The organism is Sphingomonas sp. LM7 (assembly GCF_002002925.1).
GTDB lineage: Bacteria > Pseudomonadota > Alphaproteobacteria > Sphingomonadales > Sphingomonadaceae > Sphingomonas.
Genome location: NZ_CP019511.1, coordinates 2,670,235 through 2,782,633, shown reverse-complemented (window position 1 = coordinate 2,782,633; position 112,399 = coordinate 2,670,235). Strand labels below are relative to the sequence as shown.

Genomic DNA, 112,399 nt, shown 5'->3' with positions numbered 1-112,399 from the left:
CGCGCGCGTGGAGGCGCCGATGCTCCTGCTTCACGGCACCGCCGATCGCCTCATCCCGGCACGTCACAGCATCGCGCTCGCCGGCGCCGCGCGGAAAGCGAGGCTAGCGCTTGTGCCGGGGGCGGGACATGATCTGGCCTATACGGCGCGATCCCAGACGATGATCCTGAACTGGCTGAAGCAGACCGGGCGCGCGTGCCCGGTGCAGGGTCAGGCGGCGGGCGCGGCGACGAGGGCGGCGGCCAGCCAGTCCGGGACGATCGCGTCGCCGAGCGCTTCCACGCGCCGAAGCTCGACCATCAGGCCGAAATCGGGATAAAGCGCCCGCGTCTTGTCCCCCGCCTCGCCGATCGGCGCGACGACGAGGCGGCGATTGACCTTGGCGCGGTAGTGCATTCGCGCCGTATTTTCCTGGCCGACATAGCATCCCTTGGTGAAGCTGACTCCGGCCAGCTCCGAAGCATTGCATTCGAGCCACAAGGTCTTGTCCTGGCCAAGCTCGGCGGCGCCCTCGGTTACGCCGAGGCGGAGGCGGTGTTCGTGCCAGCCGGTCGCGGGGAGCTCGCCCGACGCGCCGAGCCAGCGGCGGCCAAGCGCGGCCAGGCGCGGATCTGCGACGCCTTCCTCGCCTTCGCGACGCCAATGGACACCACCATCGACGGGTTCGATCACGATCGGCCGGCGCAGGCGATATAATGTCAGGCGGCGGGCGAGCGCTTCGCGAGCGGTAGCCTCACAATCGATCAGGATCGCGTCCCCGTTCGCCCACAGGATGAAATCGAACAGCGCCTTGCCCTGCGGCGTCAGCAGTCCGGCCCATTGCGGCGCGCCGGGCGCCACCTGCGCCAGGTCCTGAGTCACCAGCCCTTGCAGGAAGCCGCGTACGTCCTCGCCGCTCACGCGCAGCAGTGCGCGATCGGGCAGCCATGTTCCGGGACTGGTCTCGTTCATGAGGAACAGGTAGGGGCAGGGCCCCCGTGACGGAAGAGGGCGATATGACGAGCGTCGATCTCAAACTCATCAATGGCCGTGTGCATTTGCCCGGCGGCCCGGCCGAAGCCGATATCGGCGTAACCGGTGGCCGCATCGTCGCGATCGGCAATGTGGGCGATGCAGGCGAGACAGTGGACTGCACCGGGCTCGACGTGCTGCCCGGCGTGATCGACAGCCAGGTTCATTTTCGCGAGCCGGGGCTCGAGCGCAAGGAAGACCTGGAGAGCGGCAGCCGCGCGGCGGTGCTCGGCGGGGTGACCGCGGTGTTCGAGATGCCGAATACGAAGCCCAACACCGACAGCGCCGAGGCAGTGAACGACAAGCTGGCGCGCGCCAGGGACCGCATGTGGTGCGATCATGCGTTCTATGTCGGCGCCACCGCCGCCAATGCGCCGCAGCTCAAGGAGCTCGAGCGGTTGCCGGGCACGGCGGGCGTGAAGATCTTCATGGGCGCGTCGACGGGCGATCTGCTGGTCGCCGAGGATTCGGAGCTGGCGCGCGTGCTCGCATCGGGCAAGCGGCGCGTGGCGATCCATGCCGAGGACGAAGCGCGGATGAATGCGCGGCTGGACGAGCGCATCGCGGGCGACCCGGCGTCGCATCCGGTGTGGCGCGACGACGAGAGCGCGCTGCTGGCGACGCAGCGCATCCTGCGGCTCGCGCGCGAGGCCGGGCGGCGGATCCATGTGCTGCACATCACCACGCCGGCCGAGCTGGAGCTGCTGGGCAAGCACAAGGACATCGCGACGTGCGAGGTCACCCCGCAGCACCTGACGCTGGCGGGCGAGGAAGCCTATCCGCGGCTGGGGACCTGGGCGCAGATGAACCCGCCGATCCGTTCGGGCGCGCATCGCGACGGACTGTGGCGCTGGCTCAACCAGGGCGTTCCCGATGTGATCGGATCCGACCATGCCCCGCACACGCTGGAGGAAAAGGCCCAGCCCTATCCCGCCAGCCCAAGCGGCATGCCCGGGGTGCAGACCTTGCTGCCGTTGCTGCTCAACCATGTTGCCGAGGGGCGGCTGACGCTCCAGCGGCTGATCGACTTGACCAGCGCCGGGCCGCAGCGCGTGTTCGGCATCGTCGGCAAGGGGCGCATCGCCGTCGGCTATGACGCCGATTTCACGGTCGTCGACCTCAAGGCGCGGTGGACGATCGAAGAGGAATGGCTTGCCTCCAAGTGCGGCTGGTCGCCCTTCACCGGCATGACGCTGACCGGCAAGCCGCTCGGCACGATCGTCCGCGGCAATCGGGTGATGTGGGACGGGCAGCTCGCCAATGCCGCGATCGGCGCGCCGGTGCGGTTCGAGTCGGTCGAGTTCGGCTGAGCCCGACGTCGGCGTAGCGGGACGATGCATCCCGCGGCCTCACCGCACGTTTCTATCGCTGATCCTGCGGAGGACGTTCCTCCCGGGCCAGAGCGACTAGTGTCATGGGTTTTGTGCGATCGACTCGAGCGGAGCGCGGCAGGGCGGCGCTGGGTGCCGCGGCGCTGACCGCGGCGCTCGGCTATGCGCTGATTGCCGGGCTTGCATTGGGCGGCAGCGCCGTGCCCGAAGAAGCGCTCCAGCTGTTCGAGGTCGGACCCGATCCGCCTCCACCGCCGCGCGAGACGCTACGCCCCCACCAGGTGCAGAGCCGTCGCCGCGAGGGCGCGGCCTCGCCCCCCAATTTGCGATCCGAACCGACCGAGGTCGTCGCGCCGGCTCCGGTCGTGCCATCGCCGCCGCCGCCGGTGGTCGCGGCGCCGATTGCGGGGACAGGCGCGGCCCCCTCGGCGGGTAGCGCCGATGTGGTCGGGCCCGGCACCGGCAGCGGCGGGGAGGGCGACGGGCGTGGCAGCGGCGGCGCGGGCGACGGCAGCGGCGATGGCGGCGCGGAGACTCCGCCGCGCTGGGTCCGCGGGCAGCTGAGGGATTCGGACTATCCCGATGGCGCGGCGGAGTCCGGGACCGGCGGCACGGTGGGCGTGCGCTACCTCGTCTGGACCGACGGACGCGTCCGGGATTGCGAGATAACCCGGTCGAGCGGCAGCGCGGAGCTGGACGCGACGACATGCCGGCTGATCGAAGCGCGGTTCCGCTTTCGCCCGTCCCGCGACACGCAGGGCCGATCGGTGCCTGCAGTGATCGTCGAGAACCATAGCTGGATGATCCGTCGCGAGCCTGCCGAAGCGCCGCCGCCGCCGCCCAGGCGCCGGGCGCGCTGGCCCTGGTGAGGCTAGCGCATATTCACATTCGGGTTTCGAGGTCTTTCTCAGAGCGCAGCTTGATAGAAGGGGCACCTGCTATACGCGCCACCTACCCGAGATGCTCTAGCGGCGCTTGCGTCGCGAGAATTCGAGCACTGCCGCGCTCGGGCGCCGGGCGGCGACTGCCTGTTCGACGGCGGGCAGCAGCTGATCCTGGCGGAACGGCTTGGCGAGCCGAGTGAAATCCGCGGCTATACCCTCGGGCAGCTCGGCATAGCCCGAGACGAGCAAGACCGGCAGCGCCGGCCATCCTGCCTGCGCGGCCTGGGCGAGCTGGGCGCCGGTCATCTCGGGCATCGCATAGTCGGTGACGAGCAAATCGACGCGGTGTTCGCCGAGCAGCTGGAGTGCTGCCTGGCCCGATTGGGCCTGGAGCACGCGATGCCCGGCGTCTTCGAGCATCGCGGCGGTGTTGATGAGCACCAGTGCGTCGTCGTCCACTGCCAGCACCACCAGCTGGTCCGGTCCCGGCGCGTCGCCGCTGGCCTCGTCGGGGCACAGCTTGATCGCGTCGTCAGAAACCGGGAGCCAGATATCGGCGGTGGTGCCTTCGTCCAGCCGGCTGTCGAGCACCAGCCTGCCGCCGCATTGCTCAGCGAAGCCGTGGACCATCGACAGGCCGAGCCCGGTGCCCTTGCCGATGCCCTTGGTAGTGTAGAACGGCTCGGTGGCGCGGGCCAGCGTATCGGCGTCCATGCCGCCGCCGCTGTCGGTGACCGACAGGCAGACATAGTCGCCCGGCTTGAGGCCTTCGCCGGTGAGAACATGCTCCTCGCGCGCGGCGATCACGATCCGCCCGCCATCGGGCATCGCGTCGCGCGCATTGACTGCGAGGTTGAGCAGCGCAAGCTCGAGCTGCGCGGGATCAGCATGCACGCGCTTGAGCATCAGCGGGAACTGGGTGTCGATGCGGACGCCACCGCCGATGGTGCGCTGGAGCAGCTCGGCCATGCCGCGCACCAGCGCGGCGGGATCGACCGTCTCGAGCTTGAGCTCCTGTTTGCGCGCAAAGGCGAGCATGCGCTGAGTCAGCGTCGCGCCGCGCTCGGCCGCCTTCATCGCATTGTCGATGAAGCGCGAGATGTCGGCGCCCTCGGCCATCTTGCGGCGGGCAAGATCGAGGCTGCCGACGATCGCGGCGAGCAGATTGTTGAAGTCGTGCGCGACGCCACCGGTCAGCTGGCCGAGCGATTCCATCTTCTGCGATTGGAAAAACGCCTGTTGCGCCTGCTCCAGCGCAATCTGCGACTGGCGCCGTTCGGTGAGATCGCGGGTGATCTTGGCGAAGCCAATCAACTCGCCCAGCGGATCGTGCACCGGATCGATGACGACGCTGGCCCAGAACCGGGTGCCGTCCTTGCGCACGCGCCAGCCTTCGGCTTCGAAGCGGCCTTGCGTGCGCGCCTGCTCCAGCGCCCTGGCCGGGAGGCCGGCCGCGCGATCTTCCTCGCCGTAGAAATCGGAGAAATGCCGGCCGATGATCTCGTCTGCCAGATACCCCTTGAAGCGTTCGGCGCCGGCGTTCCAGCTCGCGACATGGCCATCGATGTCGAGCATGTAGATCGCATAGTCGGTCACACTCTGGACGAGCAGGCGGAACCGCTCTTCGCTGCTGCGTAGCGCTTCTTCGTTGGCGCGGCGTTCGGTGAGGTCGCGCGTGACTTTCGCGAAGCCGATCAACTCGCCCGAGGCTTCGCGAATGGGATCGATGACGACATTGGCCCAGAAGCGCGTGCCGTCCTTGCGGACGCGCCAGCCTTCAGCTTCGAACCTGCCTTCGTGCTGCGCGGTCCGCAGCGCATAGGCCGGGATTTCCGCCGCGCGATCCTCGCTCGTGTAGAAGCGCGAGAAATGCTGGCCGATGATCTCGTCCTGCGTATAGCCCTTGAAGCGCTGGGCGCCGGTGTTCCAGCTCACCACCACGCCAGTGGGATCGAGCATGTAGATCGCATAATCGGCCACGCTCTGGACGAGCAGCTCGAAACGATTTGCGCCGGATTCGATGGAAGCGGCAGGCGTCATGGGTTCCCCGCGGGTTCCGCACACGACCCGGCTCACCGCGCAAAACGCGAAGCGAGGAAGCTTGTTCCCAAATGGCTGAAATCAGGCGGCTGACCCGATCAGAATGGCAGCCAGCGCTGCTTCTCGCTGAATTTCATGTAGCCGGCATTGACGCCGAGCCGCCAGCCGACGCCGAGGCGCACCGGGATCAGCACGACATCGCCGCGGCGCAGATAGCCCGCCGAAAAGCCGCCGACGAAATAGACGCGGCCTTCGCCCGAGGGGAACCGCTTGTAGAGTTCCTGGCTGTCGTAGAGATTGTAGACGAGGACGAAGACCTTGTTGGCATCGCCGCCGATGTCGAAGCCGATCGACGGGCCGGTCCAATAGACTTTGCGCTGGCCTTCGACCTTGTGGAAGATCTCGCCCGAGCCATAGCGCAGGCCGACGCCGATCGCGCCACCCGCCTCGCGCCCGGCGATATAGGCATTGGGCTGGCCCTGATCCTTGAGGATGTCCTCGATGATCCCGGCAAGGCCCGAGGCGCCCTTGCCGAACACGCCCTCCGCCGCGCCGATCAGGTCGTCGCGCTGATAGGTGTTGGTCGCCTGCGCGCGCGCGCCGGCGGCGGTGGCGTCGACGGGCGGCTGAACGGGCTGCGGCGCGGGGATGGGGTCGTCGCGCGGAACTTCCTGATAGGCGCCCTGGTCGATCGGCTGCGGATCGTTGCGCACGGGCGGCGGCGCATCGAGGTCCGAATCGATCGCCGTGTTGGGATCGATCGTGGTGATCTGGGCGGCAGCGGGAACTGCGCCGAGCCCGAGTGCGGCAGTCGCCGCCCACAGCATCAAGGTCCGCACGCGCATTCTTCACCCCCAAAGTCCGATAGCCTACGCTACTTGCATGCGCCTGACGCTGCAATGAACGGGCAACGACGGGAATCGATTTCGCGTCAAGGCGGTTCTGCCGTTGATCCGCGAAAAGACCGTCGCTATAGCGCTCCGCTCGGGCCCCTTCCGGAGACGTGGGTGAGTGGCTGAAACCAGCGGTTTGCTAAACCGCCGTAGGGGGATTACTCCTACCGAGGGTTCGAATCCCTCCGTCTCCGCCAGGGCTATGCCCAAATCCACTTGATAGTGCCGCTTTTCGGAGATCCTGCGGGATCTATGCGATGTTGCGCATCCGGCTCGCTGCCGGGTGGGAAGTATCAAGGGCGTTCTGAGGCTGATCGAAGTTAGAGCATTAATAAGAAAATTGCCGGTGAGCGGGCACCACCGCATTTTTCCAGCTTTAATTCGTATCTTCCCGGTTCAATTACGTGCCCAATTCGATCATTTCGACATCGTATCAAAGTGATCCGGGGCCGGTGTTCTGCGGGCTGCAAACCCGCATCCCGTCAGCATCGTTACGGGTCAGACTAACGGCCGGGCCGGGCCCATTTTAGACGATTTGGCGCGATTTCAGCCTCGAACCAAGTCTGGAACGTCGCATATCGTGCCGGGTTCTACTGCTGCGCTCCACGACGAACGCACATAACATCAATAACTTAGGAGTAGAGCCATGAGCCCCCTCAGCGGCATTTTCAGCGATGACAGCGAATCGAGCTCGAACTCGAGCGACGGCAATCTGGTCAGCGACGTCACCGGCGACGTGAGTTCGACGATCGGCCTCGACGCCAACAACAGCTCGGAATCTTGGAGCCAGGACGAAGATGGCAATCAGAGCTATGATTCGAGCGACACCGGCATCGGCCTCGATACGAGCACCGACGGCCTGCTCGGTTCGGTGACCGACGCGATGGGTTCGTCGGACCAGTCGAGCTCGGACTGACCCCTAGACGAGGCTGGGTCCGGACAGCGGACCCAGCCTCCTCTTGCATCCGGGATTGTCCGCCATGCTCGATCCTATCCTGCTCAACCCGGACAACCGCCTGCTTGCCTGGTCGACGCAGGATTTCGGCCTCTATGGCGGGCAGACTCCGATCGATCTCCAGATCGGAGAGGCCAAGCCAGCGCCAGGCGCACCGCCGGCCGACGTACAGACAGCCGCTGTGGGTATCGCGCAGGCCGCGCCGGCAGCGTTAGCTACGACCCCGGTCGAACCCGGTGCTGTGGTCGCCGAGGCGCAGGAACCACCCGAGGCCACGCACCTTTCCGGCGCAACAGCCTATCCGGGCTTCGCGCTGGACCTCGCGGCACTTCAGGCTCCGACATTCCTCACTGCAGCCGCGCCGGCTGCCTTGTCCGTTTTCGCGCCTGCCCATCCCGGTGGCACAGTCCACGCAGCCGCGCCCGCTGAAGCGCCGACATCATCGACAGGGGCGGCAGAAGCCGTGGCGTCGGGTGCACCGTCGGCCCTCGCGGAGATGGCTGGCCATGTCGTGACGAAGGCACCGCTGGTGACCGACGCCGGCGCCGCGGTGCATGACGCGATCGATTTCCTTACGACCACGGTCGATATGGTCGCACAGACCGTGACGCCGATCCTCGATTCGGTGACCTCGCCTGTGATCGACGCCGTCGCGGAGCTGGCTTCGGCTCCACTCGACGCAGCGACGTCGGGCCCGCTGGCGGAAGCGGTGTTCCCCCTTGTCGACGACCAGCTCGGCGACCTGCTCGGCGCCGATCCGGTGGGAGGTATTTCGACGCTCGTCAGCCTCGTCTCGATCAGCGACGTGTTCGACGTGAGCGACAGCGGCATGTCCGAAGCGTCTGCACCCCTTCTCGTCCCCGACCTGCTCGACACGCTGGCGACCGATATTCCGCTTGGCGACGCGTTGCTGGGCGACACCGGCCATCACGACGACAATCCGCTCGGCGACTTGCCGCATGCCGATACGCTCGGCCTGATCTGAGGAGCCAGGATGAAGCAACCCACCACCCCGAGCGAAGCCGAGGCACTTCAGGCAAGGGCCGCCGAAGCGGCAGCCGAAGTCATCGCGATGGACAGCGCCTATCGCGCCGCCGAGCTCGAGCAGGGCGATGAGTTCGCCTCGGCGCTGATGCAGTGCAAGCGCCCACTGATCATCGCGGCGCTGTTCAGCGGCGGAGTCAATCTGCTGTTCCTCGCGTCGCCGATTTACCTCATCCAGGTTTATAACCGGGTGATCCCGAGCGGCAGTATCCCTACGCTGATCGGGCTCAGCTTTGCGCTGTTGCTTGCGCTCGGCACGATGGCGCTGTTCGATTCGGTGCGCGCGCGGCTGCTGATCCGTGCGGCGGCGCGGCTCGACCGGATTCTGGCGCATCGCGTGTTCCAGGCAGTGATCGATCTCGCGCCGGCGCGCGGCGCTACGGCCCGCAATGCCCAGTTGCTGCGCGACCTCGACCAGTTCCGATCGGTGCTGGCGGGGCAGGGGGCACAGTTCTTCTTCGACGTGCCCTGGATGCCGCTCTTCCTGCTGGTGCTGTTCCTGATCCATCCGTTGCTTGGCGCCGTCGGGCTGGCCGGCGCGGTTTCGCTGCTGGTGCTCGCCTTCTGGAACGATCGAGCGACGCGCGAGAGCGCCAAGATCGCGGCCGAAGCGGCGAACCGGAGCTATGCCTTTACCGACAGCGTCGCGCGCTTCGCCGGACCGGTTCGCGCGATGGGAATGAACGACCGGCTTGCGGTGCGCTGGCACATCGATCGCGATACGATGATGCGCCGCCAGGCCGAGGGCAGCGACCGCAATGCAGGCTTCGCCTCCGCGATACGCTTCCTGCGCCTCACCTTGCAGAGCGCGATGATCGGGATCGGCGGCTATCTGGTAATCGAGGGTCAGATGCTCGCCGCCAGCATCTTCGCCGCCAATCTGCTTCTGGGCCGCGCGCTGGCGCCGCTGGAAGTCGCGGTATCGGGCTGGCGTTCGATCGCACAGGGTATCCAGGCCGGCCGACGCGTGCAGAAAGGCCTGAGCGAAGCGCCGCCGCGCAGTTCGAAGGTCAAGCTGCCCGACCGCGACGTCGAGATCGAGATCCGCGGCATGCGCTTCACACCGGCGGGCGGCCGCCGCCCCGCGCTGGACGCCATCAATCTCGACATCGCCGCGGGCGAGGCTGTCGGCATTGTCGGGCCGAGCGGCGCCGGCAAGAGCTGCCTCGCGCGCCTGCTGGTAGCCGTGACCAATCCCAGCCAGGGCAAGGTGCTGATCGGCGGCATCGAGGGGCGGCACTGGACCGCCGAGAACCTCGCCCGGTATGTCGGCTATCTGCCGCAGACCGTCGGCCTGTTTCCCGGGACGATCCGCGACAATATCGCGCGCTTCTCCGACGCGCCCGACGAGGAAGTCGTCAAGGCCGCCCAGCGCGCCAATGTCCACGACATGATCCTCTCGCTCCCCGAAGGCTATGAGACCGAGGTCGATAGCGGCGGCGCGAGCCTCTCCGGCGGGCAGCGCCAGCGCATCGGACTGGCCCGCGCCATGTTCGGGTCGCCGCGCCTGCTCGTGCTCGACGAGCCCAACGCGCATCTCGACGCGGATGGCGAGGAAGCGTTGGCCGCGGCGCTGTGCACGCTCAAGTCGGAAGGCTCGACGATCGTGCTGATCGCGCATCGGCTCAATCCGATCGCGCATGTCGATCGGGTGATCGTGCTGTCGGGCGGCCAGCTCCAGCTCGATGGACCCCGCGCGCGCGTCTTCCGAAAGGTGCGCACCGACGTGGTGCGGTCGATCGCCCGCGAACCGGTGGAGGTCTGATCGATGAAGCTCGAATTTCCCCATTTCGGTGGCGGCGCGGCGCTCCCCTTGCCACGGCGCCTGATCGAACGCCGGATGCGCCAGTTCGACGTGCAGCCGCTCGACGACACCCGCCGGACGATCCGCTTCGGCGTGCTCGGTGCCTTGCTGTTCTTCGGGCTGTTCGGGATGTTCGCCGTGTTCGTGCCGATCAACGGCGCCGCGATCGCACCGGGCCAGGTCTCGGTCAGCGGCAGCCGGCTGGTGATCCAGCCGATCGCCTCCGGCCTCGTCGCGGAAATTCTGGTGCGCGAGGGACAGCAGGTACGGGCGGGCCAGCCGCTGGTGCGGCTCAACGGCGTGCGCTCCGGAGCGGCATTGCGCCAGGCGCAGGCCAAGCGCGACGCGCTGCGCGCCACGGAGGCGCGACTGGTCGCCGAGATCGAAGGCCGCGACACGTTGACCTTCCCTGCCGATCTCGCCCAGCGCGGCACGGATCCGACTGCCGCCGCAGCGATGCAGGCACAGCGTGCGCTGTTCGTGCGGCACCGTTCGGTGCTCTCGGCCGACCAGGGGATTTCGGGCACCAAGCTCGATTCTGCGCGCGCCAGACAGGCGGCCGCCGAAAAGCAGCTTGCCCTGATCAACGACGAGCTGGCGGATTACCGCATGCTCTATGCCAAGGGTTTTGCGCGCAAGACCACCATCCGGGCGCTCGAGCGTAACGCGGCGCAATTGGAGGCAGATCGCGTCTCGGGCCTCGCAGCCATCGAAGAGGCCGAACTCACCATGCGCCGCACGCGCGATTCGCAATCGGTCGATCTCGTCTCCGAGCTGAAGCAGACGCAGGATCAGTTGGCCGAGATCAATCCGCAGCTCGACGTTACGCGCTACGAGGCGGACCGCGATCTTTTGCGCGCGCCGGCGGACGGCCGGGTTTCCGGGGTTGCCCAGGTCGGTCCGGGTACGGTCGTCAATGCAGGACGTACGCTGATGGAGCTGGTGCCGTCGGGACGGGCGCTGATCATCGAGGCGACCGTCGATCCCAAGGATATCGACGATGTGCGCGTCGGCTCTGAAGCGATCGTGCGCTTTTCCTCGGTGAACCCGCACGGCCAAACTGCGTTCAAGGGCAAAGTCGTCACGCTGTCACCTGCGGCGGTCGCGGGAGAGGAAGCCAATGCCGCACCGCGCTATCACGCCCAGATCGTGCTGGACGACCCAGCGGCCGTCGAGCGCGCGGGTGTCATGCTCCAGCCGGGCATTCCGGCGAGCGTCAACATCACCACCCAGGCGCGAACGCTGTTCGATTATCTGATGCAGCCGTTCGGCGACGCGGTGAGCAAGAGCTTCCGCGAAGAATAGGAGAGAGCAGATGTCGGGATTTATGAGCAGGGTTTTCGACCCCGAAGCGAACGATGGCACGGCTGGGCAGGACGCCGCCGCCGATAACGAGGGCGATGGCAATTACTCGGAAAGCGGGAGCGAGGGCCATTCCGACACGTCGAGCCATGGCTCCGAACAATCGACATCCGCCGATGCCGACACCGGCGTGGGTATCGACGTCACCATTCCGCTCCATCTCGAGACCGGCGTCGAATATCAGACCGAGGACGGATCGGGCGGCTGGAGCAACACCACCGATGCGACGCTGACGGTCAGCACCAGCGCCATTCTAGGGGCCGCTGCCGACGCCTCCTACGGCGAGGACTCCGCTACCTACTGAACCCGCCTGGCAGTGCGTGCTGCATCCAGGGGTGTATTCGCGCGCGTATCTTCAGAACCCTTCATCGATCGAAAGGCCGGACTTGGCACCTGCCAGGCAGTCATCGGAAAATCTGGATCGCCTGCTGGCGACGATGGACGTCACTGTCCGGCGCTTCGTTGCCTGGGACGTGGCGGACGGCAAACGCGTCGAGGCTGCGCCATGCAATGCGATTCTCGTCCATTATGTAGTGACGGGAACCGTTACGCTCGTCGGCACGGGCGAACCGCCACGCAATTGCGCGGCGGGCACGATGATCCTGACTCCGCCGGGATTGGAGATCAGCCTGTTGCGCGCGACGGGCGATGCCCGGGTCGCTTCCGCTCTGGTATTTGCCCGGCTGTCGGGCAGTTTCGGACTGCTCGATCATGCCACGGTTCTGTTCATCGAAGACGTGAGCGATGCGCCGATGATCCAGCTCGCCTGGGAAACCATGGTGCGGGAGGCCGGCAAGATGCCCCAGGCGCTGGGGACCGTCGCGCTGGTCAGTACCTTGATGAAGGCGTGCATCCTCACGGTGCTCTGCCGCTTCTTCCAGCGTCCCGGCAGTACCCCGCGCATCATCAGCGCGTTGGCCGATCCGCGCCTGGCAAGTGCCGTCGCGTCGATCCTGCAGGAGCCCGGCGCGCCGCATACGGTCGATCGTCTGGCGGAGTGCGCTGGCCTAAGCCGCTCGACCTTCGCGCGCCAGTTCAGCCAGATACTGGGATCGGCGCCGATGGAGTTCGTCGCGATGACCCGGTTGCATTATGCCGCCAAGATGCTGCGATCCAGCCGGATGCCGATCAAGACGATCGCTGCCAGCAGCGGCTTTTCGAGCCGCAGTCATTTCTCCCGCACCTTCCGCCAGGAATATGGCAGCGATCCGCGCGCGTACCGTCAGCAGACGGGGGAAAGTGCGCCAGCGGATTTCTCGAGCGAGATGCCCGGACCAGGACCGGATGCAAGGATTCAGGTCGATCCGGTATGCGTATTGTGAGGGCGTGAAACGCCGCACGGCGCCTGGCCAATACCGTCGGACAAGCGAGATAACTCGATATTCAGATAATCGGGACGGAGCCGAAACGCTCTGGTGGCGTTTACGCTTTCTGAATTGAGGCGAGGTGTTGCGGATGACGGTTGCCGACCCTGCCCGTAAGCGTCTTGTCACCGAGCTGGAGCGTGTCGCGCTGGGAGACCGGGCGGCGCTACGCACTGTCTATGAGCTGACATCGGCAAAACTGTTCGGCATATGCCTCCATGTTCTCGGGGAACGCGCGCTGGCCGAAGACGTGTTGCAGGAAGTATATCTCAAAGTCTGGCAGGGTGCCGCGGCATTCGATCCGGCGCGTGCGAGTCCGATCACCTGGCTGTGCATGATCGCCAGAAACCGTGCGATCGACTGGCGGCGCGCTGCCGGGCGGTACGACGCGGCGTTGGCCGGCGCTGCCGATGTGGCGGAGACCGAAGCGACGGAGAGTGTCGGCGAGGACACTGCAGACACGCGCGGCCTGCTCCATCAATGCCTCGACGCGCTGGAAGAATCGCCGCGCAGCTCGATCCGCGCCGCTTTTCTCGAAGGCTTTACCTATTCCGAACTGGCCCAGCGCGCGCGCGTGCCGCTGGGCACGATGAAGAGCTGGATCCGCCGCGGCCTGGCACAGGTCAGAAAGTGCATCGAAGATGGCTGACGCAGTGCTCTCTCCCGAGGAATTCGACTTGCTCGCCGCCGAGCTGGCGCTGGGTGTGATCGAAGGCGAGGACCGGGTCCGCGCCTTGCGGCTCCAGCTTGCCGACCGCAGCTTCCGCACCGCGGTAGCCGCCTGGCAGGAGCGGCTGGCGCCGATGCTGGCGGAGATTCCGAGCGCCGCACCCGGCACAGGGGTGTGGCCGCGGATAGAGCAGATGCTTGCGCCGGTGGCTTCCGGCGGAGTGCTCCGCAAGCTGCGCGCCTGGCGTGCGGGCGCGGTTGCGGCGAGCGCCGCGGCTGCGCTGTTCGCGGTGCTGCTGCTGACTCGCCCAGCGCCCGAACCTATTCGGCCGGCCGAAGCTGCGGTGGCGCAGCTGCTGGACCAGAGCGGCGCTGCGCTGCTCGTCGCGCGCTACGATCAGGCGAGCGGCACGCTGCGCGTCCGCGCCGTGCGCCTGCCCGAAAGCCAGCGCGTCCCCGAGCTTTGGGTGGTTCCCGCCGGCGGCGCCCCGCAATCGCTGGGCCTGATCAACCGAACCGGCGTGAGCAACGTCGCCGCGGAACCGGCGGTGCGCGCGCTGCTGCAGGATGGCGCAGTGATCGCCGTCACGCTGGAGCCCGCCGATGGCCTGCCGCACCAGGCGCCCAGCGGCGCGATATTGGGGTCTGCGCCGCTTTCGACGCTGTAGGCAGTCGCTCAGGCATTCCGCCCGAACGGACCGATATCGCGGCGATAATGCGCCTCGACCCCGCCATAGGCATCCCCGGCCAGTTCCTCGAGACGGGCGCGGTCGCGGATCACGATCCGCCCGCGCTGGCAGCGCACCAGGCCTTCGCCCTCCAGCACATGCATGCAATCGGTGACGCTCGCGCGCCGCACGTTGAGCGCATTGCCGACATGGTTGTGCGTCAAGGCGAGCGTGTCCTCGCCGGCGCGGTCGTGGAGCATGAGCAGCCAGCGCGCCACGCGCCGCTCGATCGGATCCGACGCGTTGGACACGATCGTGCACGCCATCTGCGTCATGAAATTGTGGACGAAGCGCAATAGAGCACTGCTGAGCGAGGCGCTGATATGGCACGCCTCGCGCAGGCGCTCGGCACCGATGGCAAGCCCGGATCCGCCCTCCATCTGGGCGATGCCGAGCAGCGGCGAGCTGATGCTGCCAAGCAGCAGCGGCCATCCGACAATCCCCTCACGGCCGACGACGCCGATCTGCGCGAAGCTTCTGCCGCCGTCGCAAAAGCCGACCATCAGCGTTTCGGGGAAGATCAGGCGCGCGAGCGGCGCATCAGGCGATACGACGACCTCGCCGGGCGAAAATCGAACACGCTGCAGATGCGGTTGAAGCAGGCGAGCGTCTGCAGGAGCCAGAAGGCGTATCAACAAGTTGGCGCACGGTTCCTGCGCCGCCGAACGCGCCATGCGATCTGCTGGCATCCTCACCTCATTGACGAACTACAGAGAAGATTCGTCAGTCGAAGCCAAAAAGATGCAGCCCGTACGCCACCGTACCCAACAGGGCCTTTGCCGGAACTTGCATATCGAGCGCCGGGTTCCCTTCCCTACTGCAACTCAGGGAGGCAGGTCCAATGACAACCGAGACCGAATTGCTCGGCGCGCTCGACGCGCGCGTGGAACGCCGCAGTGCGCGGCGTGATTTCTTCAAGGCGTTCGGAACGGCGTCGGCGATCGCCGGCGGCTTCGCGCTGGTCAACAAGCCCCAACCGCTCCACGCCCAGACCGCGCCGAGCGATGCCGACATCCTCAACTTCGCGCTCAACCTCGAATATCTCGAAGCGCAATTCTATTCCTATGCGGCGTTCGGTACGGGCCTGGCCGCCAATCTGCTGACCGGCACCGGCACCCCCGGCGCGGCGACCGGCGGACGCCAGGCGACCTTCACCGATCCGATCGTCGCGCAATATGCCCGTGAGATCGCGGCGGACGAGATCGCGCACGTCACCTTCCTGCGCACCGCGATCGGCGCGACGGCGGTGGCACAGCCCGCCATCGACATCGGCTCCAGCCCGACCGGCGCGTTCTCCAGCGCTGCGCGCGCGGCAGGGCTAATCGGCGCGGGCGCGTCGTTCGATCCCTATGCCAATGACGAGAATTTCCTGCTTGCCGCCTTCATCTTCGAGGATGTCGGGGTGACTGCATACAAGGGCGCGTCGCCGCTGATCTCGAGCAAGGTGTTCCTCGAAGCCGCCGCAGGCATCCTCGCGGTCGAGGCCTATCATGCCAGCCTGATCCGCACGACGCTCTACGCCAAGGGCCTCGCCGCGCCGACGTTGATCGACGCGACCGAGGCGATCTCGAACGCGCGCGACAGCCTCGACGGCACGTCGGACCTCGACCAGGGCGTGCGCGCCACCGGGGCCGGCGCGACTCTGGCCAGCAACATCGCGCCGCTCGACGCCAACGGCCTCGCCTACAGCCGGTCGGCGGGCCAGGTGCTCAACATCGTCTATCTCAATCGTGCTGCCGTCACCGGCGGCGGCTTCTTCCCGAGCGGCGTCAACGGCGCCCTTCGTCTGAGCGCCGCCAACTAAGCCTTACAGGGAGCTACGTCATGAACCAGCACGACCAGATCCTCGAAGTGCTCGAGGCATGCGACCAGCGCCGGGCCGACCGCCGCCGCTTCATCAAGGTGGCGAGCGCCGCCTCTGCCGCGGTCGCGGGCAGCGCGCTGCTCGCTGCCTGCAGCGACGAACCCGGCGAATTCACGCCGATCATCACGCCGACGCCGACGCCCGCGCCGGGCATCACCGATGCCGATGTTCTCAACTTCGCGCTCAACCTCGAATATCTCGAAGCGCAATTCTACTCCTACGCAGCAACCGGCGCGGGTCTACCAAGCTCGATCCTCGGCGGCACGGGAACCCAGGGGACGGTGACCGGCGGACGGCAAGTTGCCTTCGTCGATCCGCTGGTGGCGCAATATGCCCGCGAGATCGCCGCGGACGAGCAGGCGCATGTCCGCTTCCTGCGCGGCGCTATCGGTGCGACTGCCGTTGCCCAGCCGGCGATCGACATCGGCACCAGCGCGACCGGCGCCTTTTCGAGCGCTGCCCGCGCCGCCGGACTGATCGGGGCAGGGGCTTCGTTCGACCCCTATGCGAACGACGAGAACTTCCTGCTCGGCGCGTACATCTTCGAAGATGTCGGGGTGACTGCATACAAGGGCGCGTCGCCGTTGATCACCAACAAGACCTTTCTCGAGGCCGCAGCGGGCATCCTTGCTGCCGAAGCCTATCACGCCGGGCTCGTCCGCACCGTGCTCTACCGCAAGGGCATCGCCGCGCCGACGCTCATTGACGCGACCGAGGCGATCTCGAACGCGCGCGACAGCCTCGACGGTAGCAGCGATCTCGACCAGGGCGTGCGCGCCACCGGCACCGGGGCGAGCACCGCAACCAACATCGTGCCGACCGACAGCAGCGGCGTCGCCTATAGCCGCTCGGCCGGACAGGTGCTCAACATCGTCTTCCTCAACAAGATGGCGACCGATCGGGGCGGCTTCTTCCCGGCCGGTGTCAACGGTTCGATCCGCCTCAGCGCGGCCAACTAGAAATGCCGCCTTATGCCAGCGATCCCGGCCTTCCGGCGGGGATCGCTGACACTATTGAAAACGAGCGCCAGCCCAGCCTCGCCGGCGTGTTTCGCAGCGTCGCGGTGCCGGCGGGGCCGGGCAAGTTCTGGCGCAAGCTCGGCGCGTTCGCCGGCCCGGGCTATCTCGTCGCGGTCGGCTATATGGACCCGGGCAACTGGGCCACCGACATCGCCGGCGGATCGGCATTCGGCTACACCCTGCTCTCGGTCGTGCTGCTGTCGAACCTGATGGCGATGCTGCTCCAGTCGCTGTCAGCAAGGCTCGGCATTGTCACCGGGCTAGACCTCGCCCAATCGTGCCGCGACGCATATGGGCCCAAGGTCCGGCTGGGCCTGTGGAGCCTGTGCGAACTCGCCATCATCGCCTGCGATCTCGCCGAAGTGCTCGGCACTGCGATCGCGCTCAAGCTGCTGTTCGGCATCCCGCTGGTAATGGGCGTCACGCTCACCGCGATCGACGTGCTGCTGATCCTCGCGCTCCAGCGCTACGGCTTCCGCAAGCTTGAGGCGTTCATCGTCGCGCTACTGATCGTGATCGCGCTCTGCTTCGGTTTCGAGCTGGCAATGGCGCAGCCGAGCATCGCCGCGATCGGCGCCGGGCTGATCCCGAGCAGCGAGATCGTGACCAATCCGGCGATGCTCTATATCGCGATCGGCATTCTCGGCGCGACCGTGATGCCGCACAATCTCTATCTCCATTCGGCGATCGTCCAGACCCGCCGGTTCGATCGCGGCGACGAAGGCAAGCGCGAAGCGATCACGCTTGCCACGATCGACAGCACCATCGCGCTCGCGCTCGCCTTCTTCGTCAACGCCGCGATCCTGATCCTCGCCGCCTCCGCCTTTCACGGCACCGGGCGCACCGACGTTGCCGAGATCCAGGACGCCTATCATCTGCTGACGCCGATCCTGGGGGCCGGCGCGGCGAGCATGTTGTTCGGTGTGGCGCTGCTCGCCGCGGGGCAGAATTCGACGATAACGGGCACGCTCGCCGGACAAGTGGTGATGGAGGGTTTTCTCAACCTGCGGTTGCCCTTGTGGCTGCGGCGAACGATCACGCGCTCGCTCGCGATCGTCCCCGCAGTGATCGTTGTCGCATGGTGGGGCGATAGCGGAGCGGCGAGACTGCTGATCCTGAGCCAGGTGGTGCTGAGCCTGCAATTGCCTTTCGCGGTGGTCCCGCTGGTGCGCTTCACCAGCGATCCTGCGCGCATGGGCCGCTTTGCCAGTCGCGGCTGGATTCGCATCGCCGCGTGGAGCGTCACCGCGATCATCATCGGCCTCAACGGCCTTCTGCTGACTTACCTGTTCTAACGACAAAGGGAGACTATCATGCGCAGCGCGATACTGGCCGCATCCGGCATCCTCACCGTCCTCGCGATCCCGGCCGCGTCGGCGCAGGAATTCAACGGCCCGTATGTCGGGCTGTCCTATGGCTATGGCTTTCAGGGCGCGGATGACAGCGAGACGATCCTGTTCGATCGCGGCTTCGACGGCACCGACGATGTCGTGACGACGACGGCGGGCACCGACGCGTTTTCGCCGGGATTCTGCGGCGGCCGCGGCGTGGCGCTTCCGAGCGCGGGCTGCGAAGACGATCGCGACGGGATCCAATATCATGTTCGCGCGGGCTGGGACCTCCAGTTCGGCAATGTCGTGGTCGGCGCGGTCGGCGAGTTCGGCCGGAGCGAGGCGCGCGACAGCGTCAGCGCGTTCAGCACCACCCCGGCCTATTACACAATGACGCGCTCGATCGACTGGGAAGCCAATCTGCGCCTGCGCGCCGGCTACGCGTTCGGCGGCAAGACGCTGGCCTATGTGAGCGGCGGCCCGGCCTATGCGCGGATCAAGAACAGTTTCCGCACCAACAACGCCGCCAACGCCTTTCTCGACAACGGCGATTCCTACAGCTGGGGCGTCGCCGGCGGCGGCGGCATCGAACACAAGATCGCGCCGAACGTCTCGATCGGGCTCGAATATCTCTACACGCGCTACAATGACGACGATTACCGCGTCCGCGCGGTCCAGGGGATCGCCTCGCCGATCAATCCCTTCATTCTGTTCGGCGCGCCCGGCACCGAATTCCGCCGCAGCGATCCGCGCTTCGAATCCCACGCCGCCCGGGCGGCGCTTATCTTCAGGTTCTAGGAGCTCCGAGCGCCACAGCTTGGGCGCCCGTCGGATCGTACTGATACGAAACGCGGAATTAAACGGCGCTGGCGGCTAGCCGGCGCCGTCATACCTACGCTTCGACCCCGTGCGGGGAGGCTGTCATTGCTTGCGGATCTCGGGGCGATGGCGGAGCGGGTGGGATTCGAACCCACGATACGCTTTTGGCGTATACTCACTTTCCAGGCGAGCGCCTTCGACCACTCGGCCACCGCTCCGCATACCCGGAAGGCGAGGGCACTAGCCCGTGCGGGCGGGCTAGGCAAGCGCGGGCGCGCGTGCCAGTCTCGGGCAATGCTCAAGCCCTTGCTCGCGCTTTCCGCGCTCGCCGCCGCCGTTCCCGCCGTTGCCCAGACCGCGCCACCCGCCGCGCCTTCGCCGGCCGACGCCGCGGCAGCCGATTGGCAACCGATTCCCGACAGCGAATTGCTGGTGATGACGCTGCGCGGCGGGCATCAGGTCTATATCCGCCTCGCCCCGCGCTATACCCCGGCGCACGTCACCAACATCCGCAAGCTGGCCGAGGCGCATTGGTGGGACGGCACTGCCATTTATCGCGTCCAGGACAATTACGTTACCCAATGGGGCGATCCAACCGAGAAGAAGCCGCTGCCGCCGACCGTGATCGAGAACCCGCCCGCGGAATATGAATGGGCGCGCTACGATGGCGTCACCAGTTTCGCGCGCCCCGATCCCTATGCTGCGAAGACCGGCCACAGCGCCGATGGCTGGCCGGTCGCGACCGATGGCAAGGCGAGCTGGCTGGCGCATTGCTACGGCATGGTTGGCGTCGCGCGCGACATGGCACCGAGCACCGGCAGCGGCGCCGCGCTCTATGCAGTAATCGGCCATGCACCGCGGCATCTCGACCGCAATATCGCCGTCATCGGGCGCGTCGTCGAAGGCATGCAATGGCTGTCGGCGCTGCCGCGCGGCGGCGGTAGCCTGGGCATCTACGAGAACGACGCCGATCATGTCCCTATCCTGTCGGTGCGGCTTGCCAGCCAGCTTCCTGAGGACGAGCGTCCGCGCTTTCAGTATCGCGCGACCGACAATGTGCGCTTCGCCGCCTGGCTGAGCGAGCGCGAGAACCGCAAGCCGCCCTTCTTCACCGTGCCCGCGGGCGGCGCCGACATCTGCAACGCGCAGGCGCCGGTGCGCCGCGCGCCGTAGGGCGTTTCGCTCGCGAATCCGTTGGCGTTACTTGCCGACCCAGTCGGCGACTTCGCCGGCGACCTGGTTGGCGGCCTGGTTGAGCGCGGCTCCGACCAATGCTGCTTCGATCTTGGCCACCGGCACGCGTGCTTCAAAGCGGCGCTTCTCGACGACGGTCTCGGGCCCGCGGATCAGCGCGGCGTCATAGGTGACGACTGCTTCGCTGGTCTCTTCCTCGATTCCGAAGCGGCGCAGCTCGCCCATCAGATAGGCGCCCGGATCGGTGAGCGACTGGCGCGAGCTGAGCACCAGCCGTCCGGTCCTGGCGGTAATCGTGTCGCCAAGCAGCCGCTGGAGTAGCTGCGACGGGCGCTCGACCCATTGCGCGTCCTTGACGAAGGCGATCGCCGTCCCGCCCGAATGCACCGGCACGCGCGACGAGGCGAGCTCCTGCGGCAGCGACGGCACGGCGACGGTGATCGTCGCCGCGACGTTCGAGCGCTGCGATTCGCCGACCGGCAGCGTCGCGGCCGGGGTCAGCGTCAGCAGCGACTTGGGCGGCTTGCCGCCGAACGAGATGCAGCCGCTCACGGAAGCCAGCAGCGGCAGGGCAAGGAGCAAAGCGCGCTTGTTCATCTTGGTCCTCACTTGGGCTTGTAGTCAGGCAGCTTGGGCGAGCCGACCAGGCTCGAGGCACCGCCCTGATCGAGCTTCTCGGCCACCGACGCCAAGCTGGTCGACATCACGCGCAGATCCTGGACGAGCTGGCCGATCTCTGGGATCGTCTTCTTCGACAGCGCCTGCAGCCCCGGCCGCGCATCGCCGATCGTCGCGTCGAGCGTCTCCATGCTCTTGCGCGCCGATCCGATCGTGCGGTTGAGGTTGGCGATCGTCGGCCGGACATCGTCGGCGAGCACGCCGTTGGTCGTGGTGGCGAGCTTGCCCAGTTCCTCGGTCGCCAGCCCGAACTTCTGGATCGCGATCCGCGTCTCGGCCAGCGTCGCGGCGATCTCGGGCCCGCGGTCGGCGAGTGCGTCGGTCAGGCGATTGGTGTTGGCGAGGATGCCGGCAATCGAATTCTGGTTCTTGTCCCCCAGCAGGTCGGAGAGACGCTCGGTCAGCGTCGAAATGCGCTCGAGCAGTTGCGGCGCCGAACTGAGCAGCGCGCCAAGCCCGCCCTGCTTGGTCGGGATCACCGGAACGCCCAGCGGGCAAGCCGCACGCGGATTGTGCTCGGGGCAGACGATCGGCGGCGCACCCTTGACGGCGCCGTCGAGCTGGACGGTGCTCGGCCCCGTAAAGCTGCCCTGGATCGACGCCGTGGTGCCTTCGAGGATCGGCACGTCGTCGTTCACGCTGACGCGGACGCGGACCAGACTCGGATCGGGCTTCCAGAACGAGATTTCCTTCACCTGCCCCGAAGGCACGCCCGAAAAGCTCACCGCCGAGCCCGGATTGAGCCCGTCGACCGATTGCTTGAAGAAGATGTCGTACTGGCGCTCGCTGCCGCCGCCAATCCGGGCGAGCCAGACGATGAACAGTGCCAGCACCGCAAGCAGGATCAGCACCACCGCGCCGACGAGTACATGGTTGGATCGGGTTTCCATTAGAGCCTCATGTCCTCGCTTCAGCCCGCTCGGCGCTGGCCCGTTCGGCACTGGCGACCGCGGCGCGGCCGCGCGGTCCCTTGAAATATTCCTGGATCCACGGGTGGTCCAGAGCGAGCAGTTCGTCGATCGTGCCGACGGCGATCACGCGCTTGTCGGCGAGCACCGCGACCCGGTCGCAGATGGCGTACAACGTATCCAGATCGTGGGTGATCAGGAACACCGTCAGCCCCAGCGTCTTCTGGAGCGACGCGGTCAACTCGTCGAACGCGGCCGCGCCGATCGGATCGAGACCCGCAGTCGGCTCGTCGAGGAACAGCAGTTCGGGATCGAGCGCCAGCGCGCGGGCGAGGCCGGCGCGTTTCTTCATGCCGCCCGAAAGTTCGGCGGGGAATTTGGGGCCGGCATCGGGCGGAAGGCCGGTCATCACCACTTTGTACGCCGCGATCTCCTCAAGCAGCGCCTGGTCGAGCCCGGGGTAGAATTCCTTGATCGGGACCTGGACGTTCTCGGACACGGTCAGCGTCGAGAACAGCGCGCCGCCCTGGAACAGCACACCCCAGCGCTTGCGGATATTGGTGGCCTCGGTCTCCTCGCGGCCTATCGTGCTCTCGCCGAACACTTCGATGCTGCCTTCGATCGGAGTCTGCAGCCCGACGATCGAACGCATCAGCACTGACTTGCCCGTGCCCGATCCGCCGACCACGCCGAGGATCTCGCCGCGGCGCACCTCTAGATCGAGATTCTCGTGGACGATCTGCTCGCCAAAGCCGTTCTTGAGGCCCTGGACGCGGATGATCACGTCGTCCCGTTCGCGCCGCGCCATCAGATCCAGCCCACTTCGCTGAAGAACACCGCGAAGAACGCGTCGAGCACGATGACGAGGAAGATCGCCTGGACGACGGCGATCGTCGTGCGATTGCCGACCTGCTCGGCGTCTGCCTCAACCTGCATGCCTTGGAAACAGCCCGAAATGGCGATGATCGCGCCGAACACCGGCGCCTTGACCATGCCGACCCACAGATCGGTGAGCGGCACGACTTCGCGGATGCGCTGGATGAAGGTGATCGGCGGGATGTCGAGGCTGATCCAGCAAAGCAGCCCGCCGCCCATGATCGCGACCAGTGACGCGTAGAAGCCGAGCAGCGGCATCATCAGCACCACCGCCAGCGTGCGCGGGACCACCAAGGCCTCCATCGGCGAGACGCCGATCGTGCGCATCGCATCGATTTCTTCGGTGAGCTTCATCGTGCCGATCTGCGCGGCGAATGCAGAGCCCGAGCGACCGGCGACCATGATCGCCGTCATCAGCACGCCGAGTTCGCGCAGCGTAATGCGGCCGACCAGGTTGATCGTATAGACTTCGGCGCCGAACTGGCGGAGCTGCACTGCGCCCTGCTGTGCGATGACGATGCCGATCAGGAAGCTCATCAGCCCGATGATGCCGAGCGCGGAGACGCCGACGACTTCGAAGCGGTGCACGGTCGCGTTGAAGCGGAAGCGCTTGGGATGGGTAAAGACGTTCCAGAACGCGATCGTCGTCGCGCCCATGAAGCCGAGCAGGCCATATAGCGTGTGGCCGGCAACGAAGATCGCATCGCCGACTTCGCCCAGCATCCGGGTGAACGGATCGGCGGGCTTGCGCGGCAATTCGATCGGGTGCTCGGCGGCGGCGACCTGATCGAGCAGATGCTGCTCGTCTTCCTCCAGCCCCTCCACGGTCGAGCCGTGGTCGCGCGCGAAGCGATGGACCAGCCACGCGCCGACCGTATCGATCCGCTCGACTTCGCTCAGGTCGAGCTTCGCCACCGGACCGTCGATCGCATTGAGGCGATCGGGCAGGTCACGCAGACACGCAAGCGACAGGTTGCCGGTGAAGCGCAGCGTCGTGCCTTCGCCTGCGTCGATTCGCTCGAAATCTGCGCTTCCCCTCATCGCCGTCTCCTTTCGGCGATTCGCGCTGGAACGGCAAGGATTTGCTCTGGCATGCTGAGAATGCCTAGATGCGCCAATGCAGCACCTGGCCATCTACGACATGGACAAGACGATCACCGCGACGCCGACCTGGACGCGGTTCCTGGTCCATGCGGCGCGCGCGCGGGCGCCGTGGCGCCTGGCGCTGATGCCGCTGGTTGGCGTTGCCGGGCTTGGATATCTGCTCAAGCTGATCGACCGCAGCCGATTGAAGCAGCTCTCGCAGCGCCTGTTGCTGGGGCGTGCGCTCACGGTGGCGGACATGGATGCCGTCGCCGCCCGCTTCGCCGATGCCGAGTTTGAGACGGGCGTGCTTCACGATGCGCGCGAACGCATCGAGGCAGACCGCGCCGCGGGCTATCGGCTGGTGATGGCGACGGCGTCGCATGGCTATTACGCCGCCGCGATCGCCCGGCTGCTCGATTTTGACGATGTGGTCGCCACACAGGCGAGGCGCGATAGGCAAGGCCGTGTTCTCTCCCTGATCGAAGGGAATAACTGTTACGGGCCCGTAAAGCTCCGCATGATCGAAAACTGGATGGAAGGGGCAGGGATCGCCCGGGGCGACGTGCATGTCCGCGCCTATTCGGATCATGTCTCGGACGCGCCGTTGCTCGACTGGGCCGATGAAGCCTTTGCGGTGAACGCGCATGGCCCGCTGCGATCGCTGGCGCGGGTGCGCGGCTGGACCGAACTCGACTGGAGATAAAGCCGCCGGCCTGCGTTCTGCCCCCGCATAACCAATTGGGAGCAGGATTCATGACCAAGACGCTGGCCGATCTCGCCAAGATCATGAAAGACATCGATTTCGCGACGCTCTCCACCCATTCGGACGGCGGCACCATCGCCGGCCGGCCGATGAGCAACAACCGTGACGTCGAATATGACGGCGACAGCTGGTATTTCGCCTGCGAAGGCACGCGTACCGTCGAGGATCTGCGCACCAACCCGAACTGCGCGCTCAGCTTCCACGGCAAGGGCGGCCTGCTCGGCATGAAGCCGGTGTTCGTTCATGTCGAAGGCAAGGCCGAGCTGATCAAGGACAAGGCGCAGTTCGAAGCGCATTGGACCAAGGATCTGGCCCTGTGGTTCAAGGACGGCGTCGACACCCCCGGCCTCACGCTGATCAAGGTCCATGGCGTCCGCGCGCATTATTGGGATGGCGAGGATCAGGGGGAGTTCCTGCTGGAAAACGCAACGCCTGAAACGCGGGCGACCGCGACGGGCTGAACGCTATTCGCCTCCCTGGCAGGGAGGGGTCAGGTGTGGGTTGGAAAAGGTCGGGCTCGATGCCCGGCCTTTTCCTCTTTCAGCATGGGCGTCGGAGGGTTCACTTCGCGTACTTCATCCCTCCTCCGTAGGAAGGGGCATTAGAGCAGCGCATCCACCGCGTGGATCGTCACCCCGACGAGCCCGCCGACCAGCGTCCCGTTAATCCGGATATATTGCAAGTCGCGCCCGACGGCATTTTCCAGCCGCCCGGTGATCGTCTGTGCATCCCAGCCGCGGATCGTGTCCGACACCAGCCGGACGATCCCGTCGCCATAATCCGATGCCGCGCCCACTGCGGCGCGGCGCACGAAGCGATTGATCGTCTCGGCCAGCCGCGCATCGCCCTGCAAAGTCTCGCCGAGCTGGCGCAGCGCACCGCCAAGCTCTCCCGACAGCACTCTGTCGGGATCGCGCGCGAGCCGCAGCAATGCCGCACGGCCCGATTCCCACACGCCCAGCCACCAATCGCCCAGCGCCGGATTGTCGAGCAGCTCGTTCTTGAACGCCTCGATTTGCGCGCGCTTCTCGGCATCGTGCTGGAGGTCGTGCGCGAGTTTCGCCAGACCTTCCTCTGCCTTGGCGCGCAGCGGGTGGCTGGGATCCTCGGCCATGTCGCCGATCAGCTTGGCGAGCCCGGCGATGATCTTGTTGGCCAGCGTCTCGTCGAGTCCGGTCCACCGCATCACCGATCCCGAGCGCTCATGAACCATCTGGCGGATCATGTGCTCGTTCGCTTCCAGCACCTTAGCCGCCCAATGGACGATGCCATCGAGCAACGGCCGGTGCCGGTCCTCCTTCATCGCCGTGGCGAGCGCGCGCCCGAGCAGCGGCGCGATCTCGAGGCCGCGCAGCCGCTCGGCCAGCGCGCGCTTGGCCATGCCGCCCAGGCGTTCCTGGTCGAGCGCTTCGAGCATATCGGCGGCGAGGCGCCCGATGCCGGCGCGCAATCGTCCGCGGCCCGCGCCCGGATCGGCGAGCCAGCGTCCGGCCGCGCGCGCGACATCGACTCGCTGCATCCGCCGCGCGACCACCGAAGGAATGAGGAAATTATCGCGCAGGAACGCGGCGAGCGTGCCGGCAATGCGGTCCTTGTTGCGCGGAATGATCGCGGTGTGCGGGATCGGCAGGTGGAGCGGATGCCGGAACAGCGCAGTCACGGCGAACCAGTCCGCCAGTCCGCCGACCATCGCCGCTTCGGAAAAGGCGCGGAGATAGCCGATCGCGGGATGGAGATGCTGATATTGGCGCGCCGCGAGGAATATCGCCGCCATCAGCACAAGCAGCCCGGTGGCGACCAGCCGCATGCGCCGCAGGCCGGCGGGGACGGCCTCTAAAGCAAGGGGAGCGGGCGACCTGGTCACACGCTCCCCAATACTCGAACCGCGCCGAAGTTCACTCTGCCGGTTGCGGCGTGTCGTCCCCGGGCTTGTGGTCGATCGCGCCGCCGCCATGCGCCTGGCCGATCACCCGGCTGCCGTCGTCGCCCGCCTTGTACGTGAGCAGCCGGCGCGACAGCCGCGGCCCGAGCCACGCTTCGAGGCCGACCGCGAGGCTGAATATCGCCGGCACGATCACCAGCGTCAGGATCGTCGAAACGACAAGGCCGCCGATCACGACGATGCCCATCGGCGAACGCCATGAGGAGTCGCCGGAGAGGGAGAGCGCGGTCGGCACCATGCCGGCGACCATCGCTACCGTAGTCATCACGATCGGCTGGGCGCGTTTGTGCCCAGCGTCGACGATCGCAGTGAACTTGTCGACACCCTTTTCCATTTCCTCAAGTGCGAAGTCGATCAGCAGGATCGAGTTCTTCGCGACGATGCCGAACAGCATCAGGATGCCGATGAACACCGGCAGCGACAGAGGGTTGCCGGTCGCCATCAGCGCCAGCAGGCCGCCCAGAGGCGCCAGCAGCAGCGATCCCATGTTCACCAGCGGCGACATGAAGCGGCGATACAGCAGCACCAACACGGCGAAGACCAGGAAGATGCCCGAAGCCAGTGCGATGAAGAAGTTGTTGAGCATCTCCGCCTGCCACTTGGCCTGACCGACGGTCATCTGGCCGACCCCCTGGGGCAGGTTCTTCATGACGGGAAGCTCGTTGATCCTCTTCATCACTTCGTTGTTGACGAACGGCTTGCCGGTGGCCGGATTCATCGCGAGATCGGCACCCACGACGAGGCGACGCTGCAGGTTGAGCCGCTGGATGCGGGTCGGGCCAGCACCGAAGCTGATATCGGCGACCACCGACAGCGGCACCGATCCGCCACTCTGCGTCTGCACCGGCATGTTCTGGATCGTAGACAGCTTGGTGCGCGCATCTTCCTCGATCGCCACGCGGATAGGGATCTGACGGTCGGAGAGCGAGAAGCGCGCGCTGTTCTGGTCGATGTCGCCCAGCGTTGCGATACGGATCGCGCTGGAGAGCGCAGCGGTGGTAACGCCCAGATTGGCTGCGAGGTCGAGCCTGGGCTTGATGACGATCTCGGGACGATTAAGATCGCCCGCGACGCGCGGTGCCACGACTTCCTTCAAACCCTCCATCTGCTTCACCAGCGTATTTGCCGTCTGGTTCAGCAGCACCGGATCCTCGCCACCCAGCGTTACGGTCAGGTCGCGGCCACTGGAGCCCCAGCCGAACTGCGAGCGGAAGTTCACGCGCGCATCGGGGATCGCGAGCAGCTGCGGCGCAACGCGCTTTTCGAACGCAGTGCTGGTCTCCTTGCGATCTTCCTTCAGCTGCGCGGTGACGCGGCCATTGCCCACGAAACTGCGGCTGTAGATGTCGGTGACGCCGCTTTCCTTGCGCAGGATGCCCGCTACCTGCGCCACGACGCGCTCGGTATCCACAAGCGGTGTGCCTGGGACCATCTCGACAGTGGCCGTCACGCTGTCCTGGTCCTGCGCCGGCTGGAAAGTCATCGGCAGCATCACGAAACACAGGATGGTGAGGCCGAACGAGAGCATGAACGCGAGCACTGCCGACCAGCGATGGCGCAGCGTCCAGCGCAGCAGAGCGACATAGCCGTCCATGATCCGGCCTTCGCCGTGGTTGGCATGACCCTTGGCCTTGAGGAAATAGGCGGCGATCATCGGCGTGAGCAGTCGCGCCACGGCGAGGCTCATCAGCACCGCGGCAACCACCGTCAGGCCGAAATTCTTGAAGAACTGCCCCGAAATGCCCGGCATCAGGCCGACGGGAAGGAACACGGCAACGATCGACATCGTCGTGGCGAGCACCGCGACACCGATCTCGTCAGCGGCGTCGATCGACGCCTGATACGCCGATTTGCCCATGCGCATGTGCCGGACGATGTTCTCGATTTCAACGATCGCATCGTCGACCAACACGCCCGCAACCAGGCTTAGCGCCAGCAGCGTCATCTGGTTGAGCGTGAAGCCCAGCATGTCCATGAACCAGAAGCTGGGGATCGCCGAGAGCGGGATCGCCAGCGCCGAGATCGCCGTCGCGCGCCAGTCGCGCAGGAAGATGAACACGACGATGACGGCGAGGATCGCGCCTTCGATCATCGCTTCCATCGCGGTATGATATTGCTGCTCGGCATATTTCGAATTGTTGTTTAGCAGCGCGAACTTGACCTTGGGGTTGCGCTGCTCGAGCGTCTTGAGCGCCTTTTCGGCATCGTGGAACACTTCCACGTCCGACGCGCCCTTGGCCCGCTTGATGTCGAACGAGATCACCTGGTGGCCATTATACTTCGCAATGCTGCGCTGCTCGGCATAGGCGTCCTTGACGTTGGCGATGTCGGCAAGCCGCACCGTCCGTCCGCCGCCGGTCGAGATCTGGGTCTGGCCGAGGCGATAGGCGCTGTCAGCATTGCCGATCACGCGCACCGATTGCTCGAAACCCGAAATCTCGGCGCGCCCGCCCGCCGCGTTCAGGTTGACCTGCCGCAGCTGCTGATTGACTTGGCTGGCGGTGATCCCGACCGACTGGAGCTTGGCGGGATCGAGGATCACGCGAATCTCGCGATCGACACCGCCGTTGCGTTCCACGGCTGACATGCCGGAGATCGCCAGCAATTCCTTGGCGACGCTGTTGTCGATGTACCAGCTCAGGTCGGCCACCGTCATGTCGGTCGCGACTGCGGTGAAGCTAGCGATTTCATTGTCGCTCGACGTATCGACGCGGCCGATCTGCGGCTCGAGGATGCCGTCGGGCAAGTCGCCGCGGATCTGCTGGATCGCGCTGCGCACGTCCTCGACCGCGCGGTCGATCGGCATGCCGATGTCGAGCTGGACGACAGTCTGGCTGCTGCCTTCCTGGACGGTGGAATTGATCTCGTCGATGCCCTGCAGGCTGCGTACCGCCGACTCGACCTTCTGAGTGATCTGGTTCTCGAGCTCGCTCGGCGCGGCGCCGGGCTGGCTGATCGCAATCCACACGATCGGGAAGTCGATGTCCGGATCGTTGTTGACGTCCATTCGGCCGAAGCTGACGAACCCGGCGATCGTCAGCGCGATGAAGAGGACGATCGGCGGAACCGGATTGCGGATCGCCCAAGCCGAGATGTTGCGGAAGCCCATCGCTGTGCGCCTTTACTTCGACTTCTGGACGGTCGGAATGACCTTCTGGCCGGGATTGAGGAACGCGCCCGCGGTCAGCACGACTCTTTCGGTGCCATTCAGACCGCTGGGAATCGCTACCCCCGCTTCGGTGACGTCGCCGGTGGTTACCCCGCGGCGGACTGCCTGGTTCTTGTCGTCGATGATATACACGAAATTGCCGTCGGCGTCGCTCTGCACCGCCGATTGCGGCAGCATCACTGCAGTCACTCCGCCGGCGATGATGCGCGCGCTGGCAAAGCCGCCAGGACGCAGCGCCGGATCATATTTCAGCGAGACGCGCGCGATGCCCTGGCGAGTCTGCGGATCGATCACCGGCGAGACCTGCCACACTTCGCCCTTGAAAACCTGGGTCGTGCCGGTCGGCGTTACTTCGGCCATCGAACCGGGGCGCAGCCGTTGCAGATCGACTTCGGAAAGCTGGGTGCGCAGCTCCATTTGCCCGCCCTGCGCCATACGGAAGAGCACGCCCGAGCCGGCGCTGACGATCTGGCCCGGCTCGACCTGGCGCGTCAGCACCAAGCCCGCTTCGGGCGCACGGATGTCGAGGCGGCGGTTGCGCGCCTGAGTCTCGGAATATTGCGCCTGGGCGACGCGGACCCGCGCCTGCGCCTGATCGCGCGCCGCGGTCTTGCGGTCGATATCGGCCTTGGAAATGAAGCCGTTCGCGACGAGGCGCTGGGCGCGATCGAGCTCGGCCTGGGCAAGGCGCGCATCGGCCTGCGCTACGCGCACCGACGCTGCGAGCGAGTCCGCGGTCTGCACCTGGACGCTGCGGTCGACGGTAGCGAGCACTTGGCCCTTGCCGACCCAGCTGCCCGGCTCGACGAGGACGCGGGTGACCACGCCGCCTTCGCCGGCGACGCCCACCGGCATCTCGCGGCGCGCTGCGAGGCTGCCGGTGCCGGTGACGATCGTCGCGACCGTCTTGCGGCCGGGCGTTGCGACGGTGACCGTCGGGATCTGCGACTGGCCCGCACCGCCGGGAGCGCCCTTGGCGGCGGCGCCCTTGGGATCCGCGGGCTTGGAGCCGCTCATCAGGAAGAAGGCGAGCACGCCCACCACCACGATCGCGGCCGCCGCGATCCAGAGCCACTTCCGGCTCTTGCGCGTTTCCTCGCCGGTGAACTCCAGCCGCTCCTGCCGTCCGAACATCCCTGCCTCATAGTTCATGTGCGAGCTTTCGAATTCGGCCGAAACGGCCGATGCCCCCTTGATCGCACTGTATTAGATGAATAAAGCACCGGCTACAAGAGCCGTTTCGCCTTTGTTGCTGCGCAATGCCCGTTCTGGACCTTTTTCGCAAGCGCAGGGTCGTTCGGTCCAAGAAACGGTTGCAATGAAGGCCACGTGGCGCGACGCTTGTGTCCGGCCGCGTATCTGGCCGAAAAACGGGAGGGGGACAGCATGCCCAACGGTATCCTCGGCTGGCTTTTGATCGGCCTCGTTGCCGGCGCGCTCGGCAAGCTCATCATGCCGGGGCGCGATCCCGGGGGGATCATCGTGACGATCCTGTTCGGCATCATGGGCGCCCTGCTCGCTTTCTATCTCACGCCGTTGCTCGGCCTGAACATCCATGACAGCAGCTGGCAGGCCTATGCCGCGGCGACCGCGGGCGCCGTCGTCCTGCTGCTGTTCTACCGGATGGTGATGGTTCGCCGGATCTGAACGGCGCCAGTCCGGCTCGTTCAGCTTGCGTGCGGTCGGCCTGGGGCAGTGCCGCGCAAGCAACACCTGAATACGGGAGACTATCGATGATTCGCCTGGCCTTGTTCGCCACTGCTGCTGGGATGACGCTCGCCACCATGTCGGCATCCGCGCAGGAAGCCCGCCCGGTGGTGATGCCGATCGACGGCACCCTGCTCGACGTGTCGGCGGAGGGAGTCAGCACGCGCACGCCCGATCTCGCGGTGATCCAGGCAGGTGTGGTCACGCAGAATGCCACCGCCGGCGATGCGATGCGCCAGAACAGCACGCGTATGGCGACGGTGCTTGCGGCGCTTCGCCGCGCAGGCGTCGCGGAGCGCGATGTCCAGACCTCGAGCATCCAGCTCAGCCCGCAATATCGCTATGCGGAGAACCAGCCGCCGGTGATCACCGGTTATCAGGCGTCGAACCAGGTGACGGTGCGCTTCCGCGACATTGCGAAGAGCGGCACGATCCTCGACACGCTGGTGCGCGAGGGCGCCAACAACATCTCGGGCCCGAACCTGACGATCGAAAAGCCCGAGGCCGCGCTCGACGAAGCCCGCACGTCGGCGGTGGCCACTGCCCGTGCGCGCGCCGAACTCTATGCCAAGGCTGCCGGACTGCGCGTCGATCGCATCCTGTCGATTTCGGAAAGCGGCGCCGCCCAGCCGCCGATGCCGATCATGGTACGCGCCGAGCGTTTCAGCGCCGCACCGCAGGCGGATACCCAGATCGCCCCGGGCGAACAGGAACTGCGTGTCGCGCTCTCGGTGCGCTTCCTGCTCAAATAAGCCTGACATGAAAAAGGGGCCGCCCTTTCGGGCAGCCCCTTTTTTTGCATTGGCCTCGTGCGTTTAGCGGACGGCGCCGCGACGAACGAGATTGACGATCGCCAGAAGGATGATCGCACCCAGCAGCGATACCAGGAACGTCATCGGCGTGATCGCGCCGTTGTTGATCGAGCCGCCGAACAACAGGCCGCCGATAAAGGCGCCGACAATGCCGACCACTATGTTGAGAAAGATGCCCTGCTGGGCATCGGTACGCATGACAATGCTCGCCAACCAGCCGACGACGCCGCCAATGACGAGCCAAACAATAAGACCCATGACAAGTCCCTTCCCTAATTAACCCGGTTGGGCCGGGCGACGGAGGGGAAATCCGCAAACACTCATGTTGGTTCCGTATCGATATTTCGATGCGGTGGCGGAACCTTCCAGCTATTTAGCCGTGCCGCAGACGAAAACGGCGCGCTCCAGGGGTACTGGAACGCGCCGCTCAGGCCCGATGGGAGGGCTGTCTCAATATTTTTGCTGGCGCTCGTACAGCGAACGGTAATGCTGGATGCGCGTCACGCGCAGCCCGGGCATGCCCGATCGATCGATTGCCCGCTGCCAACCGGCGAATTCTTCTACGGTGAGGCTGTAGCGCTCGCAGACTTCGTCGACGCTCAGCAGCCCGCCATTGACCGCGGCAACCACCTCGGCCTTGCGGCGCACGACCCAGCGGGTCGTCTGGGGTGGGGGCAGCGTGTCTAGCGTAAGCGGCTCGCCGAGCGGCCCGATCACTTTCGCAGGACGGATCTTCTGGTTCTCAATCATCTACTTGCCTCATCGGGGCGGGGGCCCCCGTTACTCAACTTCAACGACCAATATCGGCAGCGTTTGAACATCGGCTAAAACGCCTAGGTAAACGCCGGCTTCATTCCTCTTGCCACCGCAGGAGCGACACCGCGGCTGCACGGTGAAAAGCGCCATGGGCGGGCGCGAGAAGCGCATCGACCGGTGCCGAGAGCGCGAGCCTGGTCTGTACGCATGCCGTGGGACTCGCCGCCTGGCGGGCAGCGACGCCCACCAGCAGCACCGCCAGTTCGGTCGGCATGGCGGTAACCGCCACGTCGCGATCCAGTCTGGCAAAGCTCAAGTCCACAGATTCGAATCCAGTTCACTCTCTTGGTCGGCCAGCTTTAGCCAATCGGGATGAAAGGGCCGTAAAGCTCATGGGAACGGACGCTTAACTTGAGTTTCCAACCCGTTGCGTTTCGCCCCCGGGCTGGATCGTAACGGCACATGCGCCTATGTGCGGCGCGTGATTCCCGTGGATTTCCAGCTCGCCGGGCCGCTTTCGAAGCGGCGAATCGTCGTCGCCATGTCGGGCGGAGTCGATTCTTCGGTCGTCGCCGCGCTCGCGGCGCGCACCGGCGCCGAGACGATCGGGGTCACCTTGCAGCTCTACGATCATGGCGAAGCGGTGGGGCGCGCCGGCAGCTGCTGCGCCGGCCGCGACATCCGCGATGCGCGCGCGGTGTGCGACAAGCTCGGCATCGCGCACTATGTCTTCGATCACGCATCGAGCTTTCGCGAGACGGTGATCGACGATTTCGCCGACGAATATCTCGCCGGGCGCACCCCGATCCCGTGCGTGAAGTGCAACATGGGGCCCAAATTCACCGATCTCTTCGCGCTCGCACGCGATCTCGGCGCGGATTGCCTTGCCACCGGTCATTATGTCCGCCGCGTCGAAGGGCCACAGGGCGCCGAGCTCCACCGCGCCGCCGATCCGGCGCGCGACCAGAGCTATTTCCTGTTCGCCACGACCCAGGCGCAGCTCGATTTCCTGCGCTTTCCGCTGGGCGGCCTGCCCAAGCCGCAGGTCCGTAAACTAGCCGCCGAACTCGGCCTCGGCGTCGCGGGCAAGCCCGACAGCCAGGATATCTGCTTCGTCCCCGACGGCGACTATGCCTCGCTGGTCAAGAAACTGCGCCCCGAGGCCGAAACCAGCGGCGACATCGTCGATGAGAGCGGGCGGAAACTCGGCGCGCACAAGGGGCTGATCCACTTCACCGTCGGCCAGCGCCGCGGCCTCGAGATCGGTGGCGCGCCCGAGCCCTATTACGTCCTCCGGCTCGATCCGGTGACTCGCGACGTCGTTGTCGGCCCCAAGCGCGCGCTCGCGGTTCGTGCCGCGCGGATCGAGAACGTCAATTGGCTTGGGGATGACCAGGTCGGCGAGATGACCGTCAAGGTCCGTAGCATGGCGAAGCCCGTGCCGGTTCGGATGGCCGAGGATCGCCTCGTTTTCGAGACTCCCGAATATGGCGTCGCCCCCGGCCAGGCGGCCGTGCTTTACGCCGGTGATCGCGTGCTGGGCGGCGGCTGGATCAAGGAAACCGAGCGGGCGGAGATGGCGGCGGCTTGAACTCTATTTCCCTCTCCCCTTGTGGGAGAGGGAGGGAGCCGATGAAATCGGCGGAAGGGTTAGGGGGAGTCGCCGCAGTCTACGCCCCCTCATCCTTCCCTCTCCCACAAGGGGAGAAGGAATTAGAGGGAGAACTCGCCCTCGATCACCGTCACGCACTTTCCGCCGAGGATCACCCGGTCGCCGTCGAGCTCGCAGCCGACATGCCCGCCGCGCCGGCTCGCCTGGAAAGCGGTGAAATGCTTCCGCCCAAGCCGCGCCGCCCAATAAGGCACCAGCACCGCATGCGCCGACCCCGTCACCGGGTCCTCGTCAATCCCCGCGGCCGGCGCGAACACCCGGCTGATCACATCGGTGTCGATGCCCGGCGCGGTGACGATGTTGAGCGTGTCGCCCAATGCGGCCAGCGCGCGAAAATCGGGCGCCAGCGCCAGCACCGCCTCGGCGCTGTCCAGCACTGTCAGGTCATAGCCGCGCGGATGTCGCAGCGTCTCGCCCTGCGCCACGCCAAGCGCGTCGAGCAGTCCAGGCAGCGGCTGCGGCTCGGGCGCATAACCCGGCAGCGCCATCAGATAGCCCTCGCCGTGCCGCGCCACTTCGAGCACGCGAGACTTGCGCGTACGAAAGCGGACCAGATCGCGATCCTGCTCGCGACCCAGCACATAATGCCCACTCGCCAGCGTTGCATGGCCGCACAGCGCCACCTCCACCGCCGGCGTGAACCAGCGAAGCTCGAAATCGGCTTCGCCGCTGTCGTCAGGCACGATGAATGCCGTCTCCGACACATTGTTCTCCTCGGCGATGGCCTGAAGCACGGCATCGTCGAGCCAGGCGTCGAGCGGTATCACCGCCGCCGGGTTGCCGGTGAACGGCCGGTCGGCGAAAGCGTCGATCTGGGCGAAGGGCAATTTCATCGCGTGTCCTTGAGCAAGTCGGCTTCGGCGAGCGGATTGTCGGGTTCGTCGACCTGACCCTCGGGATCGACATGGATCAGCACTTCGGTGCCCGGAAACTCCTCGGCCAGCTCCTTTTCGAGCCGCTCGACCACGTCGTGCATTTCGAGGAGGGTCATGTGCGGGTCCATCCAGATGTGAAACTGGACGAAATCCTTCGATCCGCTGGTCCGCGTGCGCAGGTCGTGGAGGCCGATCAACTCGGGATGCCGCGCCGCGACCTCGACGAAGCTGCGGCGCTTCTCTTCGGGCCATTCCTTGTCCATCAGCTGGTCGATCGCATCGACCGAGGCACGCCACGCGCCATAGAGCAGCCACAGCCCGATCACGATGCCGAACACTGCGTCGGCGCCCGCAAGCCCGGCATAGCTTTCCAGCGCCAGTGCCGCGATCACTGCGCCGTTGAGGAACAGGTCCGACTGATAATGCACCCGGTCCGCGCCGATCGCGACCGATCGCGTGCGGCGGACCACCGATTGCTGGTAGCTGGTCAGCGCCAGCGTCACCAGGATCGCGACCACCGATACGCCGATGCCATATTCGGCGTCCGTGCTGGTCTGCGACGAGACCAGCCGCTCGCCGGCACGCCAAAGGATCAGGATCGCGGAGACCGCAATCACCACGACCTGGAACAAAGCGGCCAGCGCTTCGGCCTTGCCGTGGCCGAAGCGGTGGTCGTCATCGGCGGGCAGCGCCGCGACATGCACTCCGCCCAGCGTCACCAGCGAGGCGACCAGGTCGAGCAGGCTGTCGGCCAGGCTGGCCATCACCGCCACCGATCCGGTCCGCCACGCCGCCCATGCCTTGAGGCTGCCGAGCAGTACCGCGCATGCGACGCTCGCCAGCGCGGCCCGGCGCGCGAGATTGCTCACGGGTACAGCAGTCCCTCGCTCCAGCCCTCTCCGTCGCGGACGAACAGCCGCCGCTCGTGGAGCCGGTGCGCGCGGTCCTGCCAGAACTCGATCCGCGCCGGGGTCACGCGATAGCCGCCCCAATGCGGCGGCCGCGGCACGTCGCCGCCCTCGAACCGCGCCTGCACCTCCGCATAGCGCGCCTCGAAAGTCTCGCGCGTATCGAGTGGGCGCGACTGTTCGGAGGCCCAGGCGCCCAGCTGCGAATCGCGGCCGCGGCTGGCGAAATAGGCGTCGCTTTCGGCATCGCTGACATGGCCGACCGCGCCTTCGATCCGAATCTGCCGGCGAAGCGATTTCCAGTGGAACAGCAAAGCGGCCTTGGGCACCGCGGCCAGTTCGCCGGCCTTGCGCCCCTGGCGGTTGGTATAGAACACGAAGCCGTCGGGGCCATGCCCCTTGAGCAGCACCATCCGTACCGAGGGTTGCCCCTGCGCGTCGGCCGTGGCCAGCGCCATCGCGTTGGAATCGTTGGGCTCGCTCGCCCGTGCCTCGACGAACCATGCGTCGAACAACTGGAAGGGGTCGGTACTCATCGCCCTGCCCTCTACGCCGCCGCCATTTTGGTGTCGAGGAACGGACTCACTTCTGGGGAATTGAATCGGCTTCGCAACGACGGAGACGGATCATGGCCGCGCGCGCCTATTGGCAGGGACAGATACGGCTCGCGCTGGTTTCGATCCCGGTCGAAATATACTCCGCGACCAAATCGGGCGCGCAGATCAGCTTCCACCAGATCCACGAGCCCTCGGGCCAGCGGATCAAATATGAGAAAACCGCGCCGGGCGTCGGCGCGGTGGATGTCGACGAGATCGTCAAGGGCTTCGAGATCGAGAAGGGCGAATATGTCCTGCTCGAACAGGACGAGATCGACGCAGTGAAGCTCGAATCGAAAAAGACGCTCGAGCTCACCCAGTTCGTCGATGCCGACGAGATCGACGTGCTCTATTACGAGAAGCCGTACTTCGTCGTCCCCGCCGACGACCTCGCCGAAGAAGCATTCATCGTGCTGCGCGAGGCGCTGCGACGCAGCCGCAAGGTGGGCTTGGGCCAGCTTGCGATGCGCGGTCGCGAATATGTCGTCAGCCTCAAGCCGTGCGGTCGCGGTATGGTATTGGAAACATTGCGTTATGCCGACGAAGTCAACAAGGCGCAGGGCTATTTCCGCGACATTCCCGACAGCGAACCCGATCCAGAACTTCTCGGTCTCGCGGAAACGCTGATCGATAAGAAGGTCGCCAAGTTCAATCCGGCCGGGTTCCACGATCGCTATGTCGACGCGCTCAAGGACCTGATCGAGCGCAAGAAAAAGGCCAAGGGCAAGAAGATCATCGAGGACAAGGACGCCGGCGCCCCCAGCCGCGGATCGAACGTCGTCGATCTGATGGCGGCGCTCAAGAAGTCGCTGGAAAAGCCCGAGGCGAAGTCGAGTGCGGCGGTGAAGACCAAGCCGGCCAAAGCGCCAGCGAAGAAGGAGGCGCCCGCCAAGAAGGCGCCGGCGCGCAAGCGGGCCTGATCCGTGGCCAAGCCCGACCCGCTCGAAAAATACAATGCCAAGCGCGACTTCGCGCAGACTGCCGAGCCCGCGGGCGAGATCGCACGCACCGGCGGCAACCGCTTCATGGTCCAGAAGCACGACGCCACCCGGCTCCACTGGGACTTCCGCATCGAAGTGGACGGCGTGCTCAAGAGCTGGGCAGTCACCCGCGGCCCGAGCATCGACCCGGGCGAGAAGCGCCTCGCGGTGCGCACGGAGGATCATCCGCTGTCCTATGCCGATTTCGAGGGCACGATCCCCAAGGGCCAATATGGCGGCGGCACGGTGATGCTGTGGGACGATGGCGTCTGGGAGCCGATCGAAGGCAAGAGCGCCAAGGATCTGGAGAAGGGCCATCTCCACTTCCGCCTCCAAGGCGAGCGGATGAACGGCGAGTGGTTGCTCATCCGCCTGAAGCCGCGGGGCAAGGAGCGGGGCGAGAATTGGCTGCTCCGGAAGATCGACGATGCCTATGCCGGCGCCACCGACTATCTGGTCGAGACCGGGCTCACCAGCATCAAGACCGGCCGCACGATGCAGGAGATCGCCGAGGGCAAGAAAGCGGGCAAGCGCCCCGCCAAGGCTTCGCCGCAAGCCACGGCGCGAGTGGCAAAGCATGCCGCGCCGCCCAGGAACGCCAAGCTGCCGGAATTCGAGAAGCCGCAGCTCGCTACGCTGGTCGATAGCGTCCCGACCGGCAGCCAGTGGCTCCACGAAGTCAAATATGACGGCTATCGCGCGCTGATCGCCACCGGCGCCAAGGGGCCCAAGATCTACACCCGCACCGGGCTCGACTGGACCGACAAATTCCCCGGCATCGCCGCGGCGGCGAAGAGCCTCCCCGCCCCCGCGCTGATCGACGGCGAGATCGTCGCGTTCAAGGCGGGCAAACCCGATTTCTCGACTCTGCAGGAAGCCATTTCCGCGGGCGGCGAGGGACTGAGTTTCTTCGCGTTCGACTTGCTGCGCGACCGGGGCGAAGACACCGCCAAGCTCCCCCAGCTTACTCGCAAGGAGCGGCTCCGCGCGCTACTCGAAGGCGCCGACGAACGCATCCAGTTCTCCGAGCATATCGCCGGTGCCGGCGAGACGCTGTTCGAGGAGATGTGCCGCGAGGGGTTCGAGGGGATCGTCTCGAAGCGCGCCGATGCGCCGTATCGTGGCGCGCGCACCAAGGCCTGGCTCAAGGTCAAATGCATAAGACGCCAGGAATTCGTGATCATCGGCTGGCTCCCCAGCACCGCCAAGGGCCGCGGCCTTCGCTCGCTGCTGCTGGCGGTCAACGGTGCCGACGGGCTGGTTTATGCCGGCAAGGTGGGAACGGGATTCAACCAGGCGACGCTCCACGATCTGCGCGAGCGCTTCGACAAGGTCGCGGCGAAGGAAGCGCCGGTGAAGGTGCCCCGCGCCGAGGCGCGCGGCGCGCAGTGGCTCAAGCCGAGCCTCGTCGCCGAGGTCGCGTTCAGCGAGTTCACCGCCGAGAATGTCGTGCGTCATGGCAGCTTCCTCGGCTTGCGCGAGGACAAGAAGGCCAAGGACGTCGTCGTCGAAACGCCCGCGCCGCTCCCCGACGTTCCCGAAACCAGCATCAAGATCAGCAGCCGCGATCGAGTGATCTATCCCGAGGCGGGGCTGACCAAGGGGCAACTCGCCGATTATTACGCCGCGATCGCGCCGGTGGCGCTGCGCTGGCTGGCCAATCGCCCGATCAGCCTGGTCCGCTGCCCGCAAGGCCGCGCGAAACACTGTTTCTTCCAGAAGCACGATGCCGGCAGCTTCGGCGAGCAGGTCCACCATGTCGATGTCCGCGAGAAGGACGGCAGCGTCGAGCCCTATCTCTATATCGACGATCTCGATGGGATCATGGCGTGCGTCCAGATGGGTACGATCGAGTTCCACGGTTGGGGCAGCCTCGTCGCCGATATCGAGAAACCCGATCGTCTGGTCTTCGATCTCGACCCTGACGAGGGGCTCGATTTCGCGATGGTCAAGAAGGCGGCGGAGGACCTCAAGGAGCATCTCGCCGATATCGGGCTGACCAGCTGGCCGCTGCTATCGGGCGGCAAGGGCGTGCACGTCGTCGTGCCGCTGATCCCGCAGGCGGAGTGGCCGGCGGTGCGCAGCTTTGCCGAACGCTTCGCCCGCGCGCTGGCGCAGGCCGAGCCCGACCGCTTCACCGCCAACCTCAAAAAGGTGACGCGCAAGGGCAAGATCTTCATCGACTATCTGCGCAACCAGCGTGGCGCGACTGCGGTACTGCCCTATGTCGCGAGGGCCCGCGAAAACGCGCCGGTCGCCGCGCCGGTCACCTGGAGCGAGCTGCGCGACCTCGACTCGGCCAAGCTCTACACGATCCGCGACGCCACGGCGCTGCTCGAGCGCGCCACCAGCCGCGCGCTGCAGGGCTGGGGCGAGGCCGAGCAGGCGCTACCGGATTTGTGACGCCAGGCTGACCGGGCGGATCAGCACCTGCCGGTCGCCGACATGGACGGGCATCGCGGTATCGGGCCGCGCCGCAATCAGCGCGCGGGCCGCCTCGCCTGCGCCGTAGCGGATCCGGTGCCAGCGGATGTCGGGCAGCGGCCCCTTGGCGGTGAGCGTCAGCGTCACGTCGAGCAGCCTGCACGCGCGTCCGGTGCAGCCGAAATAAGCCAGCGGTCCCTTCACCTGCGGCCGCGCGCCGTTGACCACCAGGCTGCGGAAGCCCTCGCCCTTGTCGACATAGAATTCCTGGCGGTCGGCGCTGGGCGCCTCGGCGCGCAGAACGATCGTGCGGAGCTCGCCGGCGACGGTGTCCGAGACGATCGATATCCGACCGTCGTCGGCCAAGCGCGGCGCGGGCGCGTGCCATTCGCCTTCGGCGTCGGGCGCATCGGCAAAGGCGGCGGCGGCCTTCATTGCGGCGGGCAGCGGCCCATTGTCCCACACCCGGAAGCTGGCGCCCTCGGCGCGGTCCTCGTGCACCAAGTTCAGGTGTCGCGGCGCTTCGCTCGTATAAGCGGGCACCAGCAACGCCGCGACGATCGCCGCTGCCAGCACCGCGCCGCAGGCCAGCGGGGTGCGGCGGGTAGAGAGCCCCGGCATCGCGAAGAGGAACAGGAAGACGAGCAGCGCGGCGATCGGCGCGGCGCTCTCGACGAACAGCCCGTCCTCGAAACCGCCTGCGATCGGCAGCATGATCAGTGCGAACACCAGCGCCGCAGCACCCAGCAGCCAGGGCACGGCGCGGCGTGCGGGAGCGAAGCAGGCGGTGATCGCCGCGGCCAGCAGGAATATCGACGACCATACCGCGATGACCGACAGGCCGGGCACGAAGGCGAAGGCGGCGAGGACCAGGATCGTCAGCCAAATCCATGCCGAGGCCGCCAGCCGGACCGGGCTGGCCACGCGCATCCAGTGGAGCACCAGGCTCGCGCCGGTGAGGGCTGCGGCGCCGTACATCAGCCGCAAGGCGACCGGCCAGGCGGTGCCATAGGCCGAATCGGGCCGCAGCGCCCCGACCAGCATCCCCAGAACGACCGCCAGAGCGGCGCCGAACAGCACCGCCAGCGGCGGCGCCAGCAAGGCTTTCACGGCGTTGCCGCCGCCGGACCGGGCGTACAAAAATACCGCGGAACCCAGGCCGAGGACCAAAAGCGCCAATGCGACATTCGCGGGTACAACGAGGAACATTATCCGATCGATGTTGACGAAGATGCGGCTGCCCTCTTCTCCTTTCGCCTGCGCGGAAGTGAATCCGTTCACCGCAGCCAGCGCCTCGGCTCCCATATGGCGTACAGAATTGCGGTCGAGAAACGAGAGGTTGTCCAGCGGGGTATGATAGCGCTTGCCCGCGCCGATGATCGCGAAATTGGCCACGTCGACGTTGAGCGGCAACAGCATCGTCACGTCGGTGTCGTTGGGAAGGATGCTGTACAGGTCCGAGGCCAGCGAATTCGCCGCGGGGACCAGCCCGCCGGCCTGGAGCGCGGCGATGTCGCGGCCATTGGGGCGGCTGGTCTGGAACATGTTGGCGGTGCCGGTAGTGCCGCGCGCCTCGAGATTGACCACCGCGCCGATCCGCTTGGCCAGCGGATCGCGCGCCGCGAACGCCGCCGCGCCGACCAGCCCGGCCTCCTCGGCATCGGTGAGCAGCACCAGCACCGGCCGGCCGAGCGGCTTGCCCTTGAGCAGATGCGCGACTTCGAGCGCGACTGCGACGCCAATCCCGTCGTCCGCCGCGCCGGGGCCGGCGGGGACCGAATCATGATGCGCGGTGAGCATCACCGCGTCGTCGCCGGGCGGGGTGATCCAGAAGACGATGTTGCGCGGCCGCGCGCAGATCGCCGCGCCCTGGCGGATGTCGTTGCAATGGAAGGTCTGGCGGATTTCGGGCGTGAAGCCCGCCTGCTTGATCTGTGCGAGCAGCCGCGCTTCCACGGCGTCATTGGCGTCGCTGTCGGTCGGGTGCGCGCGCTGATCGCCGAGAATATCGGAAAGCCGCGCGACCGCGCGCTCGGTATTGAATTCGGTCTGGAGGGTGCGCGGCGGGTTCACGCCGATCGGGCGGATCGCCCAGAGCGCCAGCAGGACGACGCAGATCGCCACCGTCCACCAGCCTGTGCGCATACCCGTCATGGCGATCCCCCGATGCCGCCGGCGTTCGAAGGACGCCGGGCCGCTGCCTTCATGCGGCAGTCGGCGGCGATCGGAAAGCGGCTAACCGGGTAAAGGGGCGAATTGCGGGTTCCTCTTCGATCGCGTGACCCTGGCGGCCGAGTGAGACCCTTGATCCTCCAGTCCTGCCATCGCGGCGCGGGGTGACGGAGAAGAAGAGGGTACACTCCGCGTATCGCTTGTTGCCATGCAACATGCTTTCCCCCATCACCGCGCCTCCGGAGGAAGCGCATCTTGGCCAGCCGCGCCGCGACATCTTTGTTCGACGCCGCGACGATCGCCGATCGTTGGATCGCCGATTATTGCGGGCATGTTCCCGGCGGGGACGTGCTTTGCGCAAGCGATCGCGATCCCGCCTGGGCGGGATTGTTCGAGGAGCTCGCGACACTGTCCGGTGACGGCCTGGAGCTCGCCCGCGAACGCGCGCAACGGCATGCCGAGGATATCGGCACCGGCTTCCGCATCGTCGATGAAGGTGAGGAGCGCCCCTGGCCGCTGTCGCCGGTCCCGCTGCTCATCGAAAAGACCGAATGGGACGGCATCGCCGACGGCATCGCCCAGCGCGCCGAATTGCTCGAGACGATCCTCCAGGACCTGTACGGCGAGGCGAACCTCGTCGCCGACGGCCATGTCCCCGCCGCGCTCGTCTCCGGTAGCCCCTATTTCCTCCGCCCGCTCGCGCGCCTGACCCCGCCGGGCGGCCACCACCTCCAGTTCGTCGCGGCCGACCTCTGCCGCGGGCCTTCGGGCGAATGGCGTGTGCTTGCCGATCACCTCCGGGCGCCGGCGGGTGCGGGCTATGCCCTGGAGAATCGGCTGGCGATCGCGCGGACGCTCGATGAGCTCCAGTCACGGCTCAATATCGAGCGCCACGCGCCGTTCTTTGCCGCCTTCCGCGAAGGCGTCGCCGCTGCCTGCCGCCGCGCCGAGCCGCGTATCGCCTTGCTGACCCCGGGGCGGCTCAACCCGAGCTATCCAGAACAGGCGCATCTCGCACGCTATCTCGGCTTCCTGCTGGTCGAGGGGGCCGACCTCGCGGTGCTGGACGACAAGCTCTACGTCCGCACGATCGCGGGGATGAAGCGCGTCGATGCCTTGTGGCACCGGCTCGATCCACGGCTGCTCGATCCGCTCGCGCTCGATTCGCATTCGACGATCGGCGTTCCCGGCGTGATCGACGCGATCGCCGCAGGCAATGTCGTGATTGCCAACGCGCCCGGCGCCGGGCTGCTCGAAGCGCCCGCCTTCGCCGCCTTCCTGCCGCGGCTGGCCGAAGTGCTGACGGGTGCGCCGCTCAAGCTTCCCAACATCGCCACCTGGTGGTGCGGGCAGGACGCCCCGCGCGATCACGTCGCCGCCAATCTCGATTCTCTGGTGGTCGCGCCTGCCTTCGGCGCCGCACCGCTCGGACTTCCCGGCGGCAAGGCCATGCTCGGCTCGGCACTCAGCCCCGACGAACGCGCAGCCCTGCTCGATGACATGACTCGCCGGCCGCAGGATTATGTCGGGCAGGAAGTCGTCCGCCTTTCGACCATGCCGGTGGTGACCGAGGACGTGCTGGCGCCGCGCCCGTTCACGCTGCGAGTCTTTGCCGCGCGCGACGGCGAGGGGCGCTGGACTGTGCTCCCGGGCGGCTTCGCACGCATCGGCGAGCATCCCGACCCGCGCGCGGCCGTGATGGGCGAGGGGATGTGGTCCGCCGATGTCTGCGTCCACGGTGCCGAGGCGGTCGCGCCCGTTTCGCTGCTGCCCTCGGGCGACACCACCCAGCTCCGCCGCAACCCGGGCACCTTGCCTAGCCGCGTTGCCGACAATCTGTTCTGGCTCGGCCGCTATCTCGAGCGCGGCGAGGCATTGCTCGGGCTGCTTCGCGTGCTTCTCGGCCATTCGATCAGTGCCGATACCGGTGCGGCGCTGGCCGTGGATACCGTCGGCCGGCTAACTCGCCTGGTGGTCTTCTCGGGCGCTGCGCCCGAAGCCAAGGGCGTCAAGCGCGCCGACCTTACCCAGCTCGCGCGTACAGCGCTCGAAGGGGAGGGCGAATGGCACAGTGTTCGTGAGATCAACCGCCAGGCGCGGCTGATCGGCGCGGTTTCGCGCGAGCGGCTCTCGGCCGACATGGTCCGCCTGCTCGATGCGCCCTTCCCGCAGCGCGGCGGGCTGCTCGACAAGGCCGGCTCGCTCCAGCGCCGCTATTCGGCGCTCAATGGTCTCGCGAGCGAGCATATGACGCGCACCGACGCGTGGCGCTTCCACGACATCGGCCGGCGTATCGAGCGCGCATTGTCGGCGATCCGCTTCATTCGCAGCTTCGGTGGTCCCGATGCCACGAGCGACGATCTGTCGACGTTGCTCGATCTGATGGACAGCCAGATCAGCTATCGCCAACGCTATTTGACTGGAATGGCGCGGATACCGGTGCTCGATCTGGTTACGCTCGATCCCAACAATCCCCGCGCGCTCGCGTTTCAGGTCGCGGCGATTTCGGCGCACCTCAACAAGCTGCCGGTGCTGTCGGACGACGGGCTGGCCGAGCCGCAGCAGGAGCAGGCGCGGGGCATTGCGGCGCTGCTGGTGACGGCGAATGCGACGCGTATCGACGACGCGCTGCTCGCCGATCTGGAGACCCGTCTCGCCAATCTTTCGGCGGCGGTAGCAAGGCGATATTTCCTCCACGGTGCCGAGCCGCTTCGGGCCGCGGGCCTGGTCCTGGCCTGAGCGAATGCTGTACCAGATTCGCCACATCACGCGGTTCGCCTATGCGGCGCCCGTCGCCTTTGCGCGCAACAATCTCCGCCTCAAGCCGATCCTCTGGTCGGGGCAGACCGTCGAGGACTATGAGCTGGTCATCGAGCCGCAGGGCCGGGTATTCCCCGCGCGTGCCGAGGCCGGTCTCGCCAATGTCGTCCGGCTGGTGGTCGACCGGCCCGCGCGGACGCTGACGATCGAGAGCCGCGCCCGGGTTCGTGTCGAGCGCCCGGTGCCGATGCCGGAAGCATCGGATCCCAGCCTGGCGCAAGTCGCGGAATGGGCGCGCGCGAGCCGTGATCCTTCGCCCGCCAGCCCGGCCGCCTATCTCTTTCCGTCGCCGCTGATCCAGCTCGATCGCGACATCGCGGCCTGGTGTGCCGAGGAGCTGGCGCAGGGCCGCGGCATCCTCGAGGCGTCGATCGCGCTCGCGTTGCGTATCCAGCGCGAATTCGCCTTCGATCCCGCTGCGACCCTGGTCGATACGCCGCCGCGCGAGGCGTTCCTCCAGCGCGGCGGCGTGTGCCAGGATTTCGCCCAGATAATGATCTCGGGCCTGCGCGCGGCGGGGCTGCCGGCGGCCTATGCCTCGGGCTATATCCGCACGATCCCGCCGGCGGGGCAGCCGCGCCTCGTCGGTGCCGACGCGACGCATGCCTGGGTGCTCGTCTGGGCCGGGCCGCAGCTCGGCTGGGTGGGCGTCGATCCGACCAACGGCATCTGGATGGCAGGCGATCATATCGTCGTCGCGATCGGCCGCGACTATGCCGATGTCGCGCCGATCGACGGCATCGTGCTGGGCTCGGGCGCCCAGGAGATGCATGTCTCGGTGGATGTCGAGCCGCTGTCCGGCTGAGCCGGACTTGCACAAAAGGTGTGCGGCAACGATGTTCGCGGGCGCGCGGCTTCTGTAAGGGGCGCGCGACATTGATGATTTTCGAACGGGGAATTTGGTGGCGGATCCGTATGCAACTCTGGGCGTCGCGCGGGGCGCGAGCGAGGCTGACATCAAGAAAGCCTATCGCAAGCTCGCCAAGGAGCTGCATCCCGACCGCAACAAGGACAATCCCAAGGCGTCCGAGAAATTCAGCCTAGTCACCTCCGCCTATGACCTGCTGAGCGACAAGGACAAGCGCGCGCGCTTCGATCGCGGCGAGATCGACGGCGACGGCAATCCGACTGCGCCGTTCGGCTTCGGCGGCGGCGGCGGGCAGCAGGCCGGCTTCCGTCCCGGCGGCAGCGGCTTCGATTTCGGCGGCGAATCGGGCGATATCGGCGACATATTCGAGGGGCTGTTCGGCGGCGGTGCGGGCCGTCGCGGCGGCGGTGGCTTCAGCGGCGGCTTTGGCGGATTCGGCCGCAAGCCGGCGGCCAAGGGCGCGAATGTCGCCTATCGCCTTGCGGTGGCGTTCGAGGACGCGGCCAAGCTCGCGCCGCAGCGGATCACGCTGCGCGACGGCAAGTCGATCGATCTCAAGCTGCCCGCCGGCGTCGAGAGCGGCACCCAGATGCGCCTCGCGGGCAAGGGTGAGGAGGGCCCGGGCGGCTTCGGCGACGCGATCGTGACGATCGACGTCCAGCCGCACCGCTTCTTCGTGCGCGAAGGCGACGACATCCGGCTGGATCTTCCGGTCAGCCTGTCCGAAGCGGTGCTCGGAGCGGATGTCCGCGTGCCCACGCCCGACGGCGCAGTGATGCTGAAGGTGCCCAAGGGTTCGACCTCGGGCAAGGTGCTGCGCCTCAAGGGGCGTGGCTTCCACAAAAAGGCCGGCGGTCGCGGCGATCTGCTCGTCACGACGATGGTCGACCTGCCGGTCGACGACGATGCGCTGGTCGAGTTCGTGCAGGGTTGGCAGGACAAGGGGAACCCGCGTGGCCGCATGGGCGTCTGAGCCTCTGTGACCGATAGCCCGCCAGCCCAAGATATTGTCCACAAGGGGATTTCCCCCGAGTCTCCGGAGGCGCGGGCACGCGGCGTGGGCACGACCGCGCATGGCCGCCTTTCGAACCTGGGCATTTCCAAACGCTTCTGGGTAGTTCTCAAGCGCGTCGCGGTGGGCACCTATACCGATGGCTTCACTTATGCCGGCAACCTTGCCTATCTGTCGCTGGTAACGCTGTTCCCGTTCTTCATCGTCGCCGCGGCCGTCGCCCAGCTGTTCGGGCGCAGCGCCGAGGGTATCCGCACGCTCGAGGCCTTTCTGCAGACCGTGCCCCCCGACGTTGCCAATGTGCTGCGCAAGCCCGTGGCCGACGTTCTGCAGGCGCGGACGGGCAGTCTGCTGTGGCTCGGCGCACTGGTGGGTCTGTGGACCACGGCGGGTTTCATCGAGACGCTGCGCGGCATCCTGCGCGCGGCCTATGGCGTGCAGACGAGCACGCCGTTCTGGCGGTATCGTCTCGGATCGATCGGCATGATCGTGGCGGCGGTGGTTCTCGCAATGGCTGCGTTCAGCTTCCAGATCGTGCTCACCGCCGTCGAACAGTTCGTCTATCGGCTGCTGCCGCTGTCCACCGAGGTGCAGACGCTGCTGTCGGTAACCCGGTTTGCCCCCGCGCTCGCGCTGTTCGGCGCGCTGTACATGCTGTTCTATTCGCTGACCCCGCGGAAATATCGCGGCACCGAATGTCACAAATGGCCGGGGCCGGCATTCGTCACCATCTGGTGGATGGCAACCACGGCGCTGCTGCCGCTCGTCCTGTCGTCGCTGGGCGGATATGACCTGACCTATGGCAGCCTTGCCGGCGTGATGATCGCCCTGGTGTTCTTTTACATCATCGGCCTGGGGCTGGTGGTTGGTGCGGAACTCAACGCAGCTCTGGCCGAAGTGCCCCATGAGCGGCTAGAGCAGGGCCGTCAAAAGGAGGACGGGACGTCGTGACGGGATTGATGCAGGGCAAGCGCGGGCTGATCATGGGCCTGGCGAACGATCGTTCGCTGGCATGGGGCATTGCCCAGAAGCTGCGCGAGCATGGCGCCGAACTGGCGTTCAGCTATCAGGGCGAGGCGCTGGAAAAGCGCGTGCGGCCGCTCGCCGAGCATCTCGGCCAGGACTTCCTGATCGAATGCGACGTCTCGGACATGGCCGATCTCGACAGGGCCTTCGCGACGCTCGCCGAGCGCTGGCCGACGATCGACTTCGTCGTCCACGCGATCGGCTTCTCGGACAAGAACGAGCTGCGCGGCGGCTATGTCGACACCAGCCTCGACAATTTCCTGATGACGATGAACATCAGCGTCTATTCGTTCGTCGCGGTGGCGCAGCGCGCGTCGAAGATGATGCCGAACGGCGGCAGTCTGCTGACGCTCAGCTATTACGGCGCCGAGAAGGTGATCCCGCATTATAACGTGATGGGCGTCGCCAAGGCTGCGCTGGAAACCAGCGTCCAGTATCTCGCCGTCGATCTGGGCCGCGACAATATCCGCGTCAACGCGATCTCGGCCGGGCCGATCAAGACGCTGGCGGCAAGCGGGATCGGCGACTTCCGCCTGATCCTCAAGTGGAACGAACTCAATTCGCCGCTCAAGCGCAACGTGACGATCGAGGATGTCGGAGGCGCCGGGCTATACCTGCTGTCCGACCTGGCCTCGGGTGTGACCGGCGAGACCCACCATGTCGACGCCGGCTACAACGTCATCGGCATGAAGGCCGAGGACGCGCCCGACATCGCATTGGTGTGAGCACCGCGATCCGCCCCGCGACCGGCGGGGACGTCGCGGCGATCGACGCATTGCTGCGGAAGGCCTTTCCCGATGCCGGGGAGGCGATGCTCGTCCAGCGGCTGTGCGTCGATGGCGACATGGTGCTGACCCTCGTCGCCGATGACGAGGAGACCGGCAGCCTCGCCGGCGTGATCGCCTATAGCCGGATGGCAGTGGAGATCGCCGGCAAGCACATCGCTGCGGTGGCGCTGGCGCCGCTTGCGGTCGATGCCGGGCAGCGCGGGCAAGGCGTTGCCGAGGCGCTGGTACGGGCCAGCCTGACCCAGCTTGGCGATGCCGGCGCGATGCTGGTCTTCGTGCTCGGCGATCCCGATTATTACGCGCGTTTCGGCTTTTCGACCGATTGGGCGCGCGGATTTGCCTCGCCTTATGCAGGCGACTATCTGATGGCGCTGCCGCTCCAGGGTGGCGGCATGCCGTGCGGCGAGCGCGGCGCGGCGACGCACGCAAAGGCGTTCGCACAATTGGGCGGGAACCATTGAGCTTCAACACCTTCGGACGCGTCTTCCGCTTCACCACCTGGGGCGAGAGCCATGGGCCCGCGCTCGGCGCGGTGGTCGATGGTTGCCCGCCGGGGCTCGAACTGTCCGAAGCCGATATCCAGCCGTTCCTCGACAAACGCCGCCCGGGCCAGTCGCGCTTCACCACCCAGCGGCAGGAGCCCGATCAGGTCCGCATCCTCTCGGGCGTGTTCGAGGGCCGTACCACCGGCACTCCGATCAGCCTCCAGATCGAGAATGTCGATCAGCGCTCGAAGGATTATTCCGAAGTCGCAGTCGCGTATCGCCCGGGTCATGCCGATTACGCCTATGACCAGAAATACGGCTTTCGTGACTATCGCGGGGGCGGACGTTCCTCGGCGCGCGAGACCGCGGCCCGCGTTGCCGCCGGCGCCGTCGCACGCCTTGCCATCCCAGAAGTGAAGATCCGCGCCTGGGTTGAGGCGATCGGCGGCGACGCGATCGATCCCGCCAATTTCGACGCAGCCGAGATCGACAATAATCCCTTCTTCTGCCCGGATGCCGCGGCCGCCGCACGCTGGGAAAAACTGGTTGATGATGCGCGCAAGGCGGGGTCGTCGCTCGGGGCAGTGATCGCGTGCGAAGCAACCGGCGTTCCGGCAGGCTGGGGCGCGCCGCTTTATGCCAAGCTCGACAGTGAACTCGCCGCAGCATGCATGTCGATCAATGCGGTGAAGGGTGTCGAGATCGGCGACGGTTTCGCCGCGGCCACGCTGACCGGCGAGCAGAACGCCGATGCGATGCGGCCTGCCGGCGATGGCGTGCATTTCCTCGCCAACCATGCCGGCGGGATTGCGGGCGGCATCTCGACTGGCCAGCCCGTGCTGGTCCGGGTGGCGTTCAAGCCGACCAGTTCGATCCTGACTCCCGTCGAGACGATCAATCGCGAGGGCGAGGCGACGGAAATCCGCACCAAGGGCCGCCACGATCCATGCGTCGGCATCCGCGGGGCGCCGGTTGTCGAGGCGATGGTTGCGTTGGTGCTGGCCGATCAGAAACTTTTGCACCGGGCGCAGTGCGGCTGATCCCGCATTGGGCTCGTTTCGGGGTCGGTCGGTTTTGTCGCAGCGGCGAAGCGTCCCGGACACACGCAACCATGCGCGCGATCGAGCCGTTCATTTCCTGCCATTTAGGTCAATTGTCAGGAGTATAAACATGCGTAAGCTCACCTTGTTCCTTGCCGGTGCCATGCTGATTCCGGCTGCTGCGATCGCGCAGGACGTGCCGCAGCAGGATCCTTCGGCAACCAGCCAGGACCAGAAGAAGAAAGACAAGGAAGCCGATACGACCAGGGACACGACCGCGCCGGCCGACGGCACCACGGGCAGCGGCACGACCGCCGAGCCTTCGACCGGTCCGACCACGACGACGGATCCGAGCACGACGACCGCCGAGCCTTCGACCGATCCGAGCGCCACGACGCCGGACGCTGCGGCTCCGACGCCCCAGCGCTAACGCGTGAGGCCAAGCCCCGGCGGATCTGCCGCCGGGGCCCAGGTCCGTTTCAGTCCGCGAAGGGATCGCGGACGAGGATCGTGTCTTCACGCTCGGGGCTCGTCGAGACCAGGGCGACGGGGCACTGGATCAGTTCTTCGATCCGCCGGATATATTTGATTGCCGCGGCGGGCAGCTCTGCCCAGCTGCGCGCGCCTGCAGTTGATTCCGACCAGCCGGGCATCGTCTCGTAGACCGGCTCGATCGCAGCCTGGTCCTGGGCGTTTGCGGGGTAATAATCGAGGGCCTCGCCGCGAAGCCTGTAGCCGGTGCAGATCGAGATCTCTTCGAATCCGTCGAGCACGTCGATCTTGGTCAGCGCGATGCCGGTAATCCCCGACACCGCTGCCGACTGGCGCAGCAGCACCGCGTCGAGCCAGCCGCAACGGCGCTTGCGCCCCGTCACCGTGCCGAATTCATGCCCGCGCGTGCCGAGCCGCTCGCCGACTTCGTTATCCTGCTCGCTCGGAAACGGTCCCGATCCGACGCGCGTGGTATAGGCCTTGGCGATCCCGAGCACGAAGCCGACTGCGTTCGGTCCAAGCCCCGATCCCGCCGCGGCGGTGCCGGCGACGGTGTTGGACGAGGTCACGAACGGATAGGTGCCGTGGTCGATGTCGAGCAGGACGCCCTGTGCGCCTTCGAACAGGATGCGGCGCCCGCGGCCGCGCGCTTCGTTGAGCATCCGCCACACCGGCTCGGCGAAGGGCAGGACGAAACCGGCGATCTCGCGCAATTCGGCGATCAGCGCGTCGCGGTCGATCGCGGGCTCGTTGAAACCGGCGCGCAACGCGTCGTGATGTGCCAGCAGCCGATCGAGCTGCGGGCCCAGCTCGTCGAGATGCGCGAGGTCGCAGACGCGAATCGCACGGCGGCCGACCTTGTCTTCGTACGCGGGACCGATGCCGCGGCGGGTGGTGCCGATCTTGCCGGCGCCGCTTGCGTCCTCGCGCAGCGCGTCGAGGTCGCGGTGGAAGGGCAGGATCAGCGGGCAGGTGTCGGCGATCTTGAGCGTATCGGGCGTGACGTCGACGCCCTGGCCGCGCAGCTTCTCGACTTCGGACTTGAGGTGCCACGGATCGAGCACCACGCCATTGCCGATCACGCTAGGGGTGCCGCGGACGATGCCCGAGGGAAGCAGCGAGAGCTTGTAGACCTTCTCGCCGACGACGAGGGTATGGCCGGCATTGTGCCCGCCCTGGAAGCGCACGACGACATCGGCGCGCTCGGCGAGCCAGTCGACGATCTTGCCTTTGCCCTCATCGCCCCATTGGGCGCCAATCACTGCGACATTTGCCATGAATACACGTCTCCGCCTGCCGGGCGGACCCAAAGCCGCCCTTCGACAGGACTCGGCGGCTGGGCTGTGCTGAGGTCGAGGGCACGGCCCCGAAGCCGCGGGGCCAATGGCCTTCATGGCCGCCCGCGTCAAGTAGGATCAGTTGTCCAGTGCGGCGCGGACGCGACGGGCCAGCGTGTTGATGTCGAACGGCTTGGTGAGGATCGAATCGTCTAGGCCGGCGATGTCCGGGGTGTAGCCGCTGGTCAGCAATATCCTGAGACCGGGCAGCCGGTCGTGCGCGCGCCGGGCGAGCTCGCGGCCGCTCATCTCGGGCATCACCACGTCGGTGAACAGCAGCGAGACGCTCTGGCCGTTCTCGATCATCCGCAGTGCCTCCAGCCCGTCGGGCGCGGACACCACTTCGTAGCCGAGCTCGCGCAGTGCCTCCACCGAATAGCTGCGCACGCGCTCCTCGTCCTCGACGACCATCACCACTTCGCCCGGCCGGCCGCGTTCCGCCTCAGCGATTTCGGCCGCGTGTACCGCCGGGTCGATCTCGCCGGCATAGGCCGGGAGATACAGGCTGACTCGCGTGCCCTTGCCCAGTTCGGTGTCGATCCGCACGGTGCCGCCCGACTGGCGCGCAAAGCCGAATACCTGGCTCAGCCCGAGCCCGGTGCCCTTGCCAACGCCCTTGGTGGTGAAGAACGGATCGAAGGCGCGCGCGGCGACTTCGGGCAGCATCCCCGATCCGGTATCGGCAACGGTGATCTCGACATAGCTTCCAGGCTCGAGCCCGAGGGCCTGCGCCTCCGCCGGCCCTGCCGCGATATTGGCGGTCTCGATGCTCAGCCTGCCGCCGCCCGCCATCGCGTCGCGGCCATTGACGCACAGATTGAGGATGGCGTTTTCGAGCTGGTTCGGATCCGCCAGCGCCGGTCGCGGCCCGCCGGGCAGCAATGTCTCGACGCTGATCGCCTCGCCCAGCGTGCGGACCAGCAGCTCGATCATCCCCTCGACCATCGCATTGGCGTCGACCGGAGTGGGGGCGAGCGGTTGCTGGCGCGAAAAGGCGAGCAGCCGCTGGGTGAGCGCGGCGGCGCGGGTGGCGCCGTCGCGCGCGGCGACGAGATAGCGGTCGATATCGGTGCGGCCCTGCGCAACGCGGCGTTCAAGCAGGTCGAGCGCGCCGATCACCACCGCGAGCATGTTGTTGAAGTCGTGCGCGATGCCGCCGGTGAGCTGGCCGACCGCCTCCATCTTCTGCGCCTGGCGGAGCTGCTGCTCGGCCTGCATCAGCTGTTCGGTGCGCTCGTGGATCGCCGCTTCGAGCTCTTCGCGAGAGCGAGCGAGCACTTCGCGTGCGTCGACGATCTCCTGAATGTCGGTGCACGTCCCGAACCAGCGGATGATCCGCCCGGCATCGTCGCGTACCGGCTGCGCGCGGCCGAGCACCCAGCGATACTGGCCCGAATGGTGCCGTAGCCGATACTCGATGTGATAGGGCTCCCCCGTGTCGAGGCAGTGCCGCCACAGCGCCCAGGTCCGCTCCTGATCGTCGGGGTGGAACATGTCGGCCCAGCCCTCGCCATCGGTAGAGCCGTAGGGCGCGCCGGTGAATTCGTACCAGCGATCATTGTAATAATCGTGATAGCCGTCGGGCAGCGTCGACCAGACCATCGGGTCGATCGAATTGGCGATCGCGCGGAACTTCTCCTCGCTGCCGCGCAACGCCACCAACGCCCCGGCACGCTCGACGGCGTCCCATGACATCTCGGCGATCGCCTCGATGAACGCGACTTCATCGGGGTGCCAGCGGCGCGGTTCGGCCTGGTTGACGTACATCGTGGCGACCCACTCGCCGCCGCGCAGCAGCGGCACGCCGATCGCCGCCGCCGCGCGCTGGGGAATGTCGCTTTCGCCCGGCGAGAATTCGCGCCCGGTGTCGTGCAGCACGACCGTACTGCCCGAGCGATAAGCCTCGACTGCGGTGGCGCCGACACCCTGCACCGTGGCGATACCTTCAAGCCGGGGCAGCGCACCGCGAGTCGCCGAAGCGCCGAACGCGATCGTCTCGCCGCCGACCACGCGATAGAAGCCGACGCGGCTGGCGTGCAGTTGGTCGACCAGTGCTTCCGACGTGGCGGCCATGATCGCGTCGGGCGTGTCGAGCCGGCGCTGCGTCTCGGCGAGCGCATAGACGAAGGATTGCAGCGCGTTCGCCTCGCGCAGCTCCTCGGCGGCGGCGCGCGCCGCGTCTTCGGCCGCCTTGCGCTCGGTGATGTCGAAGCTGACGCCCGGGAAGCGAAGCGGGCGGCCATCGGGGTCGAGGATCGGGCGTCCCTGCGCGGCCACCCAATGGACCGACCCGTCCGGCTGGATCAGGCGATATTCTTCCGAGAAATGTCCACCGCTGGCGAGCGAGGCGGTGATCGCCGCCTCGAGCGATGGCCGATCATCGGGATGGACGTGCGAGAAGAACGCCTCGATCGGTGCGCCGACGCCTTCCAGCGCTTCGTCGACGCCATAGAGCCGCAGGAAGCGCAGGTCCGCCGTCACCCGGTCGTTCGGCACGTCCCAGAACCAGGTGCCCACGCCCACCGACGAATCGAGCGCGAGCTGGAGCCGTTCCTCGCTCGCGCGCAACGCCGCCTCGGCAGTCGCGCGTTCGGTGACGTCGTTGGCGAGCACGAAAATGTCGGTGGTCTCGCCGTTTGCGTCCTTGATCGGCTGGTAGACGAAATCGAGCATCCGCGGCTCGGTATCCTGCCCCGGCGTTCGCTGAAGCCGTATCGGAACTGAATGCGCGCGATAGGGGACGCCGCTGCCAAACACCTGGTCCAGCAACCCGATAAAGCCCTGCTCGACCACTTCGGGAAGCGCGTCGGCGACCGACAGGCCCAATACGTCGCGCCCGCCGATCAGCTCGCAATAGGCGGGGTTGGCGATTTCGAAGACATGGTCGGGCCCGTGGAGCAGCGCGACCGCTCCCGGGGCCTGTTCGAACAGCTCGCGCAGGCGGCCGACCTCAGCGAGGCGCGCGCGTTCGGCGAGCACGGTGCGCGTCGTCTCATTGCCCTGATTGAGCAGGCCCACGACGTCGCCATGCTCGTCACGGATCGGTGTGAAGCTGTAGCTCCACCAGGTTTCCTGCGGCCGGCCGTTCCGCTCCATCGGCAGCATCTGGTCGAAGGTCGAGAAGCCTTTGCCGGTGGCCAGCACGCGCTCCATCTCGGGGCCGACGACGTGCCAGATATCGGCCCAGACCTCCGCGCCGCGCCGGCCCAGTGCCCAGGGATGGCGGTCGGCCGGGATCGTCGTCCACGCATCATTGTAGATCAGGCGGAGCTCGGGGCCCCAATAGACTGCGGTCGGAAAGCTCGATCCCAGCGCGATGTTGACTGCGAAGCGGAGCGCCTGGGGCCAGTTCTCGATCGGACCGATCGGCGTGGATGCCCAATCGTGCGCACGGATGCGCTGCGCCATTTCGCCGCCGTGATCAAGAAATCTGAGCGACGAGGACATACCCAAAAGCGATGAAGATACGGGCCTTTGGTGTCAACCGCTCGACTTGGCCGCGCGCCGCTCTATGCTTGAACGAAACAGGAGAGAACCCGCATGAAACTGGCCAGCCTGAAGCACGGTCGTGACGGCAAGCTCGTCGTGGTGTCGAACGATCTGGCATGGTGCGCCGATGCCACCGGGATCGCGCCGACGCTGCAGGCTGCGCTCGACAATTGGGACCAGGTCGAAGGCGATCTGCGCAATTTGGCGACCGATCTGGAGCATGAGACGATCCCGATGCGGCGCTTCCACGAGCGGCAGGCCGCGTCGCCGCTGCCACGGGCGTATCAATGGGCCGACGGCTCGGCCTATGTGAACCATGTCGCGCTGGTCCGGCAGGCGCGCGGCGCCGAAATGCCCGAGAGCTTCTGGCAGGATCCGCTGATGTACCAGGGCGGCTCGGACGCATTCCTCGGCCCGCGCGATCCGATTCCGCTCGCCGACGAAGCCTGGGGCTGCGATCTCGAGGCTGAAGTGGTGGTTGTCACCGGGGACGTGCCGCTCGGGGCGTCGCGCGAGGAGGCGCTTGCCGCGGTCCGGCTGGTGGGCCTGACCAACGACGTGTCCTTGCGCAACCTGATCCCGGGCGAGCTCGCCAAGGGCTTCGGCTTTTTCCAGTCCAAGCCCGCCAGCGCCTTTTCGCCGGTGTTCGTCACCCCCGACGAACTTGGCGACTGGTGGAAGGACGGCAAGCTCCACCGTAAGCTGATGGTCGACTTGAACGGCAAGCCCTTCGGCCGCGCCGAGGCGGGCGAGGACATGACGTTCGATTTCGGCACGCTGATTGCGCACGCCGCCAAGACGCGTGCACTGGGCGCAGGGACGATCATCGGCTCTGGCACCGTCTCGAACCGCGATTCCGATGGTGGCCCCGGCAAGCCGATCGCCGAGGGCGGCGTCGGCTATTCGTGCTTGGCCGAGGTCCGCACGATCGAGACGATCCGCGGCGGCAAGGCGGAAACGCCGTTCCTCAAGGCCGGCGACACAGTCCGCATCTGGGCCGAGGACGACAAGCACCACGCGATCTTCGGGGTGATCGAGCAGACCGTCGGGGGCTGATCCGGCTCTAGGGCGTCTCGACGTTCAAATTGAAAGCCGGGGTTGCCCACAATTCACCCGTCACCGCGGCACAAGGCCGGGGGGACGAAGTGTGTAAGACCACCGCCCCAAGCCGGTGAATGTCGATACGCCCTAGCGCTTCGGCACGTCGTTGACTTCGATCCAATAGCCGTCGGGGTCCTGGAGGAAGATTTGTCGCACGCCGTCGGTGCGGCTGGTGTTGATCGCGCCGGGCGTGCCTTCGATGTTCGTCCAGCCATGGCCGCGCGCCTTGAGCTGCGCCAGGATCGGATCGAGGCTGGCGACGGCGATCGCCATGTGGACGCGGCGCGGCTGGTGCAGCTTTTCGGTGCGGCCCGGCTGGATGTGAAGCTCGACGCCGCCCGCGAACCGCAGCCAGCGCGGGCCGCCGGGCGGGAACGGCGCGGGGATCTCGTCGAGCCCGAACAGCGCGCGGTAGAAATCGATGCTCTTCTGCTGGTCGGCCACCCAGATCCCGATATGGTCGATCTGTGCGGCGGGCTCGGGCGTGCCTTGGGCAAGTGCCGGCGACGCGAGCGGGAGAAGCAGGGCAACCAAGAGTGCGCGCAGGTTCATTCGGTTTCTCCTCGCACCCAGATTAGCACCGCCACGCCGGGGCGGAAGCACCCTCGGGGTCGTATATCCTCAGAAGCCGAACGCCCCTTGGCGCTGGATCAGTTCGAAGCGCGCAAGCGTTTCGTGGCGGCCTTCACCGTGGATGCTCTTTACGAGCTGCAGCTCGCGCACCTGCCAGCCGATCGGCGCGATCGGTATCGTCCGTTCGGTCGACGCGCCATAAGCGAGCGACATGTGCGGACGGAAAAGGTAGCGCGGCAGGAGCAGGCCCATCGCGGTCAGGCGCCTGACCAGCGTGGCTTGCAGCGCGCGCAGGTCGCGGAGCGCGCTGCCACCGCGCAGCGCATTGCGGTGGAGCCGGTCGAACAGGATCGTGCAGGGCTCGGCGAGCATCGAGGCGAAGGCGGCCTCCAGCGTGCCGATCAGTCCCGGCGGCGCTTCGCTGGCGTCGCAGAGTGGCAGGATCGTCGTGTGGAATCGTTCGTGGCTGTAGTCGTTGGCGAGGCCGAGTTCGCGACGCCGCTGCTCGGCTTCGAGCGCGGTTTGCTCGGGCGGCTTGGCGAAGATGTAGAGCGGGCGGGGTGCGGGCATGATTGGTCCTAGTGAAAATCGCGTGACTTGACCGGGATCAGGTCGGGCGCCTTGAGGCTGCGGCGCGGCGGCCAGCTTTCCAGCGCGCGCTGGCGGGGCAGCTTGAGACGCTCGCGCGGATCGATCGTGCCGCCATGCGTCGCGCCGTCGCCGGGGGCGGTCATCCGTGGCAGATCGAGCTCACCGACGTCGCGCAGCCACGGTGTGAGATCGGTGATCGTCTCGGCAACGAGGTGGATCACGATGCCTTCCTTTTGCACCTTGCCGCGGATCGCCAGCATCGTCGCCGACATCACCGTGCGGCGATTGGCCTCGAAGCGATCGGCCCACAGCACCGCATTGGCGATGCCGGTTTCGTCCTCCAGCGTGACGAACACTACGCCGTTGGCGCTGCCCGGCCGCTGGCGGACGAGGATCAGTCCAGCGACTTCGACGCGCGCGCCATCCTTCATCTCCATCAGTTCCGCGCACCGGGCGATCCGCTGTTCGGTCAGCCGCGCGCGCAGGAAGGCCACCGGATGCGCGCGGAGCGACAGCTGGGTCGCGCGATAATCCTCGACCACTTCGCGGCCCGCGGTGAGCGGCACCAGTGCGACGACGGGCTCGACGCTCTCTGGCACCGTCACGCGCTCGCGCGCATCGGCGGCGCTGAACAAATCGAGCGGCTTCTGCCCCAGCCCTTTGATTGCCCATAATGCCTGCCGCCGGTTGAGCCCGAGTGCGTGAAACGCATCCGCCCGCGCCAGCCGTTCGAGCGCGGCGGGCTTCACGCCCGATCGGCGCCAGACATCCTCGATCGATACGAACGTCGCTTGCGCGCGGGCGGCGAGGATCGCTTCGCCGTCGCTCTTTGCCAGTCCTTGCACGATGCGCATGCCGAGCCGGATCGGCTGCATGCTCGCCCAATCCTCATCAGTCCCGCAAAAGCTTTCATGTCGCGGCCGGGAATGCGCTTCGGACACCATCCGCGTGTCCCAGTCGCTATCGTTGACGCACACCGGCCGTGCTTCGACACCGTGCGCGCGGGCGTCGCGGATCAGCTGCGCGGGGGCATAGAATCCCATTGGCTGGGCATTGAGCAGCGCCGCGCAGAAGACGTCGGGGTGGTGGCATTTCATCCATGACGAGGCGTAGGCGATCTTGGCGAAGCTCGCGGCGTGGCTCTCGGGGAAGCCGTAATTGCTGAAGCCTTCGATCTGGGCGACCAGCCGCTCGGCGAAATCGTCGCTGATGCCGTTCGCGCGCATGCCGGCTAGCAGTTTGGGCCCGAACTCGCCGATGCCGCCGCTCGACTTGAACGTCGCCATCGCGCGACGCAGCCGGTCCGCCTCGCTCGGCGTGAACCCGGCGCCCTTGATCGCCACCAGCATCGCCTGTTCCTGGAACAGCGGCACGCCGAGCGTCTTGGTGAGCACTTCTTCGAGCGCCGGCGAAGGATAATCGACCAGCTTCGGGTTCTCGCGGCGCTTGAGATAGGGGTGGACCATGTTGCCCTGGATCGGGCCGGGGCGGACTATCGCGACCTGGATCGCGATGTCGTAGAAATTTTCCGGCTTCATCCGCGGCAGCATCGACATCTGCGCACGGCTCTCGATCTGGAACACGCCCAGCGTATCCGCCTGGCGGATCATCTCGAAGGTCACCGGATCGTCTTCCTGCATCAGCGGCGAGGCCATGGTGAGCTGCGTCGCCTTATGCTCGGCGAGCAGATCGAAGGCGCGGCGCATGCAGCCGAGCATGCCGAGGCCGAGGATATCGACCTTCATGAAGCCGAGCTCCTCGATGTCGAGCTTCTCCCATTCGACCACGCGGCGATCGACCATCGCGGCGGGCTCGACCGGGATCAGGTCGTGGAGCTTGTCGCGGGTCAGCACGAAGCCGCCCGGATGCTGGGACAGATGCCGCGGCGTGCCGATCAGCTCGCGCGCTAGCTGGAGCGTCAGCGCCAGCCGCGGATCGCTGCGGTCGAGATTGAGCGCATCGGCATGCTTGTCGTCGACATCGTTCGACCAGCCCCAGACCTGGCTCGACAGCGCCGCGGTCATGTCCTCGGGCAGCCCCAGCACCTTGCCGACTTCGCGCAGGGCGCCGCGCGAGCGGAAGCGGCTGACCACCGCAGTCAGCGCGGCATGGTCCTGGCCATAGCTCTCATAGATCCACTGGATCACTTCCTCGCGCCGCTCATGCTCGAAATCGACGTCGATGTCGGGCGGCTCCTTGCGCTCGGTCGAGATGAAGCGCTCGAACAGCAACTGGTGCTTGACCGGGTCGATCGAGGTGATCCCCAGCGCGAAGCAGATCACCGAATTGGCCGCGCTGCCGCGCCCCTGGCAGAGGATCTGCTGGCTGATCGCGAACTGGACGATCGAATTGACCGTGAGGAAATAGGGCGCATAGCCCATCTGCTCGACCAGCCCGAGTTCGTGGACGAGCAGGTCCTGATGTGCCTGGGATGGCTTGCCGGCGAACCGGTGCTTGAGCCCGTTCCACGCCAGTGTGCTCAGCGCCTCCTGCGCGGTGCGGCCAGGGATGACATGCTCCTCGGGATATTGGTGCTCCAGGTCACGCAGCGAAAAGGTGCAGCGCTCGGCGATCGCCAGGCTCGCCTGCAATGCCTCGGGATAGTCGCGGAAGCGCCGGGCCATGTCCTCGGGCGATTTTAGATGCCGGTCGGCGTTGCGCTCGCGGCGGAAGCCGAGTTCGTCGATCGTGCATTTTTCGCGGATCGCCGTGACGACATCCTGCAGCATGCGGCGGTCCGGCGTGTCGTAGAGTATGTCGCCGGTTGCGAGCGGAGTCAGCCCGAAGCGTTTCGCCGAGAGGTTCAGTTCGTGGATGCGCATCGCGTCGCCGGGGCGGCGATGCTGGGTCAGGCAGACATGGCCGCGTGTCCCGAACACGTCCGCCATCCATTGCAGCGACAGCGGATCGCCGGTGTCGGCGAGCCCGGGGACGAGCGCGCCGACCAGCCCCTGCGCCGCGGCGGCGACATCCTCCCAATGGAGGAAGCATTTGCCCTTCTCGCCATGCTGGGGATCGGCACGCGACTTGCCCAGCGTGAGCAGCCGCGTCAGCCGCGACCAGCCGGCGCGATCCTCGGGCCAGACCAGCAGCGACGTCCCGTCGACCAGGTCGAGCCGGCAGCCGGCGATCATGCGGATGTCCGCGCCGAGCGCCGTGAACTGCTCGGCAGCGACCAGCGCGCGCACTACCCCGCCCACCGAATTGCGATCGACGATGCCGAGCGCGGGCAGCCCGAGCAACGCGGCCTGGCGGAACAGCTCCTCGGGCGAGGAAGCGCCGCGCAGGAACGAGAAATGCGTCGTCACCTGGAGTTCGGCGTACGTCATCCGAACACGCCGTGGAGATACCAGCTGAGGTCGCCGGTTGCCGGGCGCTCGCCGTCGCCGCGGCGGAACAGCCAGTAGCGGCGGCCCTGCTCGTCCTCGACGCGGAAATAGTCGCGGACATGCTCGGCCTCGGCGACATGCTTCCACCATTCGCCATGGACGCGCTCGGGCCCGTCGGCGCGGACCACACGGTGCGGCTGGCCGCGCCAGGTGAAGCGGCGCGGGGCATGATCGGGCAGTTCGGCGACGACATGGTCGAGCCGCTCGGGCCGGCGCAGCAGCCGCGTCGGCTTGGGCCATTCGGGGTGCCAGGGATGCAGCGCGGGGTTGCGGACGAGCTGGCCGACGGCGTCGATCCTGGGCCGCGCGCCGCCCCGCTCGGGCGGGTCGAGCACCGCCGCGCGTGCCGCGGCGCGCTCGGGCACGTCGCTTTCGACCGGGCGCATCCGCCACATTGCCCCCAGGCCGATCCGCGTCGCGAGCGTATCGACCAGCGTGGCGATGTCGGGCGCGGCCTCTTCGTCGAGCCGCTCGACCATGGGCTCGGGCCCGAGCGGCGCGGCGCGGCGGACATGGAGCGCGAGCGCGTCGATGCCGTAGCCGGGCTCGATATCCTCGATCCGGCGCTTGAGCAGGCGGAGCAAATGGACGGGATCGCGATTGGGCCGGGCCAGGCCGATACGGATGCGCTGCGGCACGCCGTCGATGCGGTCGGCGATGCATTCGAGCGCCTGCACGCCCAGCCCCCCGGCCTCGAGCGCGGCGGCGAGGCGGGGGACGAGCGTGCCCAGCCAATGCTCGATCGCCTCGGCGGTGGCGATCGGCTCGGCGAAGCGCTGGGCGATGGCGATCGGCTCGGGCGGGATCACTGGATGCAGCGGCTCGGGCAGCCTGCCCAGCGCCTGTTCGAGCCGCGCGGCGAGCCCGGCGCCGAAGCGGCGGACCAGCGGTGCGCGCGGCATTTCGGCGAGCTGGCCGATCGCCTTGACCCCGAGCCGGTGGAGCAATTCGACTGCGGCGGGTTCGATGCGCAACGCCTCGATCGGAAGCGGGGCGAGGGCTTCGCCATGCCGGCCCGACGGGCACCGCGCGCTGCCGCGGAAATGCGCCAGCGCCCAGGCGGCGCCGGGCGTGTCGGCGATCGCAATCCGCGCGCCATAGCCCAGCCGGGCGAGCATGCGCTGCAGCCGCGATGCCATCGCGGCCTCCCCGCCGTGCAGATGCGCTACGCCGGTCAAGTCGAGAAACAAGGTGTCGTCGCCTTCGATCGCTACGCTCGGCGCCCAGCGCCGCGCCAGCGCGAGCGCGAGGCTGGCGAGATGTGCGCGGTCGCCCTCGGGATCGGCCGGGCGGATGTCGAGCCCCGGCACCTGCGCGCGCGCCTGGGTGACTGCCATGCCCGGGCGCAGGCCAAGAGCCTGCGCTTGCGGGCAGGCGGCGGCGATCTCGATGCGGCTGCCGTTGCGGAGCGAAGTGACGAGGGGAGGCAATTCCTCCCCGGAACGGGGAGGGGGGGGCCGCGAACCTCGAACTATCCCGCTTGTGGAGAGCGGGGCCCCCTCAACCATGCTTCGCATGTTCCCCCTCCCCGTTCCGGGGAGGAATTTAGTCGACGAGCCATCATCCGGCGGCATCGCCCGAAACGGGTTCGCCGCCGCTTCGTCCTTGCGCCCCACTTCATGCTTCGCCCGCGCCCGCGTCACCGGGGGCAGCGCGACCTTGCCGAGTTCGTCCTCGCGTGCCCAGCGCGCGCCGGGACGCCAGCCGCCGCCGCGGGAGACCGAACACGCATGTTCCTGCTCCTTCGCCACCGCTTCGCGCAGCGGATCGAGCGAAGCAGCGTGACGCGGCTCAGGCGGCGCGGCGGTTCGCGCTTCCGCCCGCCACAGCCTTTCGATCGGCCACAGGGGAAGGAAGAGCGCAGCGACCCGTTGCATCGCATGCCTCCACTTCGATCTCGAAACTCTCGCCCCCCTTTTGCCGCGCCAATGCGAGCCGCCAGCGCGCGCGCCCGACCCCGGCAACCGGCAGCGGGCTCGACGGCGCCGACGTCACGCGCCAGCGCGTCACCGCCGCCGAAGGCATGCCGATCGGATCGGCGCCTTCGCGCGCGCCGCGCTTCATCAGCAACGCGATCGTGCGGCCCCCCTCGGCCGCCAGCTGGAGCCGCCGCGTCGCGGTCATGTCGGCGCGCTTGGCCTCGCCGATCACTGCGCCGAGCCCGCGATGGCGCAGCCCTTCCTCCATGATCGCGAGCAATTCGGCATCGTCGGCCGCCTCGGCATAAATCAATCTCTTGGGATCCAGCCCGACCTGCGCCAGCCCCGGCGCGAACAGGTCGCGCCGCCGCACCACCCACAGCACCGGGCCCCAGGCGCGGCCCGCAATTCCGGCCATGAACAGGGTGGCCGCGCAATCATCGGCCATGTCGCTGGTGCCCGCCGCAACCTCGTGCAGCGCATCGAGCCGTAGCCCGCCATCGGCGATCCGCGAATCGATCGGCTCGATCCCGAAGGGCAGCGCCGGGCGGCGGCGGAAACCCTTGGTCTCCACCGCGCGCAATTGCTCGCGGAGCTGGGCAAGGACGGCGGGATCGGCCATAATGGGGCAGCGGTTACTCACGACTCGGGAACAGATATGTTCCTATTCTGTTCCGCATGGCCCAAGAGTCAAGTCATGCATCGACGGCGCTTGCCTTCGCCCCTTGCGCGTCCCTAGTGTGCCGGCATCCTAAAGCACTTCGGGGAACCCCATCGATGACCCATTCGCTCCGGCTCGCGTTGATCGCGACCACCGCGCTCGCCACCCTCTCGTTCGGATCCGCAATGGCCCAGACCACGACCCAGACTTCGCCTGCCCCCGCCACCATGCCCGATCCCACGCCTTTGCTCGCCAAATGGCCGGGCGCGCACGAAGGGGTGCCGCAGTGGGACAAGGTGACGCCGGCGATGTTCGCGCCGGCGTTCGAGCGCGCGATGGCCAATGCCCGTGCGGATATGGCGAAGATCCGCGACAATCCCGCCGCGCCGACCTTCGAGAACACGATCGAGGCCAGCCAGCGCTCGGGCGAGGAAATGGGCCGGCTGTTCGCCGTCTGGGGCGTCTATCAGAGCAACCTCGCCACCCCCGAGGTCCAGAAGATCGCCAAGGAATGGAGCCCCAAGCTCTCGGCCTATTTCACCGAGATGAGCCTCGACCCCAAGATGTTCGCGCGGGTGAAGGCAGTCTATGATCACCGCGCGCACGCCAAGCTCAATGCCCAGCAGACGCGGCTGCTCGAGCGCAGCTATCGCGATTACGTCACCTCGGGCGCGCTGCTCGACGAGGCCGCCAAGGCCGAGGTCAAGCGGATCAACCAGACACTCGCCACGGCTTATACCGAATTCAGCCGCAAGGTTCTCGCCGACGAGGAAACCGCGATCTTCCTGGATAGCGAAGCCGATCTCGCCGGGCTTGCCGACAGCTTCAAGGCCAGCCTTGCCGAGGAAGCCAAGGCGCTTGGCCAGCCCGGAAAATGGGCGATCAAGAACACGCGTTCCTCGGTTCAGCCCTTCCTGATGTATTCCACCAACCGCGCGCTGCGCGAGAAAATCTACAAGGCATTCGTCAACCGCGGCGACAATGGCGACGCCAATGATACCAATGCGACGATCGCCGAGATCCTCAAACTGCGCCAGGAGCGCGCCAAGCTGCTCGGCTTCAAGAACCACGCCTGGTATCGGATGGACGACACCATGGCCGAGACGCCCGAGAATGCCACGAAGCTGATGATGGCAGTGTGGCCCGCCGCGACGGCGCGTGTCCGCGAGGAAGTCGCCGACATGCAGGCGCTGGCCGATAAGGAGGGCGCCAAGCTGACGATCGAGCCGTGGGACTATCGCTTCTATGCCGAAAAGGTGCGCAAGGCGAAGTACGACCTCGATGAGAATGAGGTTAAGCCGTACCTCCAGCTCGACCAGATGGTGCAGGCGGCGTTCTATGCCGCGGGCCGGCTCTACGATCTCGATTTCAAGGAAAACACCGGCAGCATTCCGGTCTTCCATCCGGACGTGCGCACGTTCCTGGTCACCAATCGCACCAGTGGTGCCGAAGTCGGTATCTTCTATCTCGATAATTTCGCGCGCGCGGGCAAGCGCTCGGGCGCCTGGGCGACGGCCTATCGCGGGCGTTCGGGCCTGCGCGGCAACAAGATCGTGCTCGCATCGAACAACAACAATTTCACCAAGGGTGCCGCCGGCGAGCCGACGCTGATCAGCAAGGACGATGCGACCACGCTGTTCCACGAATTCGGCCACGCGCTGCACGGCCTGCTCTCGAACGTCTATTATCCCGGGCTGGGCGGCACGCCGCGCGACTTCGTGGAGTATCCCAGCCAGGTGAACGAGAATTGGCTGCTCACCCCCGATGTGCTCAATCGCTTCGCCAAGCACTACAAGACCGGTGCGCCGATCCCGGCCGATCTCGTCGCCAAGATCCAGAAGGCGGAGACCTTCAACCAGGGCTTCGACACGGTCGAGTATCTCTCGTCGGCGATCATCGACATGAAGCTGCATGACCGCGACGTGGCCGTAACCGATCCCGACGCGTTCGAGCGCGATACCCTGACCAGCATCGGCATGCCGAAGGAGATCGTGATGCGGCACCGCCTGCCGCAGTTCAATCACCTGTTCTCCAGCGATGCGTACTCGGCCGGATATTATTCGTATCTCTGGTCGGAGACGATGGACGCCGACACCTGGGCGGCGTTCGAGGAAACCGGCAACGTCTGGGACAAGGCGACCGCCGACAAGTTCCGCACGACCCTGTTGATGACCGGCAATGAGACCGACCGCAAGGAAGCGTACAAGGCATTCCGCGGCCGCGATCCCGACGTGCAGGCGTTGTTCAAGCGCCGCGGGTTCCCGGTGAAGTGACCTATCGCGGGAGGTGCTGCCGGTGCCTCTCGCTCCTTCGTCATCCCGGCCTTGTGCCGGGGTCCACCAAGCGGGTTGGCAACACCCTGCCAGTCCTAGCCCAGCCCGTGCGGCACCGTGGACCCCGGAACAAGTCCGGGGTGACGGGTGTGTGTCTAAAGCTTCTCCGCCACCGGCAGCGTCGGCTCCTCGCTCTTGGGCGTCTTGCGGAACAGCGATCGGTCCTCGTCGCTGAAGCCGAACTTGATCATCACGAACAGGAACGTGACCAGAATCGCCGGCATGCCGATGCTGAGTTCGGCCCATTCGTAATGATGTGGCAGCGACGTGAAAGCCGCGCCGACCAGCGCCGCTGCGCCAATCGCGACGAAGAAGCTCGGACGGATGCTCACCACCTGCGCGCCGAGCAGCCGGCGCAGCATGATCGCCTTGGCAATCGAGCCGATCGTCAGCGAGACGGCCAGCGCCACTGCCGGACCGGCCGCCTGCACCGGTTCGGACCAGCCCTGCGCGCGTGCAAGGAAGACGAAGCCGAAGCTCAAGGCGATCTGGAGCAGCAACACCGCGAGCGAGATCATCAGGTTGCGATGGCGCGCGATATAGACGAGCCCCGTTTCGCAGACTGCGCCGGTCGAGGCGAGAACCTCGGCCACCAGCAACACGCACATCACGCCCGCGCCGACGACGAATTCGGGGCCGATCAGTCCCATCACGCCCTCGGCGGGAATGGCGAACACGACCAGGCATGCCGCCTGCGCGCTGATGATCCAGAAGCCTACCTGGCGCACCTGCTTGGCGACTGCCTTGCGATCGTTGTCGGCAAGGCTGTTAGTGACCACCGGCGCGAGGATCGGATCGAAGCTCGACTTCAGTCGCTGGGGGATCGAGGCGACTTGCTGCGCCATGTAATAGATGCCGACCACCGTGGGCGTGAACAGCAAGGCGAGGATGAACCGGTCGACGTTGCGCGTCGCCCATTCGATCGCGTCGGCGCCGGCCAGCGGCGCGTTGCGGCGGGCGAGCGCGAGGATGTCGGCGAACCGCGGATGCCAGCCGCGCGGCATGCCATATTCGCGTACGAACGGCACCACCGATGCGGCGAGCGCGGCGAGCATCGACAGCACATAGGCATACATTAGCCCGTCGCGCGTCGAGACGAAGGAAAAGGCCCAGGCGGCGATGCTGATCGTCCACGGCTCGATCACCGCCCGCGCCGTTACCGAGGCGCGGATATTGTGGCGATAGGCGAGCGCCGCCAGCGTCACGTCGGAAATGGCGACGGCAAACACCACCAGCGGCAGCAGCCGCTCCAGTCCCATCACCTGGCTGTTGGGGTACATCACTTGCGGGAAGGCGATCAGCACTACGCTGGCGATCGCCGAGGCGCCGCACGCAACGAGCACCGCGTCCCAAACGACATGCGCGTGCGGTCGGTCGGTCGAGGACAATGCCTCCGCCAGCCCGCGCTTGAGGCCCAGTGTCGCGAGCAGTGCCGCGACTTCGATCACCAGCACCGCGATCGCATAGCGCCCGACAATGTCAGGCCCGTACGCGCGCCCGGCGATGAACAGGAACGGCAGCCGCGCGGCGAGCCGCAGCAGGAAGCCGAGGATATTCGTCCGTCCGCCCTTGGCGAGCGTGTTGATGTCGTCGGCGGCGGGGGCCGGTGTGGGCTCAGCCATTCCGGTCGCCCTGCGCCCGTCGAAGGGCAGTTCTGTGTTCCGGCATGCGACGGGAAGGCTCTTCGACAAGCTCAGGGCGAACGTTCGATTGGGTCAATGCGCCGCGCCCCAGCTCGGGCCCACCCCGATCTCGACGCCGAGCGGGACGGTAAGCTTGATCGCGGGTTCGGCGGCGGTCGCCATCACGCGCTCGATCACCGGCCGGGCCTTTTCGACATCGCCTTCCGGCAGCTCGAACACGAGTTCGTCGTGCACCTGCATCAGCATCCGCACATCGGGCAGCCCCGCCTCGGCGAGTGCCGGGCCCATCCGCGCCATCGCGCGCTTGATGATGTCGGCGCTGGTGCCCTGGATCGGCGCGTTGATCGCGGCACGCTCCGCGCCCTGTCGCTCGTGCTGGACGCTCGATTTCAGCCGCGCGAAATGCGTTTTCCGGCCGAATAGCGTGGTGGTGTAGCCCTTTTCCTTGGCGCTGGTGATCGTGTCGGCGATGTAGCGGTTGATGCCGGGGAAACGCTCGAAATAGCGGTCGATCATCGCCTGCGCCTCGTCCGCGGTGACGTCGAGCCGTCCCGCCAGCCCCCAGCGCGAGATGCCGTAGAGGATGGCGAAGTTGATTGTCTTCGCCCGGCCCCGCGTGTCCCGGTTGACCTCGCCGAACAGCTCCTGCGCAGTCATGTTGTGGATGTCGTCGCCGCGCTCGAACGCTTCGCGCAACTGGGGCACGTCGGCGATATGCGCCGCCAGCCGCAATTCGATCTGCGAATAGTCGGCGGCGAGGATGACATTGCCCGGCTCCGCGACGAAGGCGTTGCGGATCTGCCGGCCCACTTCGGTGCGGATCGGGATGTTCTGGAGATTGGGGTCGGTCGAGGATAGCCGCCCGGTCTGCGCGCCGGTGAGGCTGTAGCTGGTGTGCACCCGCCCGGTTTCGGGGTTGATCTGCGCCTGCAGTGCGTCGGTATAAGTCGATTTGAGCTTCGACAGCTGGCGCCAGTCGAGCACTTTTCGCGCAATCTCGCGTCCGGGCGAATCCTTGTCCGCCGCGATCCGCTCGAGCTCGTTGACGTCAGTGGAGTAGACGCCCGACTTGCCCTTGCGACCGCCCTTGATCCCCATACCCTCGAACAGCACGTCGCCGAGCTGCTTGGGGCTGCCGATGGTGAACTTGAACCCGGCGATGCCGTGGATTTCCTCTTCGAGGACCGCCATCTGCTTGGAGAATTCGTCCGAGAGCCGCGCGAGCGTCACGGCATCGACCTTGACCCCCTGTTGCTCCATCCCGGCGATCACCGAAACCAGCGCCCGATCGACCATCTCATAGACGCGCGTCGCGCTTTCATAGGCGAGGCGCGGCTTGAAGCGCTGCCACAGCCGCAGCGTGACGTCGGCATCCTCGGCGGCGTAGCGCGTCGCGGTCTTGAGATCGACTTCGCGGAAGCTGAGCTGCTTCTTGCCGGTGCCGACAACGTCCTTGAACGCGATGCAGCTGTGCGAGAGGTGGGTCGCGGCCAGCTCGTCCATGCCATGCCCGTGCAGCCCGGCATCGAGATCGAAGCTCATCACGATCGTATCGTCATACGGCGCGACCGTGATGCCGCGGCGGGCCAGCACGATCATGTCGTATTTGAGGTTGTGCCCGATCTTGAGCACCGCCGGGTCTTCGAACAGGGTCTTGAGCTTCGCCAGCGCCAGCGGCTTGTCGAGCTGCGCCGGCTTCTCGGCAAACATGTCGCTGCCGCCATGGGTGAGGGGCACGTAGCACGCCTTGTTGGGTGCCAGCGCCATCGACACGCCGCACAGTCCGGCGCGCATCGCGTCCAGTTCGCTGGTCTCGGTGTCGATCGCCACCCAGCCCTGATGCTGTGCATCGGCGATCCAGCGGTCGAGATCGGCTTCGGTCACCACTGTCTCATAGGCGTCGTGATCGCAGGGCGGATCTTCCGGCAGCCCCGGCGTCTCGTGCGCCTCGACCGGTGCGTCGGCCACTGCCGAGAGCCGCGCGATCAGCGACTTGAAGCCGTGATGCTCGAGGAATGCGCGCAGCGGCGCATCAGGAATGCCCTGCAATTCGAGCTGGTCGAGGGGATCTGGCAACGGCACGTCGCACGCCAGCGTAACCAGCTTGCGGGAAAGCCGCGCCATCTCGGCGTGCTCGATCAGATTCTCGCGCATCTTGCTGGGCTTCATCCCCGGCGCGGCGGCGAGGACTGCCTCGACGTCGCCGAATTCCTGGATCAGCTTGGCCGCGGTCTTGGGTCCGATCCCGGGCACGCCGGGGACGTTGTCGACGCTGTCGCCCATCAGCGCGAGCACTTCGCCCAATTGCCCGGGCGGCACTCCGAACTTCTCGATCACCGCATCGTCGCTCAGGCGGCGGTTGTTCATCGTGTCGTACATGTCGAGCCCGGGCTCGATCAGCTGCATCAGATCCTTGTCCGAGCTGACGATCGTCACTTGCCAGCCTTGCGCCAGCGCCGCCTTGGCATAGCTGGCGATCAGATCGTCGGCCTCCCAGCCTTCTTCCTCGATGCACGGCAGCGAGAAGGCGCGGGTGGCGTCTCGGATCATCGGGAACTGGGGGACCAGATCCTCGGGCGGCGGCGGTCGCTGCGCCTTGTACTTGTCGTACATTTCGTTGCGGAAGGTGTGGCTCGACTTGTCGAGGATCACTGCCATGTGCGTCGGGCCGTCAGCCTTGTGCAACTCGTCGGCGAGCTTCCACAGCATCGTCGTATAGCCATAGACCGCGCCGACCGGCTCGCCATGCTTGTTGGTGAGCGGCGGCAGCCGGTGATAGGCGCGGAAGATATAGCCGGAGCCGTCGACGAGATAGAGATGGGGCATCGGCGCCGGGATAGCCGAGCGGGCGGGCCGGGCAAAGCCTTAGCGTTAGCTGGCGTCGTGGAAGATGATCCCGAGCGTATGCCGCCGGCCGATATGCACTGCGCTTACCCCGTGGCGCATCGTCACGCGGTAATCGCCCTTGCCGCCACGTACCGGGCGCTGGTTGACTGCGAATATCACTGTATCGCCTTGGCGGAGCGGCACCACCGCCGCGCGCGACTGCATCCGCGGGCGCTGTTCGGTCAGGAGGAATTCGCCGCCGGCGAAGTCGCACCCCGGTTCGGAGAGCAATACCGCGAGCTGGAGCGGGAAGACATGGTCGCCGTACAGATCCTGATGCAGGCAATTATAATCGCCGGGCCCGTAGCGGAGGAGCAACGGCGTCGGCCGCGTCTGCCCGGCGGCATGGCATTGGGCGAGCCACTCGGCATGGGATTCGGGGAAGCGTCGCTCGATTCCCATCCGGGCGTGCCAGCGATTGGCGAGGCCGGCGAGCGGGGGATAGAGCCGGGTGCGAAGGTCCTGCACGGGATCGGGCAGCGGATAGGCGAAATAGCGATATTCGCCGCGGCCGAAGCCGTGACGGGCCATGATCACCTGGCTGCGGAAGAGCTCGGGCGCGTCATAGAGTGCCGCGACCTGTGCGGAAGTCTCGGGGTCGAGAAGCCCGGGCAGCACTGCCCAGCCATTGGTGTCTAGCGCCTCGGCGGCGGCGGTCCAGTCGATGGTATCGGTCATTGCGCGGGCCTAGCCGTGCGACCTGCGCGGCGCCCCCCGCTGCTTGCGGTCTAATCCCGACGGTCCGTTAATCGAGGCCGCCTGACCCGCCGATTTCAAAGCGCGAACGGCCGAGCCGCTCCGCAAAGGCAAGCAGATGAAATCCTACATTGCAAGGCACCCCAGCCTCGCCGTTGCGGTCACCGCGAAGGGCGGGCGCCTGCCATGATCGGGCCGGTCGGGCGGTGATGCGCGACGATCGCGCTCGCCACTGCCTGCATCAGCAACTGGCGCTCGCGGATCGGGCGCGCGGTGTCGCCGATCATCACTGCGACGGCATAGGAGCGGCCGTCGGGCGCAGTCAGGATGCCGACATCGTTGAAGCCCGCGGTGCGGCTGCCGAGATCCTGGCCGGTACCGGTCTTGTGGCCATAGAGCCAGCCCGGCGGAACCGCGCCGCGCACCCGTGCCTTGCCAGTCTTGGCGCCGCCCATCGTGGCGAGCAGCCACGCGGTCGAATTCGGCGAAAGCAGCTCGCCGCGCTGAAGCCGCGCAAGCGAATCGGCGATCGCGATCGGCGCCGCGCCGTCTGGCGGATCCTTGATATAGGCTTCGTACGCCGCGCGGCGCACATCGGCCGAAAGCTTGGAGCGGGCGACGGCAAAACTATTCCCCATCGAATATTCGGGGCGCCATTCGAGGCCCGCAGTGCCCGCCTGGAGCAGTTTCTCGCCGGGGCCGAAGCGGATCGTGCCCAGCTGCTTGCGCGCAATGAAGTCGCGCACCGCCTGCGGCCCGCCGACCAGGCGCAGCAGCTTGTCGTTGCAGGTGTTGTCGCTCATCTGCATCGCGCGGCGCATGATCTCGCCGACGGTGGTGGTGTACCCGACATCGCCCTTGACCAGCGCCGCAATCGGCTGGTGGAACAGCGTGAAATCCGACCGCGTGATCGTAAGCGGATCATCGAGCCGCACCGTGCCGCGATCGACGGCGTCGAGCACGGTCATCGCCACCCACAGCTTGCTCACGCTCTGCTGCGGCAGCGGGCGGCTGGCGGTGGCGTTGCTGGCGATCCAGCCATCATCGACGCTGGTGACGGCGATACCGGCCAGCCCGGCGAAATTGCGGGTGATGGAGTCGATGCTCGTCACCAGATCGACCGGTGCCGGCACGCGCGGCCGGGCCGTCGCTGCCTTGGCGGACGGGAAGGGCATCAGCACGCTGTAGCTGGGTGCCGGCAGATAGGCGGCGAGCTGCGTATCTTCGTGCACGGCGCAGCCGAGCAACATCGCCGGACCAAGCCCGGCAAGGGTCAATGCCCGTTCGACTTTTGAGAAACCCACAAAATTCTTCACAAATGCAGCCCCTTGCGCATCTCTAAACATGCGGCGAACGCAACTCGCATCAAAGCCCGGGCGCAGTGAGATGCGACGAATCCGGTAACGATAGCGACGAATCGTGAACGGAGAGGAAACCTAACCGTTGTCCTCTGATGTGGGGCCGCGCTCCGGCTTCTGCCATTGGGGCAAATCCGTAGGGAAGGCCTGAGGTTCAGGGCACGAGGATGGTGTCCACGGCCACATCGAGCGTCTCGGGATAATCGAGCGTGTAGTGCAACCCGCGGCTTTCCTTGCGATGGAGCGCCGAGCGGACGATCAGGTCGGCGCTCTCAAGCAGGTTGCGCAGCTCGATCAGATCCGCGGTCACGCGGAAATGGCCGTAATAGTCGTTCACTTCGCCGCGGAGCATCTGGATGCGGTGCTGGGCGCGCTCGAGCCGCTTGGTCGAGCGGACGATGCCGACATAATTCCACATGAAGCGGCGGATTTCGGTCCAGTTCTGCTTGATCACCACTTCCTCGTCGGAATCGGTGACGCGGCTCTCGTCCCAAGGGCGAATGGGCGGGGGCGGGGCGAGATCGCTCCAGTTCGCGGTGATGTGGTTGGCCACCGCCTCGCCGAACACGAAGCATTCGAGCAGCGAATTGGAGGCGAGGCGATTGGCGCCATGCAGCCCCGACTGGCTGACTTCGCCTGCGGCATAGAGATTGGGCAGGTCGGTGCGCCCGTCGCGGTCCACCACCACGCCGCCACAAGTGTAATGCTGGGCGGGGACGACCGGGATCGGCTCGCGGGTCATGTCGATGTCGAGATCGAGCAGCCGGGCGTGGATCGTCGGGAAGTGCTGCTTCACGAAATCCGGGCCCATATGGCTGATGTCGAGATGGACATAGTCGAGGCCATCGCGCTTGATCTCGGCGTCGTTCGCCCGCGCCACTACGTCGCGTGGTGCCAACTCCATCCGCGCGGGGTCGTAGTCGGTCATGAAGCGCTTGCCGGTCTGCGGGTTGATCAGCCGCCCGCCTTCGCCGCGCACTGCCTCGGTGATCAGGAAGTTCTTGACCTCGAGATTGTAAAGGCAGGTCGGGTGGAACTGCATGAATTCCATGTTGGAGATGCGGCACCCCGCGCGCCATGCCATCGCGATGCCGTCGCCGGTCGCCCCGCGCGGCGCAGTCGAGAACAGGTACGTCCGCCCCGCGCCGCCGGTCGCCAGCACGGTGGCGTTGGCAGTGAACAGTTCGACGCGGTTGGTCGCGCGGTTGAAGGCATAGACGCCCCAGACATTCCCTGCGCCCGAATAGCGCGCCTCGTGGCGGCTGGTGGCGAGATCGATCACCACCATATCGGGGACGAGGGTGATATTGGGATTGGCGCGCGCCGCCTTGAGCAGCGCCTCCTGCACGGCCCAGCCGGTGGCGTCGTCGACATGGACGATGCGGCGATGGCTGTGCCCGCCCTCGCGGGTGAGGTGGAGTGCACCCTTGTCGGTATTGAACGGCACGCCGAGCTTCGCCAGCCGCTCGATCGCGGCGGGGGCATTCTCCACCACCATCTCGACGGTGGCGCGGTCGTTGAGCCCGGCGCCCGCGACGATCGTGTCCTCGATATGGTTCTCGAAGGTGTCGCCGGGTTCGAGCACCGCGGCGATTCCGCCCTGCGCCCAGGCCGTCGATCCTTCGTTGAGCGCGCCCTTGGCAATCACGGTGACCTTGAAGCGCGACGCGAGGTTGAGCGCCGCGGTAAGCCCTGCCGCGCCGGAGCCGATGACGAGGATGTCTGAAATATGAGGATCGTTCGCCATCGTCTCTTCCGCTGGTTCGCGTTTCGCGTAGGCGCTAAGCGGCTCGCCTTGCAAATGGAGAGAGATATGCGCCGCCAAAGCCTGGGTTTCGTCGGACTGGTGTTTGCCGCGGCGTGGACGGTCCCCGCCGCCGCCTGCACGCTCGGCGCGCCCGGCACGACCCAGCGCGTGACGATCGGCCATACCGGCCGGTCGCTGCTGCTCCACGTGCCCGCCGGGCTGAAGGGCAGGGCGCCGCTGGTCTTCGCGCTTCACGGCAGCGGGGGCGATGGCGCTGCGATCCTCGCCGGCTCGAAGCTCGAAGCGACCAGCGACGCGCACGGCTTCGTCCTAGCCGCGCCCGATGCCGGCATCCCGGTCGAAAAGGGCTTTGTCTGGAACATCCCCGGCGTGCCGACCATCGTGGGCAAGGTGCCGGGACCGCAGGATGCCGACGACGTCGCGTTCCTGGGCGCGGCGATCGACTGGCTGGCGGCTAAGGGGTGCGCCGATCGCCGCCGCGTCTATGCCACCGGGTTGTCGGGCGGCGGGCGAATGTCGTCCTGGCTCGGCTGCGTCGCGTCGGACCACTTTGCAGCGATCGCGCCGGTGGTCGGGCTACGCGCGGGCAACCCTTCCGCGGCGGACCCGCGTTTCTCCGATGCGGCAACCTGCACGCCCGCGCGGACGATGCCCGTCATTGCCTTTGCCGGGGGCAAGGACGGCACCAACCCGATCGAGGGCGGCGGCGCGGGATACTGGCAATACACGATGCGCAAGGCTGAGGCGCGCTGGGCCGATCTCAACGGGTGCCAGCGTCCGTTGCCGGAGCGCACGCTCGAAAGCGGCGTGATCGAGCGCGGCTACACCGACTGCCGCGGCGGCGCTGAGGTGGTCGCGCACATCACTCCGGAAGCCGGGCATGTCTGGGCCGCGGACAACGACGTGATGTGGGCATTCCTCGCAAGCAAAAGGCGGTGAGGTCTCTCAGCCCCACCAGCCCGTACCTCAGCCGAGCTGTTTGAGCAGTTCCTTCGCCGCCTCTTCGGAGCTGGCCGGGTTCTGGCCAGTGACCAGATTGCCATCGATCACGACATAGGGACCCCAGTCCGCGCCCTTCTCATAGCGGGCGCCGAGCTTGTTGAGTTCGTCTTCCACCAGGAACGGCACGATATCGGTCAGCTGGACCCCTGCTTCCTCGGAGTTGGTGAAGCCCGCCACGCGGCGCCCTTTCACCAGCGGCGCACCGTCCGCGCCCTTCACGTGGCGCAGCACACCGGGCGCGTGGCAGACAAAGGCGATCGGCTTGCCTGCCCGGTCGAAGCTCTCGATCAGGCGGATCGAGCTGTCCAGTTCGGCTAGGTCCCATAGCGGGCCGTGACCGCCGGGATAGAAGACGGTGTCGAAGTCCGCCTCGTCGATGGTGTCGAGTCGGACGGTGTTCGCCAGCGCCTGCTGCGCGTCCGGATCGGTCTTGAACCGCTTGGTCTGCTCGGTCTGGGAATCGGGCTCGTCGCTCTTGGGGTCGAGCGGGGGCTGCCCGCCGGCCGGCGACGCCAGCACGATCTCCGCGCCCGCATCCTTGAAGACGTAATAGGGGGCCGCGAACTCCTCGAGCCAGAAACCGGTCTTCTTGCCGGTGTCGCCCAGCGTGTCGTGGGAGGTCAGGACCATCAGGATCTTCATCGAATCTTCCTCGTATCGAACATGATCAAAGAACCATGTTCCTCCGCGAAACGATCCTGCGCTGCTTCCGCTCCCGCTAGGTTAGGGAAGGGGGCTCAGCCGTTTGCCCGGGTCAGATTGAGGAACACGTCCTCCAAATCGGCCTCGCGGGTAGAGACGTCGACGATGCCGTAGCCGCCGCCCTGGACCGCGCCGAGCACTTCGCCGGCATTCGCCTGGTCCTTGCGATACGTGATCACCAAGGTCCGCTCGGCCTTCAATTCGATCTTCTGGAAGCACGCATTTTCGGGCAGCACCGGCACATCGCGGTCCACCGTCACTTCGACCACCTTCTCCTGCGCCATGCCGACCAGCTCGCGCGTCGGCTTGTTGGCGATGAGCTTGCCGTGGTTGATGATCGCGATGCGGTCGCAGAGCTGCTCGGCTTCCTCCAGATAATGCGTGGTCAGCACCACGGTGATGCCGCGTGCGTTCAACTGCTTCACATAGGCCCAGAGCTGCTGGCGGAGTTCGACGTCGACGCCCGCGGTCGGCTCGTCGAGGACGAGGACGGGGGGCGAATGGACCATCGCCTTGGCGACCATCAGCCGGCGTTTCATGCCGCCCGAAAGCGTGCGCGAATAGGCGTTGGCCTTGTCCTCGAGATGCACGGCGCGCAGCAGGCCCATCGGATCGCGCTGCGCCTTGGGCACGCCGTAGAGCCCGGCCTGGATCTCCAGCGTCTCGCGCGGGGTGAAGAAGGGATCGAAGGTGATCTCCTGGTTGACGATGCCGATGCTCGCCTTGGCGTTGCGCGGGTGCGCATCGATGTCGAAGCCCCAGATCGTCGCGCGGCCCTCAGTCTTGTTGACCAGCCCTGCCAGGATGTTGATCAGCGTCGACTTGCCCGCGCCGTTTGGCCCGAGCAGCCCGAAGATCTGGCCGCGCGGGACCTCGAAGCTGACGCCGTCGAGCGCGCGCTTGCCACCGGTGTAGGTCTTGCAGAGATTGTCGATCTCGATCGCGGCCTGAGTCATGGGATGTGCTCTACGGGGACGAGCGGCGCTCGCCAAGTCTCCTACCCGTCACGCCGGCCTTGTGCCGGGGTGACGAAAGAATTTGAGGCGGGCGCGGGCGCTTGCTATCGGCGACTCATGACTGCGCCCCTGCCCGAGACGATCCGTACCAGCCATGCCCGCGTCGCCTGCGACGGCAGCGGCCCCGGCGTGCCCGCCGCTTTGGGCCATCCGCGCGTGTTCCTGCAGATCGACGAGCATGGCTATGTCGATTGCGGCTATTGCGACCGGCGCTTTATCCTGATCGGCGGACCTGCCGACGGTGCCGACCAGTCGCAATTGCCCGACCATCCGGCTGGCGCCAGCATCTGAGCGTCCTATATCGGAGGAATGTCGATTCCCTCCGATCCCCGCGCGTTCCTGTATCGCGAGCTTGATCCCGAAACCGCGACGCGGCTGACCGCCGACGCGCTCGCGAGCGCCGAGGACGGCGAGCTCTATCTCCAATATCGCAAGTCGGAAGCATTCGGCTTCGACGACGGGCGGTTGAAGACCGCGTCGTTCGACACCCAATCGGGGTTCGGCCTGCGCGCGGTATCGGGCGAGACCACGGCATTCGCGCACGCCAACGAGATCAGTCCGGCGGCGATCCGCCGCGCGGCCGAGACGATGGCGCTGATCGAGCCGGGCAAGGCCGGCAAGGCACCGCCGCCCCAGGGCAACAACCGCCATCTCTATACCGACAATGATCCGCTCGATCTGGTGCCCTTCGCCGACAAGGTGAACCTCTGCCAGACGATCGACGCCGCGGCGCGGGCGCGCGATCCGCGCATCGTCCAGGTCTCGGTGGGGCTCACCGGATCATGGGGCGTGGTCGAGATCGTCCGCCCCGATGGCTTCATCGCCACCGATGTCCGCCCGCTCGTCCGGCTCAATGTGTCGATCGTGGTCGAGCAGAATGGACGCCGCGAGACCGGCAGCTTCGGCACCGGCGGGCGGACGCTCTACGATCGGCTGTTCCAGCCCGAGACGTGGAACCGCGCGATCGACGAGGCGCTGGCGCAGGCTCTGGTCAATCTCGACGCCGAGGATGCGCCCGCGGGCGACATGACCGTATTGTGCGGCCCCGGCTGGCCGGGCGTGCTGCTCCATGAAGCAGTGGGCCATGGGCTCGAAGGCGACTTCAACCGCAAGGGCACCAGCGCTTTCTCCGGCCGCATCGGCGAGCGGGTCGCCGCACCCGGCGTCACTGTGGTCGATGACGGATCGATCACCGATCGCCGCGGGTCGCTGTCGATCGACGACGAAGGCACGCCGACGCGCGAGACGGTGCTGATCGAGGACGGCATCCTCAAGGGCTATATGCAGGACCGGCTGAATGCGCGGCTGATGGGCGTCGAGCCGACCGGCAACGGCCGCCGCGAATCGTTCCAGCATGCGCCGATGCCGCGGATGACCAATACCTTCATGAAGGACGGCGAGGACGATCCCGCCGAGCTGCTGTCGCGCGTGAAGAAGGGCATCTACGCCAAGAGCTTCGGCGGCGGGCAGGTCGACATCGTCTCGGGCAAGTTCGTGTTTTCGTGCACCGAGGCGTACCGGATCGAGAACGGCAAGCTCGGCCGCCCGATCAAGGGCGCGACCCTGATCGGCGACGGCCCGACGGTGCTCAACCGGGTTACCGGGATCGGCAACGACTTCGCGCTCGACGAAGGCGTCGGCATGTGCGGCAAGGGCGGGCAGAGCGTGCCGGCCGGCGTGGGGCAGCCGACGTTGCTGGTCGAGGGGCTGACCGTGGGTGGCACCGCGGCCTGAGGGCCGCGGTCGAATTGTTGTGTGCTCCTGCGAAAGCTGGAGCACGACCATCAAAATCGTACCGCCGCCGAAACTGAGTCTTTTTCGCCACACCACCAGCGCTTGCGCCTGTGGATAACTTCTTGACTCAACATCTGGGCGGGTGCCCGAATGTTCTGCGTCGTTAACGGTTTAGCAGCCATTTTCGTTAACCAATGTTCGCTTGACGACGGAGTCCGTGACCCGCGAATACGGGGGTTCGGGCAAGGGAGTTGAGTGCAATGGGGGTTCTGGAAAAGGTAAACGTGCGGGGCCGCGCGGCTGCGAAGCCGGTGCCGGTGCTGCCGCTCGACCAGATTCTTCGGGGCGACTGCGTCCAGCGGATGCGCGAACTGCCGGACAAGTCGATCGACCTGATCTTCGCCGATCCGCCGTACAACCTCCAGCTCGGCGGCGACCTCAATCGCCCCGATGGCAGCCATGTCGACGCAGTCACCGACGAGTGGGACAAGTTCGACAGCCTCGCGGCATACGACAAGTTCACGCGCGAATGGCTGGCCGAGGCGCGCCGCATCCTCAAGGACGACGGCTCGATCTGGGTGATCGGCAGCTATCACAACATCTTCAAGGTGGGCAGCGCGATCCAGGATCTCGGTTTCTGGATCCTCAATGACATCATCTGGCGCAAGGCCAATCCGATGCCCAATTTCAAGGGCACCCGCTTCACCAACGCGCACGAGACGTTGATCTGGGCGTCGAAGGGCGAGAAGGCGCGCTACACCTTTAACTATCGTAGCATGAAGACATTGAACGACGAGCTGCAGATGCGCAGCGACTGGGAATTCCCGATCTGCGGCGGCCAGGAGCGACTCAAGAAGGACGGCTACAAGGTCCATCCGACCCAAAAGCCCGAGGCCTTGCTCTATCGCCTGTTGCTGGCGACGACCAAGAAGGGCGACATCGTCCTCGATCCGTTCTTCGGCACCGGCACCACCGGCGCAGTCGCCAAGCGGCTTGGCCGGCGCTGGATCGGGATCGATCGCGAGGGCGTCTATGTCGAGGCGGCGCAGGCGCGCATCGACGCGGCGCTGCCGCTCGACGAATCGGCGCTGACCACGATGCAGGCGCCCAAGGCCGCGCCGCGCGTCGCGTTTGGCCAGCTGGTCGAGAATGGCTATCTGGCGCCGGGCACGGTGTTGTTCGATTCGAAGCGCCGCCACCGCGCGGTGGTCGGTGCCGACGGCTCGCTCAAGTGCGGTGACGCTGCCGGCTCGATCCACAAGCTTGGCGCGACCTTGCAGAATGCGCCGTCGTGCAATGGCTGGACGTGGTGGCATTTCGAGGACGAAGGCGCCCTCAAGCCGATCGACGCGCTGCGCCAGACCTACCTGCTGGCGACGCAGCCTTAACTTTGACCCCTCCCCTTCAGGGGAGAGGCAGGGGGTGGGGGAGGTCTCACCGAGACCTCGCCCGCGGACAAGCCCCACCCCAACCCCTCCCCTGAAGGGGAGAGGCTTGTTAAGGTCACCGCATGAACCTTCCCACCACCGCCCGCCTCTATCTCCGCCCGGTCCAGTTCGCCGATACGCCGGTCGGCCGCGACGGCGAGGTCGTGCGGATCGCGGGCGGGCTGACCTGGTGCAGCGCGTTCGAGCTGATCGCAGTCGAGGGCGGCAAGCGTGTGCTGCAACGGACGATCCCGGTGGCCGAGCTGCCGCAGGACGAGCGCCTCCAGACGATCGTGGCACGCATCGTCGCGCCGCGCGCCCCGCTTCGGCTCGGCGACCGCGTCGTCCGGCTCGATCAGCCGCAGGTGATGGGCATCCTCAACGTCACCCCAGACAGCTTCTCGGACGGCGGCAAGCATGCCGATGATCCCGCCGCCGCGGCGCAGGTCGGGGTCGACATGACCGTCGCAGGTGCGGCGATCGTCGACGTCGGCGGCGAATCGACGCGGCCCGGTGCTGCCGCCGTCTGGGAAGGCGACGAGATCAGGCGCATCGTGCCGGTGATCGAGCGGCTGGCACGTAGCGGCGCGGCGGTGTCGATCGATACGCGGAAAGCCGCGGTGATGGAGGCGGGGCTCGCCGCGGGCGGGCACATCGTCAACGATGTCTCTGCGCTGCTCTACGACGATCGCGCGCTTGATGTGGTGGCACAGGCCGGCTGTCCGGTGGTGCTGATGCACTCGCCCGATCCGGCGAAGACCGGCCATGATGGGGGCAATTACGGCGATGTGCTGATCGAAGTCTATGACTGGCTCGAACGCCGCGTTGACGAAGTCGTGGCAAGAGGCGTCGATCGCTCGCGCATCCTGATCGATCCGGGCATCGGCTTTGGCAAGTCGCTCGCCGACAATCTTGCGCTGCTCAATGGCCTGGCGCTGTTCCACGGCATTGGCTGCGGGATCGTGCTCGGCGCCAGCCGCAAGCGGATGATCGGCGCACTCTCCAACGAAGCGCCGGCCGAGGCACGGCTTGGCGGTTCGCTTGGCGTCGCGCTCAAGGGTGCCGAGCTCGGGGTGCAACTGATCCGCGTCCACGATGTGTTCGAGACTGCGCAGGCGCTGCGCATCTGGCGCGGGCTGCGCGACGCGGCGCTGGTCGCGCGGATGCCGGGGTAGAGGGGTCGCACCAGAATTCCCCCCCTTTCAGGGAGGGGCGTTTTACAGCGTATAGCCGCCGTCGCTGATCAGGGTCGCGCCGGTGACGAGCGCGCTCTGGTCGGAGAGCAGGAAGCCGATCTGCGCGGCGATCTCCTCGGGCTTGGCATAGCGTCCGAGCGGTGTGGCCATCGCCGCCATCTCGGCAAAGGCGGCATCGCGGCCGATCTCGGCGGCGCGCTCGGCGAACATCGGGATTGCATCCCACACCGGCGTCTCGACGCCCGCCGGCGCGATGGCGTTCACTCGGATTGCGTGCGGCGCGCCTTCCTTTGCAGCGACCTTAGCGAGGTGGATCAGCGCCGCCTTGGACGCGCCATAGGCGGCGACGCCCGGCTCGGCCTTCACGCCTGCCGCCGACGCAGTGAGCACGATGCTGCCGCCGCGCCCCTTCATCGCGCGCATCGCGGCGCGCAGCGTCAGGAATGCGCCGTCGAGATTGACCGACAGGATGCGCCGCCATTCGTCCAGTGACAGGTCGGCGATCGCGCCCGCGCCTGCGACGCCGGCATTGACCACGGCGTGGTCGAGCCCGGTCAGGTCGAGCCCGTCCCACAGCGCCTCGTCGCGCACGTCACCGGCGACCGCTTCGTGCGTGAAGTCGGCGGGGATCGGGTCGCGGTCGATAAGGATCAGCCGCTTGGCGCCCGCGGCGGCGAGGTGCTCTGCGACCGAGAGTCCGATCCCCGATGCAGCGCCGGTGACGAGGATCGTTCGCCCGGTGAACTTGTTTTGCATGGCAGTGCCCTAGCGCGGCTCCGGGGATCGGGCCAGAGCGGGCGCAAGGGGACTATCCATGCGCGAATCCGAGCACCGTTATTCCACCGTCTCGATCGTGCTTCACTGGACGATCGCCGTGCTACTGATCGCCAACATACTGGTCGGCGGCTGGATGGAGGACGCCCAAGGTCCCGACAAGCTAAGCTGGTTCGCGACGCACAAGTCGCTGGGGATCACCGTTTTCGTGCTCACTTTGGTGCGGCTCGGCTGGCGGATCGCCCATCCCTGGCCGTCGCTGCCGGTGCATATGGCAGGCTGGGAGCGGCTGCTCGCGCGCGCGACGCACGTCCTGTTCTATGTCGTCCTGCTGGCGATCCCGCTGCTCGGCTGGGCGGCGGCTTCGGCGGGCGGTGCGCCGACGACGGACTGGTTCGGGCTGTTCCCGGTCGGCAATCTGCCGGTGCCGCGTTCGGAGGATCTCGGCGAGATGCTGGGCGGCGCACACAAGCTGCTGATCAAGGCGACCTATATACTGATCGGGCTGCACGTGCTGGGCGCGATCAAGCACCAGTTCCTCAATCGCGACGGCGTGGTGCACCGGATGCTGCCGATCCTCCCCGTGCCGCGCGACTGAATTCAGGCGGCGCTCTGGTCGATGCCGAGCTCGCCGAGCTTGCGGTAGAGCGTCGAGCGGCCGATGCCGAGACGGCGGGCGACTTCGGTCATGCGCCCGCGATAATGGCCGATCGCAAGACGGATGACGTCGGCCTCGATCTCGTCGAGCGCGCGCAGATTGCCGTCGGGACGGAACAGGGTGACCCCGGCATTGCCCGATCCCTGCTGTGGCGGGATGCTGCCCGCGGGCCGGCCTGCGGCAAGCTGGGCGATCTGCGGGAAGTCGGCACGCGCCAGCCCGTCGCCTTCGCAAAGCACTGCGGCGCGGAACAGGGCGTTCTGGAGCTGGCGGACATTGCCCGGCCAGTCATAGCTGCCGAGCAGCGTCAGCGCGTCGTCGGTGATGCCCAGCGGCCGAAGCCCGGGCTGCTCGGCGATCCGCGCGAGCAAGTGGCGGGCAAGCGCGGGAATGTCGCCGGCGCGTTCGCGAAGCGGCGGGATCGTCACCTGGACGACGTTGAGGCGGTAATAGAGATCTTCGCGGAAGCGTCCGGCTTCGACTTCGGCGAGCAGGCTCTTGTTGGTCGCGGCGATGACGCGGACGTCGACTTCGCGGGGATGGCGCGCGCCAAGCGGCTGGATCTCGCCGGTCTGCAGCACGCGCAGCAGCTTGACCTGCGCGTCGAGCGGCATCTCGCCGACTTCGTCGAGAAACAGCGTGCCGCCATCGGCATCCTGGAAGCGGCCGATCTTGCGCTCGAACGCGCCGGTGAACGCGCCCTTTTCATGCCCGAACAGTTCGGATTCGACCAGATTGGCGGGGATCGCGCCGCAATTGACGGCGATCGCGGGCTTGCGGCTGCGCGGCGAAGCGGCGTGGACGGCTTCGGCGACGACTTCCTTGCCGACGCCGCTTTCGCCTTCGATCAGCACGGGAACGCGCGCGCGGGCGGCCTTGGCGGCGATGGCGAGCGCGGCGCGAAACTGCGGCGCGCTGCCGACGATCTCGTCGAAGGCGAGGCTGGCCGAGAGTTTTTCGGTGAGCGGGCGCAATTCGCCCGCCGACAGGCCACCGGCGGCGACCTCGAGCGCGGCGAGCAGCCGCTCCGACGCGATCGGCTTGACCAGGAAATCGGTGGCGCCGGCGCGCATCGCGCTGACTGCGGCGGCCGCCGAGCTGTTGGCGGTGAGGACAAGGATCGGCAATTGCGGGCGACGCTCGCGCAGTTCGCCGATCAGTGCGGCGGCGTCGGCGTCGGACGAAGCATGGTCGAGGATGATCGCGTCGAGCGCCATGCCGTCGGGCGTGCCGAGCATCGCGATCGCAGTTTCGGCCTCGCCCGCGAAGATGGTGCGCCATCCGCGGCGTGCAGCGATCGCCGCGACGAGACGGCGTTGTGCCGGCTCGTCGTCGATCAGCATCAGGAGGCGCTGCCCGTTGCGCGTCATCCGTCTGTCCCCAGTGTCCCGTTTCAGGTCGTATCCCATAATGGTCATGGGTAAAGGCGGGCTTAAGCCTGCGGACAGGCGATGTTTACCGCAGCAGGGTTGAGGCTGCGCGATGCGGCGGTTAAGGTCCCGCAAAACTTGTTCAGAGGGGATCAACGATGGCCGACGCGGGCGAGACCAGCACCGAAGTCCAGGCACATGCCGAAACCTATAGTGGTTTCACCAAGCTCATGCTCTGGGGCACGATCGCGTCGGCAGCCATTGGCGCCTTCGTCGTCTTCATGATCGCCAACTAGGTGAAGATCGCGGTGCTCAAGGAGGCCGCCGCCGACGAGCGGCGCGTCTCCGCGACTCCCGAGACCGTCAAGAAGTTCATCGGGCTTGGCGCCACCGTGGCGGTCGAGGCCGGGGCGGGCGAGACGGCGTCGATCGCCGATCAGGGCTATGCCGATGCCGGCGCCACGATCGGCGGTCGTGCCGAGGTGCTGGCGGACGCCGATATCGTGCTCGGTGTGCAGGGGCCCGATCCCGATGGGCTTTCCGGTCTGAAACAGGGCGCGTGGATCGTCGCTGGGTTGAACCCGTTCGGCGAGCGCGCACGGGTCGATCGCTATGCCGCGCTTGGTGCCGAGGCGCTGGCGATGGAATTGATGCCGCGGATCACCCGTGCGCAATCGATGGACATATTGTCCTCGCAATCGAACCTGTCGGGCTACAAGGCGGTGCTCGACGCGGCGGCGGAATATGGCCGCGCCTTTCCGATGATGATGACCGCGGCGGGCACCGTCTCGGCCGCCAAGGTCTTCGTGATGGGGGTCGGCGTCGCCGGGCTGCAGGCGATCGCCACCGCGCGGCGGCTGGGCGGACAGGTCTCGGCGACCGACGTGCGCGCCGCGACGAGGGAGCAGATCCAGTCGCTCGGTGCGAAGCCGATCTTCGTCGAGAACGTCAAGGGCATCGAGGGCGAAGGCACCGGCGGCTACGCCACCGAGATGTCCGACGAATACAAGGCCGCGCAGGCCGAACTGGTCTCGAGCCACATCGCCAAGCAGGACATCGTCATCACCACGGCGCTGATCCCGGGGCGCCCGGCGCCGCGGCTGATCAGCGACGCGCAGATCGCCAGCATGAAGCCGGGCAGCGTCATCGTCGATCTTGCGGTCGAGGCCGGTGGGAATGTCGAGGGTGCGGTCGCAGGCGAAGTGGTGACCGTCCACGGCGTCAAGATCGTCGGCCACCGCAACGTGGCGAGCCGGTTGGCGGCGGACAGCTCGGCGCTGTTCTCACGCAACCTGTTCAACTTCCTGAGCGCGTTCTGGGACAAGGAAGCGGGCAAACCGGTGCTCGATGAGGAAATCGGCAACGCAGTGCGGCTGACGCAGGGCGGCAAGGTCGTGCATGAGAGGCTGAATGGCTAGCGCGCCCTTGCAGCTCGTGACGGCGATCGGCGCGGCGGGGACCTTGGTTTCGTGTGGGGAGGGGCAAACCGTTCAGATGGTTGCGAACGATCAATCCCCCACGCTCCGGGATCCGCGCGATCGCCACTATACGTTTGCGTCCGCAAGCGTGATCATGCCGATCGAAATAGGGATCGCGTTCCGCGGCACATATCGCGCGGTGCTCGACCAGACGCACTCTATCGCGATGTGCACGGATCCCGATCTTGTGGAAAGCCGCAAGCGTCTCGATGCCCGGATGAAGGCGGTGATTCGAGATTTGCGCACTTCCGGCTTCGGCCACGAAATGGATGTGGTCGACAAGGAATATTCGAACTGGCTCGCGCAAGTGTCGCTGATGGGATGCGATTTCGAACGCGAACGCAACCTCGCCAGCGCGCGCCGGTGGGACGGCGCGCTGGACCGACTGCAACAATGGCTCCCCGCCGCAAGCAAGGAGAGCTGAAATGGACTTCATCTCGATCCTGTCGATCTTCGTGTTGGCCTGTTTCGTCGGCTATTATGTCGTGTGGTCGGTCACGCCGGCGCTGCATACGCCGCTGATGGCGGTGACCAATGCGATTTCCTCGGTGATCATCGTCGGCGCGCTGATCGCGTCGGCGGCGGTCGGGCTGGGTAGCGGCGGCGCGGCGTCCAAATGGCTGGGGCTGCTCGCGGTGGTGCTGGCGAGCGTCAACATCTTCGGCGGGTTCGCCGTGACCGCTCGAATGCTGGCGATGTACAAGAAGAAGGTGCGCTGAGATGGAACATGCCGTCGCAGTGAGCCCCTGGGTGTCGCTGGCCTATCTGGTCGCGGGCGTCTGCTTCATCCTAGCGCTGCGCGGGCTTTCGAGCCCCGTCACCAGCCAGCGCGGCAATCGTTTCGGCATGATCGGCATGGGCGTAGCGGTGGTGACGACGCTGGTGACGCATGTGCCGCTCGGCGGCCTGAGCGGCGCCCATGCGCCCGCCATCGCTTTTGGCGGGGATTTCGTTGACGTCGTCACGTTGGGACAAATCCTGATCGCGATCGCCATCGGTGCCATCATCGGCATCGTCACCGCGCGCCGCATCGCGATGACGGCGATGCCGCAGCTCGTCGCAGCATTTCACTCGCTGGTCGGGCTTGCGGCGGTGCTCGTCGCGGCGGCGGCGTTTCTCAACCCGCTGGCGTTCGGCATCGCGCAGGTGATCCGGCCGATCTACGGGCCGGACCTGGTCAACATCCTGCCAGTCAGCCGGATCGAGATGGCGCTGGGCGTCGCGATCGGCGCAATCACCTTCTCGGGATCGGTCATCGCGTTTCTCAAGCTCAACGGCAATATGAGCGGCAAGCCGATCATGCTGCCCGGCCGCCACGTCATCAATCTTGGGCTGCTTGCCGGCATCCTCGGGCTGATCGCCTATTTTGTCACCGATCAGAGCCCGTGGGTGTTCTGGACGATCACCGTGCTGAGCTTTGTGATCGGATTCCTGCTGATCGTGCCGATCGGTGGGGCGGACATGCCGGTCGTCGTGTCGATGCTCAACTCCTATTCGGGCTGGGCGGCGGCGGCGATGGGGTTCACGCTCCACAACACTGCGATGATCGTCACCGGCGCGCTGGTCGGAAGCTCGGGCGCGATCCTGAGCTACATCATGTGCCGCGCGATGAACCGCAGCTTCATCAGCGTGATCGCCGGCGGCTTCGGCGGCGACAGCAGCGGCGGCGCCGCAGCGGCGGCGACCGATCGGCCATGGAAGCGCGGCTCGGCAGAAGACGCCGCGTTCCTGATGCAACAGGCCGAGCAGGTCATCATCGTCCCCGGCTACGGCATGGCAGTCGCGCAGGCACAGCACGCGCTGCGCGAGATGGGCGACAAGCTCAAGGAACATGGCGTCCGGGTGAAATACGCGATCCATCCGGTCGCGGGACGCATGCCCGGGCACATGAACGTGCTGCTGGCCGAGGCCAATGTGCCGTATGACGAAGTGTTCGAGCTGGAGGACATCAACAGCGAGTTCGCGCAGACCGACGTCGCTTTCGTGATCGGCGCCAACGACGTCACCAATCCCGCCGCGAAGACCGACAAGAGCTCGCCGATCTACGGCATGCCGGTGCTCGATGTCGAAAAGGCCAAGACGGTATTGTTCATCAAGCGATCGATGGGCGGCGTCGGCTATGCAGGCGTAGACAATGAACTGTTTTACCGCGACAATACCATGATGCTTCTGGCGGACGCCAAGAAGATGGTCGAAGAGATCGTCAAGTCGCTGGACTAGGACCGGTTTCGAAGGGGAGGGCGGCGCACCTGTACCTGCGCCGTTCCTGCCGTTCGATCCGGAACGGACGCTGATCGACCAACCCGCTGCGCGGGTCGCCTCATAACCTCCAAAATGGAGGAAATCGGACTCAAACGTTTCGGGGCCATGCGGCATCCCCGGAACAGAAGACGAACTTGAGGCAGGCGATGGCGAGACTGACCATGTTGCACGAAGGTCCCGAAGGCTATGCCAGCGCCGGCCCGGTCGCGCTGGTCATCGCTGACAGCGCCGAAGCCGCCGCGGAGGCCGTCGAGGCGCTGACGCTGGCGGGGTGCACCGCCCGCCAGCCGGTGGGCTTCGCCCAAGCCTCGACCGACCTGAGCAATTATGACGGGCTCGACCTGATCTGCATCGAAGCGGCGGCCGTTCCCGATGCGCTGCTCGATATCGTGCTGGCGCGTGCCGACACGATGGCGCGGGAACGGGCGCTCGGCATCGTCGCGACGGTGCTTCCCGAACAGATCGACGCCGTTGCCGCGCAACTGCTCGGGCCGCGTACGCAGATCCTCTGCCGCCCCGCCCGCGCCGAGCGAGTCAGCGCGATCGCCGGCGCCAAATGGCATGCCCGCGGCGTGATGGACGACGTCAACCGCGAGACCGAGTCGGTCCGTCTGCGCCGGCTGAACGAGGAAGTCGCGCGGATCGCCGAGACGCTTGCCCGGCTGACTCGCAGTGACGAACCCGAAACTCGCGCCGGGGTGCGCGACCGCAACAACGGCTATCGCGGACCGGAGGCCGGGCCGCCGATCGAGATTGCCGCGGCGGAAATCCGGTCGGTGATCCGCGCGCGGCGGATGCGCGCGCAATTCTTCGCCGACGAACTGTTCGCCGATCCCGCCTGGGACATGCTGCTCGACTTGTTCGCCGCGCAGCTCGAGCGGCGCCAGGTATCGGTATCGAGCCTGTGCATCGCCGCCGCGGTCCCGCCGACCACTGCGCTGCGCTGGATCGGCACGCTCCACGAAGCCGGGCTGTTCGAGCGCCAGGCTGATCCGGCCGATCGCAGGCGCGCCTATATCGGGCTCAGCCCCAAGGGGCTGGAGGGAATGCGCAGCTATGCGAGTGCGGTGAAACGGGCGGGGTTGGGGCTCGTTTGAAAACCGGCCTTGCCCCGGCGCACCGCTTTTGGCATCGGCAGGAAGCAAGGGCGCTTAGCTCAGTTGGTAGAGCATCTCGTTTACACCGAGAGGGTCGGCGGTTCGAGCCCGTCAGCGCCCACCATCCCTTTAGCCAGAATGTCTGCGGCCGTCGGGTCGCTGCGGCGAAGGACTATGGTGCCCCGTTTCCCACCATGGCCCGCAATGGCTCACGCCGCAGTGGTGCCTGACCCTCCCTTGATCGAACAGCGCGGTAAAGCGCGCGGCAGCCTTCGGAGACTCGTCTCGGGAAGTTTCTCCTCGGGCAGAGTGTCGTTTCTTGCCTTGCCCAAGACGCCCGGGCGCGCCTGGATGCGGTCGACAAGTCTATGTCGGCGCGCCCAGATCGATCGGTTGACTCTTAAATCTACATATGTTGCATTGAGCCATGGTTCGGAAGCGGAAACCCTCGAAGCAGATGCGTGCCCTTCTCGATTCGCTGTCCGTGCAGCGGCAGCAATGGCGACACGGCTATGATTTGATGAAGGAGACCGGTCTCTCTTCCGGGACACTCTACCCCTTGCTGATGCGGATGACCGATCAGGGCCTTGTCGAGGCCGAGTGGCACGAGCCGGCGCAGCCGGGGCGGCCAGCCCGTCACGCCTATCGATTGACCGCGGAAGGCTTTGCGCTCGCGTTGCAGGGGGCCGATGACCGCAGTGCCTTCCCTTCCGGAGGGGCGCTCATATGAGGTCGGCCGTCGCACGTGTGGTAATGGCCTTGGCGGTATGTTGCTTCGACGAGAGCCGCCGCGCCTGGGCGGCGGCGATGCGGGCCGAGTTTGAGACCGCCGCGGCAGACGGAAAACCGCTTTCGTTCGCGACGGGCTGCCTCGCCGCGGCCTGGCGCGAACTATTGACGCGCGAGCAAGGCCGCTTCGTCCTGACGAACTATGCCCTGGTACTCGGCCTGATGCTTCCGATGGCGGCGTTGCAGATCGGATGCGCGCTGCTTGGACTGCCCTATCTCTATCCCGGACAGCAGGGGCTTTCCGGCGCGCTATTGGAAGGCAAGGCGCATGAGGCGCTTGTACGTAGCGTCTATCAGGCCGCCATTCCTTCGCTTGCGCTTCTCCAGCTGTTGATCGGCCTGGGGCATCTTCGCATCGCCTGGGTAATGCTGAACCGCGATTGGCCTGCCGTCAGGCGCTTGGGAGCAGGCGCGCTGGCCGCTGCGGCGACGCTGATCCTGTTCATGGGCGTGCTCTTCCTCAACGGCATCCAGGCGCTGCTGCAAGGGGCTATTCTGGTGATCGAACTGGCAATTGTCGCGATTGTAGCGCGGTGGCATGCCCAGCTATTTCCCTCCGCCGCGACGGCGCCGCCCGGCTAGGCGTTCCAGCCCCTGCTTGCAGCAACTTCGGGAAGCATCGCCCCGGGGATCGAGGCCCTGCGCCGGCGAGCGGTGGCGCGACGCGACGCGACGTTTCGCTGAACAGCCAAACCCGAGACCCCGCCCTCGCAAATGGAGATGTCAAATGCCGTACTCGTATCCACGCTTCAGGGGATTCTGCCTCTGCGCCATCGCCGCAGCCTCGTTCGTTGGCAGGCCGGCCCTTGCGCAGCCGGTGAGTCCGTCCTCGTCAACCGCCGCGCCTTCTCCCTTTCTCGGCATATGGGAACTAGATCTGACACGAATGCCGGAAACCTATGGTGCGCCTCCGAAGCGCGTGATCTACACCTTCGAAGACGCCGGCGCGGGCCATTGGCGCACGAAAGTTGACATCACCGCGCCGGACGACAGCGTCCGGCATATGGCGATCCGATATCGACGCGATGGCAAGATGGCGCCAGGCGAAGGCGATACGAGCGAAGCTGACAGCGCCGCGGTAAACTCCCCCGCTCCCGACGTGCTTGTCATGAGCCTCTCCAAGAACAAGGCTCTGGGGTCGGTACGCGTATATACCGTTTCTGCGGACGGCAGGGAGATGACCGAAGCCGCCGCCAATGTCGACGGCACCGGAGCGCCGTTCGTACGAAACTTTCATTTCAGGCGCATTCGCTAGGCGCCCGGCCGGTCTCCTTGCTTGCCTCTGCCGATTCGCTAGTGGAGCGGCATTGGAGGGTATGTGGAGATCGGCTGTTTTTGCGTTACAGCGATCGCCGCTCCGTGCCTCAACTCGCCTTGAACGTCGGCACGCCGCTGGCGTAGTTCACCGTGACATAGGCGTTGTCGCAGACGTTGATGCCTGACCAGACCGCGGTGGTGTCGTCGCCGAAGGTGGCCTTGATGTCGTATTTGCAGCCCGAGCCCTTGTCGAAATGGACGGTCATACGCTTGCCCGCCGCGGTGACGCCTTCGCGCTTCATCTCCGGATCGACCTTGTTGGCGACCCAGCTGCCGGCGCCGCCAGCGGAGATCTCCACGCCCTTGATCGGCTTGCCGGTGTTGTTGACGAGGACGAAGTCCCAATCCTCGGCCAGCGCCGGCGCAGCGAACGCCAGCGCGGCGGCGATCGTCATCGCTTTCCTGATCATCGCAGTCCCCTCCTGCCTTGCTCTATTGTTGCTGGGAGACTGCGCCTCTGCGCGGCGCTCGGCAAGAGGCTAGAGTGCGCGGACCAACCGTACCGCACAGGCGATCCAGGGCGGATCGGTGACCACCTGCTGGCGTGCGCCGGCGCCGAGCGGCAGCAAGTGGAGCTTGTCGCCCTCGCGTCCGATCAGCCGGCCGAACAGGAAGCGTCCGGCGGGGCGCGGCACCAGCACGTCGCGGTTGAGCGCGCGGGCATACGCCTCCGGGCCGAGCCGCTCGCACCAGATCTCGTCGCCCGCGCGATAATCGCCGATCCCGCCGCCGACAGTGACTGCGACCAGGCCGGGCTCGCCCCGCGGGGGCACGACCGAGGCCGGGCGCCGCGGTGCCTGCGCGCCGCTGCCGTCGAGGATCGCCGCGACGGCGATTTCGGGGCGATCGGGCATGCGAACCAAGTCCGCGGCATCGACGCCGAGCGCGTTGGCGATGCGGTTCAGCCAGCCCACCGATACGGTACGCGTGCCGGTCTCCAGTCGCCCGATCGTCTGCGCGGTGGTTGGCGGATCGCAGCGCTGGGCAACTTCGTCGAGCGTGAGACCCTTGGCGCGACGAACCTCGCGGATGGCCGTGATCATAGGCACCTCGGTAACCGATTTGGTTTTTTCTCTTTCCTACAAACGGGACTTCATGGCAAGCGGATAGCAATAGGAACAAAAGGAGATCGAAATGCGCGAGCTGGCAGAGCGGGAAATCCTGGACGGCGTGGTGGCTGGCGGCGTCGCGCGGCGGGGACGGCGAACCGTGACGGTCAATCTCGCCGAATCGCCGCTGAGCTGGCTGCGATCGCGGGGGCATGTCGATGCGCGCCAGTTCGAAGCGGGCGAGCGGCTCCGCACCGATTACGAGACGGCGTCGCTGGGGCCGAGCGTGACGATGCGCTGGGACACTAGCCCGCGTGCCGGCGGCCGCCGGGGGCCGCCCGAGGTGCTGGATCCGACGCTCGCGCATATCGCCGCCAAGCGCCGGTTCGATGGGGCAATGGGCGCGGCGGGGCGGGGACTTGCCGACGTGCTGTGGCGAGTAGTGTGCGCGGGCGAGGGGCTCGTCATGGCCGAAAAGGCGCTGGGCTGGCCGAGCCGCGCCGGAAAACTGGTGCTCGGCCTCGCGCTCGATCGGCTCGCGGACCATTATCGGCTGCCCTGAGCACCGCGGAAAAAGATTAACCCGCGCTAAGCATCAATTTTGCGGAACGCCGGACTCGATTGTGCGATTCATGGTCATGACGATCCGGGGGGAAAGGGTGCAGGCCACCGACAAGCATGGCGCACAGATGCGCGGGGCGCCCCGCATCAAGGTGTTCCAGCCCGCCGTTCTGCGGTGCGGCGCGGGCGCGCCCAAGCGAGTCCACCTGCTCAATGTCTCCACTGGCGGCGCCTTGGTCTATGGCGACAGCCCGCCCAACGTCGGCACGCAGGTCCAGCTGGCATGCGGGATTTCGCTGGGATCGGCGCGCGTCCAGTGGAGCAGCGGACGGCGGTTCGGCGTGGCGTTCGCCAGGCCGATCGGTCCGGCCGAAATCGAGGCGATCGTCAGCCTGCAGGACGATCTGATCGAAGTGATCCCGCCCGCGGCGATACCGGCACGCTGACGCCTTAGCGGGCCGCGAAGGTCACGCGTTCCGCTGCGGCATAGCGATCCCAGTCGGCGCGCACGCGGAAGCTGCCATTGCCGAGGCTCCATGCCGAGCCGGAATAATAGACGAAGGGCTTGCCCGGCGTGATGCGCAGCAGCGCGATATGGTTGTCGGCATCCTTGACCACATCGACCAGCATCGCGGGATCGAAGCGGAGCGCGATAGCCATTCGGCCGTGGTCGCCCACTTCCGGACCCCACCAGGAAAGCAGTCCGCGCGCCTTGTCGACGGTCAGCTCGCCCTCTGCGCCGGTGGGCTTGCGGCCGATGCCGATCCCGACGACCAAAGGTCCCGACTTGTCCGAGCGGATCGTCGATACCATTCGGGTGAAATGGGTGCCGGTGGGCAGGGTGAAGCGCCGCGTCTCCCAGACGCGCCGGTTCACATCGACCGGCCAGGGGGCGTAATCGACTTCGAAATCGGCGGTGGCGGGGCCCTTGCTGAGGATGCGGTGCGCGATGAAGTTGCGCGACGTCCACAGCTTGTTGTCGAGCCAGATGCCCAGGCCGCCGGCGCCGCGCCCGGTGCCGACATTGTAATTGTCGAGGCCCTCGCCGTGGAAGCCATGCTGGTCGCCGCTCCTGAGCTGGCGGTCCATGAACGGCCAGGCGACGTTCTTGCCCCAGCTGTCGATCCCCGAGCCCGAGGGGGGCTCATAGGCTTCGAGGGCATGGCCGTAGATGCGATGCGCGGTGCGGTCATTTTCCCAGAGCAGGTCGTCATAGCGATAGTCGGCGAGCATTACGCTTGCCCGCGCCGTGCGATCGGGGGCAGGCGGCAGGGGCTTGTCGATCCTGGGAAGCGGGGCCTGCGGCGAGTCCTGAGCGGCAAGCGAGAGCGGAAGCGCCACCAGCGCGGCGACGGCAAGCGAACGGACCCACGACATCGGCATTTCTCTCCCCGGTGCCGGTGGTCCGGCCTCTTGGTCAGGCGAGGCTAGCCAGCCGCCCGGGGCGTGGCAAGCTCAGCCGAGCGCGGCGACCGCGGCATCCCAGGCTGCGACTTCGCCGTCGCGCCGGGCGAGGATCTCGAGCGCATCGGCGCGGCCGCGCGCGAGGTCGATGTCGATATGCGCGTCGTACACGAAGGTCGCGTTGCCGCTGATCGTCACGACGCGGTCGGCGCCGGCGCGGCCGCGGACCAGCCCGCCCTTGTTGAACACGCGGATGTCGGCGTCGATCGGCACGTGGCCGGTGAGCGACGCGGCGAGCACCGATGCGGCCATCGCGCTCCCGCAGCTGTCGGTCAGCCCGACGCCGCGTTCGAAGGTGCGGACGAACAGGTCGGGGCCGCGCAGCGCGACGAAGGAGACGTTGGCGCGGCCGGGGATCAGCGCGGGGGCGCCCTCGCAATATTCGCCGAGTGCCACCAGCTCACCTTCGTCGACGGCATCGACGAAGGTGACGAGATGCGGGTTGGGCATCGCCACCGCCGTAAAGCTGCGGTCGCTCGGCAGCTCGGACAGCGGCCCGCGCAGCCCGACATCGGCCAGCTCGGTCGAGGCGGGGCCAACTGTCGTGCGCACCGTGACGACGCCCGGCGCAAGCTCGGCTTCGCGTGCGACTGCGGCCGAGCTCGTCTTGAGCTTCACGTGCGCGGTATCCACGCCCAGCGCCTCGAATCCTGCGCGCGCCACGCAGCGCAGGCCATTGAGGCAGGTCTCCGCCTCGGACCCGTCCGAATTGAACATCCGCATTCCGAAGGCATGGTCGCTGTCACCGTTGACGAGCAGCAGCAGTCCGTCGCCGCCCACCGGGCCGCTACGGTCGGCGAGCGCCTGCGCAACGCGCGCCCAATCGGCGTCGTCCAGCGCGAGGTCGCGTGCGTCGATCAGCGGGAAATCATTTCCCGAGCCATGGCATTTGGTGAAGGCAAACCGCATGCCGCCTCCTCTAGGACGCGGCACGGGGTGTGACCAGCCTCAGGCGGCCTGCTTCGCGGTTACCGGGCCGCCCATCGCCGAAACCATTGCCTGGTCCTTGGCGATGATCGCCGCGAAGCTCGGCCGCGCCAATATCGCCTCGACATAGGCGGCAGTGCGCGGGTGCCGGCTGGGGTCGGCCTTGACGCCGATGCAGCCCAGAGTCGCGAACGGGCTCGCCACGGCGATGTCCGCCAGGGTCAGCCGATCCTCGACCAGGAAGCCGCTCGCCGGGATGACGTTCTCCAGATAATCGCATAGCGACGGCAGCAGATCATGCTCGGCGGTATCGGCCGCGGCATGGTCGCATTCCTGCTTGAGCACGCGCGGCAGCACGAAGCGATTGCCGAAGATCGCGCCGCCCGCCGCCATCATCACCGTATCGGCCATCTCGTCATACCAGATCGTTCGCGCTCGCGCGCGCGGCTCGAGCGGGATGAGATTGGGCTCGGGAAACTTGGCCTCGAGATAGGTGACGATCGCACTCGAATCGGAGATCAGGAAATCGTCATCCTTGAAGCCGGGCATCTTGCCAAACGGGCTGGCCGCCTGGAAATCGGGCCCGCCGCGGCCGAGGCCGGCGGGCTGAAGTTCGAGTTCGAGCCCTTTTTCGGCGCCGAACACCATGCATTTGCGAACGTAAGGCGACAGCGTCGAACCAAATACGATCATCGCACATTCCCCTCCATCATGCCGCAAATCTGGCACTCCGGACCCGGGGAACGCCTAGTTTGCCACGACAGCGCGAATCCGCTGTGCCAAGGAGAAGCCAGTGACGCTCTTCACGCTCCTGCTCGCCCTTGGTGTCGCCGCGGCCTTCTTCGTGGTCCTGCGGCGCCTGACTGTTGTGGAACAGGAGTTGCGCCGCGTCGAGTCACTCGTCGAGCGGCTCGAAGATCGCCAAACACGGATGACTGCGCAACCGGTTTCCGCCGCAGCCGATAGCGCTCCTCAGGAGGCACCCGGCATCGCCGAGCCTTTTCGCGAGGAAGTCCGGACGCCGGCACGCGTCGTCGCGGCCGAGCGTATCCGCGCCCGCGCTGCCGATGCCCTGCCGGCGCCGATACGGACTGCCCCGGTCGAGGCGCCGCCGCGCCCGCCGCTCAATCTCGAATCGCTGATCGGCGGACGGCTGCCGATCTGGATCGGCGGCGCCGCGCTGGTCCTCGCCGGCTTCTTCCTCGTGCGCTATTCGATCGAGAGCGGGCTGCTCGGCCCTGGCACGCGCACCTTCCTCGCCGCCTTGTTCGGCGTCGCGCTGATCGCCGCCAGCGAAGCCGCGCGCCGCTTCCCCGCCACGGCAGAAGATCCGCGCGTGGCGCAGGTGCTTGCCGGCGCCGGCATCGCCAGCCTCTATGGCACGCTCTACATGGCGGCGGCGCTCTATCATTTGATCGCGCCGCTTACTGCCTTCGTCTTGGTCGTGTTGGTCACCGCCGCGGCGATGGGGCTGGCGCTGCGCCATGGTCCGCCCACCGCAGTGATGGCGCTGATCGGCGGGTTCGTCGCGCCGCTCGTCGCCGGGTTCGACGCCGCGGGGATCGCGCCGCTGCTCGTCTATCTGGCGCTGTTCATCTCTGCGCTGTTCGGGCTGGCGATCCATCGCGGCTGGGGCTGGCTGGCGCTCGCCGCGAGCATCGCCGGGTTCGGCTGGATCAACTTCCTGATCTTTGCGCTGGCCGGGCGCGAAGCGGATTTGTCGGCGGTCGGCGCATTCACGATGCTGCTCGCCGCCTGCGCCAGCGCGGCGTTGCCCGCCACCGGCACGCGCAATCCGTTGTTGCGGCTCGCCCCACTGGTCGCCGGGTTCGTCCAGCTGCTGGCGCTGGCGCCGTCGCTTGATTTCGGCGCGCTCGCCTGGAGCTTCTACCTAGTGCTCGCCGCTGCGGCGCTGTTCCTGTCATGGCGCCAGGCGATCTACTTGCCCGCCGCGCTGGCCGCGCTGGGCTTCCTGCTGGCGCTCGAAGTGCTGGCGCTGCTCCAACCCGAACGCGCCGCCACGCCGATCGCGGCGCTGATCGCGACGTTGCTGTTCGCCGTGCCCGGCCATGTGCTCGCGGCGCGCGGACGCGGCTGGGCGGCGCTTGCGCTGGGCGGCACCGCGGGACCGCTGCTGGTCGCGCAGCTCTGTGCGCCGTCGCTGCTCGCGGCGGAGATCTGGGGCTTGCTGGACCTGCTCGCGGCTGCGGGCGCTGGACATCTCGCCTGGCGGCACAAGCGCGAGACCGACGATCCGATCCTGACCGCGGCGAGCCTGTTCGCCGGTCTGCTCGCGGCATGGGGGCTCGCGCAGTTCCTGCCCGATGCCTGGCTCGGCGTGCCGCTTGCGCTGGTCCTGCTCGGCCTTGCCGCCTGGGCGCGGCTGGCAAAGGCGCCTTCGCTGTTCGTACTCCCGGCGCTGCCATACCTTGCCGCGCTCGTCGCTGCCGCAATGCCGCTGGCCGGGCTGATCGAATTGATCTCGACGTCGCTGGCAGGGGACCGGCTGCCCTGGCTGCGCATCCCGCCGCTGCCAGACCTGTTCCGCGCGCTGGCGCTGCCGACCGCGGCGCTGCTCGGAGCAATGCTCGATCCGCGCCAGCTTGGTCGCGCGCGGCGCTTCGTCGGCAGCGTCGCAATCGGCGTGGGCATCCTGCTGATCTATGCGCTCGCCAAGCAGGCGCTCGCGATCGGCGCGCCCGAGCGCTTCTTCGCGCTGGGCTTTGTCGAGCGCTTGCTGCTCACCCAGGCATGTCTTGCTTCGGGCTGGTATCTGCTGCGCAGCGGCCGCTTGCCGTCGCTCGCGGTGGTGCTGTTCGGGCTCGGACTGGTGCGGCTGATATGGTTCGATCTGCTGCTGCTCAACCCCGCGATCGTGCCGCAACAGGTCGGGCCGTTCCCGTTGCTCAATGCGGCGACGCTCCACGCCGCGCTGGCCGCCTTCTGGCTGTGGACGCTGCACAAGGCGCCCGCGGTGCGCGCCGGCGCGGCATTGCTCACCATCGCGGCAGCGCTGGTCGCGGTGCGCCAGGCGACGCATGGGACGGTGCTCACCGGGCCGATCAGCACCTTGGAGAATGGCGGCTATTCGGCGGTTCTGCTCGGCGTGGCGCTGTTCTGGCTGTGGCGCGGGATCACCGCGAGCGTCTATGACCTGCGCATCGCCGGGCTTGCGCTGTTGACGCTGGTGACGTTCAAGGTGTTCCTGGTCGACGCCGCCGCGCTCGACGGGGTGCTGCGCATCCTGTCGTTCCTTGCATTGGGCGTGGTGCTGATCGGGATCAGCTGGGCCTATAGCCGATTCCTGGCGCGGCCTGCGCCGCCGGTGGCTGGGGAAGCTCCCTAATTCCTCTCCCTGCGGGAGCTAGGTGAGGGTTTTCCGCTCTCGATAGTGCGATCCCCTCACCCAGCTCCGACTAGGGCCTGCCGAAGAAGCGGGCCAAGTCTGCGCAACCCTCTCCCGACGGGAGAGGGGATTAGCTCCCCAGATCCCGCGTCAGCAGCGTGCGTTTGGCCACCCGCGCTTCCAGCCGCGCGACGATCGTATCGAGCGCGGCGTCGAGGTCGTGGCGGCGCCCGCACAGGAAAAGATCGACGCACGCACTGCCATATTCGGGCCAGGTGTGGATCGAGATGTGCGATTCTGCGAGCATCGCCATGCCGGTCACGCCCTGGCCGGGGCCGAAGCTGTGGAGCCGCACGTCGAGCAGGGTCGCGCCGGCCGCGGCGGCGGCGTCGATCAGGCAGCGCTCGATATGCGCGACGTCGGTCAGATGCGCCGCCTCATGCAGGTCGGCGATCAAGTGATGGCCGCGATACGCTTCGCTCACAACAGGCTCGCATGGTCATGACCGAGCAGCGTCATCGCCGCCTCGGCGGCGCGGACGCCGTGATACTGGGCTTCCTCGAACAGCGACAGGCCGCTGAGATCGGAATGGGCGAGGAACAGCGGCGGCTTGGGCGCGATCGCCTCGCCGCGCCACAGGAAACCCGGCGTTGGGCGCGCCATCGCATGTCCCCAGCGCCACAGGTCGATCCGCGTGATCGCGCTATCGAGCTCGGGATGCATCGCCAGCAGATCATCGCGTACGATGCGCTTCCACTCCTCGGCCGGGCGCTCGACCAGCAGCCGCCGCGCCTGGGCGGGCGGCATCGTCGATAGCGGCAGATACCAGGTCAGCACGGTCCCGGTGTGCGCGGCATCGAGCCCCTGGTGCGTCGCGACGACATACCCGAGCGATTCGCTGGTGCTCGACACATTGTCCCAGGCGAGCGGTACGCCGCGCCCGCCTGGCAGGCGATCGACCGTCACATTGGCGACCAGCCAGGGCGCATAGCTGAATGCCGAAGCCTCGCCGATCTCGCCGCACACCCGGGCCGCAATGAAATGCGGCATCGCCAGGATCGCGGCGCGTGCGCTGGTGCGGATGGTGGCGTTGGCGGCGACGTCGAAGCTGTCGACCAGTACGCGCTGCCCCTCGCGCGCCACGCGGTGGACGATCCGCCCCGGCGCAATACGATCAGGGAAGAAGCCGGCGAGCTGTTGTGCCAGCCGGCCATTGCCTTCGGGCCAGGTGAGCTCGTTGTCGCCACCCTCGACGGCCCAGCCGCGCCGGCCGGCGAAATAGTGAATGCCCGCCCAGGCCGAGACCTCGTCCGGCTCGGTGCCGTAATCGTCGCGCATCGCATAGCGGACGTGCGCGCGCAGCACGGGCGAGCGCCAGCCCTGCTGATCGAGCCAGGCGGCGAAGCTCAGCGTATCGAGCGCGGTCAAATCGGCGTCGCGCGAACTGTACGCTATCGGCACCGCGAAGGCGGGCTTGCCGTCGGTGCCGACATGGCTGGAGAAGTCGGCCATCGCCGCTTCGAACGCGGCGAGATCCTGACGGTCCCGCGCGGTGATGCCAGTGCGCGGGATCAGCCCTTCCTGCCAGCGGCCCTGCCAGAAGAAACGCTCCTGCAGATCGGCGCAGAGCTGTTCGGAGTCGTAGACCGGCACGCCGTCCCTGTCGCCGGTGATCATCCCGAGCTGGCGCAGCAGATGCTGGAGCGCCTTCGCTTCCTGGTTGGCGACCGGCAGATAATGTGCGCCGAGCGGATAGGCGGAAACCGCGTTGCGGCCGCTGCGGGCATTGCCGCCGACGCTGTCTTCCAGCTCGAGCAACCGAAAACGATCGAACCCCGCATCGGCCATCCGCCAGCCTGCCGAAAGCCCGGCGACGCCCCCGCCGGCGATGACCAGATCGACTTCTTCCTGTCGGCTGGGCGCTGGGAAATTGCCATCGCGCAGCCGGTGCCCGCGCGCTATGTCGGCCCCCGCTAGCGTACCTTCGGGCAACGGTGCGGCATGCCCCAGCGCATAGGCCAGCCCGCCCCCGCCCGCAGCAACTGCGGCGGCGCCCAGGCCGAGCAGGGTGCGGCGGTCAGCCTTCATATTTGTCCCAGGCGTCGGCGAACTCGCGGACCAGCACCTGGTTGTCGAGCCGGTTCACCGAGGTTGGCCGCCGCGCCATGTCGGGCGGGAAATCGAACAGCCTTTGGTCGATCGTCGCAGTGAGGAAGCGGCCGGGCGGGATATTTGCCTGCTGCGGGATCGGGCCGTTGGCGGCGAGGAAGAAGCCCCATTCGCCGAAGCTCGGCACATAGACGTGGTAGCCGCGGGTCTGGAGCCCGGCGGCTTCGAGTGTCGTCGCGACGGTCCAGTATGCGCGCGGCGCGACCAGCGGCGAGGTGCTCTGGATCGCCATCATCCCGCCCGGCGCGAGCAGCTTCCGCGCGGCGCGGTAGAAGGTTTCGGTGTAGAGCTTGCCAACCGAATAATCGACCGGATCGGGAAAATCGACGATGATCGCGTCGTATTTGCCCTCAAGTCCATTCTGGGCTGCCTCGCGCGCCCAGCGGAAGCCGTCGGCATTGATCACCGTCATCCGCAGATCGGTGAGCGAGCCTCCGTTGAGCTTGGACAGCATCGCGGTGCGCGAAAACAGGCTGGTCATCTCGCCATCGAGGTCGACCAGCGTCAGGCGCTGCACCGCCTTGTTCTTGAGCACTTCGCGCGCTGCGAGCCCGTCGCCGCCGCCCATGATCAGCACGTTGCGCGGGTTGGCGACGCGGCCGAGCGCGGGATGCACCAGCGCCTCGTGATAGCGATATTCGTCGCGCGACGAGAATTGGAGGTTGCCGTTGAGGTACAGCCGGACATCGTCGTCACGCCGCGTAAGGACGATGCGCTGGAATTTGGTGCTGGTGGCATAGATCACTGGCTCGCCATAGCTCGCGACTTCGGCCCAGCGCTGGAGCCGGTCCGACGCGACGAAGCCGGCGCCGAGCACGAGCAGCACGAGCAGCGACGCCACCTTCTCGCTGCGATACCGCGCAGTCCGCGGCAGCGCGAACAGCACGGCGAGAGCTACCGCGGCATTGAAGATGCCGAACAGGAAGCCGGTGCGGATCATGCCGAGATGCGGCATCAGCAGCAGCGGGAAGAGCAGCGACGCGACCAGCGCGCCGACATAGTCGAAGGTGAGGACGTTCGACACGGTCTCGCGGAAGTCGAAGCCGCGCAGGATGCGGATCAGCAGCGGGATTTCGAGCCCGACGAGGAAGCCGATCGCGAGGACGAGGCCGTAGAGTGCCACCCGGAAATGGTCGACCACCGGGAAGAGCAGGAACAGCGCCGCCGCCGAGCAGCCACCAAGCAAGGCGATCAGCAGCTCGACGCGGACGAACAGCCGCAGCTCGTCCTTCCGGACATAGCGTGAGCACCAGCTCCCCACGCCCATTGCGAACAGATAGCTGCCGATGACGGTGGAGAATTGGGTGACGCTGTCGCCAAGCAGATAGCTCGCCAGCGTGCTCGCGAGCAGCTCGTAGATCAGCCCGCAGGTCGATACGACGAAGGCGGACGCAAGCAGCGCCGCGGCGGGTGCGGACGCTCTGGGCTTGGGTCGTACGGGGTCGGCTTCAGCCATGTATCGCGGCGGCGACGATGATCGCGAGCCCGATCGCGCCGGCACCGGCGAAGATCGCCACCGCAACATTCTGCTTTTGCCCGATTTCTTCCCACAATTTCCCGGGGGTGAGCAAGTCGAGCACCACGAAGCCGATCACGAACACGACGATGCCGATCGCCGAATAAAGCAGCGTGCTGAGCACGGCAGGCAGGCTGGTCACCATATCGTTCCTCCTATTTGTGTGTGGGGCCGACGAACACGCCGGTAACGGGGCGTGCGCGGCTGCCTTCGGCGAAGGGCGACCAGGCGAAGACGCTGCCCAGCATGAACAGTCCCGCCACACCGAGGCACCAGAGCGCGTAAAGAAAGGTGCGCGTGCTCATTCGTCGTCCTCCTCGTCATCGTCGCCTGAGGGAGCGAAGTCGCTCTCGTTTTTGCGTGCGGTTTCGAAGCTGGTGTGCGCGATCAGCGCAAACAGCAGCGGCAATACGATCAGGCTCAGTGCGAGCAGCAGGTTCGAGGCATAGAGCGCGCCCTGGCGAATCTCGACTTTCACTTCGGGCTGGTTCGCTGAGTCCATCCAGCCTGGATCGCTACTAGAACCGCCGCTCGCACCGCTCCAGCGATTGCCCTTATAGTCGACGACGAGATCGTAGCTGCCGGTCGGCACGCTGGCGATCGAGACGCTCGATCGACGGGAGCCCTCGGTCCAGGAGCCATCCGAATCATAGCCGGAATAGCGCTCGGCGGCGCCATAGGCCTGATAGACCTGTTGGGTCGTGCGATCGACGAGGCTGTAATCGAGATCGACCCAGCCATTCTCCAGCCGCGGCACATCGGCGCGGAGGTGCACGCTCTGGTAACGGCGCAGCAGGTTGATCGGGCCAAGCGTCACGCTCTGCTCGCGCCCATCGGCGGTAATCGGAAAGGTGCCCGCGGCCGACCATTGCGTGCCGCCGAACTGGAGCGCGAACGCCAGCAGGAAAACCACCGCAGCAATCGCGATCGCGAATCCGGTCTTGAGCCAATTGCCATAGGGCGAGGGCTGGTGCGGCAGCGGCGGCCAGATCTTTCCCTCGGGTTCGACGCCGAACGCCTTCTGCATCTCCTTCGCGGGCAGCAGCTCGCTCCGCGTCCAGCTGACTTCGTTGGCGTTCTTCTCGCGAGACAGCATCACGCCGGGGCGGACCCAGTCGTCGGTCTGGACGCGCTCGCCGACCGCGACGCGCCAATAGAATTCGCCGAGGACGTAATCGACCTGCGCCTCGCCATCGCCGAAGAAATGCGTGACGAACTCGCCGCCGATCCGCAGCGTATCGTAGGACACCCAATCGGGCGTGACCGTGAGCGCCTCGCCCAGGCTCCAGCCGCCGCGCACCTTCACCAGCCAGCGATAGCCGTGATAGGGATTGAACAGCAGATATTCTTCCCAGCCATAGGCGCCGTTCTCGGAGCGCTGGAGATAGCCGATCGCTTCCCATTCGACACCGCGCAGCACGCCGCGGGTGCCGAGCGAGATCTCGAGCGCGGCGGCCTGCTGGTAGTATTGCGTGACCAGCTTCACCTGCGGATCGGTGACGTCGAGGATCGAGCCGCAATATTGGCACGCGACATGGACGGTGTAGCCCGCCGCGCGCAGCTCGACGCCGCCGCCACACGACGGGCAGGTCAGCGCGCGCGCCGCGGGGGCGGGCGGGGCCACGGGCTCAGGCTGCATAAGGGGGGAGCGCCCAGCCTTCGATTGCGCGCAGCCCGCGTGGGGCAAGCTCGGCGAGCGTCACATAGCGGCCCTGATAGAAGCTCGTCTCGGCGCCGTCGCGCTGGAGCGTCGCGCATTCGCCGCCGCGACCGCGCAGATCGACGCTGTAAAGCTTCCATCCGCTCGTGGCGGTGAAGGGCAGCTCGCCCTCGGCGGCGATGCACGTCACGTCGCGCGCATCGGCGATGACCAGCTTCTGATTGTCGAGCTGCACTTCCGTGCCCGGTACTGCATCCCTACCGTTCAGGATTTCGCGCAGCATTCGCGAGCGTACCTTGCCGATCGGCTGCTCCCAAAGCAGCATGAACTGGCCCATCGCCTCGCCGAGCCAGGCATTGCTCCCGTCTTCGAACAGCAGCAGCCATTCGTTCCACGCGCCGTCGGTCCACGCCCAGCGGACGCGGCCGATGACTTCGAAGCGCTTGCCATCGGCAGTGCCGCGCATGCCGATCCGGACCGGGCTGACGTCGAAGGGCAGCGCCGCGACTTCGCCGACCCTGGCCACGCCGGCATCGCTGCGCACCAGCATCGATCGGCAATAGTCGCAGACGCGGTTGGGCAATGCCGGCGAGCGGAACACGACGTCCGCGCCGCAATTGGGGCAGGGGAGGTGCAGGCTCATGCGTTCAGCGGATGCGGCCCAGCAGCTCGGCCTTCTTGGCGTCGAACTCCTCCTGGGTGATCGCGCCGATCGTCACCAGTTTGTGGAGCTTTTCGATCTGGGCATAGGCGTCCTCGCCCGGCGCGGCGGCAGGTGCCGCCGGGGCGCCGATGCCGCCGGCCATGCTCTGGCCGATCGCCATGCCGGCGGCCATGCCCGCGCCGGCACCCGCGACGCCGCCCGACTGCCCCGCCGCAGTCTCGATCGCCTGCGCGCTCTGGAAGCGGACGAAACGGTCGAGGTCGCCGACGACGCGCATCGAGCTCGCCTTGTCGAGATGCGCCTGGACCTCCTCGGGCAGCGACAGGCTCTCGATGAAGAAGCTGGTGCAGCTCAGCCCCCATTGCGCAAAGGCGGGCTCGACTGCGGCCTTGAGCTTCTCGGACAGCGCAGTCTGGTTCGCGGCAAGGTCGAGGAATGCGATTTCGCCGGTGCCGAGCGCCGAGGCGATCGCGGTGGCAATCGCGCCGCGCAACTGCGGCTCGAGATCGGCGATGGTCAGTTTTTCCAGCGAGCCCATCATCTTGATCGCGAAGGTCGACACGCTCTCGACGCTGAACGAATAGGAGCCGAACGCGCGGACGCGTAACGGGCCGAACTCCTTGTCGCGCACCGTGATCGGCTGCTGCGTGCCCCATTTGAGCCCGGTCTGCTCCTTCTGGCTGAAGAAATAGACATCGGCCTTGAAGGGGGAATTGAAGCCCTTGTCCCAGTTCATCACCGCGGTGAGCACGGGCAGATTTCCGGTCTCGAGCGTGTAGAGGCCGGGAACGAAGGCGTCGGCGAGCTCGCCTTCGTTATAAAAGAGCGCGGTCTGGCCCGCGCGCACGGTCAGCTGCGCGCCGTTCTGGATCTCACGATTTTCCATCGGATAGCGGATCGCGAGCGTGCCGGGCTCGTCGACCCAATCGATGACATCGACGAACTGGTTCGAAAGAAAATCGAAAATACCCATCTGCCCCTCCGTTGCACCGATATTAGGGGCCGGCACGCCGCTCCGAAACAACAAAGCGACATGGAGCCGGAGCAGGCGTCGCTATTTGACGATGGGCAGTGCCACCAGCGATCCGCCGCAGACGCGCTGGGTTGCCTTGACGAAGTCCCCGGGCGCAGCCTTGTAGATATTGGGTACGAATTTCTGCGGATTTCGGTCGATCACCGGGAACCAGCTCGACTGGACCTGCACCATGATCCGGTGGCCCTTCTTGAATACGTGGTCGTGATCGCGCAGCGCGACGTCCCAGGCGACGACCTTGTTCGGGGTGAGCGGGGTCGCCTTCTCGAAGCTTGCGAGATAGCGGCCGCGGCGGACCTCCATCGCGATCGGGAACTGATAGCCGTTCAATGTGCGCGGATATTCGCCGAGCGTGCCGGGGCGGGCGGGCTCGTAGTCGTCGGGCAGGACATCGATCAGCTTGACGACGAAGTCGCTGTCGGTGCCCGACGTCGAGGCCATCAGCTTGGCGGCGATGTCGCCGGTGACGGTGAGGTCGGCCTCAAGTGGGGCGCTGGTGTAGCTCAGCACGTCGGGGCGGTGATTGACGAAGCGCTGGTCGGCGGCCTCCCACCAGCGCCATTCCTGCGAGGGGTAGGTGCGCGAGATCGGGCGCTCGCGGAACGGCACCGGATTGGCGGGATCGGACACGTATTCGCGGCACTGGCCGGCGTCGGCGGGCGCGGTGAACGACAAGGTGCCGTCGGGCTGGAGATAGAGGTTGGTCAGCGTGGTGCCGCGAGCGGGCCATTTGGCGTAGGATTTCCATTCCCACGAGCCGCTTTGGAACATCTTGGCTTCGAAGTTGGGACGGGCGCCTTTGCCGTGTAGCCAATGCGCGAAGAAAGGCGCTTCAATGTCGCGCATGAAATCGGTGCCGCTCTCCTTGCCGAATTTCACATAGCCCACATCGCTGCCGGGCGTGTGCCACGTGCCGTGTGCCCAGGGACCGCCGACGATCAGGTTGAGCCCGTCGGGGTCGTTCGCTTCCATCTTCTCGTAGATCTTCCAAGTGCCCAGCGGGTCTTCCTGATCCCAGAATCCCGCGACATGGAGCGTGGGCACCGTCGTGCGGCCGAGCTTGTCGGTCCAGCGCTGGCGCTTCCAGAAATCGTCGTAATCGGGATGCTCGATCATCGCGGAGAATTGCGGGACCGAACCCTTGAAATAGAGCTTGTCGAGATTCTCGACCGGACCAAGCTTGAGGAACCAGTCATAGGTGTCGACCGGCGTCTTGCCGCCATAGTCGAAATCATCGCCCTGATCGTTGTTCTGCAGGCTGAACAGCCAGTCGGTGAGATAGGAGAGACGCGCGGCGCCGTAGCGGTGGAGATCGTCGTTGATCCACCAGTCGTTCCACGCCGCCTGCGGGCTGACGGCCTTGAGCGCCGGGTGCGGGCGGGCGAGCGCTACGGCGGAGGCATAGCCGGGGTATGACACGCCCCACATCCCGACCTTGCCGTTGTTGCCGGCGACGTTCTTGACCAGCCAGTCGACGCTGTCCCAGGCGTCGGTCGCCTCGTCCACATCCTTCTTGCCCTTGGCGTCCAGCGCCATCGACATGGTGAAGTCGCCGTCCGACTTGAACTGGCCGCGCATGTTCTGGAAGACCAGGATGTAGCCGTCCTCCATCAGGAAGCGCATCGAGGCGGGGATGCTTGCGGGCGCCTGGCCGGGGACGCCGTACGGCGTGCGCTGGAGCAGGATCGGCAGCTTGCCGGGCTTGCCGCGCGGACGGAGGATGACGGTCTGGAGCATCGCCCCGTCACGCATCGGCACCATGATTTCTTCGTAGCTGAAAGCGGCTTCGGCGGTGGTGGCCGGGGCGGCCGGCTGGGCGTGTGCCGCGAGGGGGGCGGCCAGGGCTGCCAGTGCCACGAAACCCAACCTGCGCATGCCCTACTCCCGGATAGTGTGCGGGGAGGGGTAAGGCGCGGGATAAGATGGGGCAAGGGCCCGACATTCAGGCGGCCTGCGCTCGCTAATACCTCCCCCGCTGCGCGAGGGAGGAATTTCAATTTCAATCGAGCCGGTGCTCGCCCTTGACCCAGCGCACGGTGCCCGAGCTGGCGCGCATGACGACGCTCTCGGTGGTCATCTTGCCGCGAACGCGCTTGACGCCTTCGAGCAGCGAGCCGTCAGTCACGCCTGTGGCCGCAAAGATGCAGTCGCCCTTGGCGAGTTCGGTGAGGTCGTAGATCTTGTCGAGATCCTCGATGCCCCATTTGCGTGCGCGGGCGCGCTCGTCGTCGTTGCGGAACACCAGACGGCCCTTGAACTGGCCGCCGACGCAGCGCAGCGCCGCGCAGGCGAGCACGCCCTCAGGCGCGCCGCCAGAACCCATATACATGTCGATCGTGGTGTCGGGATTGGTAGTGGCGATCACGCCCGCGACATCGCCGTCGCCGATCAGCACGATGCCGCAGCCGATCGCGCGCAGCTCGGAGATCATCTTCTCGTGGCGCGGGCGATCGAGCACGCAGACGATGATCTCATGGGGCTCGACGCCCTTGGCGGCGGCGAGCGACTTCACATTGTCGGTCGGCGACTTGGCGAGATCGATCACGCCGTCGGGGTAGCCCGGGCCGACCGCGATCTTGTCCATATAGACGTCGGGCGCGTTGAGCAGGCCGCCATGCTCGGCGACGGCGAGCACCGCGAGCGCGTTCGGACCGGCCTTGGCGCAGATCGTAGTGCCTTCCAGCGGATCGAGCGCGATGTCGATCTTGGGGCCGGTGCCGATCGCGCTGCCGACCTTCTCGCCGATATAGAGCATCGGCGCCTCGTCGCGCTCGCCTTCGCCGATCACCACGGTGCCGTCCATGTAGAGCGAGTTGAGCGCCTCGCGCATCGCCTCGACGGCGACGTGGTCGGCCGCCTTCTCGTCGCCGCGCCCGACCAGGCTCGACGCGGCGATCGCCGCCGCTTCGGTGACGCGCACCATTTCGAGCACGAGAACACGATCGAGAACGGTGCTGGCGGCGGTCATCGGCTGGTAATCCCCTTGCAGAACTCAGGTGGCGATAGGCGGCGCATGTTGCACTGTCGAGGCTGCTAGCGCTGTCAGGGGCATCGCATTTTCGCCACAACCTTGCGTCAGCCTCGTTTCGTCGCAAGCGGAAGGAAATGCGCGTGCTGTTGCCGTTGCTGATGCTGGTCCAGGATGCGCCGGCGATTACGGCGGCCATCGCCGAATATCGGACGAAGACCGCTGCCGACGTGCCCTGCAAGGCCACCGAGGATGAGCAGGAGATCGTCGTCTGCGCTCGGCGCGATGCCTATCGCCATCAGCTGCCGCTAGTGCCGGCGTACAATCCCAGAAACGACGCCAATGCCCAGCTCGCACCGATCATGACGCGCGAGGCGCAGGGCATCGTGGAGTGCGGGCAAGGGCCGTTCATGGCCAAATGCGGATCGGTCGGCGTGGGGGTGACCGTGGGGCTGGGGAATGGTGGCTATGTGCGGCGCGCGCCGGCGCCATGAGGCAATTTCTCCCCTCCCTGCAAGGGAGGGATTGGGGGTAGGTGCGCGGGTCTGCGCGGTCAAAGTCTCAATCGCCCAGTTTCGATCGTCGAGCAGGGCATCAAGCCCTGCGCGCCGATACCTGCCCCGGCCCCTCCCTTGCAGGGAGGGGAATCAATGCAGATTCACCTCACTCCCCGAGGATGTGCATCCACATCGGTTCGCCGACCAGGCTCTGCGAGCCGCGCAGCTTTTCGAGCGCCCGGGCGACGCTGCGCTCGGGGCCTTCATGGGTGACGATCGCGACGAGCACGCTGCCGTCGGGGTTGGCGCCGCGCTGGATCAGGCTTTCAATCGAGACGCCGGCGTCGCGCATCGCCGCGGCGATCTCGGCGAGCACGCCGACCTTGTCGGCGACGTTGAGGCGAACATAGGCGCGTGCACGGCGCTCGCCGCTGTCGGCGGCGTCCTGCGCGGCGAGCGCATCGGCGGGCATCGCATAAGGCGGGCCGAATTCGCCGCGGGCGATGTCGATCAGGTCGGCAACGACTGCGGAAGCCGTGGGGCCGTCGCCGGCGCCGGCGCCCTGGAACAGCAGGCGGCCAACGAAATTGCCCTCGGCAACGACGGCATTGGTCGAGCCGACGACATGTGCGAGCGGGTGGCTGAGCGGGACGAGGTGCGGGTGGACGCGCTGAAACAGGCCATGCGGGCCGGAGTCCGCGACGCCGAGCAGGCGGACACGATAGCCGAGTGCCGCCGCCTCGGCGATGTCGGCGGCCAGGACGTGGCGCACGCCGGTGATTGCGACGTCGCCGAACGCCGGCTGCGCGCCGAACGCGACGCTGGCGAGGATAGAGAGCTTGTGCGCGGCATCGACGCCGTCGATGTCGAAGCTGGGGTCCGCTTCGGCATAGCCCAGCGCCTGGGCTTCGCTCAGGATTTCCGAAAAGTCGCGGCCTTCGGCTTCCATCTTCGACAGGATGAAATTGCAGGTGCCGTTGAGGATGCCATAGACCCGGCCGATCACGTTGGCGGCAGCGCCTTCGCGCAGGCCCTTGATCACCGGCACGCCGCCGGCGACTGCAGCTTCGAACTTGAGCGCGAGATTGGCGCTTTCCGCGGCGCGGGCGAGCTCAAGGCCATGATGGGCGATCATTGCCTTGTTGGCAGTGACGAAGCTCTTGCCGGCGCCGAGCGCGGCGCGGGCGAGTGCAAGGGCAGGGCCGTCCGACCCGCCGACCAGTTCGACCACGACGTCCGCGCGCGAATGGCGGGCCAGCTCGGCAGGATCATCGACCCAGTCGAAGCGCGTGATGTCGACGCCGCGATCCTTGGAGCGGTCGCGTGCCGAGACTGCCACCACTTCGATCGGCCGCCCCGCGCGCCGCGCGATCAGCTCGCCATTGGTGTCGAGCAAGCGAATGACGCCCGCGCCGACGGTTCCGAGGCCGGCGAGTGCGATGCGAAGCGGTTCGGTCATTGAAATCTCACGAGATGGGCCCCTCCCCTTCAGGGGAGGGGTTGGGGTGGGGCAGTGGGACATGTGTCAGGCTCGGTGAGACGGCTAGGTCCCACCCCCAACCCAGCATCGGGTGATCAGCGCCCCGCGCTGATCACCCGATGCTCTGAAGGGGAGGGGCTTTCAAGATACTATTTCTTGATCAGCCCGATCTCGACCAGCCGTTCGTGGAGATAATCGTGCGAGCTGATCGGCTCGGAATAGCGATTCGGGCGCTCGGCGGTGATGCAGCCGGGCAAGGTCTCGATCAGGAAATCGGGTGCAGGATGCAGGAAGAACGGCATCGAATAGCGCGAATTGCCGCGTCGCTCGGGCGGCGGATTGACGACGCGGTGCGTGGTCGAGGGCAATACGTGGTTGGTCAGCCGCTGGAGCATGTCGCCGACATTGACCACCATCGCGCCTTGGGGCGGCTTGACCGGGAGCCACTTGCCGTCGCGGTCGAGCAGCTCGAGCCCGGCTTCCTCGGCGCCGAGCAGCAGCGTGATCAGATTTATGTCCTCATGCGCGCCGGCACGAACTTCGGGAGCGTCGGCGGCGACCGGCGGATAATGGAGCAGGCGCAGGACGGAATTGCCGTCTTTGACCGCCGGATCGAACCAGTTGGGTGCCAGTCCGAGATAGCGCGCGATCGCCGAGAGCAATTTGTCGCCGGCATCGTCGAATGCCTGGAACAGCTCGAGAAAGGTCTCGCGGAAGCCGTCGGGCTGGTCGGGCCAGATGTTCGCCGGCATCTGTGGGGCGAAGCGATGGCCCTCCGCCAGCTGGCGGCCGACATGCCAGAATTCCTTGAGATCGACATGTGTCGCACCCTTGGCGATCTCGGTCTTGAACGGGGTGTAGCCGCGCGCGCCGCCACCGCCGGAAACGAAATAGCCACGCTTGACCTCTTCGGGCAGGTCGAAGAACGCCTTGGTCATCGCCCAGGCGCGCTCGATCAGCGCATCAGGGATGCCGTGATCGCGCACCACAGCGAAGCCGAAGCGCTGGAAGGACTGGCCGAACTGCCGTGAGAAGCCGTCCGGATCGGTTTGCTGGTCGGCGAGCGAAAGCGCCGGGATCTCAGCGAGAGTGTCGAGCATGCGAGTCTCCGTGTGTTGCATCCAGTTAGACCCGCAAGCCCCTGCCGAACAAGCGGGCGCACCGGCATGACGGCGATCAATTTGCGCCGTCGGCCGCTAGCAAGGGGGTGACGCCTGCGCGGCGATCCGCCATTGGCACTGCCATGTCCCAGCCGCATCTCTCCACCGACTCCGCCAATCGCGCACCACTTCGGTTCGGCGAGTTCGTGACGCTGATCGCGTCGATGATGGC

General features: G+C 66.7%; 104 protein-coding genes and 3 tRNA genes (2 of these 107 running past the window's edge). 55 read left to right on the top strand and 52 right to left on the bottom strand.

What is annotated here, in order from left to right; genetic code table 11:
- A protein-coding gene (locus BXU08_RS12670; RefSeq protein WP_171982510.1) for an alpha/beta hydrolase crosses the window boundary here: on the top strand, positions 1–319 show its 3' portion. It extends 593 nt beyond the left edge of the window; the window shows 319 of its 912 coding nt (coding positions 594–912); its start codon lies off the left edge, out of view; the stop codon is at positions 317–319.
- Here BXU08_RS12670 and BXU08_RS12665 read toward each other — a convergent pair.
- Entirely contained in the window at positions 211–951 is a 741-nt protein-coding gene (locus tag BXU08_RS12665; protein WP_077510387.1) for a folate-binding protein YgfZ, read from the bottom strand. The two genes, BXU08_RS12670 and BXU08_RS12665, sit on opposite strands and share 109 nt — an antisense overlap.
- 44 nt (positions 952–995) lie before the next feature.
- Here BXU08_RS12665 and BXU08_RS12660 point away from each other — a divergent pair, with 44 nt between their 5' ends.
- Complete coding sequence (locus BXU08_RS12660; RefSeq protein ID WP_077512358.1) at positions 996–2,321, top strand: dihydroorotase; 1,326 nt, start codon at positions 996–998, stop codon at positions 2,319–2,321.
- Positions 2,322–2,425: 104 nt separating this feature from the next.
- Positions 2,426–3,211: an energy transducer TonB gene (locus tag BXU08_RS12655; protein ID WP_077510386.1), complete on the top strand. Its 786-nt coding sequence runs from the start codon at positions 2,426–2,428 to the stop codon at positions 3,209–3,211.
- Positions 3,212–3,307: 96 nt separating this feature from the next.
- Here the strand turns inward: BXU08_RS12655 and BXU08_RS12650 are convergent, their stop codons facing one another.
- Both BXU08_RS12650 and BXU08_RS12645 read right to left on the bottom strand, forming a co-directional pair.
- Entirely contained in the window at positions 3,308–5,266 is a 1,959-nt protein-coding gene (locus BXU08_RS12650) for a PAS domain-containing sensor histidine kinase (protein ID WP_077510385.1), read from the bottom strand.
- 98 nt (positions 5,267–5,364) lie between these two features.
- Complete coding sequence (locus BXU08_RS12645; RefSeq protein ID WP_077510384.1) at positions 5,365–6,111, bottom strand: DUF1134 domain-containing protein; 747 nt, start codon at positions 6,109–6,111, stop codon at positions 5,365–5,367.
- 152 nt (positions 6,112–6,263) lie between these two features.
- Between BXU08_RS12645 and BXU08_RS12640 the strand changes: the two genes are divergently transcribed.
- From BXU08_RS12640 to BXU08_RS12600, 9 genes are all read left to right on the top strand, one after another.
- A tRNA-Ser gene (locus BXU08_RS12640) sits at positions 6,264–6,356 on the top strand.
- A 449-nt stretch (positions 6,357–6,805) separates the two neighbouring features.
- A complete protein-coding gene (locus tag BXU08_RS12635; protein ID WP_077510383.1) occupies positions 6,806–7,075 on the top strand; it encodes a hypothetical protein in 270 nt (89 codons plus the stop codon).
- A 64-nt stretch (positions 7,076–7,139) separates the two neighbouring features.
- On the top strand, positions 7,140–8,099 hold the full coding sequence (locus BXU08_RS12630) for a hypothetical protein (RefSeq protein ID WP_077510382.1): 960 nt from the start codon (positions 7,140–7,142) through the stop codon (positions 8,097–8,099).
- A gap of 9 nt (positions 8,100–8,108) precedes the next feature.
- Complete coding sequence (locus tag BXU08_RS12625) at positions 8,109–9,923, top strand: type I secretion system permease/ATPase (protein ID WP_077510381.1); 1,815 nt, start codon at positions 8,109–8,111, stop codon at positions 9,921–9,923.
- Between the two features lie 3 nt (positions 9,924–9,926).
- Complete coding sequence (locus BXU08_RS12620) at positions 9,927–11,267, top strand: HlyD family type I secretion periplasmic adaptor subunit (protein ID WP_077510380.1); 1,341 nt, start codon at positions 9,927–9,929, stop codon at positions 11,265–11,267.
- Between the two features lie 10 nt (positions 11,268–11,277).
- On the top strand, positions 11,278–11,628 hold the full coding sequence (locus BXU08_RS12615) for a hypothetical protein (RefSeq protein ID WP_171982509.1): 351 nt from the start codon (positions 11,278–11,280) through the stop codon (positions 11,626–11,628).
- Positions 11,629–11,710: 82 nt separating this feature from the next.
- Positions 11,711–12,646: a helix-turn-helix domain-containing protein gene (locus BXU08_RS12610; protein ID WP_150125527.1), complete on the top strand. Its 936-nt coding sequence runs from the start codon at positions 11,711–11,713 to the stop codon at positions 12,644–12,646.
- A gap of 133 nt (positions 12,647–12,779) precedes the next feature.
- Entirely contained in the window at positions 12,780–13,337 is a 558-nt protein-coding gene (locus tag BXU08_RS12605) for a sigma-70 family RNA polymerase sigma factor (protein WP_077510377.1), read from the top strand.
- Complete coding sequence (locus tag BXU08_RS12600; RefSeq protein ID WP_077510376.1) at positions 13,330–14,025, top strand: anti-sigma factor domain-containing protein; 696 nt, start codon at positions 13,330–13,332, stop codon at positions 14,023–14,025. The genes BXU08_RS12605 and BXU08_RS12600 overlap by 8 nt, the downstream gene beginning before the upstream one ends.
- An 8-nt stretch (positions 14,026–14,033) precedes the next feature.
- On the opposite strand, the gene BXU08_RS12595 is transcribed toward BXU08_RS12600, so the two are convergent.
- Positions 14,034–14,774, bottom strand: a complete 741-nt coding sequence (locus BXU08_RS12595) for a Crp/Fnr family transcriptional regulator (protein ID WP_077510375.1) — start codon at positions 14,772–14,774, stop codon at positions 14,034–14,036.
- Positions 14,775–14,926: 152 nt separating this feature from the next.
- Here BXU08_RS12595 and BXU08_RS12590 point away from each other — a divergent pair, with 152 nt between their 5' ends.
- Genes BXU08_RS12590 through BXU08_RS12575 form a run of 4 tightly spaced genes read left to right on the top strand, consistent with a single transcriptional unit; the run spans position 14,927 to position 19,097 of the window.
- Entirely contained in the window at positions 14,927–15,889 is a 963-nt protein-coding gene (locus tag BXU08_RS12590; RefSeq protein WP_077510374.1) for a ferritin-like domain-containing protein, read from the top strand.
- Between the two features lie 20 nt (positions 15,890–15,909).
- Positions 15,910–16,908 (top strand): ferritin-like domain-containing protein, encoded by a 999-nt coding sequence (locus tag BXU08_RS12585; protein ID WP_077510373.1) that lies wholly within the window; start codon positions 15,910–15,912, stop codon positions 16,906–16,908.
- 2 nt (positions 16,909–16,910) lie between these two features.
- On the top strand, positions 16,911–18,263 hold the full coding sequence (locus tag BXU08_RS12580) for an Nramp family divalent metal transporter (protein WP_077510372.1): 1,353 nt from the start codon (positions 16,911–16,913) through the stop codon (positions 18,261–18,263).
- Between the two features lie 18 nt (positions 18,264–18,281).
- Positions 18,282–19,097, top strand: a complete 816-nt coding sequence (locus BXU08_RS12575) for an outer membrane protein (RefSeq protein WP_077510371.1) — start codon at positions 18,282–18,284, stop codon at positions 19,095–19,097.
- Between the two features lie 148 nt (positions 19,098–19,245).
- On the opposite strand, the gene BXU08_RS12570 is transcribed toward BXU08_RS12575, so the two are convergent.
- A tRNA-Ser gene (locus BXU08_RS12570) sits at positions 19,246–19,336 on the bottom strand.
- Between the two features lie 76 nt (positions 19,337–19,412).
- On the opposite strand from BXU08_RS12570, the gene BXU08_RS12565 reads away from it, so the two are divergent.
- Complete coding sequence (locus tag BXU08_RS12565) at positions 19,413–20,291, top strand: peptidylprolyl isomerase (RefSeq protein ID WP_077510370.1); 879 nt, start codon at positions 19,413–19,415, stop codon at positions 20,289–20,291.
- A 27-nt stretch (positions 20,292–20,318) separates the two neighbouring features.
- Here BXU08_RS12565 and BXU08_RS12560 read toward each other — a convergent pair whose 3' ends face one another.
- The 4 genes from BXU08_RS12560 to BXU08_RS12545 are packed head-to-tail and all read right to left on the bottom strand — an operon-like array spanning position 20,319 to position 23,815.
- Positions 20,319–20,909 (bottom strand): ABC-type transport auxiliary lipoprotein family protein, encoded by a 591-nt coding sequence (locus tag BXU08_RS12560; RefSeq protein WP_077512356.1) that lies wholly within the window; start codon positions 20,907–20,909, stop codon positions 20,319–20,321.
- Positions 20,910–20,917: 8 nt separating this feature from the next.
- Positions 20,918–21,880 (bottom strand): MlaD family protein, encoded by a 963-nt coding sequence (locus BXU08_RS12555; protein WP_077510369.1) that lies wholly within the window; start codon positions 21,878–21,880, stop codon positions 20,918–20,920.
- Between the two features lie 7 nt (positions 21,881–21,887).
- Positions 21,888–22,706 carry an ABC transporter ATP-binding protein gene (locus BXU08_RS12550; protein WP_077510368.1) on the bottom strand — a complete coding sequence of 273 codons (819 nt, stop codon included), beginning with the start codon at positions 22,704–22,706 and terminating at the stop codon, positions 21,888–21,890.
- Positions 22,706–23,815 carry an ABC transporter permease gene (locus BXU08_RS12545; RefSeq protein WP_077510367.1) on the bottom strand — a complete coding sequence of 370 codons (1,110 nt, stop codon included), beginning with the start codon at positions 23,813–23,815 and terminating at the stop codon, positions 22,706–22,708. Before BXU08_RS12545 ends, BXU08_RS12550 begins: the two co-directional genes overlap by 1 nt.
- Positions 23,816–23,891: 76 nt before the next feature.
- On the opposite strand from BXU08_RS12545, the gene BXU08_RS12540 reads away from it, so the two are divergent.
- Positions 23,892–24,563, top strand: a complete 672-nt coding sequence (locus BXU08_RS12540; protein WP_077510366.1) for an HAD family phosphatase — start codon at positions 23,892–23,894, stop codon at positions 24,561–24,563.
- Positions 24,564–24,613: 50 nt separating this feature from the next.
- Entirely contained in the window at positions 24,614–25,084 is a 471-nt protein-coding gene (locus BXU08_RS12535; RefSeq protein WP_077510365.1) for a pyridoxamine 5'-phosphate oxidase family protein, read from the top strand.
- Positions 25,085–25,224: 140 nt separating this feature from the next.
- On the opposite strand, the gene BXU08_RS12530 is transcribed toward BXU08_RS12535, so the two are convergent.
- The 3 genes from BXU08_RS12530 to BXU08_RS12520 form a co-directional block, all read right to left on the bottom strand.
- Positions 25,225–26,430 carry a DUF445 domain-containing protein gene (locus tag BXU08_RS12530; RefSeq protein ID WP_077510364.1) on the bottom strand — a complete coding sequence of 402 codons (1,206 nt, stop codon included), beginning with the start codon at positions 26,428–26,430 and terminating at the stop codon, positions 25,225–25,227.
- Positions 26,431–26,518: 88 nt separating this feature from the next.
- On the bottom strand, positions 26,519–29,674 hold the full coding sequence (locus BXU08_RS12525) for an efflux RND transporter permease subunit (RefSeq protein WP_077510363.1): 3,156 nt from the start codon (positions 29,672–29,674) through the stop codon (positions 26,519–26,521).
- Between the two features lie 12 nt (positions 29,675–29,686).
- The gene (locus BXU08_RS12520) at positions 29,687–30,886 is read right to left on the bottom strand and encodes an efflux RND transporter periplasmic adaptor subunit (protein WP_077510362.1); all 1,200 of its coding nucleotides are present in this window, start codon (positions 30,884–30,886) and stop codon (positions 29,687–29,689) included.
- Positions 30,887–31,120: 234 nt separating this feature from the next.
- Here BXU08_RS12520 and BXU08_RS12515 point away from each other — a divergent pair, with 234 nt between their 5' ends.
- Complete coding sequence (locus BXU08_RS12515; RefSeq protein WP_077510361.1) at positions 31,121–31,381, top strand: GlsB/YeaQ/YmgE family stress response membrane protein; 261 nt, start codon at positions 31,121–31,123, stop codon at positions 31,379–31,381.
- Positions 31,382–31,467: 86 nt separating this feature from the next.
- Positions 31,468–32,193: an SIMPL domain-containing protein gene (locus BXU08_RS12510; RefSeq protein ID WP_077510360.1), complete on the top strand. Its 726-nt coding sequence runs from the start codon at positions 31,468–31,470 to the stop codon at positions 32,191–32,193.
- A 63-nt stretch (positions 32,194–32,256) separates the two neighbouring features.
- Here the strand turns inward: BXU08_RS12510 and BXU08_RS12505 are convergent, their stop codons facing one another.
- The 3 genes from BXU08_RS12505 to BXU08_RS12495 all read right to left on the bottom strand — a co-directional run bounded on the left by BXU08_RS12505 (position 32,257) and on the right by BXU08_RS12495 (position 33,298).
- A complete protein-coding gene (locus tag BXU08_RS12505; protein WP_077510359.1) occupies positions 32,257–32,511 on the bottom strand; it encodes a GlsB/YeaQ/YmgE family stress response membrane protein in 255 nt (84 codons plus the stop codon).
- Positions 32,512–32,703: 192 nt separating this feature from the next.
- Positions 32,704–33,003 carry a DUF1153 domain-containing protein gene (locus tag BXU08_RS12500; RefSeq protein ID WP_077510358.1) on the bottom strand — a complete coding sequence of 100 codons (300 nt, stop codon included), beginning with the start codon at positions 33,001–33,003 and terminating at the stop codon, positions 32,704–32,706.
- A gap of 100 nt (positions 33,004–33,103) precedes the next feature.
- Positions 33,104–33,298: a hypothetical protein gene (locus BXU08_RS12495; RefSeq protein WP_366926557.1), complete on the bottom strand. Its 195-nt coding sequence runs from the start codon at positions 33,296–33,298 to the stop codon at positions 33,104–33,106.
- 192 nt (positions 33,299–33,490) lie between these two features.
- On the opposite strand from BXU08_RS12495, the gene mnmA reads away from it, so the two are divergent.
- Positions 33,491–34,600 (top strand): tRNA 2-thiouridine(34) synthase MnmA, encoded by a 1,110-nt coding sequence (gene mnmA / locus BXU08_RS12490; RefSeq protein WP_171982606.1) that lies wholly within the window; start codon positions 33,491–33,493, stop codon positions 34,598–34,600.
- 122 nt (positions 34,601–34,722) lie between these two features.
- On the opposite strand, the gene BXU08_RS12485 is transcribed toward mnmA, so the two are convergent.
- From BXU08_RS12485 to pdxH, 3 genes are read right to left on the bottom strand one after another with little or no spacing between them, the layout of a single operon-like run.
- The gene (locus BXU08_RS12485) at positions 34,723–35,514 is read right to left on the bottom strand and encodes a PhzF family phenazine biosynthesis protein (protein ID WP_077510356.1); all 792 of its coding nucleotides are present in this window, start codon (positions 35,512–35,514) and stop codon (positions 34,723–34,725) included.
- Positions 35,511–36,425, bottom strand: coding sequence for a cation diffusion facilitator family transporter (locus BXU08_RS12480; RefSeq protein ID WP_077510355.1), 915 nt, complete (start codon positions 36,423–36,425; stop codon positions 35,511–35,513). The genes BXU08_RS12485 and BXU08_RS12480 overlap by 4 nt, the downstream gene beginning before the upstream one ends.
- A complete protein-coding gene (gene pdxH / locus BXU08_RS12475) occupies positions 36,422–37,000 on the bottom strand; it encodes a pyridoxamine 5'-phosphate oxidase (RefSeq protein ID WP_077510354.1) in 579 nt (192 codons plus the stop codon). The genes BXU08_RS12480 and pdxH overlap by 4 nt, the downstream gene beginning before the upstream one ends.
- Before the next feature lie 92 nt (positions 37,001–37,092).
- Between pdxH and BXU08_RS12470 the strand changes: the two genes are divergently transcribed.
- Together BXU08_RS12470 and ligD are read left to right on the top strand one after the other, a co-directional pair.
- Positions 37,093–37,980 (top strand): Ku protein, encoded by an 888-nt coding sequence (locus BXU08_RS12470; RefSeq protein ID WP_077510353.1) that lies wholly within the window; start codon positions 37,093–37,095, stop codon positions 37,978–37,980.
- A 3-nt stretch (positions 37,981–37,983) separates the two neighbouring features.
- Complete coding sequence (gene ligD / locus BXU08_RS12465; RefSeq protein WP_077510352.1) at positions 37,984–40,443, top strand: DNA ligase D; 2,460 nt, start codon at positions 37,984–37,986, stop codon at positions 40,441–40,443.
- Here the strand turns inward: ligD and BXU08_RS12460 are convergent.
- Entirely contained in the window at positions 40,429–42,618 is a 2,190-nt protein-coding gene (locus BXU08_RS12460; RefSeq protein WP_077510351.1) for a M28 family peptidase, read from the bottom strand. The two genes, ligD and BXU08_RS12460, sit on opposite strands and share 15 nt — an antisense overlap.
- Before the next feature lie 273 nt (positions 42,619–42,891).
- Between BXU08_RS12460 and BXU08_RS12455 the strand changes: the two genes are divergently transcribed.
- The 8 genes from BXU08_RS12455 (at position 42,892) to BXU08_RS12420 (ending at position 51,105) form a co-directional block, all read left to right on the top strand.
- Complete coding sequence (locus BXU08_RS12455) at positions 42,892–45,375, top strand: circularly permuted type 2 ATP-grasp protein (RefSeq protein WP_077510350.1); 2,484 nt, start codon at positions 42,892–42,894, stop codon at positions 45,373–45,375.
- 4 nt (positions 45,376–45,379) lie between these two features.
- A complete protein-coding gene (locus BXU08_RS12450) occupies positions 45,380–46,261 on the top strand; it encodes a transglutaminase family protein (protein ID WP_077512352.1) in 882 nt (293 codons plus the stop codon).
- Positions 46,262–46,358: 97 nt separating this feature from the next.
- Positions 46,359–47,297 carry a DnaJ C-terminal domain-containing protein gene (locus tag BXU08_RS12445; protein ID WP_150125526.1) on the top strand — a complete coding sequence of 313 codons (939 nt, stop codon included), beginning with the start codon at positions 46,359–46,361 and terminating at the stop codon, positions 47,295–47,297.
- An 84-nt stretch (positions 47,298–47,381) separates the two neighbouring features.
- On the top strand, positions 47,382–48,287 hold the full coding sequence (locus BXU08_RS12440) for a YihY/virulence factor BrkB family protein (protein ID WP_253190362.1): 906 nt from the start codon (positions 47,382–47,384) through the stop codon (positions 48,285–48,287).
- The gene (fabI, locus tag BXU08_RS12435) at positions 48,284–49,087 is read left to right on the top strand and encodes an enoyl-ACP reductase FabI (protein WP_077510349.1); all 804 of its coding nucleotides are present in this window, start codon (positions 48,284–48,286) and stop codon (positions 49,085–49,087) included. Before BXU08_RS12440 ends, fabI begins: the two co-directional genes overlap by 4 nt.
- Positions 49,084–49,611: a GNAT family N-acetyltransferase gene (locus tag BXU08_RS12430; protein ID WP_077510348.1), complete on the top strand. Its 528-nt coding sequence runs from the start codon at positions 49,084–49,086 to the stop codon at positions 49,609–49,611. The genes fabI and BXU08_RS12430 overlap by 4 nt, the downstream gene beginning before the upstream one ends.
- Positions 49,608–50,675: a chorismate synthase gene (aroC, locus tag BXU08_RS12425; RefSeq protein WP_077510347.1), complete on the top strand. Its 1,068-nt coding sequence runs from the start codon at positions 49,608–49,610 to the stop codon at positions 50,673–50,675. The genes BXU08_RS12430 and aroC overlap by 4 nt, the downstream gene beginning before the upstream one ends.
- A gap of 130 nt (positions 50,676–50,805) precedes the next feature.
- The gene (locus BXU08_RS12420) at positions 50,806–51,105 is read left to right on the top strand and encodes a hypothetical protein (protein WP_077510346.1); all 300 of its coding nucleotides are present in this window, start codon (positions 50,806–50,808) and stop codon (positions 51,103–51,105) included.
- 49 nt (positions 51,106–51,154) lie between these two features.
- On the opposite strand, the gene BXU08_RS12415 is transcribed toward BXU08_RS12420, so the two are convergent.
- The gene (locus tag BXU08_RS12415) at positions 51,155–52,444 is read right to left on the bottom strand and encodes an adenylosuccinate synthase (protein WP_077510345.1); all 1,290 of its coding nucleotides are present in this window, start codon (positions 52,442–52,444) and stop codon (positions 51,155–51,157) included.
- Between the two features lie 138 nt (positions 52,445–52,582).
- Positions 52,583–55,912: a PAS domain-containing protein gene (locus tag BXU08_RS12410; RefSeq protein WP_077510344.1), complete on the bottom strand. Its 3,330-nt coding sequence runs from the start codon at positions 55,910–55,912 to the stop codon at positions 52,583–52,585.
- A 132-nt stretch (positions 55,913–56,044) separates the two neighbouring features.
- Between BXU08_RS12410 and BXU08_RS12405 the strand changes: the two genes are divergently transcribed.
- Complete coding sequence (locus BXU08_RS12405; protein ID WP_077510343.1) at positions 56,045–57,049, top strand: fumarylacetoacetate hydrolase family protein; 1,005 nt, start codon at positions 56,045–56,047, stop codon at positions 57,047–57,049.
- A gap of 132 nt (positions 57,050–57,181) precedes the next feature.
- On the opposite strand, the gene BXU08_RS12400 is transcribed toward BXU08_RS12405, so the two are convergent.
- From BXU08_RS12400 to BXU08_RS12380, 5 genes are all read right to left on the bottom strand, one after another.
- The gene (locus BXU08_RS12400; protein WP_077510342.1) at positions 57,182–57,646 is read right to left on the bottom strand and encodes a VOC family protein; all 465 of its coding nucleotides are present in this window, start codon (positions 57,644–57,646) and stop codon (positions 57,182–57,184) included.
- A gap of 69 nt (positions 57,647–57,715) precedes the next feature.
- Positions 57,716–58,237, bottom strand: coding sequence for a 2'-5' RNA ligase family protein (locus tag BXU08_RS12395; RefSeq protein WP_077510341.1), 522 nt, complete (start codon positions 58,235–58,237; stop codon positions 57,716–57,718).
- 8 nt (positions 58,238–58,245) lie between these two features.
- Complete coding sequence (locus tag BXU08_RS12390; protein WP_077510340.1) at positions 58,246–61,587, bottom strand: error-prone DNA polymerase; 3,342 nt, start codon at positions 61,585–61,587, stop codon at positions 58,246–58,248.
- A complete protein-coding gene (locus tag BXU08_RS12385) occupies positions 61,584–63,077 on the bottom strand; it encodes a DNA polymerase Y family protein (protein ID WP_253190361.1) in 1,494 nt (497 codons plus the stop codon). The genes BXU08_RS12390 and BXU08_RS12385 overlap by 4 nt, the downstream gene beginning before the upstream one ends.
- A gap of 361 nt (positions 63,078–63,438) precedes the next feature.
- Positions 63,439–64,188: an ImuA family protein gene (locus tag BXU08_RS12380; RefSeq protein WP_077510338.1), complete on the bottom strand. Its 750-nt coding sequence runs from the start codon at positions 64,186–64,188 to the stop codon at positions 63,439–63,441.
- Between the two features lie 155 nt (positions 64,189–64,343).
- On the opposite strand from BXU08_RS12380, the gene BXU08_RS12375 reads away from it, so the two are divergent.
- A complete protein-coding gene (locus BXU08_RS12375) occupies positions 64,344–66,500 on the top strand; it encodes a M3 family metallopeptidase (protein WP_077510337.1) in 2,157 nt (718 codons plus the stop codon).
- A gap of 155 nt (positions 66,501–66,655) precedes the next feature.
- Here the strand turns inward: BXU08_RS12375 and BXU08_RS12370 are convergent, their stop codons facing one another.
- From BXU08_RS12370 to nadB, 5 genes are all read right to left on the bottom strand, one after another.
- A complete protein-coding gene (locus tag BXU08_RS12370; RefSeq protein WP_077510336.1) occupies positions 66,656–68,182 on the bottom strand; it encodes a lipopolysaccharide biosynthesis protein in 1,527 nt (508 codons plus the stop codon).
- A gap of 93 nt (positions 68,183–68,275) precedes the next feature.
- The gene (polA, locus tag BXU08_RS12365; protein ID WP_077510335.1) at positions 68,276–71,029 is read right to left on the bottom strand and encodes a DNA polymerase I; all 2,754 of its coding nucleotides are present in this window, start codon (positions 71,027–71,029) and stop codon (positions 68,276–68,278) included.
- Between the two features lie 45 nt (positions 71,030–71,074).
- On the bottom strand, positions 71,075–71,767 hold the full coding sequence (locus BXU08_RS12360; protein WP_077510334.1) for a 2OG-Fe(II) oxygenase: 693 nt from the start codon (positions 71,765–71,767) through the stop codon (positions 71,075–71,077).
- 179 nt (positions 71,768–71,946) lie between these two features.
- Positions 71,947–73,089: a serine hydrolase gene (locus BXU08_RS12355; RefSeq protein ID WP_253190360.1), complete on the bottom strand. Its 1,143-nt coding sequence runs from the start codon at positions 73,087–73,089 to the stop codon at positions 71,947–71,949.
- Between the two features lie 208 nt (positions 73,090–73,297).
- Complete coding sequence (gene nadB / locus BXU08_RS12350) at positions 73,298–74,890, bottom strand: L-aspartate oxidase (protein ID WP_077510332.1); 1,593 nt, start codon at positions 74,888–74,890, stop codon at positions 73,298–73,300.
- Between the two features lie 66 nt (positions 74,891–74,956).
- On the opposite strand from nadB, the gene BXU08_RS12345 reads away from it, so the two are divergent.
- Positions 74,957–75,850: a PHB depolymerase family esterase gene (locus BXU08_RS12345; protein ID WP_077510331.1), complete on the top strand. Its 894-nt coding sequence runs from the start codon at positions 74,957–74,959 to the stop codon at positions 75,848–75,850.
- Between the two features lie 27 nt (positions 75,851–75,877).
- Here BXU08_RS12345 and BXU08_RS12340 read toward each other — a convergent pair whose 3' ends face one another.
- Together BXU08_RS12340 and BXU08_RS12335 are read right to left on the bottom strand one after the other, a co-directional pair.
- Positions 75,878–76,555, bottom strand: coding sequence for a type 1 glutamine amidotransferase domain-containing protein (locus tag BXU08_RS12340; RefSeq protein ID WP_077510330.1), 678 nt, complete (start codon positions 76,553–76,555; stop codon positions 75,878–75,880).
- Positions 76,556–76,650: 95 nt separating this feature from the next.
- Positions 76,651–77,571 (bottom strand): ABC transporter ATP-binding protein, encoded by a 921-nt coding sequence (locus BXU08_RS12335; RefSeq protein WP_077510329.1) that lies wholly within the window; start codon positions 77,569–77,571, stop codon positions 76,651–76,653.
- A 117-nt stretch (positions 77,572–77,688) separates the two neighbouring features.
- On the opposite strand from BXU08_RS12335, the gene BXU08_RS12330 reads away from it, so the two are divergent.
- From BXU08_RS12330 to folP, 4 genes are all read left to right on the top strand, one after another.
- The gene (locus BXU08_RS12330) at positions 77,689–77,922 is read left to right on the top strand and encodes a zinc-finger domain-containing protein (protein WP_077510328.1); all 234 of its coding nucleotides are present in this window, start codon (positions 77,689–77,691) and stop codon (positions 77,920–77,922) included.
- An 18-nt stretch (positions 77,923–77,940) separates the two neighbouring features.
- Positions 77,941–79,365 (top strand): metalloprotease TldD, encoded by a 1,425-nt coding sequence (tldD, locus tag BXU08_RS12325; protein ID WP_077510327.1) that lies wholly within the window; start codon positions 77,941–77,943, stop codon positions 79,363–79,365.
- Positions 79,366–79,625: 260 nt separating this feature from the next.
- Positions 79,626–80,753 (top strand): site-specific DNA-methyltransferase, encoded by a 1,128-nt coding sequence (locus BXU08_RS12320; protein WP_077510326.1) that lies wholly within the window; start codon positions 79,626–79,628, stop codon positions 80,751–80,753.
- A gap of 122 nt (positions 80,754–80,875) precedes the next feature.
- A complete protein-coding gene (gene folP, locus BXU08_RS12315) occupies positions 80,876–81,967 on the top strand; it encodes a dihydropteroate synthase (protein ID WP_077510325.1) in 1,092 nt (363 codons plus the stop codon).
- 42 nt (positions 81,968–82,009) lie between these two features.
- Here the strand turns inward: folP and BXU08_RS12310 are convergent, their stop codons facing one another.
- On the bottom strand, positions 82,010–82,744 hold the full coding sequence (locus BXU08_RS12310; protein WP_077510324.1) for an SDR family NAD(P)-dependent oxidoreductase: 735 nt from the start codon (positions 82,742–82,744) through the stop codon (positions 82,010–82,012).
- A 58-nt stretch (positions 82,745–82,802) separates the two neighbouring features.
- Here BXU08_RS12310 and BXU08_RS12305 point away from each other — a divergent pair, with 58 nt between their 5' ends.
- Complete coding sequence (locus BXU08_RS12305; protein ID WP_077510323.1) at positions 82,803–83,360, top strand: cytochrome b; 558 nt, start codon at positions 82,803–82,805, stop codon at positions 83,358–83,360.
- Positions 83,361–83,362: 2 nt separating this feature from the next.
- On the opposite strand, the gene BXU08_RS12300 is transcribed toward BXU08_RS12305, so the two are convergent.
- The gene (locus tag BXU08_RS12300; protein WP_077510322.1) at positions 83,363–84,790 is read right to left on the bottom strand and encodes a sigma-54 dependent transcriptional regulator; all 1,428 of its coding nucleotides are present in this window, start codon (positions 84,788–84,790) and stop codon (positions 83,363–83,365) included.
- Between the two features lie 158 nt (positions 84,791–84,948).
- On the opposite strand from BXU08_RS12300, the gene BXU08_RS20075 reads away from it, so the two are divergent.
- The 10 genes from BXU08_RS20075 (at position 84,949) to BXU08_RS12250 (ending at position 91,671) form a co-directional block, all read left to right on the top strand.
- Positions 84,949–85,086 (top strand): aa3-type cytochrome c oxidase subunit IV, encoded by a 138-nt coding sequence (locus tag BXU08_RS20075; protein WP_077510321.1) that lies wholly within the window; start codon positions 84,949–84,951, stop codon positions 85,084–85,086.
- On the top strand, positions 85,087–86,208 hold the full coding sequence (locus tag BXU08_RS12290; protein ID WP_077510320.1) for an NAD(P) transhydrogenase subunit alpha: 1,122 nt from the start codon (positions 85,087–85,089) through the stop codon (positions 86,206–86,208).
- Positions 86,201–86,692 (top strand): hypothetical protein, encoded by a 492-nt coding sequence (locus BXU08_RS12285; protein WP_150125524.1) that lies wholly within the window; start codon positions 86,201–86,203, stop codon positions 86,690–86,692. Before BXU08_RS12290 ends, BXU08_RS12285 begins: the two co-directional genes overlap by 8 nt.
- A 1-nt stretch (position 86,693) precedes the next feature.
- The gene (locus BXU08_RS12280) at positions 86,694–86,987 is read left to right on the top strand and encodes a proton-translocating transhydrogenase family protein (RefSeq protein WP_077510318.1); all 294 of its coding nucleotides are present in this window, start codon (positions 86,694–86,696) and stop codon (positions 86,985–86,987) included.
- A gap of 1 nt (position 86,988) precedes the next feature.
- Entirely contained in the window at positions 86,989–88,488 is a 1,500-nt protein-coding gene (locus BXU08_RS12275) for an NAD(P)(+) transhydrogenase (Re/Si-specific) subunit beta (RefSeq protein ID WP_077510317.1), read from the top strand.
- Between the two features lie 188 nt (positions 88,489–88,676).
- On the top strand, positions 88,677–89,627 hold the full coding sequence (locus BXU08_RS12270; protein ID WP_077510316.1) for a winged helix DNA-binding protein: 951 nt from the start codon (positions 88,677–88,679) through the stop codon (positions 89,625–89,627).
- A gap of 48 nt (positions 89,628–89,675) precedes the next feature.
- Positions 89,676–89,751: transfer RNA gene (locus BXU08_RS12265), tRNA-Val, on the top strand.
- Positions 89,752–90,084: 333 nt separating this feature from the next.
- Positions 90,085–90,357, top strand: coding sequence for a PadR family transcriptional regulator (locus BXU08_RS12260; RefSeq protein WP_077512346.1), 273 nt, complete (start codon positions 90,085–90,087; stop codon positions 90,355–90,357).
- The gene (locus BXU08_RS12255; protein ID WP_253190359.1) at positions 90,354–90,998 is read left to right on the top strand and encodes a hypothetical protein; all 645 of its coding nucleotides are present in this window, start codon (positions 90,354–90,356) and stop codon (positions 90,996–90,998) included. The genes BXU08_RS12260 and BXU08_RS12255 overlap by 4 nt, the downstream gene beginning before the upstream one ends.
- 145 nt (positions 90,999–91,143) lie before the next feature.
- Positions 91,144–91,671: a hypothetical protein gene (locus tag BXU08_RS12250; RefSeq protein WP_253190358.1), complete on the top strand. Its 528-nt coding sequence runs from the start codon at positions 91,144–91,146 to the stop codon at positions 91,669–91,671.
- A gap of 109 nt (positions 91,672–91,780) precedes the next feature.
- Here the strand turns inward: BXU08_RS12250 and BXU08_RS12245 are convergent, their stop codons facing one another.
- Positions 91,781–92,143: a hypothetical protein gene (locus BXU08_RS12245; protein ID WP_077510313.1), complete on the bottom strand. Its 363-nt coding sequence runs from the start codon at positions 92,141–92,143 to the stop codon at positions 91,781–91,783.
- Positions 92,144–92,212: 69 nt separating this feature from the next.
- Positions 92,213–92,776 (bottom strand): helix-turn-helix domain-containing protein, encoded by a 564-nt coding sequence (locus tag BXU08_RS12240; protein WP_077510312.1) that lies wholly within the window; start codon positions 92,774–92,776, stop codon positions 92,213–92,215.
- A gap of 91 nt (positions 92,777–92,867) precedes the next feature.
- On the opposite strand from BXU08_RS12240, the gene BXU08_RS12235 reads away from it, so the two are divergent.
- Together BXU08_RS12235 and BXU08_RS12230 are read left to right on the top strand one after the other, a co-directional pair.
- Positions 92,868–93,344 (top strand): DUF6456 domain-containing protein, encoded by a 477-nt coding sequence (locus tag BXU08_RS12235; RefSeq protein WP_077510311.1) that lies wholly within the window; start codon positions 92,868–92,870, stop codon positions 93,342–93,344.
- Between the two features lie 97 nt (positions 93,345–93,441).
- Positions 93,442–93,789 carry a PilZ domain-containing protein gene (locus tag BXU08_RS12230; RefSeq protein WP_171982508.1) on the top strand — a complete coding sequence of 116 codons (348 nt, stop codon included), beginning with the start codon at positions 93,442–93,444 and terminating at the stop codon, positions 93,787–93,789.
- Positions 93,790–93,793: 4 nt separating this feature from the next.
- Here the strand turns inward: BXU08_RS12230 and BXU08_RS12225 are convergent, their stop codons facing one another.
- The 3 genes from BXU08_RS12225 to BXU08_RS12215 form a co-directional block, all read right to left on the bottom strand.
- On the bottom strand, positions 93,794–94,720 hold the full coding sequence (locus BXU08_RS12225) for a DUF4861 family protein (RefSeq protein WP_077510309.1): 927 nt from the start codon (positions 94,718–94,720) through the stop codon (positions 93,794–93,796).
- A 78-nt stretch (positions 94,721–94,798) separates the two neighbouring features.
- A complete protein-coding gene (dapF, locus tag BXU08_RS12220; protein ID WP_077510308.1) occupies positions 94,799–95,716 on the bottom strand; it encodes a diaminopimelate epimerase in 918 nt (305 codons plus the stop codon).
- A 39-nt stretch (positions 95,717–95,755) separates the two neighbouring features.
- Positions 95,756–96,427 carry a glutathione S-transferase family protein gene (locus BXU08_RS12215; protein WP_077510307.1) on the bottom strand — a complete coding sequence of 224 codons (672 nt, stop codon included), beginning with the start codon at positions 96,425–96,427 and terminating at the stop codon, positions 95,756–95,758.
- Positions 96,428–96,527: 100 nt separating this feature from the next.
- On the opposite strand from BXU08_RS12215, the gene BXU08_RS12210 reads away from it, so the two are divergent.
- Positions 96,528–99,080 carry a DUF2339 domain-containing protein gene (locus BXU08_RS12210; RefSeq protein ID WP_253190357.1) on the top strand — a complete coding sequence of 851 codons (2,553 nt, stop codon included), beginning with the start codon at positions 96,528–96,530 and terminating at the stop codon, positions 99,078–99,080.
- A gap of 130 nt (positions 99,081–99,210) precedes the next feature.
- Here the strand turns inward: BXU08_RS12210 and speD are convergent, their stop codons facing one another.
- The 10 genes from speD to glpX form a co-directional block, all read right to left on the bottom strand.
- The gene (gene speD, locus BXU08_RS12205) at positions 99,211–99,564 is read right to left on the bottom strand and encodes an adenosylmethionine decarboxylase (protein ID WP_077510305.1); all 354 of its coding nucleotides are present in this window, start codon (positions 99,562–99,564) and stop codon (positions 99,211–99,213) included.
- On the bottom strand, positions 99,561–101,168 hold the full coding sequence (locus BXU08_RS12200; RefSeq protein ID WP_077510304.1) for an FAD-dependent oxidoreductase: 1,608 nt from the start codon (positions 101,166–101,168) through the stop codon (positions 99,561–99,563). The genes speD and BXU08_RS12200 overlap by 4 nt, the downstream gene beginning before the upstream one ends.
- Entirely contained in the window at positions 101,158–102,705 is a 1,548-nt protein-coding gene (locus tag BXU08_RS12195) for a polyamine aminopropyltransferase (RefSeq protein ID WP_077510303.1), read from the bottom strand. The genes BXU08_RS12200 and BXU08_RS12195 overlap by 11 nt, the downstream gene beginning before the upstream one ends.
- On the bottom strand, positions 102,698–102,910 hold the full coding sequence (locus tag BXU08_RS12190) for a DUF350 domain-containing protein (RefSeq protein WP_077510302.1): 213 nt from the start codon (positions 102,908–102,910) through the stop codon (positions 102,698–102,700). Before BXU08_RS12190 ends, BXU08_RS12195 begins: the two co-directional genes overlap by 8 nt.
- Before the next feature lie 10 nt (positions 102,911–102,920).
- On the bottom strand, positions 102,921–103,070 hold the full coding sequence (locus tag BXU08_RS20070; protein WP_171982507.1) for a hypothetical protein: 150 nt from the start codon (positions 103,068–103,070) through the stop codon (positions 102,921–102,923).
- Positions 103,067–104,389 carry a DUF4178 domain-containing protein gene (locus BXU08_RS12185; protein WP_171982506.1) on the bottom strand — a complete coding sequence of 441 codons (1,323 nt, stop codon included), beginning with the start codon at positions 104,387–104,389 and terminating at the stop codon, positions 103,067–103,069. Before BXU08_RS12185 ends, BXU08_RS20070 begins: the two co-directional genes overlap by 4 nt.
- Positions 104,390–104,393: 4 nt before the next feature.
- On the bottom strand, positions 104,394–105,068 hold the full coding sequence (locus BXU08_RS12180) for a DUF4178 domain-containing protein (protein ID WP_077510300.1): 675 nt from the start codon (positions 105,066–105,068) through the stop codon (positions 104,394–104,396).
- Between the two features lie 4 nt (positions 105,069–105,072).
- Positions 105,073–106,062 carry an SPFH domain-containing protein gene (locus BXU08_RS12175; protein WP_077510299.1) on the bottom strand — a complete coding sequence of 330 codons (990 nt, stop codon included), beginning with the start codon at positions 106,060–106,062 and terminating at the stop codon, positions 105,073–105,075.
- A gap of 81 nt (positions 106,063–106,143) precedes the next feature.
- Positions 106,144–107,997, bottom strand: a complete 1,854-nt coding sequence (locus tag BXU08_RS12170; RefSeq protein WP_077510298.1) for a CocE/NonD family hydrolase — start codon at positions 107,995–107,997, stop codon at positions 106,144–106,146.
- Positions 107,998–108,121: 124 nt separating this feature from the next.
- Positions 108,122–109,090 carry a class II fructose-bisphosphatase gene (gene glpX / locus BXU08_RS12165; protein WP_077510297.1) on the bottom strand — a complete coding sequence of 323 codons (969 nt, stop codon included), beginning with the start codon at positions 109,088–109,090 and terminating at the stop codon, positions 108,122–108,124.
- Between the two features lie 137 nt (positions 109,091–109,227).
- Between glpX and BXU08_RS12160 the strand changes: the two genes are divergently transcribed.
- A complete protein-coding gene (locus BXU08_RS12160; protein ID WP_077510296.1) occupies positions 109,228–109,584 on the top strand; it encodes a hypothetical protein in 357 nt (118 codons plus the stop codon).
- A gap of 169 nt (positions 109,585–109,753) precedes the next feature.
- On the opposite strand, the gene BXU08_RS12155 is transcribed toward BXU08_RS12160, so the two are convergent.
- Together BXU08_RS12155 and BXU08_RS12150 are read right to left on the bottom strand one after the other, a co-directional pair.
- Positions 109,754–111,046 carry a homoserine dehydrogenase gene (locus tag BXU08_RS12155; protein ID WP_077510295.1) on the bottom strand — a complete coding sequence of 431 codons (1,293 nt, stop codon included), beginning with the start codon at positions 111,044–111,046 and terminating at the stop codon, positions 109,754–109,756.
- A gap of 170 nt (positions 111,047–111,216) precedes the next feature.
- Positions 111,217–112,167: an isopenicillin N synthase family oxygenase gene (locus BXU08_RS12150; RefSeq protein ID WP_077510294.1), complete on the bottom strand. Its 951-nt coding sequence runs from the start codon at positions 112,165–112,167 to the stop codon at positions 111,217–111,219.
- 143 nt (positions 112,168–112,310) lie between these two features.
- Here BXU08_RS12150 and BXU08_RS12145 point away from each other — a divergent pair, with 143 nt between their 5' ends.
- A protein-coding gene (locus BXU08_RS12145) for a multidrug effflux MFS transporter (protein WP_077510293.1) crosses the window boundary here: on the top strand, positions 112,311–112,399 show its 5' end (the start). The gene runs 1,147 nt beyond the window's last position; 89 of the gene's 1,236 nt are visible here — the first part of the coding sequence; its start codon is at positions 112,311–112,313; the stop codon falls past the right edge of the window.

What these genes read in the sequence shown, in the direction of transcription:
- BXU08_RS12665 (WP_077510387.1), bottom strand. Translation starts at nt 951, where the DNA reads ATGAACGAGACCAGTCCCGGAACATGGCTGCCCGATCGCGCACTGCTG.
- BXU08_RS12660 (WP_077512358.1), top strand. Translation starts at nt 996, where the DNA reads ATGACGAGCGTCGATCTCAAACTCATCAATGGCCGTGTGCATTTGCCC.
- BXU08_RS12655 (WP_077510386.1), top strand. Translation starts at nt 2,426, where the DNA reads ATGGGTTTTGTGCGATCGACTCGAGCGGAGCGCGGCAGGGCGGCGCTG.
- BXU08_RS12650 (WP_077510385.1), bottom strand. Translation starts at nt 5,266, where the DNA reads ATGACGCCTGCCGCTTCCATCGAATCCGGCGCAAATCGTTTCGAGCTG.
- BXU08_RS12645 (WP_077510384.1), bottom strand. Translation starts at nt 6,111, where the DNA reads ATGCGCGTGCGGACCTTGATGCTGTGGGCGGCGACTGCCGCACTCGGG.
- BXU08_RS12635 (WP_077510383.1), top strand. Translation starts at nt 6,806, where the DNA reads ATGAGCCCCCTCAGCGGCATTTTCAGCGATGACAGCGAATCGAGCTCG.
- BXU08_RS12630 (WP_077510382.1), top strand. Translation starts at nt 7,140, where the DNA reads ATGCTCGATCCTATCCTGCTCAACCCGGACAACCGCCTGCTTGCCTGG.
- BXU08_RS12625 (WP_077510381.1), top strand. Translation starts at nt 8,109, where the DNA reads ATGAAGCAACCCACCACCCCGAGCGAAGCCGAGGCACTTCAGGCAAGG.
- BXU08_RS12620 (WP_077510380.1), top strand. Translation starts at nt 9,927, where the DNA reads ATGAAGCTCGAATTTCCCCATTTCGGTGGCGGCGCGGCGCTCCCCTTG.
- BXU08_RS12615 (WP_171982509.1), top strand. Translation starts at nt 11,278, where the DNA reads ATGTCGGGATTTATGAGCAGGGTTTTCGACCCCGAAGCGAACGATGGC.
- BXU08_RS12605 (WP_077510377.1), top strand. Translation starts at nt 12,780, where the DNA reads ATGACGGTTGCCGACCCTGCCCGTAAGCGTCTTGTCACCGAGCTGGAG.
- BXU08_RS12600 (WP_077510376.1), top strand. Translation starts at nt 13,330, where the DNA reads ATGGCTGACGCAGTGCTCTCTCCCGAGGAATTCGACTTGCTCGCCGCC.
- BXU08_RS12595 (WP_077510375.1), bottom strand. Translation starts at nt 14,774, where the DNA reads ATGCCAGCAGATCGCATGGCGCGTTCGGCGGCGCAGGAACCGTGCGCC.
- BXU08_RS12590 (WP_077510374.1), top strand. Translation starts at nt 14,927, where the DNA reads ATGACAACCGAGACCGAATTGCTCGGCGCGCTCGACGCGCGCGTGGAA.
- BXU08_RS12585 (WP_077510373.1), top strand. Translation starts at nt 15,910, where the DNA reads ATGAACCAGCACGACCAGATCCTCGAAGTGCTCGAGGCATGCGACCAG.
- BXU08_RS12580 (WP_077510372.1), top strand. Translation starts at nt 16,911, where the DNA reads ATGCCGCCTTATGCCAGCGATCCCGGCCTTCCGGCGGGGATCGCTGAC.
- BXU08_RS12575 (WP_077510371.1), top strand. Translation starts at nt 18,282, where the DNA reads ATGCGCAGCGCGATACTGGCCGCATCCGGCATCCTCACCGTCCTCGCG.
- BXU08_RS12565 (WP_077510370.1), top strand. Translation starts at nt 19,413, where the DNA reads ATGCTCAAGCCCTTGCTCGCGCTTTCCGCGCTCGCCGCCGCCGTTCCC.
- BXU08_RS12560 (WP_077512356.1), bottom strand. Translation starts at nt 20,909, where the DNA reads ATGAACAAGCGCGCTTTGCTCCTTGCCCTGCCGCTGCTGGCTTCCGTG.
- BXU08_RS12555 (WP_077510369.1), bottom strand. Translation starts at nt 21,880, where the DNA reads ATGGAAACCCGATCCAACCATGTACTCGTCGGCGCGGTGGTGCTGATC.
- BXU08_RS12550 (WP_077510368.1), bottom strand. Translation starts at nt 22,706, where the DNA reads ATGGCGCGGCGCGAACGGGACGACGTGATCATCCGCGTCCAGGGCCTC.
- BXU08_RS12545 (WP_077510367.1), bottom strand. Translation starts at nt 23,815, where the DNA reads ATGAGGGGAAGCGCAGATTTCGAGCGAATCGACGCAGGCGAAGGCACG.
- BXU08_RS12540 (WP_077510366.1), top strand. Translation starts at nt 23,892, where the DNA reads ATGCAGCACCTGGCCATCTACGACATGGACAAGACGATCACCGCGACG.
- BXU08_RS12535 (WP_077510365.1), top strand. Translation starts at nt 24,614, where the DNA reads ATGACCAAGACGCTGGCCGATCTCGCCAAGATCATGAAAGACATCGAT.
- BXU08_RS12530 (WP_077510364.1), bottom strand. Translation starts at nt 26,430, where the DNA reads ATGCGGCTGGTCGCCACCGGGCTGCTTGTGCTGATGGCGGCGATATTC.
- BXU08_RS12525 (WP_077510363.1), bottom strand. Translation starts at nt 29,674, where the DNA reads ATGGGCTTCCGCAACATCTCGGCTTGGGCGATCCGCAATCCGGTTCCG.
- BXU08_RS12520 (WP_077510362.1), bottom strand. Translation starts at nt 30,886, where the DNA reads ATGAACTATGAGGCAGGGATGTTCGGACGGCAGGAGCGGCTGGAGTTC.
- BXU08_RS12515 (WP_077510361.1), top strand. Translation starts at nt 31,121, where the DNA reads ATGCCCAACGGTATCCTCGGCTGGCTTTTGATCGGCCTCGTTGCCGGC.
- BXU08_RS12510 (WP_077510360.1), top strand. Translation starts at nt 31,468, where the DNA reads ATGATTCGCCTGGCCTTGTTCGCCACTGCTGCTGGGATGACGCTCGCC.
- BXU08_RS12505 (WP_077510359.1), bottom strand. Translation starts at nt 32,511, where the DNA reads ATGGGTCTTATTGTTTGGCTCGTCATTGGCGGCGTCGTCGGCTGGTTG.
- BXU08_RS12500 (WP_077510358.1), bottom strand. Translation starts at nt 33,003, where the DNA reads ATGATTGAGAACCAGAAGATCCGTCCTGCGAAAGTGATCGGGCCGCTC.
- BXU08_RS12485 (WP_077510356.1), bottom strand. Translation starts at nt 35,514, where the DNA reads ATGAAATTGCCCTTCGCCCAGATCGACGCTTTCGCCGACCGGCCGTTC.
- pdxH (WP_077510354.1), bottom strand. Translation starts at nt 37,000, where the DNA reads ATGAGTACCGACCCCTTCCAGTTGTTCGACGCATGGTTCGTCGAGGCA.
- BXU08_RS12470 (WP_077510353.1), top strand. Translation starts at nt 37,093, where the DNA reads ATGGCCGCGCGCGCCTATTGGCAGGGACAGATACGGCTCGCGCTGGTT.
- BXU08_RS12460 (WP_077510351.1), bottom strand. Translation starts at nt 42,618, where the DNA reads ATGACGGGTATGCGCACAGGCTGGTGGACGGTGGCGATCTGCGTCGTC.
- BXU08_RS12450 (WP_077512352.1), top strand. Translation starts at nt 45,380, where the DNA reads ATGCTGTACCAGATTCGCCACATCACGCGGTTCGCCTATGCGGCGCCC.
- BXU08_RS12420 (WP_077510346.1), top strand. Translation starts at nt 50,806, where the DNA reads ATGCGTAAGCTCACCTTGTTCCTTGCCGGTGCCATGCTGATTCCGGCT.
- BXU08_RS12415 (WP_077510345.1), bottom strand. Translation starts at nt 52,444, where the DNA reads ATGGCAAATGTCGCAGTGATTGGCGCCCAATGGGGCGATGAGGGCAAA.
- BXU08_RS12410 (WP_077510344.1), bottom strand. Translation starts at nt 55,912, where the DNA reads ATGGCGCAGCGCATCCGTGCGCACGATTGGGCATCCACGCCGATCGGT.
- BXU08_RS12405 (WP_077510343.1), top strand. Translation starts at nt 56,045, where the DNA reads ATGAAACTGGCCAGCCTGAAGCACGGTCGTGACGGCAAGCTCGTCGTG.
- BXU08_RS12400 (WP_077510342.1), bottom strand. Translation starts at nt 57,646, where the DNA reads ATGAACCTGCGCGCACTCTTGGTTGCCCTGCTTCTCCCGCTCGCGTCG.
- BXU08_RS12395 (WP_077510341.1), bottom strand. Translation starts at nt 58,237, where the DNA reads ATGCCCGCACCCCGCCCGCTCTACATCTTCGCCAAGCCGCCCGAGCAA.
- BXU08_RS12390 (WP_077510340.1), bottom strand. Translation starts at nt 61,587, where the DNA reads ATGACGTACGCCGAACTCCAGGTGACGACGCATTTCTCGTTCCTGCGC.
- BXU08_RS12380 (WP_077510338.1), bottom strand. Translation starts at nt 64,188, where the DNA reads ATGGCCGATCCCGCCGTCCTTGCCCAGCTCCGCGAGCAATTGCGCGCG.
- BXU08_RS12375 (WP_077510337.1), top strand. Translation starts at nt 64,344, where the DNA reads ATGACCCATTCGCTCCGGCTCGCGTTGATCGCGACCACCGCGCTCGCC.
- BXU08_RS12370 (WP_077510336.1), bottom strand. Translation starts at nt 68,182, where the DNA reads ATGGCTGAGCCCACACCGGCCCCCGCCGCCGACGACATCAACACGCTC.
- polA (WP_077510335.1), bottom strand. Translation starts at nt 71,029, where the DNA reads ATGCCCCATCTCTATCTCGTCGACGGCTCCGGCTATATCTTCCGCGCC.
- BXU08_RS12360 (WP_077510334.1), bottom strand. Translation starts at nt 71,767, where the DNA reads ATGACCGATACCATCGACTGGACCGCCGCCGCCGAGGCGCTAGACACC.
- nadB (WP_077510332.1), bottom strand. Translation starts at nt 74,890, where the DNA reads ATGGCGAACGATCCTCATATTTCAGACATCCTCGTCATCGGCTCCGGC.
- BXU08_RS12345 (WP_077510331.1), top strand. Translation starts at nt 74,957, where the DNA reads ATGCGCCGCCAAAGCCTGGGTTTCGTCGGACTGGTGTTTGCCGCGGCG.
- BXU08_RS12340 (WP_077510330.1), bottom strand. Translation starts at nt 76,555, where the DNA reads ATGAAGATCCTGATGGTCCTGACCTCCCACGACACGCTGGGCGACACC.
- BXU08_RS12335 (WP_077510329.1), bottom strand. Translation starts at nt 77,571, where the DNA reads ATGACTCAGGCCGCGATCGAGATCGACAATCTCTGCAAGACCTACACC.
- BXU08_RS12330 (WP_077510328.1), top strand. Translation starts at nt 77,689, where the DNA reads ATGACTGCGCCCCTGCCCGAGACGATCCGTACCAGCCATGCCCGCGTC.
- tldD (WP_077510327.1), top strand. Translation starts at nt 77,941, where the DNA reads ATGTCGATTCCCTCCGATCCCCGCGCGTTCCTGTATCGCGAGCTTGAT.
- BXU08_RS12320 (WP_077510326.1), top strand. Translation starts at nt 79,626, where the DNA reads ATGGGGGTTCTGGAAAAGGTAAACGTGCGGGGCCGCGCGGCTGCGAAG.
- folP (WP_077510325.1), top strand. Translation starts at nt 80,876, where the DNA reads ATGAACCTTCCCACCACCGCCCGCCTCTATCTCCGCCCGGTCCAGTTC.
- BXU08_RS12310 (WP_077510324.1), bottom strand. Translation starts at nt 82,744, where the DNA reads ATGCAAAACAAGTTCACCGGGCGAACGATCCTCGTCACCGGCGCTGCA.
- BXU08_RS12305 (WP_077510323.1), top strand. Translation starts at nt 82,803, where the DNA reads ATGCGCGAATCCGAGCACCGTTATTCCACCGTCTCGATCGTGCTTCAC.
- BXU08_RS12300 (WP_077510322.1), bottom strand. Translation starts at nt 84,790, where the DNA reads ATGACGCGCAACGGGCAGCGCCTCCTGATGCTGATCGACGACGAGCCG.
- BXU08_RS20075 (WP_077510321.1), top strand. Translation starts at nt 84,949, where the DNA reads ATGGCCGACGCGGGCGAGACCAGCACCGAAGTCCAGGCACATGCCGAA.
- BXU08_RS12285 (WP_150125524.1), top strand. Translation starts at nt 86,201, where the DNA reads ATGGCTAGCGCGCCCTTGCAGCTCGTGACGGCGATCGGCGCGGCGGGG.
- BXU08_RS12280 (WP_077510318.1), top strand. Translation starts at nt 86,694, where the DNA reads ATGGACTTCATCTCGATCCTGTCGATCTTCGTGTTGGCCTGTTTCGTC.
- BXU08_RS12275 (WP_077510317.1), top strand. Translation starts at nt 86,989, where the DNA reads ATGGAACATGCCGTCGCAGTGAGCCCCTGGGTGTCGCTGGCCTATCTG.
- BXU08_RS12270 (WP_077510316.1), top strand. Translation starts at nt 88,677, where the DNA reads ATGGCGAGACTGACCATGTTGCACGAAGGTCCCGAAGGCTATGCCAGC.
- BXU08_RS12260 (WP_077512346.1), top strand. Translation starts at nt 90,085, where the DNA reads ATGCGTGCCCTTCTCGATTCGCTGTCCGTGCAGCGGCAGCAATGGCGA.
- BXU08_RS12255 (WP_253190359.1), top strand. Translation starts at nt 90,354, where the DNA reads ATGAGGTCGGCCGTCGCACGTGTGGTAATGGCCTTGGCGGTATGTTGC.
- BXU08_RS12250 (WP_253190358.1), top strand. Translation starts at nt 91,144, where the DNA reads ATGCCGTACTCGTATCCACGCTTCAGGGGATTCTGCCTCTGCGCCATC.
- BXU08_RS12245 (WP_077510313.1), bottom strand. Translation starts at nt 92,143, where the DNA reads ATGATCAGGAAAGCGATGACGATCGCCGCCGCGCTGGCGTTCGCTGCG.
- BXU08_RS12240 (WP_077510312.1), bottom strand. Translation starts at nt 92,776, where the DNA reads ATGATCACGGCCATCCGCGAGGTTCGTCGCGCCAAGGGTCTCACGCTC.
- BXU08_RS12235 (WP_077510311.1), top strand. Translation starts at nt 92,868, where the DNA reads ATGCGCGAGCTGGCAGAGCGGGAAATCCTGGACGGCGTGGTGGCTGGC.
- BXU08_RS12225 (WP_077510309.1), bottom strand. Translation starts at nt 94,720, where the DNA reads ATGTCGTGGGTCCGTTCGCTTGCCGTCGCCGCGCTGGTGGCGCTTCCG.
- dapF (WP_077510308.1), bottom strand. Translation starts at nt 95,716, where the DNA reads ATGCGGTTTGCCTTCACCAAATGCCATGGCTCGGGAAATGATTTCCCG.
- BXU08_RS12215 (WP_077510307.1), bottom strand. Translation starts at nt 96,427, where the DNA reads ATGATCGTATTTGGTTCGACGCTGTCGCCTTACGTTCGCAAATGCATG.
- BXU08_RS12200 (WP_077510304.1), bottom strand. Translation starts at nt 101,168, where the DNA reads ATGAAGGCTGACCGCCGCACCCTGCTCGGCCTGGGCGCCGCCGCAGTT.
- BXU08_RS12195 (WP_077510303.1), bottom strand. Translation starts at nt 102,705, where the DNA reads ATGGCTGAAGCCGACCCCGTACGACCCAAGCCCAGAGCGTCCGCACCC.
- BXU08_RS12190 (WP_077510302.1), bottom strand. Translation starts at nt 102,910, where the DNA reads ATGGTGACCAGCCTGCCTGCCGTGCTCAGCACGCTGCTTTATTCGGCG.
- BXU08_RS20070 (WP_171982507.1), bottom strand. Translation starts at nt 103,070, where the DNA reads ATGAGCACGCGCACCTTTCTTTACGCGCTCTGGTGCCTCGGTGTGGCG.
- BXU08_RS12180 (WP_077510300.1), bottom strand. Translation starts at nt 105,068, where the DNA reads ATGAGCCTGCACCTCCCCTGCCCCAATTGCGGCGCGGACGTCGTGTTC.
- BXU08_RS12175 (WP_077510299.1), bottom strand. Translation starts at nt 106,062, where the DNA reads ATGGGTATTTTCGATTTTCTTTCGAACCAGTTCGTCGATGTCATCGAT.
- BXU08_RS12170 (WP_077510298.1), bottom strand. Translation starts at nt 107,997, where the DNA reads ATGCGCAGGTTGGGTTTCGTGGCACTGGCAGCCCTGGCCGCCCCCCTC.
- glpX (WP_077510297.1), bottom strand. Translation starts at nt 109,090, where the DNA reads ATGACCGCCGCCAGCACCGTTCTCGATCGTGTTCTCGTGCTCGAAATG.
- BXU08_RS12160 (WP_077510296.1), top strand. Translation starts at nt 109,228, where the DNA reads ATGCGCGTGCTGTTGCCGTTGCTGATGCTGGTCCAGGATGCGCCGGCG.
- BXU08_RS12155 (WP_077510295.1), bottom strand. Translation starts at nt 111,046, where the DNA reads ATGACCGAACCGCTTCGCATCGCACTCGCCGGCCTCGGAACCGTCGGC.
- BXU08_RS12150 (WP_077510294.1), bottom strand. Translation starts at nt 112,167, where the DNA reads ATGCTCGACACTCTCGCTGAGATCCCGGCGCTTTCGCTCGCCGACCAG.